Origin of the sequence: Rhodococcoides kroppenstedtii, assembly GCF_900111805.1 — a bacterium.
GTDB lineage: Bacteria > Actinomycetota > Actinomycetes > Mycobacteriales > Mycobacteriaceae > Rhodococcoides > Rhodococcoides kroppenstedtii.
This window is the reverse complement of record NZ_FOJN01000006.1, coordinates 1-115,343: the sequence shown is the minus strand read 5'-3', so window position 1 is coordinate 115,343 and position 115,343 is coordinate 1. Positions and strand designations below refer to the sequence as shown.

At 69.7% G+C, this 115,343-nt stretch carries 100 protein-coding genes, 3 tRNA genes and 4 pseudogenes (1 of these 107 running past the window's edge); 51 read left to right on the top strand and 56 right to left on the bottom strand.

Annotated elements, in window-relative coordinates:
* Together BMZ18_RS09080 and BMZ18_RS09075 are read right to left on the bottom strand one after the other, a co-directional pair.
* A protein-coding gene (locus BMZ18_RS09080) for a hypothetical protein (RefSeq protein ID WP_068364932.1) crosses the window boundary here: on the bottom strand, nt 1-324 show its 5' portion. Its footprint begins 126 nt before the window's first position; 324 of the gene's 450 nt are visible here — the first part of the coding sequence; it begins with the start codon at nt 322-324; its stop codon lies beyond the left edge, outside the window.
* 53 nt (nt 325-377) lie between these two features.
* Nucleotides 378-1,271 (bottom strand): glucose 1-dehydrogenase, encoded by an 894-nt coding sequence (locus tag BMZ18_RS09075; protein WP_068104444.1) that lies wholly within the window; start codon nt 1,269-1,271, stop codon nt 378-380.
* A gap of 152 nt (nt 1,272-1,423) precedes the next feature.
* On the opposite strand from BMZ18_RS09075, the gene BMZ18_RS09070 reads away from it, so the two are divergent.
* Both BMZ18_RS09070 and gad read left to right on the top strand, forming a co-directional pair.
* Nucleotides 1,424-2,047, top strand: coding sequence for a UdgX family uracil-DNA binding protein (locus tag BMZ18_RS09070; RefSeq protein WP_068364929.1), 624 nt, complete (start codon nt 1,424-1,426; stop codon nt 2,045-2,047).
* Between the two features lie 37 nt (nt 2,048-2,084).
* Nucleotides 2,085-3,345: pseudogene (gene gad / locus BMZ18_RS09065) on the top strand (glutamate decarboxylase).
* Between the two features lie 44 nt (nt 3,346-3,389).
* Here the strand turns inward: gad and BMZ18_RS09060 are convergent.
* The gene (locus BMZ18_RS09060; RefSeq protein WP_068364926.1) at nt 3,390-3,995 is read right to left on the bottom strand and encodes a YqgE/AlgH family protein; all 606 of its coding nucleotides are present in this window, start codon (nt 3,993-3,995) and stop codon (nt 3,390-3,392) included.
* Between the two features lie 53 nt (nt 3,996-4,048).
* Here BMZ18_RS09060 and BMZ18_RS09055 point away from each other — a divergent pair, with 53 nt between their 5' ends.
* Nucleotides 4,049-5,443 (top strand): MFS transporter, encoded by a 1,395-nt coding sequence (locus BMZ18_RS09055; RefSeq protein WP_074922107.1) that lies wholly within the window; start codon nt 4,049-4,051, stop codon nt 5,441-5,443.
* Here BMZ18_RS09055 and BMZ18_RS09050 read toward each other — a convergent pair.
* Entirely contained in the window at nt 5,340-6,806 is a 1,467-nt protein-coding gene (locus BMZ18_RS09050) for a CCA tRNA nucleotidyltransferase (protein WP_068364920.1), read from the bottom strand. The genes BMZ18_RS09055 and BMZ18_RS09050 overlap by 104 nt on opposite strands.
* Nucleotides 6,807-6,893: 87 nt before the next feature.
* Between BMZ18_RS09050 and BMZ18_RS09045 the strand changes: the two genes are divergently transcribed.
* The 8 genes and pseudogenes from BMZ18_RS09045 (at nt 6,894) to BMZ18_RS09010 (ending at nt 17,989) form a co-directional block, all read left to right on the top strand.
* Nucleotides 6,894-7,484 (top strand): NUDIX hydrolase, encoded by a 591-nt coding sequence (locus tag BMZ18_RS09045; RefSeq protein WP_068364916.1) that lies wholly within the window; start codon nt 6,894-6,896, stop codon nt 7,482-7,484.
* Nucleotides 7,481-9,865 (top strand): DUF6049 family protein, encoded by a 2,385-nt coding sequence (locus BMZ18_RS09040; protein ID WP_068364912.1) that lies wholly within the window; start codon nt 7,481-7,483, stop codon nt 9,863-9,865. The genes BMZ18_RS09045 and BMZ18_RS09040 overlap by 4 nt, the downstream gene beginning before the upstream one ends.
* Nucleotides 9,866-9,872: 7 nt before the next feature.
* Nucleotides 9,873-13,640 carry a murein biosynthesis integral membrane protein MurJ gene (locus tag BMZ18_RS09035; RefSeq protein WP_068364909.1) on the top strand — a complete coding sequence of 1,256 codons (3,768 nt, stop codon included), beginning with the start codon at nt 9,873-9,875 and terminating at the stop codon, nt 13,638-13,640.
* 81 nt (nt 13,641-13,721) lie between these two features.
* A pseudogene (gene sigM, locus BMZ18_RS09030) lies at nt 13,722-14,285 on the top strand (RNA polymerase sigma factor SigM); the annotation flags it as partial.
* A gap of 125 nt (nt 14,286-14,410) precedes the next feature.
* Nucleotides 14,411-15,085 (top strand): RsmA family anti-sigma factor, encoded by a 675-nt coding sequence (locus BMZ18_RS09025; RefSeq protein ID WP_068364903.1) that lies wholly within the window; start codon nt 14,411-14,413, stop codon nt 15,083-15,085.
* Nucleotides 15,086-15,193: 108 nt separating this feature from the next.
* Nucleotides 15,194-16,198, top strand: a complete 1,005-nt coding sequence (trxB, locus tag BMZ18_RS09020; protein ID WP_074922105.1) for a thioredoxin-disulfide reductase — start codon at nt 15,194-15,196, stop codon at nt 16,196-16,198.
* A gap of 44 nt (nt 16,199-16,242) precedes the next feature.
* The gene (gene trxA, locus BMZ18_RS09015; RefSeq protein WP_068365496.1) at nt 16,243-16,575 is read left to right on the top strand and encodes a thioredoxin; all 333 of its coding nucleotides are present in this window, start codon (nt 16,243-16,245) and stop codon (nt 16,573-16,575) included.
* A 223-nt stretch (nt 16,576-16,798) separates the two neighbouring features.
* The gene (locus tag BMZ18_RS09010) at nt 16,799-17,989 is read left to right on the top strand and encodes an N-acetylmuramoyl-L-alanine amidase (protein WP_068365476.1); all 1,191 of its coding nucleotides are present in this window, start codon (nt 16,799-16,801) and stop codon (nt 17,987-17,989) included.
* 7 nt (nt 17,990-17,996) lie between these two features.
* Here the strand turns inward: BMZ18_RS09010 and BMZ18_RS09005 are convergent, their stop codons facing one another.
* The 9 genes and pseudogenes from BMZ18_RS09005 to rpmH form a co-directional block, all read right to left on the bottom strand.
* Nucleotides 17,997-18,713 (bottom strand): hypothetical protein, encoded by a 717-nt coding sequence (locus BMZ18_RS09005; protein WP_068365477.1) that lies wholly within the window; start codon nt 18,711-18,713, stop codon nt 17,997-17,999.
* A 211-nt stretch (nt 18,714-18,924) separates the two neighbouring features.
* On the bottom strand, nt 18,925-19,920 hold the full coding sequence (locus BMZ18_RS09000; protein ID WP_068365478.1) for a ParB/RepB/Spo0J family partition protein: 996 nt from the start codon (nt 19,918-19,920) through the stop codon (nt 18,925-18,927).
* Nucleotides 19,917-20,927 (bottom strand): ParA family protein, encoded by a 1,011-nt coding sequence (locus tag BMZ18_RS08995; RefSeq protein WP_068365479.1) that lies wholly within the window; start codon nt 20,925-20,927, stop codon nt 19,917-19,919. Before BMZ18_RS08995 ends, BMZ18_RS09000 begins: the two co-directional genes overlap by 4 nt.
* 52 nt (nt 20,928-20,979) lie before the next feature.
* Entirely contained in the window at nt 20,980-21,681 is a 702-nt protein-coding gene (rsmG, locus tag BMZ18_RS08990; protein ID WP_068365480.1) for a 16S rRNA (guanine(527)-N(7))-methyltransferase RsmG, read from the bottom strand.
* Between the two features lie 197 nt (nt 21,682-21,878).
* Nucleotides 21,879-22,454 carry a Jag family protein gene (locus tag BMZ18_RS08985; protein WP_068104414.1) on the bottom strand — a complete coding sequence of 192 codons (576 nt, stop codon included), beginning with the start codon at nt 22,452-22,454 and terminating at the stop codon, nt 21,879-21,881.
* 70 nt (nt 22,455-22,524) lie between these two features.
* Nucleotides 22,525-23,610 (bottom strand): membrane protein insertase YidC, encoded by a 1,086-nt coding sequence (gene yidC / locus BMZ18_RS08980; protein WP_068365481.1) that lies wholly within the window; start codon nt 23,608-23,610, stop codon nt 22,525-22,527.
* A gap of 4 nt (nt 23,611-23,614) precedes the next feature.
* Nucleotides 23,615-23,980, bottom strand: coding sequence for a membrane protein insertion efficiency factor YidD (gene yidD, locus BMZ18_RS08975; RefSeq protein ID WP_082895172.1), 366 nt, complete (start codon nt 23,978-23,980; stop codon nt 23,615-23,617).
* Between the two features lie 146 nt (nt 23,981-24,126).
* Nucleotides 24,127-24,477, bottom strand: a pseudogene (gene rnpA, locus BMZ18_RS08970) (ribonuclease P protein component); the annotation flags it as partial.
* 53 nt (nt 24,478-24,530) lie between these two features.
* The gene (rpmH, locus tag BMZ18_RS08965) at nt 24,531-24,674 is read right to left on the bottom strand and encodes a 50S ribosomal protein L34 (RefSeq protein ID WP_068104411.1); all 144 of its coding nucleotides are present in this window, start codon (nt 24,672-24,674) and stop codon (nt 24,531-24,533) included.
* Between the two features lie 657 nt (nt 24,675-25,331).
* Between rpmH and dnaA the strand changes: the two genes are divergently transcribed.
* The 14 genes and pseudogenes from dnaA (at nt 25,332) to BMZ18_RS08895 (ending at nt 42,547) form a co-directional block, all read left to right on the top strand.
* Nucleotides 25,332-26,870 (top strand): chromosomal replication initiator protein DnaA, encoded by a 1,539-nt coding sequence (gene dnaA, locus BMZ18_RS08960; protein ID WP_068106656.1) that lies wholly within the window; start codon nt 25,332-25,334, stop codon nt 26,868-26,870.
* Between the two features lie 538 nt (nt 26,871-27,408).
* On the top strand, nt 27,409-28,593 hold the full coding sequence (dnaN, locus tag BMZ18_RS08955) for a DNA polymerase III subunit beta (RefSeq protein ID WP_068104409.1): 1,185 nt from the start codon (nt 27,409-27,411) through the stop codon (nt 28,591-28,593).
* A 67-nt stretch (nt 28,594-28,660) separates the two neighbouring features.
* Nucleotides 28,661-29,569, top strand: a pseudogene (gnd, locus tag BMZ18_RS08950) (phosphogluconate dehydrogenase (NAD(+)-dependent, decarboxylating)); the annotation flags it as partial.
* Nucleotides 29,570-30,895 (top strand): DNA replication/repair protein RecF, encoded by a 1,326-nt coding sequence (gene recF, locus BMZ18_RS08945; protein ID WP_068365484.1) that lies wholly within the window; start codon nt 29,570-29,572, stop codon nt 30,893-30,895.
* A complete protein-coding gene (locus tag BMZ18_RS08940) occupies nt 30,892-31,422 on the top strand; it encodes a DUF721 family protein (protein ID WP_068365485.1) in 531 nt (176 codons plus the stop codon). Before recF ends, BMZ18_RS08940 begins: the two co-directional genes overlap by 4 nt.
* A gap of 234 nt (nt 31,423-31,656) precedes the next feature.
* Entirely contained in the window at nt 31,657-32,529 is an 873-nt protein-coding gene (locus tag BMZ18_RS08935) for a metal-dependent hydrolase (protein ID WP_068104403.1), read from the top strand.
* Nucleotides 32,526-33,653, top strand: coding sequence for a PDR/VanB family oxidoreductase (locus tag BMZ18_RS08930; RefSeq protein WP_244516470.1), 1,128 nt, complete (start codon nt 32,526-32,528; stop codon nt 33,651-33,653). Before BMZ18_RS08935 ends, BMZ18_RS08930 begins: the two co-directional genes overlap by 4 nt.
* Before the next feature lie 294 nt (nt 33,654-33,947).
* Nucleotides 33,948-35,987: a DNA topoisomerase (ATP-hydrolyzing) subunit B gene (gene gyrB, locus BMZ18_RS08925; RefSeq protein WP_068365486.1), complete on the top strand. Its 2,040-nt coding sequence runs from the start codon at nt 33,948-33,950 to the stop codon at nt 35,985-35,987.
* An 84-nt stretch (nt 35,988-36,071) separates the two neighbouring features.
* The gene (gyrA, locus tag BMZ18_RS08920) at nt 36,072-38,594 is read left to right on the top strand and encodes a DNA gyrase subunit A (RefSeq protein ID WP_068365487.1); all 2,523 of its coding nucleotides are present in this window, start codon (nt 36,072-36,074) and stop codon (nt 38,592-38,594) included.
* Nucleotides 38,595-38,598: 4 nt separating this feature from the next.
* The gene (locus BMZ18_RS08915) at nt 38,599-39,588 is read left to right on the top strand and encodes a DUF3566 domain-containing protein (RefSeq protein ID WP_074922102.1); all 990 of its coding nucleotides are present in this window, start codon (nt 38,599-38,601) and stop codon (nt 39,586-39,588) included.
* Between the two features lie 106 nt (nt 39,589-39,694).
* Nucleotides 39,695-39,768 (top strand) — tRNA-Ile (locus BMZ18_RS08910).
* Nucleotides 39,769-39,891: 123 nt separating this feature from the next.
* Nucleotides 39,892-39,964: transfer RNA gene (locus BMZ18_RS08905), tRNA-Ala, on the top strand.
* A 125-nt stretch (nt 39,965-40,089) separates the two neighbouring features.
* The gene (locus BMZ18_RS08900) at nt 40,090-41,100 is read left to right on the top strand and encodes a GGDEF domain-containing protein (RefSeq protein ID WP_068365488.1); all 1,011 of its coding nucleotides are present in this window, start codon (nt 40,090-40,092) and stop codon (nt 41,098-41,100) included.
* A 130-nt stretch (nt 41,101-41,230) separates the two neighbouring features.
* A complete protein-coding gene (locus BMZ18_RS08895; RefSeq protein WP_074922101.1) occupies nt 41,231-42,547 on the top strand; it encodes an alpha/beta hydrolase in 1,317 nt (438 codons plus the stop codon).
* 28 nt (nt 42,548-42,575) lie between these two features.
* Here BMZ18_RS08895 and BMZ18_RS08890 read toward each other — a convergent pair whose 3' ends face one another.
* The gene (locus BMZ18_RS08890) at nt 42,576-42,956 is read right to left on the bottom strand and encodes a hypothetical protein (RefSeq protein ID WP_068365490.1); all 381 of its coding nucleotides are present in this window, start codon (nt 42,954-42,956) and stop codon (nt 42,576-42,578) included.
* A 33-nt stretch (nt 42,957-42,989) separates the two neighbouring features.
* Between BMZ18_RS08890 and BMZ18_RS08885 the strand changes: the two genes are divergently transcribed.
* The gene (locus tag BMZ18_RS08885) at nt 42,990-43,526 is read left to right on the top strand and encodes a peptidylprolyl isomerase (RefSeq protein ID WP_139203894.1); all 537 of its coding nucleotides are present in this window, start codon (nt 42,990-42,992) and stop codon (nt 43,524-43,526) included.
* Nucleotides 43,526-44,407 (top strand): rhomboid family intramembrane serine protease, encoded by an 882-nt coding sequence (locus BMZ18_RS08880; protein ID WP_068365491.1) that lies wholly within the window; start codon nt 43,526-43,528, stop codon nt 44,405-44,407. Before BMZ18_RS08885 ends, BMZ18_RS08880 begins: the two co-directional genes overlap by 1 nt.
* A 22-nt stretch (nt 44,408-44,429) precedes the next feature.
* Here BMZ18_RS08880 and BMZ18_RS08875 read toward each other — a convergent pair whose 3' ends face one another.
* Nucleotides 44,430-44,891 carry a PH domain-containing protein gene (locus tag BMZ18_RS08875; RefSeq protein WP_244516469.1) on the bottom strand — a complete coding sequence of 154 codons (462 nt, stop codon included), beginning with the start codon at nt 44,889-44,891 and terminating at the stop codon, nt 44,430-44,432.
* Between the two features lie 69 nt (nt 44,892-44,960).
* Nucleotides 44,961-45,224, bottom strand: a complete 264-nt coding sequence (crgA, locus tag BMZ18_RS08870; RefSeq protein ID WP_068104391.1) for a cell division protein CrgA — start codon at nt 45,222-45,224, stop codon at nt 44,961-44,963.
* Between the two features lie 189 nt (nt 45,225-45,413).
* Between crgA and BMZ18_RS08865 the strand changes: the two genes are divergently transcribed.
* Genes BMZ18_RS08865 through BMZ18_RS08850 form a run of 4 tightly spaced genes read left to right on the top strand, consistent with a single transcriptional unit; the run spans nt 45,414 to nt 46,935 of the window.
* The gene (locus tag BMZ18_RS08865; RefSeq protein WP_068365492.1) at nt 45,414-45,893 is read left to right on the top strand and encodes a DUF2975 domain-containing protein; all 480 of its coding nucleotides are present in this window, start codon (nt 45,414-45,416) and stop codon (nt 45,891-45,893) included.
* The gene (locus BMZ18_RS08860) at nt 45,893-46,102 is read left to right on the top strand and encodes a helix-turn-helix domain-containing protein (RefSeq protein ID WP_068104387.1); all 210 of its coding nucleotides are present in this window, start codon (nt 45,893-45,895) and stop codon (nt 46,100-46,102) included. The genes BMZ18_RS08865 and BMZ18_RS08860 overlap by 1 nt, the downstream gene beginning before the upstream one ends.
* A complete protein-coding gene (locus tag BMZ18_RS08855; RefSeq protein WP_211267507.1) occupies nt 46,099-46,293 on the top strand; it encodes a hypothetical protein in 195 nt (64 codons plus the stop codon). Before BMZ18_RS08860 ends, BMZ18_RS08855 begins: the two co-directional genes overlap by 4 nt.
* A gap of 9 nt (nt 46,294-46,302) precedes the next feature.
* Entirely contained in the window at nt 46,303-46,935 is a 633-nt protein-coding gene (locus BMZ18_RS08850; protein ID WP_068365493.1) for an aminodeoxychorismate/anthranilate synthase component II, read from the top strand.
* Between the two features lie 9 nt (nt 46,936-46,944).
* On the opposite strand, the gene pknB is transcribed toward BMZ18_RS08850, so the two are convergent.
* The 7 genes from pknB to BMZ18_RS08815 all read right to left on the bottom strand — a co-directional run bounded on the left by pknB (nt 46,945) and on the right by BMZ18_RS08815 (nt 57,057).
* Complete coding sequence (gene pknB / locus BMZ18_RS08845; protein ID WP_068365494.1) at nt 46,945-48,864, bottom strand: Stk1 family PASTA domain-containing Ser/Thr kinase; 1,920 nt, start codon at nt 48,862-48,864, stop codon at nt 46,945-46,947.
* Nucleotides 48,861-50,261 carry a protein kinase domain-containing protein gene (locus BMZ18_RS08840; RefSeq protein WP_139203893.1) on the bottom strand — a complete coding sequence of 467 codons (1,401 nt, stop codon included), beginning with the start codon at nt 50,259-50,261 and terminating at the stop codon, nt 48,861-48,863. Before BMZ18_RS08840 ends, pknB begins: the two co-directional genes overlap by 4 nt.
* Nucleotides 50,262-50,269: 8 nt before the next feature.
* A complete protein-coding gene (locus tag BMZ18_RS08835) occupies nt 50,270-51,754 on the bottom strand; it encodes a peptidoglycan D,D-transpeptidase FtsI family protein (RefSeq protein ID WP_068104379.1) in 1,485 nt (494 codons plus the stop codon).
* Entirely contained in the window at nt 51,751-53,208 is a 1,458-nt protein-coding gene (locus BMZ18_RS08830) for an FtsW/RodA/SpoVE family cell cycle protein (protein WP_068365495.1), read from the bottom strand. The genes BMZ18_RS08835 and BMZ18_RS08830 overlap by 4 nt, the downstream gene beginning before the upstream one ends.
* Nucleotides 53,205-54,782: a PP2C family protein-serine/threonine phosphatase gene (locus BMZ18_RS08825; RefSeq protein ID WP_074922099.1), complete on the bottom strand. Its 1,578-nt coding sequence runs from the start codon at nt 54,780-54,782 to the stop codon at nt 53,205-53,207. Before BMZ18_RS08825 ends, BMZ18_RS08830 begins: the two co-directional genes overlap by 4 nt.
* A complete protein-coding gene (locus BMZ18_RS08820) occupies nt 54,779-55,240 on the bottom strand; it encodes an FHA domain-containing protein FhaB/FipA (protein ID WP_068106642.1) in 462 nt (153 codons plus the stop codon). Before BMZ18_RS08820 ends, BMZ18_RS08825 begins: the two co-directional genes overlap by 4 nt.
* Nucleotides 55,241-55,434: 194 nt before the next feature.
* Nucleotides 55,435-57,057 (bottom strand): FhaA domain-containing protein, encoded by a 1,623-nt coding sequence (locus tag BMZ18_RS08815; protein WP_068361351.1) that lies wholly within the window; start codon nt 57,055-57,057, stop codon nt 55,435-55,437.
* Between the two features lie 230 nt (nt 57,058-57,287).
* Between BMZ18_RS08815 and BMZ18_RS08810 the strand changes: the two genes are divergently transcribed.
* From BMZ18_RS08810 to BMZ18_RS08800, 3 genes are all read left to right on the top strand, one after another.
* A tRNA-Leu gene (locus BMZ18_RS08810) sits at nt 57,288-57,373 on the top strand.
* 630 nt (nt 57,374-58,003) lie between these two features.
* Nucleotides 58,004-62,605: a glutamate synthase large subunit gene (gltB, locus tag BMZ18_RS08805; RefSeq protein WP_068361348.1), complete on the top strand. Its 4,602-nt coding sequence runs from the start codon at nt 58,004-58,006 to the stop codon at nt 62,603-62,605.
* Nucleotides 62,598-64,064, top strand: a complete 1,467-nt coding sequence (locus tag BMZ18_RS08800) for a glutamate synthase subunit beta (RefSeq protein ID WP_068104372.1) — start codon at nt 62,598-62,600, stop codon at nt 64,062-64,064. The genes gltB and BMZ18_RS08800 overlap by 8 nt, the downstream gene beginning before the upstream one ends.
* A gap of 149 nt (nt 64,065-64,213) precedes the next feature.
* Here BMZ18_RS08800 and BMZ18_RS08795 read toward each other — a convergent pair whose 3' ends face one another.
* Nucleotides 64,214-65,746, bottom strand: coding sequence for an MFS transporter (locus BMZ18_RS08795; RefSeq protein ID WP_068361345.1), 1,533 nt, complete (start codon nt 65,744-65,746; stop codon nt 64,214-64,216).
* A 109-nt stretch (nt 65,747-65,855) separates the two neighbouring features.
* On the opposite strand from BMZ18_RS08795, the gene BMZ18_RS08790 reads away from it, so the two are divergent.
* The gene (locus BMZ18_RS08790; protein WP_074922097.1) at nt 65,856-66,728 is read left to right on the top strand and encodes an NAD(P)-dependent oxidoreductase; all 873 of its coding nucleotides are present in this window, start codon (nt 65,856-65,858) and stop codon (nt 66,726-66,728) included.
* 35 nt (nt 66,729-66,763) lie between these two features.
* On the opposite strand, the gene BMZ18_RS08785 is transcribed toward BMZ18_RS08790, so the two are convergent.
* The 4 genes from BMZ18_RS08785 to BMZ18_RS08770 all read right to left on the bottom strand — a co-directional run bounded on the left by BMZ18_RS08785 (nt 66,764) and on the right by BMZ18_RS08770 (nt 70,292).
* Entirely contained in the window at nt 66,764-68,338 is a 1,575-nt protein-coding gene (locus BMZ18_RS08785) for a hypothetical protein (RefSeq protein ID WP_074922096.1), read from the bottom strand.
* A gap of 94 nt (nt 68,339-68,432) precedes the next feature.
* Nucleotides 68,433-69,053, bottom strand: coding sequence for a histidine phosphatase family protein (locus tag BMZ18_RS08780; protein ID WP_068364059.1), 621 nt, complete (start codon nt 69,051-69,053; stop codon nt 68,433-68,435).
* On the bottom strand, nt 69,038-69,463 hold the full coding sequence (locus BMZ18_RS08775; protein ID WP_342028289.1) for a hypothetical protein: 426 nt from the start codon (nt 69,461-69,463) through the stop codon (nt 69,038-69,040). The genes BMZ18_RS08780 and BMZ18_RS08775 overlap by 16 nt, the downstream gene beginning before the upstream one ends.
* 25 nt (nt 69,464-69,488) lie before the next feature.
* Entirely contained in the window at nt 69,489-70,292 is an 804-nt protein-coding gene (locus tag BMZ18_RS08770) for a transglutaminase-like domain-containing protein (RefSeq protein WP_244516468.1), read from the bottom strand.
* 149 nt (nt 70,293-70,441) lie between these two features.
* Between BMZ18_RS08770 and BMZ18_RS08765 the strand changes: the two genes are divergently transcribed.
* The gene (locus tag BMZ18_RS08765) at nt 70,442-71,638 is read left to right on the top strand and encodes a cytochrome P450 (protein WP_068364065.1); all 1,197 of its coding nucleotides are present in this window, start codon (nt 70,442-70,444) and stop codon (nt 71,636-71,638) included.
* Entirely contained in the window at nt 71,635-72,783 is a 1,149-nt protein-coding gene (locus BMZ18_RS08760) for an NAD(P)/FAD-dependent oxidoreductase (protein ID WP_244516467.1), read from the top strand. The genes BMZ18_RS08765 and BMZ18_RS08760 overlap by 4 nt, the downstream gene beginning before the upstream one ends.
* A 73-nt stretch (nt 72,784-72,856) precedes the next feature.
* Here the strand turns inward: BMZ18_RS08760 and BMZ18_RS20160 are convergent, their stop codons facing one another.
* The 7 genes from BMZ18_RS20160 to BMZ18_RS08730 form a co-directional block, all read right to left on the bottom strand.
* The gene (locus BMZ18_RS20160; RefSeq protein WP_280141957.1) at nt 72,857-72,988 is read right to left on the bottom strand and encodes a hypothetical protein; all 132 of its coding nucleotides are present in this window, start codon (nt 72,986-72,988) and stop codon (nt 72,857-72,859) included.
* Complete coding sequence (locus BMZ18_RS08755) at nt 72,985-74,658, bottom strand: FAD-dependent monooxygenase (protein WP_068364067.1); 1,674 nt, start codon at nt 74,656-74,658, stop codon at nt 72,985-72,987. The genes BMZ18_RS20160 and BMZ18_RS08755 overlap by 4 nt, the downstream gene beginning before the upstream one ends.
* Before the next feature lie 220 nt (nt 74,659-74,878).
* Nucleotides 74,879-75,604 carry a YoaK family protein gene (locus tag BMZ18_RS08750; protein ID WP_068104353.1) on the bottom strand — a complete coding sequence of 242 codons (726 nt, stop codon included), beginning with the start codon at nt 75,602-75,604 and terminating at the stop codon, nt 74,879-74,881.
* Nucleotides 75,605-75,846: 242 nt separating this feature from the next.
* Nucleotides 75,847-76,698, bottom strand: coding sequence for an alpha/beta fold hydrolase (locus BMZ18_RS08745; RefSeq protein WP_244516466.1), 852 nt, complete (start codon nt 76,696-76,698; stop codon nt 75,847-75,849).
* A gap of 44 nt (nt 76,699-76,742) precedes the next feature.
* The gene (gene lysX, locus BMZ18_RS08740) at nt 76,743-80,165 is read right to left on the bottom strand and encodes a bifunctional lysylphosphatidylglycerol synthetase/lysine--tRNA ligase LysX (RefSeq protein ID WP_082895081.1); all 3,423 of its coding nucleotides are present in this window, start codon (nt 80,163-80,165) and stop codon (nt 76,743-76,745) included.
* Nucleotides 80,166-80,220: 55 nt separating this feature from the next.
* Nucleotides 80,221-80,502: a hypothetical protein gene (locus tag BMZ18_RS08735; RefSeq protein ID WP_068364074.1), complete on the bottom strand. Its 282-nt coding sequence runs from the start codon at nt 80,500-80,502 to the stop codon at nt 80,221-80,223.
* A gap of 23 nt (nt 80,503-80,525) precedes the next feature.
* Nucleotides 80,526-81,800 carry a GGDEF domain-containing protein gene (locus tag BMZ18_RS08730; RefSeq protein WP_169817731.1) on the bottom strand — a complete coding sequence of 425 codons (1,275 nt, stop codon included), beginning with the start codon at nt 81,798-81,800 and terminating at the stop codon, nt 80,526-80,528.
* A 458-nt stretch (nt 81,801-82,258) separates the two neighbouring features.
* Here BMZ18_RS08730 and BMZ18_RS08725 point away from each other — a divergent pair, with 458 nt between their 5' ends.
* Nucleotides 82,259-83,296, top strand: coding sequence for an NAD(P)H-dependent flavin oxidoreductase (locus tag BMZ18_RS08725; RefSeq protein ID WP_068364076.1), 1,038 nt, complete (start codon nt 82,259-82,261; stop codon nt 83,294-83,296).
* 29 nt (nt 83,297-83,325) lie between these two features.
* Here the strand turns inward: BMZ18_RS08725 and BMZ18_RS08720 are convergent, their stop codons facing one another.
* From BMZ18_RS08720 to lat, 7 genes are all read right to left on the bottom strand, one after another.
* Complete coding sequence (locus BMZ18_RS08720) at nt 83,326-84,117, bottom strand: alpha/beta fold hydrolase (RefSeq protein ID WP_068364078.1); 792 nt, start codon at nt 84,115-84,117, stop codon at nt 83,326-83,328.
* A 61-nt stretch (nt 84,118-84,178) separates the two neighbouring features.
* Nucleotides 84,179-84,367: a biotin synthase auxiliary protein BsaP gene (gene bsaP, locus BMZ18_RS20045; protein WP_074922094.1), complete on the bottom strand. Its 189-nt coding sequence runs from the start codon at nt 84,365-84,367 to the stop codon at nt 84,179-84,181.
* Nucleotides 84,354-85,346, bottom strand: a complete 993-nt coding sequence (bioB, locus tag BMZ18_RS08710; RefSeq protein WP_068104341.1) for a biotin synthase BioB — start codon at nt 85,344-85,346, stop codon at nt 84,354-84,356. The genes bsaP and bioB overlap by 14 nt, the downstream gene beginning before the upstream one ends.
* Complete coding sequence (bioD, locus tag BMZ18_RS19345; RefSeq protein ID WP_244516465.1) at nt 85,343-86,047, bottom strand: dethiobiotin synthase; 705 nt, start codon at nt 86,045-86,047, stop codon at nt 85,343-85,345. Before bioD ends, bioB begins: the two co-directional genes overlap by 4 nt.
* 11 nt (nt 86,048-86,058) lie before the next feature.
* On the bottom strand, nt 86,059-87,207 hold the full coding sequence (locus BMZ18_RS08700; protein ID WP_068364082.1) for an 8-amino-7-oxononanoate synthase: 1,149 nt from the start codon (nt 87,205-87,207) through the stop codon (nt 86,059-86,061).
* Between the two features lie 51 nt (nt 87,208-87,258).
* The gene (locus BMZ18_RS08695) at nt 87,259-88,599 is read right to left on the bottom strand and encodes an adenosylmethionine--8-amino-7-oxononanoate transaminase (protein WP_068364138.1); all 1,341 of its coding nucleotides are present in this window, start codon (nt 88,597-88,599) and stop codon (nt 87,259-87,261) included.
* 38 nt (nt 88,600-88,637) lie between these two features.
* Nucleotides 88,638-89,978, bottom strand: coding sequence for an L-lysine 6-transaminase (lat, locus tag BMZ18_RS08690; RefSeq protein WP_068364085.1), 1,341 nt, complete (start codon nt 89,976-89,978; stop codon nt 88,638-88,640).
* Nucleotides 89,979-90,063: 85 nt separating this feature from the next.
* Here lat and amaB point away from each other — a divergent pair, with 85 nt between their 5' ends.
* Both amaB and BMZ18_RS08680 read left to right on the top strand, forming a co-directional pair.
* On the top strand, nt 90,064-91,644 hold the full coding sequence (gene amaB / locus BMZ18_RS08685) for an L-piperidine-6-carboxylate dehydrogenase (protein ID WP_068364087.1): 1,581 nt from the start codon (nt 90,064-90,066) through the stop codon (nt 91,642-91,644).
* Entirely contained in the window at nt 91,641-91,853 is a 213-nt protein-coding gene (locus BMZ18_RS08680) for an RNA-binding S4 domain-containing protein (RefSeq protein WP_068104331.1), read from the top strand. Before amaB ends, BMZ18_RS08680 begins: the two co-directional genes overlap by 4 nt.
* Before the next feature lie 18 nt (nt 91,854-91,871).
* Here the strand turns inward: BMZ18_RS08680 and rraA are convergent, their stop codons facing one another.
* A complete protein-coding gene (rraA, locus tag BMZ18_RS08675; RefSeq protein ID WP_068364089.1) occupies nt 91,872-92,366 on the bottom strand; it encodes a ribonuclease E activity regulator RraA in 495 nt (164 codons plus the stop codon).
* Between the two features lie 152 nt (nt 92,367-92,518).
* Between rraA and BMZ18_RS08670 the strand changes: the two genes are divergently transcribed.
* A complete protein-coding gene (locus BMZ18_RS08670; protein ID WP_068104326.1) occupies nt 92,519-92,743 on the top strand; it encodes a DUF6480 family protein in 225 nt (74 codons plus the stop codon).
* Between the two features lie 88 nt (nt 92,744-92,831).
* Here the strand turns inward: BMZ18_RS08670 and BMZ18_RS08665 are convergent, their stop codons facing one another.
* On the bottom strand, nt 92,832-93,617 hold the full coding sequence (locus BMZ18_RS08665) for a MerR family transcriptional regulator (RefSeq protein WP_371828494.1): 786 nt from the start codon (nt 93,615-93,617) through the stop codon (nt 92,832-92,834).
* Nucleotides 93,618-93,779: 162 nt separating this feature from the next.
* On the opposite strand from BMZ18_RS08665, the gene BMZ18_RS08660 reads away from it, so the two are divergent.
* The 3 genes from BMZ18_RS08660 to BMZ18_RS08650 all read left to right on the top strand — a co-directional run bounded on the left by BMZ18_RS08660 (nt 93,780) and on the right by BMZ18_RS08650 (nt 97,901).
* A complete protein-coding gene (locus BMZ18_RS08660; RefSeq protein WP_068364092.1) occupies nt 93,780-95,330 on the top strand; it encodes a succinic semialdehyde dehydrogenase in 1,551 nt (516 codons plus the stop codon).
* Between the two features lie 145 nt (nt 95,331-95,475).
* Nucleotides 95,476-96,876, top strand: coding sequence for a hemolysin family protein (locus tag BMZ18_RS08655; protein WP_068364094.1), 1,401 nt, complete (start codon nt 95,476-95,478; stop codon nt 96,874-96,876).
* A complete protein-coding gene (locus BMZ18_RS08650) occupies nt 96,873-97,901 on the top strand; it encodes a hemolysin family protein (RefSeq protein ID WP_170851475.1) in 1,029 nt (342 codons plus the stop codon). The genes BMZ18_RS08655 and BMZ18_RS08650 overlap by 4 nt, the downstream gene beginning before the upstream one ends.
* A gap of 26 nt (nt 97,902-97,927) precedes the next feature.
* On the opposite strand, the gene BMZ18_RS08645 is transcribed toward BMZ18_RS08650, so the two are convergent.
* The 5 genes from BMZ18_RS08645 to BMZ18_RS08625 are packed head-to-tail and all read right to left on the bottom strand — an operon-like array spanning nt 97,928 to nt 101,267.
* Entirely contained in the window at nt 97,928-98,881 is a 954-nt protein-coding gene (locus BMZ18_RS08645) for a CopD family protein (protein WP_068364097.1), read from the bottom strand.
* Between the two features lie 7 nt (nt 98,882-98,888).
* The gene (locus tag BMZ18_RS08640) at nt 98,889-99,338 is read right to left on the bottom strand and encodes a copper resistance CopC family protein (protein WP_068106625.1); all 450 of its coding nucleotides are present in this window, start codon (nt 99,336-99,338) and stop codon (nt 98,889-98,891) included.
* Between the two features lie 50 nt (nt 99,339-99,388).
* Nucleotides 99,389-100,069, bottom strand: coding sequence for a YcnI family copper-binding membrane protein (locus BMZ18_RS08635; RefSeq protein ID WP_068364100.1), 681 nt, complete (start codon nt 100,067-100,069; stop codon nt 99,389-99,391).
* A 42-nt stretch (nt 100,070-100,111) separates the two neighbouring features.
* Nucleotides 100,112-100,609, bottom strand: a complete 498-nt coding sequence (locus BMZ18_RS08630; RefSeq protein ID WP_068364102.1) for a hypothetical protein — start codon at nt 100,607-100,609, stop codon at nt 100,112-100,114.
* A 7-nt stretch (nt 100,610-100,616) separates the two neighbouring features.
* Entirely contained in the window at nt 100,617-101,267 is a 651-nt protein-coding gene (locus BMZ18_RS08625; protein WP_068364106.1) for a DUF6474 family protein, read from the bottom strand.
* 142 nt (nt 101,268-101,409) lie between these two features.
* Between BMZ18_RS08625 and BMZ18_RS08620 the strand changes: the two genes are divergently transcribed.
* Nucleotides 101,410-103,014 (top strand): TM0106 family RecB-like putative nuclease, encoded by a 1,605-nt coding sequence (locus tag BMZ18_RS08620; protein ID WP_068364108.1) that lies wholly within the window; start codon nt 101,410-101,412, stop codon nt 103,012-103,014.
* Between the two features lie 132 nt (nt 103,015-103,146).
* Here BMZ18_RS08620 and BMZ18_RS08615 read toward each other — a convergent pair whose 3' ends face one another.
* The gene (locus BMZ18_RS08615; protein WP_068104310.1) at nt 103,147-103,914 is read right to left on the bottom strand and encodes an SDR family NAD(P)-dependent oxidoreductase; all 768 of its coding nucleotides are present in this window, start codon (nt 103,912-103,914) and stop codon (nt 103,147-103,149) included.
* 87 nt (nt 103,915-104,001) lie between these two features.
* On the opposite strand from BMZ18_RS08615, the gene BMZ18_RS08610 reads away from it, so the two are divergent.
* Nucleotides 104,002-104,481, top strand: coding sequence for a nucleoside deaminase (locus BMZ18_RS08610; protein ID WP_068364111.1), 480 nt, complete (start codon nt 104,002-104,004; stop codon nt 104,479-104,481).
* Nucleotides 104,482-104,529: 48 nt separating this feature from the next.
* Here the strand turns inward: BMZ18_RS08610 and BMZ18_RS08605 are convergent, their stop codons facing one another.
* The 4 genes from BMZ18_RS08605 to BMZ18_RS08590 form a co-directional block, all read right to left on the bottom strand.
* Nucleotides 104,530-105,231, bottom strand: coding sequence for a TMEM165/GDT1 family protein (locus tag BMZ18_RS08605; protein WP_068364114.1), 702 nt, complete (start codon nt 105,229-105,231; stop codon nt 104,530-104,532).
* Between the two features lie 309 nt (nt 105,232-105,540).
* Nucleotides 105,541-106,716 carry an acyl-CoA dehydrogenase family protein gene (locus BMZ18_RS08600; protein WP_068364117.1) on the bottom strand — a complete coding sequence of 392 codons (1,176 nt, stop codon included), beginning with the start codon at nt 106,714-106,716 and terminating at the stop codon, nt 105,541-105,543.
* Between the two features lie 58 nt (nt 106,717-106,774).
* On the bottom strand, nt 106,775-107,305 hold the full coding sequence (locus BMZ18_RS08595; protein ID WP_068106619.1) for a peptidase: 531 nt from the start codon (nt 107,303-107,305) through the stop codon (nt 106,775-106,777).
* A 162-nt stretch (nt 107,306-107,467) separates the two neighbouring features.
* Entirely contained in the window at nt 107,468-108,091 is a 624-nt protein-coding gene (locus BMZ18_RS08590; protein WP_068106616.1) for a superoxide dismutase, read from the bottom strand.
* A gap of 283 nt (nt 108,092-108,374) precedes the next feature.
* On the opposite strand from BMZ18_RS08590, the gene BMZ18_RS08585 reads away from it, so the two are divergent.
* The gene (locus BMZ18_RS08585; protein ID WP_068364143.1) at nt 108,375-109,469 is read left to right on the top strand and encodes an acyltransferase family protein; all 1,095 of its coding nucleotides are present in this window, start codon (nt 108,375-108,377) and stop codon (nt 109,467-109,469) included.
* On the opposite strand, the gene BMZ18_RS08580 is transcribed toward BMZ18_RS08585, so the two are convergent.
* The gene (locus BMZ18_RS08580) at nt 109,450-110,376 is read right to left on the bottom strand and encodes an LLM class F420-dependent oxidoreductase (protein ID WP_068364120.1); all 927 of its coding nucleotides are present in this window, start codon (nt 110,374-110,376) and stop codon (nt 109,450-109,452) included. The genes BMZ18_RS08585 and BMZ18_RS08580 overlap by 20 nt on opposite strands.
* Before the next feature lie 372 nt (nt 110,377-110,748).
* Between BMZ18_RS08580 and BMZ18_RS19890 the strand changes: the two genes are divergently transcribed.
* Nucleotides 110,749-110,895 (top strand): hypothetical protein, encoded by a 147-nt coding sequence (locus tag BMZ18_RS19890; RefSeq protein WP_211267492.1) that lies wholly within the window; start codon nt 110,749-110,751, stop codon nt 110,893-110,895.
* Nucleotides 110,885-111,919, top strand: coding sequence for an ATP/GTP-binding protein (locus BMZ18_RS08575; protein WP_211267493.1), 1,035 nt, complete (start codon nt 110,885-110,887; stop codon nt 111,917-111,919). Before BMZ18_RS19890 ends, BMZ18_RS08575 begins: the two co-directional genes overlap by 11 nt.
* Before the next feature lie 103 nt (nt 111,920-112,022).
* Here the strand turns inward: BMZ18_RS08575 and BMZ18_RS08565 are convergent, their stop codons facing one another.
* Nucleotides 112,023-113,558, bottom strand: coding sequence for a type I restriction enzyme subunit R domain-containing protein (locus BMZ18_RS08565; protein WP_342028286.1), 1,536 nt, complete (start codon nt 113,556-113,558; stop codon nt 112,023-112,025).
* Nucleotides 113,559-113,586: 28 nt separating this feature from the next.
* On the opposite strand from BMZ18_RS08565, the gene BMZ18_RS08560 reads away from it, so the two are divergent.
* Both BMZ18_RS08560 and BMZ18_RS08555 read left to right on the top strand, forming a co-directional pair.
* On the top strand, nt 113,587-113,820 hold the full coding sequence (locus BMZ18_RS08560) for a hypothetical protein (RefSeq protein WP_068364127.1): 234 nt from the start codon (nt 113,587-113,589) through the stop codon (nt 113,818-113,820).
* Between the two features lie 528 nt (nt 113,821-114,348).
* On the top strand, nt 114,349-115,343 hold a 995-nt coding region (locus tag BMZ18_RS08555), incomplete at its 3' end, for an ApeA N-terminal domain 1-containing protein (RefSeq protein WP_139203892.1).

Below are 115,343 nucleotides of genomic sequence, written 5' to 3'. Positions count from 1 at the left end.
CGCTGTGCCCGACCGCCCCTCGACCCGCTCGCGCACCCCGTCCCAGGTGGGGACGCCGTCCGCGGTCCAGGTCGATCCTTCCACCGCGCCCGGCGCGGCGAGGCCCGGTTCGGTGACGCCCACTCCGACCGGCGGGCCCACCGGATCGTCGACGATCTCCGCGTCGACGGTGACCCCGGGTTCCGGCTCCGCGAGCAGAGACGACGCCGCCTCCCGCACCGCGGCCAGCGCGGGGCGAGAGGCGGTCAGCGCCACCACCGTCTCGAGCACCTCACGGTCGGAGGGCGTGGAGTCGGTCGGGTCGAGGGTGGCGTCGTCGGTCATGGCATCGAGGGTAGGCGTGAAGAGTCGCGGCGTCGGCCCGCCGACGCCCGATGTCACGGCGTCGGCATACCGCCGTTGACGTTGAGGGTGTCACCGGTGACGTAGCTCGACTCGGCGGACGAAAGGTAGACGTACGCCGCGGCCAGCTCGGCCGGCTGACCCGCGCGGCCCAGCGGCGTCTCCTGTCCGAACTCCGGCAACGCCGAGGTCGGCTGTCCGCCCGACGCCTGCAACGGAGTCCAGAACGGCCCCGGCGCAACGACGTTCACGCGAATGCCGCGGGGCGCGAGCTGCTGGGCGAGCGCCTTGCTCATGGTGTTGATGGCCATCTTGGTGGTCGCGTAGTCCACGAGTCCCGGCGACGGCGTGTAGGCCTGGATCGAGCTGGTGGTGACGATGGTCGATCCGGCCGGCATGTGCGGCACGGCCTCCTGGACGATCCAGAACAACGAGTAGACGTTGGTCTTGAACGTGGCGTCGAACTGCTCCGGAGTGAGGTCCTCGAGCTTCTCGACATACTGCTGCTTGCCCGCGACGGCGACCAGCAGGTCGATGCCACCGAAGGCGTCGACGGTGGTGCGGACGAGGCCGCGGGTGGCCTGCTCGTCGGTAAGGTCGGCGGGGGCGAGGACGGCGGTCCGGCCTGCCTCGCGGACCAGGTCGGCGACCTCCTGTGCGTCCTGCTCCTCGGACGGGAGGTAATTGAGGACGACGTCGGCGCCTTCACGGGCGACGGCGATGGCGACGGCACGCCCGATGCCGGAATCGGCACCGGTGATCAACGCCTTGCGGCCGGTCAGCCGGCCGGTGCCGCGGTAGGACCGTTCGCCGTGATCGGCACGGGGCTCGAGATCGGCGGCGAGGCCGGGCGGGTCCTGATGCTGCTCCGGGAACCCCTCCTGCCGGTACTGCGTCACGGGGTCGGTGAAGGTGTACTGATCGGTCACGGCGATGCTCCAACCGGGGGGTGGTGGGCGGAATCGGAACGGAGGCGACGGGTGGTTTCCATCGGGTCGTTGCTGCCGCATGCCCGGCCGGTCCCGGTGGCAAACGCCGCCCTCGGGGTGTGGCGATCGGCACTCCGGGTACTCGCCGAACCATGGCGAAGTTCCCCGGCGCGGCCACGTTCGTGCCCGACACCCTCGATCTGGCCGATCTCGCGATGTCGGCGCGGGAGTGCCGGGGGTGCGATCTGTGGGAGCCGGCCGAGCACGTGGTGTTCGGCGCGGGTTCGGCAGGCGCGCGCATGATGCTCGTCGGCGAACAGCCCGGTGACCAGGAGGACCGGCGGGCCGCACCTTTCGTCGGACCCGCCGGCATCCTGCTGAATCGCGCTCTGGCGCAGGCGGACATCGACCGGGAGGTCACCTACGTGACCAATGCGGTGAAGCACTTCAAGTTCACGCGGGGGTCGGGCCCGCGGCGCATTCACCAGAAGCCGCTGCGCTCGGAGGTCACGGCGTGCCACCCGTGGTTGCAGGCGGAGCTGCGCGCCGTCGACCCCGAGGTGGTGGTCCTGCTGGGTGCCACGGCGGCACAGGCCCTGATGGGCCCGTCGTTCCGGATCGGGGCGAGCCGCGGTGAGATCCTGGCGCTCGGGGACGCGAAAGCCGTGGCCACCGTGCATCCGTCGGCCGTCCTGCGGACCGACGACGCCGAGCGCGACGCGGCGTTCGACGGCTTGGTCGCCGACCTTCGCGTGGCGGCCGGCCTCCTGACGTGACCCACGCGCCGTCCCGATTCGCAGTAGCGTGGCGAGGGTGACGGACACGCACCCCGACGGAACCATCGCGCCTGCGTACACGGGCCGCCTGGCGAACGATCCCGTTCCGGCCCTTCGGCTCCCCACCGATCGCACCGATCCCGACGCGGTCTACCGCTTCGTGCACGACGAGTTGATGCTCGACGGCAGTTCGCGGCTGAACCTGGCGACGTTCGTCACCACGTACATGGAACCGCAGGCCGAGAAGCTCATGGCCGAGACGTTCGACAAGAACATGATCGACAAGGACGAGTACCCGGCGACGGCCGCGATCGAGCAGCGCTGCGTCAACATGGTGGCCGATCTGTGGAACGCGCCGAACCTCGACGCGACCGATCCGTCGAGCGCGACCGGGGTGTCCACGATCGGATCGTCCGAGGCCGTGATGCTCGCCGGGCTGGCGCTGAAGTGGCAGTGGCGCGCTCGGCGCCAGGACGCCGGAGACGACGCGACCCGACCGAACCTGGTGCTGGGCACCAACGTTCAGGTGGTCTGGGAGAAGTTCTGCCGGTACTTCGACGTGGAGCCGAAGTACCTCGACATGGAACCGGGCCGGTACGTCATCACCCCCGACCAGGTCCGAAAGGCCGTGGACGAAAACACCATCGGCGTCGTCGCCATCCTCGGCACCACCTTCACCGGTGAGCTCGAGGCGGTCAGGGAGATCACGGAGGCGCTCGACGACGTGGCCGCGGCGGGCGGTCCGGACGTACCCGTGCACGTCGACGCCGCCAGCGGCGGATTCGTCGTCCCGTTCCTCGACCCCGATCTGCTGTGGGACTTCCGGTTGCCGCGGGTCAAGTCGATCAACGCCAGCGGCCACAAGTACGGATTGACCTATCCCGGACTGGGTTTCGTGGTCTGGCGCGAATCGCAGGACCTCCCCGACGACCTGGTGTTCCACGTGAACTACCTCGGTGGGGACATGCCGACCTTCACCCTGAACTTCTCGCGTCCCGGCAACCAGGTGGTGGGTCAGTACTTCAACTTCCTCCGCCTCGGACGCCGTCGCCTTCGCCCTGCGCGGCGACCCGGGCTTCACGGTGTTCGACATCTCCCACGAGCTGCGGGCGCGCGGCTGGCAGGTCCCGGCCTACACGATGCCCGCTCGCGCGGAGGATGTCTCGGTGCTGAGAATCGTGGTGCGCGAGGGCTTCTCGGCGGATCTGGCCCGACAACTGTGCGACGCGATCGACGAGGTGGTGACATCTCTGCGGGGCCGCGACGGTCACTCGCACGCCCGCGCGTTCGCCCACTGACCGGCGTGGGGGCCGGCGCTCGAGGCGGTGTCGAGGCCGGTGAGTCAGTTCGTGGACGTGTCCAGGGGGTGCGTGGCCAGCATGGCGAGCGGCATCGGCTGCCGACGCAGCACCCGCGCCCACAGGTCGACCCGACCGGACCCGACGACGTCCGTCGGCAACGCGGAGACGACCATCCAGTCGTCCCGCTCGAGTTCGCCCTCGAGTTGGCCGAGCGTCCACCCCGAGTAACCCGCGAAGATGCGCATGCCGTCGATCGACGACGCGATGACGGACGGGTCCGAATCCAGGTCCACCATCACCACCCGACCGTCGACACGACGCAACCCCGGCACGTTCTCCGTGGAGACCCCGGGACGCAGGGTCGCCAGACACAGTGCGGAATCGCGCTTCACCGGCCCACCGACGTGCAGGGCCTTCGGCGCGCTGGTCAGCGGTGCCCACTGCGGGAGGACGTCGTGCACCGCCGTGTCGCTCGGACGGTTCAGGACCACGCCGAGACTGCCGGCGTCGTTGTGTTCGATCACGTACACGACCGTGCGTCGGAACGTCGGTTCGACCAGTTCCGTGGACGAGATCAGCAAGCTTCCGGGCCGCACGGCGTGGTCGGGCGTCGCCGTCCGGTCCTCCGGGTCCTCTGCGTGTGCCACCGTCTCATCATGGCACCGGTGATCGCCCCGCGCCGCGAGACCGGGCAGGGCGAATGAGCGCGATCGCGGCCACCGTGCGAGCGGTCGTGCGCGACCCCGACGCACGCCGCCTCGCGCTCGTCCGACTGGCGACGCAGTTCGGTGACGGCATGGTGCAGGCGGCGCTGGGCGGAGTCGTGCTCTTCGACCCCGCGCGGGCCGCCGACCCCCTCACGATCGCCGCCGGATTCGCCGTCCTGTTGCTGCCGTACTCGCTGGTGGGGCCCGTCGCCGGCGTCGCGTTGGACCGTCTCGACCGCCGCGCCGTGCTGATCGGGGCCGGACTGGCCAAGACTGCGCTGATCGTGCTGGCGACGGTGTTGTTACTGGTGGACGCGTCGACCACGGCCGTCCTGGTGACCGCCCTCGTGCTCGTCGGGATCAGCCGCTTCGTCCTCGCGGGGATGTCCGCCGCGCTGCCGCGAGTGGTGGCGACGGACGCGCTGGTTCCGACGAACTCCGCGCTGGTCACCCTGGGCGCGGTGACCGCTGCCGCCGGGGCCGCCGTCGCCACCACGGTCCTCGCCCTCGCCGGTCCGACGGGCGTTCCGGCCGCCGTCGCGACCGCCGTGTCCGCGCTCGGTGCTGTCGTCGCCGCCCTGCTCGCCCGGCGGTTCCCGGCCGGTCGTCTCGGTCCGGCCGGGAACCGCACCGCCGAGCGCGGCGACGCCGGGGGCATCGTCGGCGTCGGACGCGGCGTCGCGACGGGTCTGCGCACCGTCGCCGTGACGCCGACCGTGCGTTCGGCGCTGCTCGGTGTCGGCGCGCACCGCGTCGTCTTCGGGATCGACACCGTCGTGACGATCCTGGTCCTGCGCGACGCGACGACCACCGAGCGCGCGACCGTGCTGCCGGTGGGCATCGCGGGATTCGGCCTGGCCGTCACCGCGACCGCGGCGGGCTTGTTCGTCGCCGCCCTCACCACTCCGATCCTGCGCCCCCGCCTGGGCGCCCGCCGGCTGACGGCCTCGGCGTTGATCCTTGCCGCCGTCGTGCAGGGAACCCTGGTGATCACGCTGGAGCCCGACCTGCTCGTCGTCGGCGCCTTCGTCCTCGGCGTGGCCGGCCAGACCGTCAAGCTCAGCGCCGACGCGGCCCTGCAGACCGACGTCGACGATCGCCGCCGAGGCCGCGTGTTCGCCCTGCAGGACACCGTGTTCAACGCCGCGTTCGTCGCGGCGGTGGCCGCCGTGGCCGTCGCGTTCGGCCCGGTGAGTACCGCGTCCGGCGCCGTGGCGCTCGTCGCCGTGGGAGTCGGCGCGGCGCTCTACCTCGTCGCCGCCGTGATCGTCGCGAGCTCGCCCGTCACTCGGCCTGCTCCGCCGATCGACGAGAGTTCCACCACGCCACCAATTCTCGCTCCGCCTCGTCGCGGTCCAGCGGACCCCGATCCAGACGGAGCTCCTTGAGGAACCGCCAGGCCCGGCCCACCTCGGGACCCGCCGGGATGTCGAGCAGCTCCATGATCGCGTTGCCGTCGAGGTCCGGACGCACCCGCGCCAGGTCCTCCTGCGCGGCCAGGCGGTCGATGCGCGCCTCGAGGTCGTCGTAGGTCGCCTGCAGGGCCGCCGCGCGACGCTTGTTGCGCGTCGTGCAGTCCGCCCGCACCAACTTGTGCAGGCGGGGGAGCAGATCACCGGCGTCGGTCACGTAGCGCCGCACCGCCGAATCCGTCCACTGACCCTTGCCGTACCCGTGGAAGCGCAGATGCAGGAAGACCAGCTGGGCGATGTCGTCCGTCGCCTTCTTCGGGTACTTCAGTGCACGCAACCGACGGCGCGCCATCTTGGCGCCCACCACCTCGTGGTGGTGGAAACTGACCCCGCCGCCCGGCTCGTTGCGCTTGGTGTCCGGCTTGCCGATGTCGTGCAGCAACGCCGCCCACCGCAGGATCGGATCGGGGTCGCCCTCCTCGAGGTCGATCGCCTGCTGCAGCACCGTCAGCGAGTGCCAGTACACGTCCTTGTGCTGGTGGTGCTCGTCGATCTCGAGCTTCATCGCCGGCACCTCGGGGATGATGCGCTGCGCGATTCCCGTGTCGCACAACGCTTCCACCCCGTCGACGGCGTGCTCGCCGAGGATCAGCTTGTCCAGTTCCGCGGTGATGCGCTCGACGGTGATCCGATCGATCTGCTCGGCCATCTCGCGCACCGCCGTCCGCACCCGCGGCATCAGGGTGAAGCCCAGCTGGGACACGAAGCGCGCCGCCCGCAGCATCCGCAGCGGATCGTCGGCGAACGAGACCTCGGGCTCGGTGGGCGTGTCCAACACCCCCTCGAGCAGTGCGTCGAACCCGCCCAGCGGATCGACCAGGTCGCCCGGCCCGTCGCCGTCGACCCGTACGGCCATCGCGTTCACCGTGAAGTCGCGCCGCACCAGATCCTCGGCGAGGGTCGACCCGTACCGCACCACCGGATTGCGCGAGACGCGGTCGTACGCGTCGCTGCGGAACGTCGTGATCTCGATCTGCCGCCCGTTCCGCACCGCGCTCACGGTGCCGAACTCGATGCCGGTGTCCCACTGATGGTCCGCCCACCCCGCCAGGAGAGCCTGCGTGTGCTCCGGCAGGGCGTTGGTGGTGAAGTCCAGATCCGTGTTCAGCCGACCGAGCAGCGCGTCGCGCACACTCCCGCCGACGAGGAACAACTCGTACCCGGCCGTCGCGAACAGCGCGCCCAACGGACGCAGAATGTCGTCGTGCGCCCGAAGCGCCACGGCACCCGACGCCAGCAGACGCGCACGCCTCTCGGGATCCGGAACGGTAGTGGACACGTCGCAACACCCTACCGACGTCCCCCCACCGCCCGACCGGGGCGACGAACACGGGAGACACGCCGATCGGCAACTAGTATCGATCGGGTGTCCGGTCCCGAACGAGCCAAGCGAACCCGTCGCGGTGTGCGACGGCGTGGGCGCGGCGACGCGACCGGACGGACCGCCGATCGGCCCGCCCTGCGCACCGTGCACGAGACGTCGGCCGGCGGGCTCGTGGTCGACGGTCTCGGCGGGCCGCGCGACCGACTCTGCGCTGCGCTGATCGGCCGCACCGATCGGCGTGGACGCCTCCTGTGGTCCCTGCCGAAGGGCCACATCGAACGTGGTGAGACTCCCGAGCAGACCGCCGAACGCGAGGTCGCCGAGGAGACCGGAATCAACGGCACCGTGCTCGCCCCGCTCGGCAGCATCGACTACTGGTTCGTCACCGAGGGACGACGCGTGCACAAGACCGTGCACCACTACCTCCTGCGCTTCACCGGAGGCCAACTGTCGGACGAGGACGTCGAGGTCACCGAGGTCGCCTGGGTCCCGCTCGCCGAACTGCACACGCGGCTCGCGTACGCCGACGAGCGCAAACTCGCCGAGCGCGCCGGCGACATGATCGATCGGATGGCCGCCGACCCCGCCGGCTTCACCCCCCCGGCCGACGGTCGCGGCATCGCCGAAGCATGAGGCCCGCCGCCACCCGCCTTCTCGCCCTGCTCCTGGCCCTCGTCGCCACGGTGGCCGCGGTCGGCCTCACCGTCGCGGTGGGCCCCGCCGCCGCGCAACCGACCACGCCCCCCGACACCTCCGTCGACAGCACGTTCCTCCGTATCTCCGTCGACGAGGTCACCCCCACCACGGTCACCACCACCTCGCCGCCCGAGGTCACCGTCCGCGGCACCGTCACCAACGTCGGCGACCGGCCCGTCTCCGACATCGGCGTCCGCCTGCAACGCGCCCCGGCCGTGCGGACCGACGCGGGCCTGCGATCGGCGCTCGCCGACGACCAGGACGTCTTCGACACCGTCGGGAACTTCGACGAACTCGCCGACGGTGAACCCCTGGCGCAGGGGCAGGACCTGCCGTTCGCGCTGTCGCTTCCGCTCCGCGCGGCCGACGGCACCCTCTCGCTCGGCATCGACCGCCCCGGCATCTATCCGATGCTGGTCAACGTCAACGGCACCCCCGACTACGGCCAGCAGGCCCGGCTCGACGACGCCACGTTCCTGCTGCCCGTCGCCGGCCTCCCGCGCGACACCACGGTGCCCGACCTCGCGGCACCGACGGGCGTTCCGCTGCCCCCCGACACCGGACGCCCCGTCGCCGCGACCGTCCTGTGGCCCCTCGCCGACCGGCCCCGACTCGCGGCCGGACTGCCCGGCACCGTCGACGAGAAGGTGCGCCTGATCGACGACGACTTGGCGACGTCTCTCGACACCGGCGGACGACTCGACGGCCTGCTCACCGCGCTCGAGTTCGCGATCCAACCCTCGGTCGACCCCGACGGCGCCCTCGCCGCGTCCACGTGCGTCGCCGTCGACCCCGACCTGCTGGTGACCGTCGCGGCGATGACCCGCGGCTACCTCGTCGTCGACGCCGCCGACCCGACGGGACCGGCCCGCGACGGGACGGGCACCGATGCCGCCGTCGCCTGGCTCGACCGTCTCCGCGCGCTGGTCGCGGATCGGTGCGTCGTCGCCGTGCCGTTCGCGCAGGCCGACCTCTCGGCCGTCGCCGCGACGGGGGACGCCGCCCTGGCACAGGCCGCCGTCGCGTCCCCGCCGGACGTCGTCGACTCTCTGCTCGGGGTCTCGTCGCGGCGCGACGTCGTGTGGCCCGCCGCCGGGACCGTCGACACCGCCGCGGCCGACATGGTCGCCGCGACCCCCGCGTCGGCGCCCGGAGCCACCGACTCCGGACGGTCGTTGCTGCTCGCGCGGTCCGCCGTCGACGTCGTGGACGCCGGCACCTCGCCGGACACCGTGCTGCTCGCCGGCACCGCCGCGTCCGACCGGGCCGTGCTGTTCGGCGACGAGGTGAGCAGCGCCCTCGCCGGCGTCGGCGCCGACCCCGTGACCCCCGCGTTCACCCCCGACGCCCAGCGCATCGATCTGACGGCGGACTCCCGCACGGCGCGACTCCAGGACGCGCTGGGTGCGCTGCAGTACGAGGCACTGCTCCCCTCCGGTGCGCCCGGCACGACGCCGCGGCTCGACCGGGGGCCGCGCTCGCTGGTGGTCGTGCCGCCACAGACGTGGACTCCGGACCGGGAGGAGGCCTCGGCCGTTCTCGGCACGGTGGCCGGACTGCTGCGCAGCGGCCTCGCGACCCCCCGGCCACTGGCGGATCTGCTGGGGGTGACCCCACCCGCCGAGCCCGCGACGCTGGTGTCGCCGTCGGACGAATCGCCGGAACAGAGACTCGTCGTCACCGCCCGTGAGCAGGGCGGACGTATCACCGCGCTGCAGTCTGCGCTCGTGCAGGACCCCCGCTCGTCGCTCACCCCGGCCCTGTTCGCCGCGCCCCTGCGGGAGGATCTGCTGCGCGCTCTCGGTACGGCCGGTCGCGGCGGCACCGACCCGGCCGCCGTCGAGGACGCCGCCCGAGTGCGCGCCGATGCCGTCGTCGCGGGCATCGACCGCGCCTACGGGGCGGTGACGATCCTCGCCCCCGGCGGCGTCTTCACCCTCGCGTCGGAGGCCAGCCCGCTGCTGCTGGTCGCGCGGAACGACCTCCCCATCGGCATCGCGGTGAACCTGACGGTCGACGCCCCGCAGGCCATGGAGGTCGAGGACATCGGCCCGCAGCAGTTGCCGCCCCGCGGCAGCCGGTCGTTGCAGGTGCCGGCGCGGGTCAGCGATTCGCGCAAGATGGTCGTCGAGTTCTCGCTCAGCACGAGCGACGGAGTCGAGCTGGGGCAACCGGCCGAGGTGACCGTTCGGTCCAATGCGTACGGTCGTGCCTTGGCTCTGATCACAGTCGGAGCCGGGATACTGCTGGTGCTGCTGGTGGGCCGGCGCCTGTGGCACCGGTTCCGCGGGCAACCCGACCCCGCCGACGAACAGTGAGGACGCGATGAGCGGGTCCACGTCCGCCGAGACGAGCGCCGCAGACCAGGGCGCCGCGGACACGCGTGCCGTGGAGAGGGGCGGCGGCTCCCGGCTGCTGTCCGCGACCGGCGCGATCGCGTTCGCGACGCTCTGCAGCCGGATCACCGGCTTCGTCAAACAGCTGCTCCTGGTGACCGTCCTCGGCGTCACCGTGGCGAGCTCGTACACCGTCGCCAGCCTGATCCCCAACATGATCGCCGAGTTGGTGCTGGGCGCGGTGCTGACCGCGATCGTGGTGCCGGTCCTCGTCCGCGCGGAGTCCGAGGACGCGGATGGGGGACGCGCGTTCGTCCGTCGGCTGTTCACAGCGGCGCTGACCATGCTGGTGTTCGCCGCGATTCTGGCCACGGCCGCCGCGCCGTTGCTCACGCGCTACGTCTTTCTCTCGGACGACGGCCAGGTGAACACGGCCCTCACCACCGCCCTGCTGTTCCTCCTGCTGCCCGCCATCCTGTTCTACGGGCTGTCGGCGCTGTTCACGGCCATCCTCAACACCCGGCAGAACTTCAAGCCCGGGGCGTGGGCGCCGGTGCTCAACAACCTCGTGGTCCTCGCCGTCCTGGTCGTGTATCTGCTGATGCCGGGGGAGATCTCGCTCGACCCGGTGCGGATCAGCGACCCCAAACTGCTCGTCCTCGGGTTCGGTATCACCCTGGGCGTCGTGGTGCAGGCGACCAGCTTGATCCCGGCTCTGCGCCGCAACCGGATCGATCTCCGCCCGCTGTGGGGTCTGGACGATCGGCTGCGGCGCTTCGGCGGCATGGCGGTCGCGATCGTGCTCTACGTGGTGATCAGCCAGATCGGCATGGTCGTCGCCACCCGCATCTCCTCGCACGTCGACCCCGCTGGGCCCGTCATCTACAACCAGGCCTGGATCCTCCTGCAGCTGCCCTACGGCGTCCTCGGCGTCACCGTGCTCACCGCGATCATGCCGCGCCTGAGCCGCAACGCCGCCGCTCGCGACGTCCCCGCCGTCGTCGACGATCTGTCCGTCGCCACCCGCCTGACCATGCTCGCCCTGGTGCCGGTCATCGGCTTCCTCACCGTCGCCGGACCGCAGGTCGGCGAGGCGCTGTACGGCTACGGCAACTTCGGCAGCGCCGACGCCGCCCGACTCGGCGAGGCGGTGAGCTGGTCCGCCTTCACCCTCGTGCCCTACTCCCTGGTGCTCATCCATCTCCGGGTGTTCTACGCGCGCGAGCAGGCGTGGACCCCGACGTGGATCGTCCTCGGCATCACCGCCGTCAAGGTGGGCCTCTCCGCCTTGGCGCCGCTCGTCGCGTCGTCGGACCGATCCGTGGTCCTGCTCCTCGGTGCGGCCAACGGCCTCGGGTATCTGACGGGCGCGATCATCGGCTGGATGCTCCTGCGCCGCACCCTCGGCGACCTGCGTCTCGACGGCGTCCGGCGCACCGTCGTCGTCACCGTGCTCGCCACCGCCGTCGGCATGCTCGCCGTGGTGCTGGCCGACACCCTCCTCGGCCTCGACCGCCTCACCGGACCGGCCGCGTTGCTCCGCGTGCTCTTCGACGGCGCCGTCATGCTGCTGGTCACCGGTCTGTGTCTCGTGCGGGCACGGATCCCCGAGATCGACGCCGTGATCGTCGCCGTGCGACGCCGCCTCGGTCGCGCAGCACCGGCGCCCCCGGCGGATGCGCAGATGTTCGCCGAGACCGAGCTCATCCCTGCGATCGGCAGCCCCGACCTCCCGCCGGTCGGTCGACCGACCGGCGGGTTCGGTCCGGCGCCCCGGGGCGGACCGCTCCCGTACCCTGTGGGGCGTGAGGCCCCCGGGACGGCCGGTGACCGACGTTCGGTCCGACGGGTCCAGAACGTGCCCCCGGACGAATCCCTCACCACGATTCTCCCGGTGGTCCCCACCGGTTCCACCAGACGTGACGAAGGAGTGTCCGTGACCGACGACGAGGCGACCCGCGGTCAGGCGACCCGGGACGACGGCCCCGCCCGGCCCGACAGCGGCGTGAAGACCGACCGCACGGACGACGCCCCGACCACCGTCGATGCCCCATCCCCGGCGCCGGCCGACGACGACGCCACCACCGACGCGGGTACGGCCGTGACCGACGGCGACGTGTCCCGGCGGGCCGACGCAGCCGAGACGACCGAGGAGGCCCCGCTCGATCCGGCCACGACGGGCGTCCCCGGAGCCGGATCCCCGCCGCTCCCGCCCGCCGTACCTCCGGCCGACGCGCCGCGAGCCCCGCTGCGCGGACCCAAGCTGGTGCCGGGTGCGTCGGTGGCGGGCGGTCGCTACCGTCTGCTCGCGCCCCACGGCGGCGCCCGCGGTCTGAAGTTCTGGCAGGCCCACGACGTCAAACTCGACCGCGAGGTGGCACTCACCTTCGTCGACTCCGAGCAACGCGCCGACGGCGGTGCGGACGACACCCGCGGCGACGGCCCACAGGCCGTCCTCTCCCGCACTCTGCGACTCGGCCGGATCTCCTCGCCGGGTCTCGCCCGCGTGCTCGACGTGGTGCGTGGCAGCTCCGGCGGCATCGTCGTCGCCGAGTGGACCCGGGGACGATCGCTGCGCGAGATGGCCGACACCACGCCGTCGCCGCTCGGCGCGGCCAACGCCATCAAATCCCTCGCCGCGGCCGCCGAGCAGGCCCACCGCAGCGGCGGTGCCCTGTCCATCGACCATCCCGACCGAGTGCGGATCAGCGTCAAGGGCGACGCGGTGCTGGCGTTCCCGGCGACGTTCGCCGACGCCGATCCCAGCTCCGACGTCCGCGGCCTGGGTGCCATGCTGTACGCGCTGGTGACCGCCCGATGGCCGCTCGGCGATCCGCGCGAGACCGGATCGGTCGGCGGCATGGCGTTGGCCGACCGCACCGCGGCAGGGGCGCCGGTCGACCCGCGCGAGATCCGCTCCGACATTCCGTTCGAGGTGTCCGCCGTCGCCGTGCGTGCCCTCGAGCAGAACAGCGGCATCCGTACGGCCGCCACGGTGCAGCACATCCTGGGCCAGGCGGCCGTCGTCAACGAGAAGACGGACTACATCCCGGCCCTGCGCCTGGGCCAGCGGCCGCCGGGTGCGACGGGCCACGCCCTCGCCGATCCCGACGAGTCGGACCCGAAGTCCAACCGGACCTTGATCGTGCTGGCCGGGCTCGGTGCACTCACGGTCCTGGTCCTCGGGCTCGTGGGCTGGTGGCTGGCGAACCTCCTCGCCGGCGGTGGGACGGACGAGCCGCTGACCGAGCAGAACTTCGGCCTGACCACCTCCGCGGTCGCGCCCGAGGATCCGGCCGCCCCGGCGGCGCCCGCGGCGCCCACCCCGGTGGCCATTTCCTCGGTGGAGGTGTTCTCCCCGCAGGGCACCGCGGACAGTCCCGCGACCGTCGACAACGTGCTCGACAACGATCCGGCGACCGTCTGGCAGACGGACTCGTACTTCAACCCCTTCCCGTCGCTCAAGAGCGGTGTCGGCATCCTGGCCACGCTCGACGGCGACGTGACCCCCGGCTCGGTGTCGATCGACTCGCCCTCGCCGGGCACGGTCGTGGAGATTCGGAGTGCGTCGTCGGCCTCACCGACGCTGGACGAGACCCAGGTGATCGGGCAGGCCACGCTGGGCAACGGCCGGACCGACATCGCCGTCACGCCGGACGGGCCCACGGAGTACCTGCTCGTGTGGATCACGGACCTCAGCACGCAGGGTGGCCGCAACCAGAGCTCCATCGCCGACATCACCGTCACCGCGGGCTGACCGGTCGGCGCCGCGTCGTGCGCGGTCACAAGCATGTCGTCGTACCGCCAGGACGGTTCGGTTCTCGGCTAGTCTCCGCGCGTGCGACTCATGGGGGGAGTCGCCGGGGGTGACGCCACGGACGGCGAGCTGCTGGCGGCGCATATCGCGGGGGACAGAACGGCGTTCGCCGTCCTGGTTCGTCGTCATCAGGATCATCTGTGGCTGACGGCGCGGCGGGCGAGCTACTCCGCCGAGGACGCCGCCGACGCTCTGCAGGACGCTTTGCTCAGCGCCCATCGGACCGCCCACTCGTTCCGGGCCGACGCCGCCGTCCGTAGCTGGCTGCATCGCATCGTGGTCAATGCCTGCCTCGATCGCATCCGGCGCAATCGGGTCCGACCCACCGTTCCGCTGGACGACGACGTGCGCGAACCGCGGGATCCGTCCGACCATTACGCCGATCTGGACCTGAGCATGGTGGTCGAGCGAGCCCTCTTCACCCTCCCACCCGACCAGCGAGCCGCGATCGTCGCCGTCGACATGGAGGGCTATTCCGTCGCCGATGCCGCCGCCGCGCTGGGGGTGCCGCCGGGGACGATCAAGAGCCGCTGCGCCCGCGGGCGCCAGAAGCTCGCCGAGGTGCTCCGCACGGTGCGGACGGACGACGGGACGGGCCAGGATCCGCGCGCCACGGCTGTCTCGGATGTCGGGACTTTCTCCCCCGCACGTCGCGGGTCGACTCGTCCGTCGGCGGGAACCGAACCCGGCGGTGGTGCGTCCAAGAGGGCATGACCAGTGACGGCGAGCGGCCCGGTGAGCCGACGGGGCGGTCCGCACCCGGGCGTGACGAGCTCGCCGATCTCCATGCCGGCGCCCTGTCCGACGCCGAGGCCGCGCACCTGCGCCCGCGCCTCCTGGCCTCGCGGGAGAGCAGGGAATACGTGCAGAGCTTGGACGAGGTGCAACGCCTCCTGCGCGAGCGCGGTACCGATCTCGGCGCCGCTGAACCGATACCGGCCACTGTCGAGGCGCGCCTCCACGCGGCTCTCGCCGCAGCGCCCCCGACCGGCGTCGCGCGTCGCCACGCGATCGGTGCCGCCGCGGCCGCCGTGGCCCTCGTGATCGGCGTCGGTGCCCTGCTCACGTGGTGGCCACGATCCGGCCCCGCGCCGACGACGGTAGCCGCGCCCGATTCCGTCACCCGCGCCGACGTGGCAACGCTGATCGGTCGGCGTGACGACGGGCCGCTCGCCGACCCGTCGGCCCTCGCGGCGTGTCTCGCCGCCAACGAGGTCGCCGCCGACACCCGGGTTCTGGGGTCCGGCCCGATCTCGCTCGACGGACGGGACGCGACGCTGTTGGTGCTACCGGGCGGGGCTCCGGGTGCGCTGGTCGCGCTCGCCGTCGGACCCCGCTGCGGACCCGGATTCCCCGACACCGTCGCGCGGGCCGACATCGGCTGACCGGGGAACAATCACCGCTGACCTAGTGTTGAGGCGATTACGGGCGGTACACCGCGTGTTCTGCCGACCGCGTCCTCGTACGCGACACTCTCACCACGGAAGGCGAAGATGACGACCCCGAACGCCCACGACTCGGACATCCACGACCTGATCATCGTCGGGTCCGGCCCGGCCGGCTACACCGCGGCGGTCTACGCGGCCCGAGCGGAGCTGAAGCCGCTGGTGTTCGAGGGCACCCAGTTCGGTGGCGCTCTCATGACCACCACCGAGGTGGAGAACTTCCCCGGCTTCCGCGACGGCATCATGGGCCCGGACCTCATGGAGCAGATGCGTGAGCAGGCTCAGCGCTTCGGAGCCGACATCCGGACCGAGGACGTCGAGGCCCTCGACCTGACCGGCGACGTCAAGACCGTCACCGTCGACGGCACGGTGTACTCCGCTCGCGCGGTCATCCTCGCGATGGGTGCCGCCGCCCGCTACCTCGGCGTTCCCGGTGAGCAGGAACTGCTCGGCCGCGGTGTGTCCGCGTGCGCCACCTGCGACGGCTTCTTCTTCCGCGATCAGGACATCGCCGTTATCGGCGGCGGCGACTCCGCGATGGAGGAGGCGACGTTCCTCACGCGGTTCGCGCGCTCGGTCACCATCGTGCACCGCCGCGAGGAGTTCCGCGCCTCCCGCATCATGCTCGAGCGGGCCAAGAGCAACGAGAAGATCTCCTTCGTTACCAACGCCGAGGTGCTCGAGATGCAGGGCGACACCGGCATCACCGGGCTGAAGATCAAGGACACCGTCACCGGCGAGGAGCGCGTGCTCGACGTGACCGGGATCTTCGTCGCCATCGGCCACGACCCCCGTTCCGAGCTCGTCCGCGGACAGGTCGACCTCGACGACGACGGCTACGTGCGGGTTCAGGCCCCCACCACAGCCACGTCGATCGACGGCGTCTTCGCTGCGGGTGACCTGGTGGACCACGTCTACCAGCAGGCGATCACCGCCGCCGGGACCGGCTGCTCGGCGTCCATCGACGCCGAGCGGTGGCTCGCCGAGCAGGGCGAGATCACCGAGAACACGGTCGAGAACGCCGACCGTGACGTCGACACCGTGAGCGTCTAGTCCTACCCCTGCCCCCACACCCCGACCCCTCGATGGAGAAGCACATGTCCGACACCAACACCGTCACCATCAGCGACGACACCTTCGGCTCCGAGGTCCTGCAGAGCGAGAAGCCCGTGCTCGTGGACTTCTGGGCCACCTGGTGCGGCCCGTGCAAGATGGTCGCCCCGGTCCTCGACGAGATCGCCGGTGAGCACGGTGACAAGCTGACCGTCGCCAAACTGGACATCGACGCCAACCCGAAGGCCGCGCGGGACTTCAAGGTCATGTCGATCCCGACCATGATCCTGTTCAAGGGCGGTGAGCCCGTGAAGACCATCGTCGGTGCCAAGGGCAAGGCCGCGCTCCTGCGCGACCTCGAGGACATCCTGTCCTGACTGCTCGTTCTGCTTCGTCGACGACGCCCGGTGTGCGCGACACGCCGGGCGTCGTGCCCTAGGTGCAGCCGACGATTGTCGGACGCGCATCATCGTCTGAGACAATCGGACGGTTGCACACGACGGACGGTGTCCGCGTCCGGTGGACACCGGAGAGAGTGCAGAGTCCGGTTCACACCGGAGGTGTGAGAGTCCGGTGGACACGAGGAAAGGGCCGAACAGCATGAAACCACTCCGTCACGGCGATCATGGCCCGGCCGTCGCGGAGATCAGGGACATTCTGAGCACCCTCGGTTTCCTGGCTCCCGTCGACGCGGCACATGCGCAGGCCGGCGCGGCGTGGACCGAACCCGACGTCACCTTCGACGTGCGGCTGGACGAGGCCGTGCGGGCGTTCCAGCAGCAGCGCGGCCTGCTGGTGACCGGTGAGGTGGACACCGCCACCTACCGCTCCATCAAGGAAGCGTCCTTTCGGCTCGGCGCGCGCACGCTGATCTACCAGCTCGCCGCACCGCTCTACGGCGACGACGTCGCCACCCTGCAGCGCCGCCTGCAGGACCTCGGCTTCTACGACGGCCGTGTCGACGGGTACTTCGGCGCGCAGACCCACGAGAGCCTGTCGTCGTTCCAGGAAGAGATCGGGCTGTCGGCCGACGGCATCTGCGGGCCGGCCACCTTGCGGGCGCTGGAACTGCTGGGTCCGCGCGTCACGGGCGGCTCACCGCACGCCATCTCCGAGGAGGAGTTGGTCCGCAGTTCCGGACCTCAGCTCACGGGCAAGCGCATCGTCATCGATCCGGGCCTGGGCGGTGAGAACACCGGCGCCGTGGTCACCACTGCGGAGGGAACGAACACCGAGGAGGCCATCCTCTGGGATCTGGCCGGTCGGCTCGAGGGCCGAATGGCCGCCACCGGGATGGAGACCTACCTCTCCCGGCCGCGGGGCACGGATCCGAGCATCGCGCAGCGCGCCGAGACGGCCAACTCCATCGGCGCGGATCTCATGATCTCGCTGCGCTGCAGCACTCACTCCAGCCCCGTGGCGGAGGGCGTCGCGAGCTTCCACTTCGGCAACTCCCACGGCTCGGCCTCGCTCATCGGTCAGGTTCTCACCGGGTACATCCAGCGTGAGATCGTGGCGCGAACCTCGTTGCAGGACTGCCGTTCTCACGGACGCACATGGGACCTGCTGCGCTTGACCAACATGCCGACGGTGCAACTGGACCTCGGTTATCTCACCAACGACCACGACGTGGCGGTGCTCACCGATCCACGCCAGCGCGACATTCTCGCCGAAGCGATTCTGGTGGCGGTGAAGCGGCTCTACCTACTCGGTCAGGACGATCAGCCGACCGGCACGTTCACGTTCGCAGAACTGCTGGCCTACGAGTTGGCCGCGGCCGAGCGCGCCTGAGCGGCGGTCACCGCACGCCGACGGCCACGCGGGCGTCCTGCTCCACCACCGTGATGGCCGCGGCCTCGAGCAGGCGGTCGAGCGCTGCTTCGACGTCTTCCTTCCACCCGTGGTCCCGGTCGAGCTCGAGCCGGAGCCGGGGGTAGCGGTGGTGCGGAGCGATCACCTCGAACCCGTACTTCTCGAGGTAGGCCGCGTCGGTCATGCACGTTGCCGGACAACACGGCGTGACGGACCGGCCGTCGGGTGATGCGACCGCGTCGTCGTCGGTACGCCGCAGCCCGAAGGACTCGAGCGCGCGAACACCGCGGTTGATCAGATCGCGGACCACGGCACCGAGCAACGCCTCCCGCACATCGTCGGCGTGGCCGGCGTCGTCGATCGGCGGGGTGGAGAGGGACGTCAGGAGCACGGCGTCCGGACTGACCGGTGCGGTGGGGAAGTGGGTGACCCGAGGGACCGAGTCCGGCGGCGCGTAGAGCGCACACCCGAGCGCATCCGACGACGCCGGGACCGCCGAGTCGGTGCCGCCGGTGGCCACCTGTCCGCACGGTCCCCACTGCAGCATCAGCATGGACAACCATGCTTCCTTCTCGAACTCTGGATCGAGCGAGTCGACCGACACGTCGGCCGTCGGATCCATCGTCCAGAAGGCGCACCGCCGATCGTGCGCCGGAAGCGCACCGAACCCGCCGAGCGTGAGTGTGGAAACGACGATGGACACGCGTGGACTCACCCTCCGTACCCCGACGCGCGGAGCCGACGGGCTCCGCACCGATGTGACGCACTTCAGAATAGGCGATGGTGCCCATTGTCCCGTGCACGGGCGACGGATCATCCGATCCCGTTGTGGGACAACGGCTTACATGCCACACAGCCACGTATCGTCACAGTGACGATTCGACCCGGTGTCTCGGCACCAAGGATTGTCGCGATCAGGACGACTTCTGACGCTCCATCATCTCCACGATGCGCTCGAGGTCGTCCACCGAGCCGAACTCGACCACGATCTTGCCCTTGCGTTTGCCCAGACTCACCGTCACACGGGTGTCGAAAGAATTGGACAGCCGCTCGGCCACGTCCTGCAGCCCCGGCATCTGGATCGGCTTGCGGCGCGGCGCCGGTGCCGGCCCGGCCGGACCCTCTCGATTGGCCAGCGTCACGGCTTCCTCGGTGGCCCGAACGGACAGCCCCTCCGCAACGATGCGTGCAGCCAGTTCCTCCTGCGCCTCGGCACCGGCCTCGAGGGACAGCAGGGCACGCGCGTGTCCGGCGGACAGAACGCCCGCCGCGACGCGCCGCTGCACGGCGATGGGGAGTCGCAACAGACGGATCATGTTGGTGATCACCGGACGCGAGCGGCCCAATCGAGCCGCCAACTGATCATGAGTCACGTCGAACTCCTCGAGCAGCTGCTGATAAGCGGCGGCCTCTTCGAGGGGGTTCAACTGCACCCGATGAATGTTCTCGAGCAGTGCGTCTCGCAACAGCGTGTCGTCGGCGGTGTCGCGGACGATGGCCGGAATCGCGGTGAGTCCGGCCTCCTGGCTGGCGCGCCACCGGCGTTCACCCATGACCAGCTGGAACCGTCCGCTGCCGATGTCGCGCACCACGATCGGCTGCATCAACCCGAACTCACGGATCGAGTGCACCAGCTCGTCCAGAGCCTCCTGCTCGAAGACGGTGCGCGGCTGCTTGGGGTTCGGCTCGATCGCGCTCGGCGGGATCTCACGGTAGGTGGCGCCGGCGGGAGCGAGATCCTCCTCGGCGATCACGACCGGGGGAGTGGGGGTCTGGGCCGACGCTGCCGTCGGATCGCCCCCGATGACGACGTCCGCGGCCGCCGTGCCCAGCCCGGAACCCTGACCCGGCCCGGTGGGAATCAGCGCCGCGAGACCTCGGCCCAAGCCGCCCTTGCGCGTCTGGCTCATGCCTCACCCTTCCGACCGTCGTTCGCCGCGGCGCGTGCCGCCATCTCACGTCCCGCATCCAGATACGACATCGCTCCCCGTGAACCCGGGTCGTAGTCCAGCACGGTCATCCCGTACCCCGGTGCCTCCGACACCTTCACACTGCGGGGAATCACGGACTTCAGAACGGCACTGCCGAAATGCCCGCGAACCTCGTCGGCCACTTGATCGGCGAGCTTGGTCCGGCCGTCGTACATCGTGAGAATGACGGTGGAGACGTGCAGCGCCGGGTTCAGGTGGGCCTGAACCAGCTCGATGTTGCGCAGCAGCTGCCCCACGCCCTCGAGCGCGTAGTACTCGCACTGGATGGGGATCAGTACCTCCGAGGCCGCCACCATCGCGTTGACGGTGAGCAATCCGAGCGACGGCGGACAGTCGATGAGGACGAAGTCGATACCGAGACCGTCGAGTGCGCTGTCGGCGAGGGCAGTCTTGAGACGGCCTTCCCGCGCGACCATCGACACGAGCTCGATCTCGGCACCTGCCAGATCGATCGTCGCGGGGATACACATGAGACGTGGGTTCTTGGGGTTGCGCTGGATGGCCTCCGTGGCCGTGATCTCACCGAGCAACAGCTCGTAACTCGACGGCGTGCCCGAGGTGTGGTCAGCACCCAGCGCCGTGGACGCGTTGCCCTGCGGGTCCAGATCGACGACCAACACCGACAAACCTTGAAGGGCCAAGGCGGCAGCGAGGTTGACCGCGGTCGTGGTCTTACCGACGCCGCCCTTCTGATTGGCGATCGTGAGAACGCGGCGGCGGGCCGGCTTCGGCAGAGATGCACCACCCGGATGCAAGACCTCGCTGGCGCGCTGAGCGGCGGCGCCGATGGGAGTGTCGTCGGTGGTCATCGGCGAGTAGCCGTACGGATCGCCGGCACCCTCGCTACCGCGGGTCCCCGCCGACGTTTCACGTGAAACGGTACGAGGTGTTTCACGTGAAACGTGGTTGGTCGACTCACCCGACATGCAGGCTCCTTCATAGCTTTGGTGACTGCGGGCGGACAAACCGCATGCGCCGTCAGTTCCCGGCGGACCGCCGTGCGGGGCGATGGCTACGATGCGCGCGCTCCGCACGCACCACGATAGTGGGTGTCTGCACGACTCCCTGACCGCAGACCACAACCTCCGGGTTGACAGCCCCCAGTCGGGTCAGTGCAGTCCGATCGCGATCGATCTCGTCCTGCGCTGTGCTCCCCTTGAGTGCCACCATCACACCGCCCTCGTGGACGAGGGGAAGTGACCATCGGGCCAGCTTCTCCAGCGGCGCGACGGCACGGGAGGTCACGACGTCGGCGCCGCCGGCCTCCTTCACCACCCCGGGTTGCTCGGCGCGACCCCGTACGACCGTGGCAGTCAGACCGAGCGCGTCGACGATCTCCGCGAGGTACACGGACCGTCGCAGGAGAGGCTCGACGAGGAACACCGTGAGGTCCGGCCGTGCGATGGCGAGGGGAATACCGGGGAGACCGGCCCCACTGCCGACGTCGACCACCGACGCACCGTCCGGTACGAGCTCACCCACCACCGCACAATTCAGCAAGTGTCGCTCCCACAAGCGCGGTACCTCGCGAGGACCGATGAGTCCCCGCTCGACACCGTCGGTACCGAGCGAGGTCCAGTACTGGCGCGCGAGGTCCGCACGATCGCCGAACACGCGCTCGATGGCATCGTGCACCCACTCCGCGTTTTCGTCCGTGCTGTCGTGTTCCACGTGAAACATCCTCTCGCGTCGTCTCGGGGCGCGTGAAATCACACTCGTGTCATTCACCGTCACGTCGCGCCAAGGCGCACCGTCGCACTGTAATGGCAGGGCACGACATGTCCGAACCGAGACCGTCCGTGAACGACGAACGGGGTGCGACCTCGGTCGCACCCCGTCCTCGAAGCTCCGGGATCTCGTCCGATCCCGCGTCGTCGTCACTCCTTGACGACGACCACCCGCCGCTGCGGCTCGGCGCCCTCGCTCTCGCTGGTGACCCCGGAGACGGCTGCCACGGCGTCGTGCACGATCTTGCGCTCGAACGGCGTCATCGGATCGAGCGCCTCACGGCCCCCGTCGCGAGCGACTCGCTGCGCCGCCGCGGTCCCCAGCTCGGTGAGTTCCTGCCGACGCGCCGCGCGCCAGCCCGCGATGTCCAACATCAGCTTGCTGCGCTCGCCCGTGCTCTGCTGCACGGCCAACCGGGTCAGCTCCTGGAGGGCATCGAGCACCTCGCCCTTGCGGCCGACGAGCTTGGTGAGATCCTTCCCCCCGTCGATGGAGACCACGGCGCGATCGCCCTCGACGTCCAGATCGATGTCACCGTCGAAATCGAGCACATCGAGCAACTGCTCGAGGTAATCGCCGGCGATCTCGCCTTCCTCGACCAGGTAGTCCTCGCCGTCGTCGGTGTCGGAGTCGGCGACCACCGAGGGGTCGGTGGTCTGGTCGGTGGTCGGCTCGGCCGGGTCGGTCCGTGCATCGGTGGTCACAGTGGCAGCTTCCGTTCGCATCGTCGATCGGTGCGCAGACCGATCGGGCTGGGTGGTTCCGAGTGGTGTGGGGGAGAGCCGATCAGCGCGGTCACCGACGTCGCTGATTCTTCGGCCGCACCTTCCCCGGCGGGGTCTTCTTCTTCTTCGGTGTGGTCGCGCCGCCGTTACCGGACGAGGAAGACGACGAGGTGGACGCTGCCGTCGAGTCATTGTCCGACGAGGCCGCCGGGCGGACCGGCTTGGCACCGGGCGCAGGCTTCTTCTTCGTGAGCTCGGGGCGCGCACCGGGCTTCGGCGCGTTCTCGTTCCGTCGCTCCAGGGCAGCCTCCTTGGCGGCCGCCTCTTCCTTGTCGATCCGGCCGAAGACCAAATGCTGCTGCCCGTAGGTCCACACGTTGTTGCTGACCCAGTAGAGCAGGATCGCGACGGGCAGGAACGGACCACCGACGAGCACACCCAACGGGAACACGTACAGGGCGAGCTTGTTCATGATCGCGGCCTGCGGGTTCGCGGCCGCGGCCTCGGACTGCCGCGCCACCGACGCCCGCGAGTTCAGGTGCGTGGCGACGGACGCGATGATCATGAGGGGAACCGACACCGCGACGATCGGCCAGACCGACGGGATGCCGCCGAACGGTTCGAACGCGATCAGCACGGAGTCGGGCGAGGTGATCGCCGCAGAGATCGGCGCACCGAACAGACGGGCCGACAGGAACGACTGCACGTCGTCGACGCTGAAGAAGTAGTTCGGAGTGTTGGCGTTGACCTCGGGGCTCAGACCCAGCTGTCCGAGACCGGTGCCGGTGCGGTTGAAGGACCGCAGCACGTGGAAGAGGCCGATGAACACCGGCGCCTGCGCCAGCACGGGGAGGCAGCCCATGATCGGGTTGAAGCCGTGCTCCTTCTGCAGCTTCTGCATCTCGAGCGCGAGCTTCTGCCGGTCCTTGCCGTACTTCTTCTGGAGCGCCTTGATCTGCGGCTGCAGCTCCTGCATCTGGCGGGTCGTCCGCACCTGCTTCACGAACGGCTTGTACAGCAGCAGTCGCAGGGTGAACACGAGGAACACCACCGACAGGGCCCAGGCGAAACCGGAGTCCGCGCCGAGGACGGCACCGAACACCTTGTGCCAGACCCAGAGGATTCCGGATACCGGGTAATAGATGAAGTCGAGCACGACTCTAGGTACTCCTTATGTTCGTTCCATCCACGTGCGGATGATCGGGACCGGACTCGTCGTCGCGCCGCTCGGCTGCCGGCGCGGCACTCCGGCGCCGCCGTTCCGGCACCGGGTCCCACCCACCAGGGTGCCAGGGCGCGCACTTGAGCAGTCGGACGATGCCGAGCACCGTACCGACCACCAGCCCGCGCGTGCGCAGCGCCTCCACGGCGTACTCGCTGCAGGTCGGTGTGAATCGGCAGGTCGGCAGGCGCAGAGGCGAAACGTACGTGCGATAGAGCTCGATCATCGCGATCGCGGCACGGGCGGGGAACGACACCACGGCCCGGAGACGGTGCGACGACGGCGCCGCGGACGGCGGTGTCACCGGTCGGACGGCCCGCGGCCGGACGTCGGCGCAGCGGGCGACTCGTCGAACGCACTCGGCGCAGCGGGCGACTCGTCGAACGCACTCGGCACAGCGGGCGACTCGTCGAACGCACTCGGCACGGCGGGCGACTCGTCGAACGCGCCGAGTCGTCGCAACGCGGACCGCAGCTGGCGATGGAGGTCGGACGACGACGCGGTCGCGGATCCGACCAACGCGCGCACCACGACGTCGATGTTCGGATCGAGGTCCGCGACCATCGAGGCGCAGACATGACGAAGCCGGCGAGCGACTCGATGTCGAGTCACCGCCGGCCCCACTGCTTTGCTGACGACCAATCCCACTCGCGCGACGCGCGGGCCTCCCGGGTCCCGCCGGACGTCGGAACGACGGGTGGCCACGTGCACGACCACGTCGCGCCGTCCTACCCGCCGACCGCCGCGCGTCGTCGCCCGGAAGTCGGCCGAACGATGCAGGCGGTGCTGCTCAGGTAACACCCGAGCCTCCGATCACCGCGCCAGAAGGATGCCTGTGCGTCGCCGAGGCGAGATCAGGCCGTGAGGGACGCGCGGCCCTTGGCGCGCCGAGCGGACACGATCGCGCGGCCGGCCCGAGTGCGCATACGCAGACGGAAGCCGTGCACGCGTGCCCGACGACGGTTGTTCGGCTGGAACGTCCGCTTGCCCTTGGCCACGGTGAAACTCCTCGATACGTCGACGCCCGCACCGGGACGTCGATGGTGTGCTGATGGTCGCGAGTTCGGTGAACTCGAGTTCGGGTGGCCACCCGCGCGGCCGCCGTCGCGGATTCGCATACCGCACATGTGCGCAGCAGGTGACCGTTCGAGGGTACTGACGCCGGGGAATCGGGTCAAACCGCCGGTCGACCACGGCGCATCGGACGGGCGCGAACCCCGAATCGGACGCACGAAGCCCCGCGGATCGAACCGGTCGGCCCGTTCGTCTTGTTGGGCCCCGTCCGGGGTGCTAATTTCTCCCCCGGGAGGGGGCCGATTCGCCCCCGGCAGGGGAGAACCATCACCCGCAGCCCGGGACCGGTCACCGCGCCGGGGCCGAGATCCGCGCCGAGCGCGAGGTCTCGACGATACCCGGTGTCAGCGGTATCGCTGCTGGTCGGGGCCCTGGCGACGGGTGTCGGGCCGACCCCCGGCGGGACGACTGCACACGCCGCCGACGGCGACGGGGCTACACCCGTGTCGTTCGTCCACAGCTGTGGATAATTATGTGGAAACACTGGTCGGGTGGCATATTCGCGGGTGTCGACGCCGGCTCGAACGGAGCTCGTGTCACTTCGGCCGCGGATGATCCACGGCCCGACCGGGAGGGACATCGTGCAGGACGATCCGGACGTGTTGGCCGGAGTGTGGCCCGATGTCGTGGCCGAACTCACCGACGGCTCGGACCTGTCCGCCGCACTCTCCCGAGCGCAGAAGGCCTGGCTGGCGCTGGTGCGCCCCATCACCCTCACGCAGGGATTCGCTCTGCTCTCGGTGCCGTCCCCGCTGGCTCAGGAAGCCGTCGAGCGTGGCCTGCGCGAGCCGATCCTCACGGCCCTCGGCCGGCATCTGGCCGTCCCCGTCGAGGGGCTCGGCGTCCGGCTCGCCCCGCCCTCCGACGACGAGGAGGACGACGAGCCCGACCACAAGTACGAGCCCGCCCCGTCCGGACCGGTGTACCGCCGCCGGTTCTCCGGCGACTCGGCCTCCGGCTCCCCCTCGGACACCGAGGGCGGTGACCTGGAGGAAGTCGACGACGACCGGGACGCCGTCGCCGCCGTCCAGAACTCGTGGCCGACGTCCTACACCGCCCCGCCGCGGACCAGCACGACCGCGTCGAGCGGGACGAGCCTCAACTCGAAGTACACGTTCGACACCTTCGTCATCGGGGCGTCCAACCGGTTCGCGCACGCCGCCGCCGTCGCCATCGCCGAAGCCCCCGCTCGGGCGTACAACCCGCTGTTCGTGTGGGGTTCGTCGGGACTGGGCAAGACTCACCTGCTCCACGCCGCCGGCCACTACGCGCAGCGTCTGTTCCCCGGGATGCGCGTGAAGTACGTGTCCACGGAGGAGTTCACCAACGACTTCATCAACAGCCTCCGCGACGACCGCAAGGTGGCGTTCAAGCGGCGGTACCGCGAGACAGACGTGCTGCTGGTCGACGACATCCAGTTCATCGAGGGCAAGGAAGGCATCCAGGAGGAGTTCTTCCACACCTTCAACACGCTGCACAACGCCAACAAGCAGATCGTCGTGTCGTCCGACCGACCGCCGAAGCAGCTGGCCACCCTCGAGGAACGGCTGCGGACCCGCTTCGAGTGGGGTCTGATCACCGACGTCCAGCCCCCCGAGCTCGAGACCCGCATCGCGATCCTGAGCAAGAAGGCGCAGATGGACCGGCTCGACGTGCCGCACGACGTACTCGAACTGATCGCCAGCCGCATCGAGCGCAACATCCGCGAGCTCGAGGGCGCACTGATCCGGGTGACGGCCTTCGCCTCCCTGAACGGTCACACCCTCGACACCAAGCTCGCCGAGGTTGTCCTGCACGACCTCATCCCGGATGCCCCGGGCGTCGAGATCAACGCCGCGACCATCATGGCGGTGACCGCGGAGTACTTCGACACCACCATCGAGGAGCTGTGCGGGCCCGGCAAGGCGCGCGCGATCGCCCAGGCCCGGCAGATAGCGATGTACCTGTGCCGTGAGCTCACCGACCTCTCCCTGCCCAAGATCGGCCAGACCTTCGGTCGCGACCACACCACGGTGATGTACGCCGACAAGAAGATCCGCAAGGAGATGACCGAGCGCCATCGGACCTACAACCAGGTCCAGGAACTCACCGCGCGCATCAAGCAACGCTCCACTCGGTGACCCCGAACGCCCTCCGGCCCCCGATCTCCGCCGTGCGGATCGATCGGGGGCCGTCGTCTTTCCCTCGACTCGACGTCGATACACACCTGTGGACAACTGTGTGAATAACGTGGATTCCCCGGGGATGAAACGTGGAGTTCTCCCGAGGGTCACCGACCGTCCACACCCCGCCCGCCGGGGTCCCGATTCCACTCCCGGGTCGCTCCTCGAGCCGCCACGCCGTGTCACCAGCACCGGACACCGTCGGTCCACAGCTTCCACAGGACCTATGACTGTTGCTTGTAGTTCTTTCCAAGAACCCTTCTTTCAAAAGAGCGTGGGGACAGATCGATGCACACCCCCCGACACGCGTCGGGATTCGGACGCGTCCGACCGAGGCCCGACTTTCCAGCGAGCCGTCGAGCGCATAGCGTGTGCTGTGCCCACCGCCCCTTCAGCGGTGCCGTACCGACCCACCCGACCTCGCTCGGTCCGTCGCCACTTCCGCAGCGGCCGCCGAGCGACGACACCCGCGACGACCGAGAGGATCACCCGAGCGATGGAGCTGGGCACCGTGAAGTTTCGAGTCGCTCGAGACGATTTCTCCGATTCCGTCGCGTGGGTGGCTCGCTCGCTTCCGTCTCGCCCGGCCGTCCCCGTGCTCGGTGGCGTGCTCCTGGCCGTCGACGATTCCGGTCTGACCGTCTCCGGCTTCGACTACGAGGTGTCCGCCCAGGTCCGCGTCCCGGTCGAGGTGGCCGGCAGCGGTCAGGTGCTGGTGTCGGGCAAGTTGCTCGCCGACATCACCCGCTCGCTGCCCGCGAAGCCCGTCGACGTCACGGTCGACGGCACGAAGGTGCTCATCACCTGCGGTAGCGCGAAGTTCTCGCTTCCGACGATGCCTGTCGAGGACTACCCGTCCCTGCCGGAGCTGCCGTCGCAGACCGGCACGCTGCCCGTCGAAGTCTTCGCCGAAGCCATTTCCCAGGTCGCGGTAGCCGCCGGCAAGGACGACACCCTGCCGATGCTGACCGGTATCCGGATGGAGATCGACGGCGACGCCGTGGTGCTCGCCGCGACCGATCGTTTCCGCCTCGCCGTCCGCGAACTCGAGTGGAGTCCGGCTGCCGCGGGCACCACGGCAGCCGTGCTGATTCCGGCGAAGACGCTGTCCGATTCCGCGAAAAGCATCGGTACGGGCGGGGATTCGGCCGTCCAGCTCGCACTCGGATCGGCATCGCACGTCGGAAACGACGGCCTGCTCGGCATCGTGGGGGACGGTCGACGCACCACGACGCGACTGCTCGACGCCGAGTTCCCGAAGTTCCGCCAGTTGCTGCCCGCCGAGCACACCGCCGTGGCCACGGTGCCGATCGCTCCGCTGCTCGACGCCATCAAGCGTGTCGCGTTGCTTGCCGAGCGCGGTGCGCAGGTCCGACTCGAGTTCGCGTCCGACACCGTCACGCTGTCCGCCGGCGGGGACGACGCCGGTCGCGCCGAGGAGTCCATCGAAGCCCACTTCCAGGGCGAGCCGCTCACCATCGCGTTCAACCCCGGCTACCTGATCGACGGTCTCACGTCGTTGCACTCGGAGCGGGTGTCGTTCGGCTTCACCACCCCCAGCCGTCCCGCCGTGCTCCGTCCGGCCGGCGAGGAGGAACTCACGGCCGACGAGAGCGGAACGTTCGCGGCGCCGCGCAGCGAGTACACGTATCTGCTGATGCCCGTGCGTCTTCCGGGCTGACGCGAGCCACCACGGATTCGAACGCCACGCCGTCGACGGCGACGCGGGACCACCTGAAAGGACACCACGGATGAAGATCGGTCTGATCGGACTCGGCAAGATGGGGTTCAACATGCGTGAGCGGCTGCGCCGCCACGACATCGAGGTCGTCGGGTACGACCCCCGGCCCGAGGTGACGGACGTGGCGTCCCTCGCCGCGCTCGCCGAGGCCCTGCCCGCGCCGCGCATCGTGTGGGTCATGGTGCCGTCCGGACCGGTCACGCGCGACACCGTCTCCGAGCTCGCCGGTGTGCTGGCCGAGGGCGACCTGGTGATCGACGGCGGCAATTCCCGCTTCACCGACGACGCTGTGCACGCGGACCTGTTGGCGGAGAAGGGAATCGGCTACCTCGACGCGGGTGTGTCCGGCGGCGTGTGGGGCCTGGACAACGGCTACGGCCTCATGGTCGGCGGTGCGGCCGCCGACGTCGACCGCGCGATGCCGATCTTCGACGCTCTCCGTCCGGAGGGCGAGCGGGCGGACGGGTTCGTCCACGCCGGTCCGGTCGGGGCCGGCCACTACGCCAAGATGGTGCACAACGGCATCGAGTACGGCCTGATGCACGCCTACGCCGAGGGTTACGAGCTGCTCGCGGCCGAGGACCTCATCGAGGACGTCACGGGTGTGGTGCGGGCGTGGACCAAGGGCACCGTGGTGCGCTCCTGGCTGCTCGATCTCCTCGTGAAGGCACTCCAGGAAGACCCCGCGTTCTCCGAGATCTCCGGGTACACACAGGATTCCGGTGAGGGTCGCTGGACCGTCGAGGAAGCCATCCGCCACTCGGTTCCGGCTCCGGTGATCTCCGCGGCGCTCTTCGCGCGATTCGCATCGCGGCAACAGGATTCGCCGGCCATGAAGGCCGTGTCCGCCCTGCGGAACCAGTTCGGTGGCCACGCGGTGCAGCGCCCTCCGAACACCGAGACCACCGGTGCGTAGGTGTTCGTCCGTTCCGCCACGCTCGTCGATTTCCGTTCCTGGGAACGGCTTTCGCTGGATCTGACGCCGGGAGCGACCGTCCTGGTCGGTCCGAACGGTCACGGCAAGACCAATGTTCTCGAGGCCCTCGGGTACGTCGCGACGTTGTCGTCGCACCGCGTGGCCACGGACGCGCCGTTGGTGCGAACCGGAGCGGACCGCGCCCTGGTGCGGGCGACCGTCGTCAATCACGGTCGCGAGCTCACGGTCGATCTCGACATCGCGGGTGGGCGTGCCAACCGGGCACGGTTGGGCACCACGCCGGTGCGGCGTCCACGGGAGATCCTCGGTGTGCTCAACACGGTGCTGTTCGCCCCCGAGGATCTGGCCATGGTGCGCGGCGAACCGACCGAACGACGCCGGTTCCTCGACGAGCTGATCGTCGCGCGGTCGCCTCGAATGGCCGCTGTGCGAGCGGATTACGAGAAAGTGCTGCGGCAGCGGTCCGCACTGCTGAAGACCGGCGGTCACACCCTGCGACGCGGCGCGGCTTCCGAGGACGGGGCGTCGGCCATGGCAACCCTCGAGGTGTGGGACAGCCGTCTCGCGGCGTTCGGTGCCGAGATCGTGCTGCACCGACTGCGGGCCGCCCGGGACGTGGGACCCCATGTCTCGCAGTCGTATCGCGACATCGCACCCGCGTCACGGCCGGCGTACGTGGCCTACCGCTCGTCCCTCGCCGAGTCCGCGCCGCCGGAGATGTTCGACCTGGCTCGGCCCGAGGCACCCGACGACGGCGAGGTGCTCGAAGCAGCCTTCCTGCAGCAACTCTCGGTGGTTCGGGCCCGAGAGATCGAGCGCGGGACCACCCTCGTGGGGCCGCATCGTGACGACCTGGATCTGATGCTCGGTACGGATCCGGCGAAGGGATTCGCCAGTCACGGTGAATCGTGGTCCTTCGCTCTCGCCCTACGGCTCGGGGCATTCGGGTTGCTGCGCGGCGAGGGAAGCGATCCGGTGCTGCTGCTGGACGACGTGTTCGCCGAGCTGGACCGAGCCCGTCGGACGGCCCTCGCCCGGGTGGCCGCGACGGCCGAGCAGGTCCTGGTGACCGCGGCGGTGGGTGAAGACGTCCCGGCCGAACTCGACGCCGTCCGCATCGACGTCCGCGCGCACGAGGTGATCGGTCCGGACGGAGTTCCGAGTCGGGCGTCGGTGGCGACCCGGCACGGTGCGGGGGACGCTGTCGGTGCGGAGGGCGCTGTCGCGTCGGAGCGCGCCGGCGGCTCCGCTGATCCTGTCGGTGAGCGGGTGCAGACTCGGACCGAGACGGAGGAGGACCGATGAGCGAGACACCGTCGGATCCGCCGGCACCGCGCGGGTCGGACATCGCGCGGCAGGCCCTCGAGGCCGCGCGGGCCGCCGCCAAGGCCAACGGCAAGGCCGTGGGTCACGGCCGGGCGTCGGTGGTGCGTCGTCCTCGGCGGACGCGCACCTGGTCGTCGGCCCGCCCGGACGATCGTGATCCCCAGGCGCTGGGTGCGCTCGCCGCGTCGCTCGCCAAGTCGCGCGGGTGGTCGGCGAAGGTGGACGAGGGCACGGTGCTCGGGCGGTGGGAGTCGGTGGTCGGATCCGACATCGCCGCGCACGCGCAGCCGACCACGCTGCGGGACGGGGTCCTGGCCGTCACGGCCGAGTCGACGGCGTGGGCGACGCAGTTGAGGCTGATGCAGTCGCAGATTCTCGGACGGATCGCCGCTGCCGTCGGGCACGGCGTGGTCACGAGCCTGCGGATCACCGGTCCTGCCGCCCCGAGCTGGCGAAAGGGCGAGCGGCACGTGTCGGGACGCGGGCCTCGAGACACCTACGGCTGATCGGTCGGGGGGTACGGATCAACGGGTGTCCGATCGGACACAACACGCGGCGGTGAAGTCGCTGACGATGCTCAACAGTTGTTGATCACCACCGAGTGCGGTCGTACGGTCGGGTGCAGCGGCGGGAACGGACACGCGGTCGTCGACGCGGCCCCCGTACCGATCCGACCGGTGGTCTCGGGCCGAATAACCGCATGACCCTCGACTACCGTTCACCAGGGCAGAGGAGGAACAATGACATCGGTGACCGATGATCCGGGGCCAGTGACGTTGACAGCGCGCGACGTGGAGTTCCGCTGGGACGACATGCGCATGCACTACATGGACGACAACGTCGTCTCCACGCACCTCATGAACGTGATGCACCTGTTCCTGCCGGAAGGCGAGGAATGGTTCGTGCGGGTGTTCACCGAGGCGTTGCCGATGATCCACGACGAGAAGCTCCGGCAGGACGTCATCGGATTCATCGGCCAGGAGGCGATGCACGCCCAGGCCCACACCGGTATCCACGACTGGCTGCGCAGCAACGGCCTGGATCCGACTCCGTACGTGCAGCACATGGAGTACCTGTTCCGGGTGGCTCTGGACAAACGTCCCACCGACACCAAGAACAGCCTGGTGGAGCGACTGTCGCTGATCGCGGCGATCGAGCATCTGACGTCGTTCCTCGGACACTGGGTGCTCACCGAGCCGGCCCTCGACAAGGCCGACATCGATCCGATGATGCTCGACCTCGTCCGGTGGCACGGGGCCGAGGAGGTCGAGCACCGGTCCGTGGCGTTCGACGTCCTGCAGTACTTCGACACCCGTCGGTGGCGCCGCGTCCGCACCTACATCATGGTGACGCCGTCGATCATCTCGATGTGGGGCCGCGGCCTGAAGTTCATGATGGAGAACGATCCGACGCTGCCGCCGTCGCAGCGCAAGGCGCGGCTCCGGGACGTCTACCGCGTCATGTCGTCGGGTCTGTTCCCCAATTTCAAGGACATCGGACGGGCGTCGCTGCGCTACTTCGCGAAGGACTTCCACCCCTCGCAGGAAAGTTCCACCGCACTGGCCGTCAACTATCTCGCGACGTCGCCCGCGGCGCGGGCCGCGGAACGGTGACGGGCCGCCGCCGCAAGGCAGCCCGAGTTCTCGAGACGGTGCGGGGCTACCGCGCCTCCCGCACCATTCCGAAGGACCTGTTCGGCGGCGACGACCAGGACGAGGCGCTCGCGCAGATCACCGACGGACTCGACAAGGTGTTCGCGATGCTCGACCTGTCGGAGTACCGCGGCGTCGCCGCGCCCCCCGTGGCGCGTCGGCTCGACATGGCGTTGGCCGCCCGGCGGACGGTCTGCGTCGACGAGAACGTCGTCGAGTTCACCTTTCGCCGCGTGGACGGCGAGGACGTTCCCGCGTGGCATCCGGGATGCCACGTCGACGTCGAACTCCCGTCCGGGCGACGACGTCAGTACTCGCTGTGCGGTGACCCGCTCGAGTCGGATGCCTACACGGTGGCGGTGCGGCTGATCCCGGACGGCGGCGGCGGTTCGCGGGAGATGCACGATCTCGAGGTCGGCGATCGCATCGTGATCACCGGTCCGCGCAACGCTTTTCCGTTCGTCGCTGCGGGGTCGGCCCTGTTCGTCGCGGGCGGCATCGGCATCACGGCGATCCTCCCGATGGTGCGGCGTGCCCGCGCGGTGGGCATGGACTGGCACCTCGTCCACACCGGTCGGTCCCGGCAGGCGACGCCGTACCTCGACGAGATCTCCACCTGGGAGCCGGAGCGTGTGACGGTCCGCAGCGACGACGTCGACGGTCTGCCGACGGCGGCCGATCTGTTGCGCCACGCACCCGACGGTGGGTCGGTCTACACGTGCGGTCCGCCCGCGATGATGGATCTGGTGCGGCAGGGCATTTCCGAGACCGGTGCGACCCGGCTGCATCTCGAGCGGTTCTCACCGCCGCCCGTGGTGGCGGGCGAGCCGTTCCGGATCACTCTCGCGCGGTCCGAGGAGACCGTCGACGTGCCGGCCGACCGCACGGCGCTCGACGTCCTGCGCGAGCAGCGGCCGGGCATTCCGTACTCGTGCCGCCAGGGATTCTGCGGGACGTGCCGGGTCCGTGTTCTCGAGGGAACGCCGGAGCACCGGGACCGGCGGCTCTCTCCGGCCGAGCGCGAGGATCACATACTGATCTGCGTCTCGCGCGCCGAGGGTGACTCGCTGGTCCTCGATCTCTGACCGCCGGGCGGCGCGTCGACCGTCACGCGTGCGCCCGGACACGGGACGCAGCCCCACGGACCCACGATCCGACCCGCGGAAGGCCGCGAAAGTCCGTCTCTGTGGCACTGAGGCCGCGTTTCGCGCGACAAGGTGCGCTCCTCGGGTGCTGTTACCGGTAGGATGGACCGGTACAGACCACCGAGCGCGGCCCCGTCGTGGCGCCGCGCGCATTCGGTCGAGGTCCTCTGCCGCCGCCACCGAGTCCCGGTGCGCGCGGGGGAGCGGACGAGGCGAGAAGGAGAACAGCTGACCGTGGCTGACCGGAATTCGGGGAAGAGCGACAAACCCGGCGACAAGTCCAAGGAATACGACGCATCGTCGATCACCGTCCTCGAGGGGCTCGAGGCGGTGCGCAAGCGCCCCGGCATGTACATCGGATCCACCGGTGAGCGCGGCTTGCACCATCTCATCTGGGAGGTCGTCGACAACTCCGTCGACGAGGCGATGGCCGGGTACGCCACCACCGTCGAGGTCACCCTGCTCGCCGACGGCGGCGTCCGGGTGGTCGACGACGGCCGCGGTATCCCCACCGGCATGCACGCGTCGGGAATGCCCACCATCGAGGTGGTCATGACCCAGCTGCACGCCGGCGGCAAGTTCGACTCCGATTCCTACGCGGTGTCCGGCGGCCTGCACGGCGTCGGCATCTCCGTGGTGAACGCCCTGTCCACGACGCTGCTGGCCGAGGTCGACAACGCCGGTCACCACTGGACGCAGACCTACGACCGGTCCGTCCCCGGGCCGCTGAAGAAGGGCGAGCCGACCGACCGCACGGGTACGTCGATCTCCTTCTGGCCGGACCCCGACATCTTCGAGACCACGGTCTTCAAGTTCGAGACGGTGGCGCGCCGCCTGCAGGAGATGGCCTTCCTGAACAAGGGACTGACCATCGTTCTCACCGACGAGCGGGCGTCCGACGCCGAGCGCATTGCCGACGAGACCGCCGACAGCGAACTCGCCGAGGCGCCGAAGCCGGAGGGCGACAGCGAGTCGCGGATCAAGACGAAGACCTATCACTACCCCGGTGGTCTCGAGGACTACGTCCGGTACATCAACAAGTCCAAGACGGCGCAGCACCCGTCGGTGATCGGTTTCGGGGCCAAGGGCACGGGCCACGAGCTCGAGATCGCCATGCAGTGGAACCAGACCTACACCGAGTCGGTCCACACCTTCGCGAACACCATCAACACCCACGAGGGCGGCACCCACGAGGAGGGCTTCCGCACCGCACTGACGACGGTGGTGAAGAAGTACGCGAAGGAGAAGAAGCTCGTCAAGGAGAAGGACGGCGAGCTCAGCGGTGACGACATCCGTGAGGGTCTGGCCGCGATCATCTCCGTGAAGGTCGGCGAGCCGCAGTTCGAGGGTCAGACCAAGACCAAGCTCGGCAACACCGAGGTGAAGTCCTTCGTGCAGAAGGCATCCGGTGAGCACCTGACGCACTGGTTCGAGGCGAACCCCGCCGAGGCGAAGCTGATCGTGAGCAAGGCCGTCGCTTCCATGCAGGCCCGCACCGCAGCGCGGCGCGCACGAGATCTGGTGCGGCGCAAGAGCGCCACCGACATCGGTGGACTGCCCGGCAAGCTGGCCGACTGCCGGTCCAACGATCCGAGCAAGTGCGAGATCTACATCGTGGAGGGCGATTCCGCCGGCGGCTCCGCCAAGTCGGGCCGCGACTCGATGTACCAGGCGATCCTCCCGCTGCGCGGCAAGATCATCAACGTGGAGAAGGCGCGCATCGACCGCGTGCTGAAGAACACCGAGGTCCAGTCGATCATCACGGCGTTCGGCACGGGCATTCACGACGAGTTCGACATCGCCAAGCTTCGGTACCACAAGATCGTGCTCATGGCCGACGCCGACGTGGACGGCCAGCACATCTCGACGCTGCTGCTCACCCTGCTGTTCCGGTTCATGCGCCCGCTCGTCGAGCACGGCTACGTCTATCTCGCGATGCCGCCGCTGTACAAGCTGAAGTGGCAGCGCGGCGCCGACCCGGAGTTCGCGTACTCCGACCGCGAGCGCGATGGTCTGCTCGAGGCCGGCCTCGCCGCGGGCAAGAAGATCAACAAGGACGACGGCATCCAGCGCTACAAGGGTCTCGGCGAGATGAACGCCAAGGAGCTGTGGGAGACCACGATGGATCCGAGCGTGCGCGTGCTGCGGCAGGTCACCCTCGACGACGCCGCTGCCGCCGACGAATTGTTCTCCATCCTGATGGGTGAGGACGTCGAGGCTCGTCGCAGTTTCATCACCCGTAATGCCAAGGACGTTCGTTTCCTCGACGTGTAGCGACCCTCCGCGCCCGCGCGCGGTGACCGTCCTCCGGGGTGGTCGGCCGACGCGTGGGATGCGGTCTCGCGCAAGGAGATCAGCATGACCGACACCACCCTCCCGCCGACCGGTGGGGACGGCCCCACCTCGGATCGCATCGAACCTGTCGACATCCAGCAGGAGATGCAGAACAGTTACATCGACTACGCGATGAGCGTGATCGTCGGGCGCGCGCTGCCCGAGGTGCGCGACGGCCTCAAGCCCGTGCACCGTCGCGTGCTCTACGCGATGTTCGACAACGGCTACCGCCCGGACCGCGGTTACGTGAAATCCGCACGGCCCGTGGCGGAAACGATGGGCAACTACCACCCACACGGTGACAGCTCGATCTACGACACGTTGGTGCGCATGGCGCAGCCGTGGTCGATGCGCTACCCGCTGGTCGACGGTCAGGGCAACTTCGGATCGCGCGGCAACGACGGCCCGGCGGCCATGCGCTACACCGAATGTCGCCTCACGCCGCTCGCGATGCAGATGCTGGCCGACATCGAAGAGGAGACCGTCGACTTCGTCGCCAACTACGACGGTCGCACGCTCGAGCCGACGGTCCTGCCCAGCCGCTTCCCCAACCTGCTCGCCAACGGCAGCGGCGGTATCGCTGTCGGCATGGCGACCAACGTTCCGCCGCACAACCTTCGGGAACTCGCCGAGGGTGTCTACTGGACGCTGGACAACTACGACGCCCCCGAGGACGTGGCCCTCGAGGCCATGATCGAGCGCATCAAGGGGCCCGACTTCCCCACGCACGGGCTGATCGTCGGATCGCAGGGCATCGAGGACGCGTACCGCACCGGCCGCGGGTCGATCCGCATGCGCGGCGTGGTCGACATCGAGGAAGGCGAGCGCGGCGGGACGCAGATCGTCATCACCGAGCTGCCCTACCAGGTCAACCCCGACAACATGATCGCCTCGATCGCCGAGCAGTTGAAAGACGGTCGTATCGCCGGCATCTCGGACATCGAGGACCAGTCTTCGGACCGTGTCGGCATGCGCATCGTCATCAAGCTGCGCCGCGACGCGGTGGCGAAGGTGGTGCTGAACAACCTCTACAAGCACAGCCAGCTGCAGACGAGTTTCGGCGCCAACATGCTCTCGATCGTCGACGGCGTGCCGCGCACGCTGCGCATCGATCAGATGATCCGGCTGTACGTCAGCCATCAGTTGGACGTCGTCGTCCGGCGTACGCGGTACCGGTTGCGCAAGGCCGAGGAACGCGCCCACATCCTGCGCGGACTGGTCAAGGCGCTCGACGCACTCGACGAGGTCATCGCCCTCATCCGTCGGTCCGCCGACGCCGACGTCGCGCGCCAGGGCCTGATGGACCTGCTCGACGTGGACCAGATCCAGGCCGACGCCATCCTGGCGATGCAGCTGCGCCGGTTGGCGGCCCTCGAACGTCAGAAGATCATCGACGACCTCGCCGCCATCGAGCTCGAGATCGCCGACCTGAAGGACATCCTCGAGCGGCCGGAGCGTCAGCGCGAGATCGTCCGCAGCGAGCTCGCGGAGATCGTCGAGAAGCACGGTGACGATCGACGCACCCGCATCATCGCCAGCGACGGCGACGTGAGCGACGAGGACCTCATCGCGCGGGAGAACGTCGTCGTCACCATCACCGAGACCGGCTACGCCAAGCGCACGCGCACCGACCTGTACCGCTCGCAGAAGCGCGGCGGCAAGGGTGTGCAGGGCGCCGGCCTCAAGCAGGACGACATCGTGAGCAAGTTCTTCGTGTGCTCGACGCACGACTGGATCCTGTTCTTCACCACGAAGGGCCGCGTCTACCGGGCGAAGGCGTACGAACTGCCCGAGGCCAACCGCACGGCACGCGGTCAGCACGTCGCCAACCTGCTCGCGTTCCAGCCCGACGAGCGCATCGCGCAGATCATCCAGATCAAGACGTACGACGACGCTCCGTACCTCGTGCTCGCCACCAAGGCCGGCCTGGTGAAGAAGTCCAAGCTGTCGGACTTCGACTCCAACCGGTCCGGCGGCATCGTCGCCGTCAACCTGCGGGGTGACGACGAGCTGGTGGGTGCGGTGCTGTGCAGCGCCGACGACGATCTGCTGCTCGTGTCCGCGCAGGGCCAGTCCATCCGGTTCTCCGCCACGGACGAGGTCCTGCGACCGATGGGTCGCGCCACGTCGGGCGTCCAGGGCATGCGGTTCAACGGCGAGGACCGGTTGCTCTCGGTGAACGTCGTGAAGGAGGGCACCTACCTGCTGGTCGCGACCTCCGGCGGCTACGCCAAGCGCACCGCCATGGAGGACTACCCGCCGCAGGGCCGCGGCGGCAAGGGCGTGCTGACCATCCAGTTCGACCCGCGCCGTGGCACGCTGGTGGGAGCGCTCATCGTGAACGACGACGACGAGCTCTACGCCATCACCTCGAGCGGCGGTGTCATCCGCACCGCGGCGAAGCAGGTTCGACGGGCCGGGCGCCAGACCAAGGGCGTGCGTCTGATGAACCTCGGGGACGGCGACACCTTGTTGGCCATCGCACGCAACGCGGACGAGCCGGAGGATCTCCCCACGGGAGACACCGACGGATCGAAGGAGTCGTAGAACCGTGACCAGTCCCGACACGCCCGACACCGGCCGTTCCCCGCGGACCGACGCCGCGCCGACCGGTTCCGACGCTCCGCGTCCGCCGGGAACCGAGCGGTCCGACTCGACGTCGGCTCGTCCGTCCGCACCGCAGGGATCCGGTCCGCAGGGACCACAGGGACCGCAGCAATCGGCCCAGCCGGGCACCTCGCCGCAGCGTTCCCGGCCGCAGGGACCGAACCAGCCGGGCCCCCAGCAGTCGGGTCCGCAGCAGTCGGGTCCGCAGCAGTCGAGTCCGCAGCAGCGACCCCCGCAGCAGGCACCGCAACGGCGGCCGCAGACGAACCTGTCGCAGCATCCGGGCACGGGCCGTCCTGCGTCGGCCGGGTCGACGCCGACCGGTCCCCGTCCGCCGGCCACCGGAGACCGTGGACCGGCGGGTACACCGGCCGGTGGTCCGGGCCAGCAGGCTCGGCCCGACCGCGCCGCGGCGGCCGGCAAGGCCGCGGTCATCGACGGGCCGACGCGCAACATCGAGCGCAAGGATTTGCCGACGGACATGCCGGACCTGTCCACCGTGCGGCATCCCGCGCCCGAGCCGGCCCGAACCGAGCGGACCGCTCCGGTGGCCACTCCGCGTCCTGCCGCACCCGGGGAACCGCTCCGCGCTACCGTGCAAGTACGCAAGCTCGACCCCTGGTCGATGCTGAAGCTGTCCCTGGTGATCTCGGTGTCGCTCTTCTTCGTGTGGATGGTGGCCGTCGGCCTGCTCTACCTGGTGCTGGACGGCATGGGTGTGTGGGATCGACTGAACAACGCGTTCTCCGACATCGTGGCGTCGTCCGGGGACGCCGGGCTGGTGTCGGCCGGTCAGATCTTCGGTTACGCGGCGGTGATCGGGCTGATCAACGTGGTGCTCTTCACCGCGTTGACCACCATCGGATCCTTCGTCTACAACCTGTCCTCCGATCTGGTCGGCGGACTGGAAGTGACTCTGGCAGACCGGGATTGACCGATCGCGCGGTCGGGGCCGGGAAGCGTTTTGGTCCTGGCCGCGCGGTGCGGTAATCTCGTGCCTCGGTTCGGAAAGCGCAGCAGCGTGTGCCGAGCCGACGTGCGGGCCTATAGCTCAGGCGGTTAGAGCGCTTCCCTGATAAGGAAGAGGTCGGAGGTTCAAGTCCTCCTAGGCCCACGAACGAGTGTGGAGGTCACCGATGAAGTTCGCCCTCGCACTCGTGGTGGTCGCCGCGGCGGCCGCGGTCCGCGCCATCGTGCGCGAGAGTCGCGTCTGGCACTCGCTGCCGGACACCGAGACGGGGCCTTAGCTCAGTTGGTAGAGCGCTGCCTTTGCAAGGCAGATGTCAGGAGTTCGAATCTCCTAGGCTCCACTTCTTTCGTCTTCCCCGGAACGCCGCGCCGTCGGTCGTTCGCCCGGGATCTCACGGTCGGTTACCGACTATTCACCATGTGCGCGGTGTGACGTGATCACCCGCCGTCCCCGATACTGGCTCACGTGAACACAGCGCGACGCCTCGAAGCGTCCACCGCCCTGGTGGCGTATCTCGGTCTGACGTCGATTCTCTTCGTGGCGGGGGCCGTGGCCTTCTCCGGCACCACGTCCGGCACGGTCGTCATGATCGTCGTCGGTGTCGCGCAGTCCGTGGCCGCGGCCCTCGTCCACTTCGGCCCGCACCCCACTCCCACCCGCACCCTGGGAATCGCCACGGGAGTCGCGGTGGGAGGCCTGTGGGCGGTGTTTCTGACGTCCGACGGCGCGGTCGCCTACCTGCTCCTGACCCAGGCGGCCATGCTCCTCGCGATGCAACTGACCGGGTACTGGAGCGAGCGCGGCGGCTGGGTGTGGGTGGTCGTACTCCTTGCCGGATGCGTCGTCGCCGCCGCGTTGTCCCCGTCCACCATGCCCGCCGTCGCGTACCTGCTGACCGCGCTGGGCATCGTCGCCGCGGCGGAATTCTTCGGCAATCACAGTCGGCGGATGCGACATTCCGCGAACCGGGATCCCCTCACGGGCCTGCTCAACCGGCAGGGTCTCGAGGCGCGCGTGGAGAAGTTGTTGCCGACGTACGCCGCGCGGGGTCTGCCCGTCAGCATGGCCGTGCTGGATCTGGACAACTTCAAGACCGTCAACGACCGGTACGGACACATCGCCGGGGACGTCCTGCTCGAGCGCGTCGCCGCGTCGTGGCGTGCGCGGTTGCGCAAAGGCGACGTGCTGGGACGACTCGGCGGGGACGAGTTCGTGTTGTTCATGCCCGGTACCACCGAGCACGACGCCGCCGCGCTCCTCGACGAACTGCGCCTCGCCCATTCCGCGGAGTGGAGCGTCGGCCTGGTCTGCATGCCGACGGTGCGGCGCTGGTCGGAGATCTACCGCGCCGCCGACGCCGAGCTGTACCGCGCCAAGCGAGCGCGGGGGGCGGATCGGACGGACCGTCCCGTGCCGCGGGCCGTCGTCGAGGACGCCGGCGCTCCCCTCGACGTGACTCGCCGGCCTCTTTCCTGACCTGACGGCGTCGGGATTCCGCCTGCCCGGGGACAACCGCGCGCCCCGGGGATGAACCGCTCGCGTCGTCGGCGCTGTGCTGTCCACTGGACGTACGGGGGTCGTCGAGACGGTGAGGTGGGGCGGATTCGTGTGGCAGGCACAGGACATGTGGCGGCGGGGGCGGGCACTCATGGTGGCGGCGGTGGGCCTCGAGACCGTGCGCGATCGCGTGGCGACGACGACGCGCGTGGCCGGGTGGTCCGGAGCGGCCGCGACGGCCGCGGCCGCCGAGTCGACGACGCTGGTCGCCGGCTTCGAGGAGGTGGTGTCGTCGTTGCGCCGCGTCGAAGCCGTCGTGACCGACGCGGGTGACGAGCGGGCGTCGCTCGATCGGTGGGGCCCACCGGACGCGGACGTGCTCGCCGAACTGGATGCGCGCGTCGCCGGGGCGCTGCGGCAGACGGTGGTCGACCCCGGCGGCTCGCCTCGGGCCGAGCGGCCGGACGACGGCGTCGCGGTCGATGCCGCCGACGTGCTCGATGCGGTCCTGAGGGCCAGGTTGGCCGCCGACCGGGACTCGCTCCGGGAGGTCGAGCGGGATCTCGCCGCCGAGGTCGACCGGTCCTTCCTCGGCGGGGTCTTCACCGACGCCGACGCAGGGTTGGCCGAGACCCGTGATCGGCTGGCCGCTCTCGAGGCCACGCTCGCAGTGCTGGCACTGCCCGGGCGTCGACTCGTGCACTACGAGCAGGGGCCGCACCGCACCACGGTCGCCGTCGCGGTGGGCGCGGTCGGGTCGGCCGGTCGCGTCGCCGTGTTCGTCCCGGGTGCCGGGACCACGGTGGGCGGAGATCTGGCCGAGCGCGACGCGGAGACCGCGAGAATCGTGGCCGACGCCGGGCGCCGCGCCGACTCCGCGATCGCCGGCATCACGTGGCTGGGGTACGAGGCGCCGGCATGGAACGCCGAACTCGTCGATCCTGCCCGCTCGGTGGCCGGCCTCGGGCCGGCGCGTGCCGGTGCCGCCGCACTGGCGGATGCTCTGCGGGCATTGGACCTGCCGCGGCACGATGTCGACGACGGTCCCCGTGTGTCGATCGTCGCGCACTCGTACGGAACGGTCCTGGCGGCGGAGGCCCTCCGGGACGGCGGTTCGGCGGACGCGGTGGTGCTCATGGGGTCGCCGGGGTGGAACGACCCGCCGCCCGACGCTCCCGCGCCGTACGTGCTGGAAGTGGCGACCGACCCGGTGGCCGATCTGGGCCGATTCGGCACCGATCCGAGCGAACTTCCCACCGCGACCGTCCTGGCGACCGACGGAGCCGTCGGGCACGGCGCATATCTCGACGAGGGCAGTGTGTCCGCGTCCAACGTCGCGGCCGTCGTGGCAGGAACGGAGGTGGTGCGGGGGTCGCGCTCGACCGACGTCGCCGACGTACTCCGCTTCCTGCTGAGGCTGTGGTGAGCGACGACGCCCGTCGTGGACCCGGGTACTACGGCTGCGGCGTCGGGCGCGACCCGTTCACGGGCGTGTCCAGACGCGGCGGCTCGGCTGCCGGAGGCGGCAGTTCCGTGCGCCGCGATCGAGCGGCGGCCACCGCGCCCGCTGCCGCGGCGGCAGCCAGTCCGAGCAGACCCCACCGGACCACGCGGGACCGACCCGACCGGCGCTTCCGGGCGGGCCGCGGTGCGCGGACCGGCGCCGACGCGGCACTCTCGTCGCGTGCCCGAGCGCGGCGCGCTCGCAGAACCTGCACACCCTTGCGGGTCACCACGAATCCCGTGGCCGCCGGGCCCTTCGCCAGGGTGGTCGCCGTCTCGCGGGCGAGGCCGAGGGCCTTCTTCGCGGTCGCACGATCCGGTGCTGTCGTCATGCCTTCACCTTCGCACATCGGACGCCTGGCACGATGGACGACGTGACTTCACCTCTTCAGACCCAGACAGCGACGCTGCACACCAACCGCGGCGACATCCAGATCGCGCTCTTCGGCAACCACGCGCCGAAGACCGTCGAGAACTTCGTCGGGCTCGCGCAGGGCACCAAGGAGTACACCACCAAGAACGCCGCCGGCACGTCGGAGGGCCCGTTCTACGACGGCGCGATCTTCCACCGCGTCATCGCCGGATTCATGCTGCAGGGTGGCGACCCCACCGGTACCGGCACCGGCGGTCCCGGCTACAAGTTCGCTGACGAGTTCCACCCGGAACTGTCCTTCGACCGCCCGTACCTCTTGGCGATGGCGAACGCCGGCCCCGGCACCAACGGATCGCAGTTCTTCATCACCGTCGGACCGACCCCGCACCTGAACCGTCGCCACTCCATCTTCGGCGAGGTCGTCGATCCGGCGTCGCAGAAGGTCGTCGACGAGATCGCCGTGACGCCCACGGGCCGCGGTGACCGTCCGGTCGACGACGTCGTCATCGAGCGCGTCACCATCTCCTGATGACCACACCTGGCTGGGGCGGCGCTCCGATGCCGCCCCAGCCGGGCTGCGTCCGTCATCCGAACGTTCCCACCGGGCTGTCCTGTACCCGTTGCGGGCGTCCCGCGTGTCCGCAGTGTCTGCGCGCCGCCTCGGTGGGTCAGCATTGCGTCGACTGCGTCGCCGCCGCGGAGGCCTCGGTCCCGCGGGCCCGCACGATGGCCGGCGGCACACTGCGCACCGGCGTCGCGACGCCCGTCGTGACCTACGTGGTGATGGCGATCAACGTCGTCGTCTACGCCCTGACCGCCGCGCAGGCGGGCGGCGTCGGGAATCAGGCGAGTTCGTTGTTCCGGTCGTTCGCGCTGGTGCCGATCCTGGTCGCCGACGGCGACTACGCGCGCGTCGTCGGCAGCGGTTTCCTGCACTCGGGCATCGTGCACCTCGCCGTGAACATGTTCGCGCTGTACATCATCGGCCGCGATTGCGAGGCCGTGCTCGGCCGCGCCCGCTACCTCGCGGTGTACGGAGTCTCCCTGCTCGGCGGCGCCGCGGCCGTGATGTGGCTGGCGTCGCCCGTCTCGGCCACGGTCGGAGCTTCCGGGGCTGTGTTCGGACTGTTGGGCGCCCAGGCCGTGATCCTCGTGCGGCTGCGTCGGAGTCCGACGCCCGTGCTCGCCATCATCGGGCTCAACGTCGTGCTGTCCGTCGCGATCCCCGGCATCTCGTTGTGGGGACACCTGGGCGGTCTCGCCGCGGGAGCGGCCGCCACCGCGGCCGTGCTGTTCCTGCGCGGCGGCGACCCTGCGCGGACGCGGTCGCTCGGATGGATCGGAGTGGGCGCAGTAGGCCTTCTGGCCGTCCTCGCAATCGTCGTGCGCGCGGGCGTGCTGCTCGGCTGAGCCCACGGCGTTCTTCGCCGCGTCAGCGGTAGGAGAAGCCCTCGGGAACCCACCCGGCGTCGTCGAGTTCGTCGAACACCGTCCGCGGATCCGTGCCCAGATCCCAGCGGCCGAGGATGACCAGCCGTTCCGAGGCGTCGGGTTCGCGGAGGTCCATCTCGATCATCGGCACCCGCCGCCCCAGACGCGGGTACGGCACCAGTCGAATGGTGTCGACATCGCCGCGGCGGTAGGTGCGGACACCGCGCAGACCCTTGACGTGCAAGGCGTCGTCCGTGAGCGAGAGCTGGGGGCGACGGCGCAGCCCGACGCCGGCCAGTCCCAGCGCGCAGAGCGCAGCAAGTCCGATCAACACCTGCCCCGGGGTGTCACCCGTGGTCATCATGGCTGCGACCAGCAGCGCCAGCCCGCCGAGCGCCAGAACGACGATCAGGGCCGGTGGCGTTCCCCACGCGCGAACCGGGCCCGGGGACAATTCATCCACAGGAGTTATCCACACTGTTGATGAACAACATCGATGTCATTCGCGCGCGCACGACGTCGTTACCGCCGGTCACCGCCACTTCATCGTCATGACGAGACCGATGATCCAGAAGCCGAAACCGATGAGCAGGTTCCAGGCCCCGAGGTCCGCCATCCATCCGATGCTGTCCTGGGCGAGGTAGTACACGATGAGATACACCAAACCGAGCAGCATGAAACCGAACATCACCGACAGGTAGAGAGTGCTCGACGGCGCGGCCTTGACCTTGACGGGCGTGCGGTTGGTCGGATCGAGCGTGTAATCGGTCTTCTTGCGGACCTTCGACTTCGGCATCGGACTTCCTCTGCTCTCGGTGGGGGGCTTTCGGCGGGCTCTGGTGGGGAGGGCTCCGGTGGGGAGGACTCTCGGTGGCTCTCACCTCGCAGATCACTCTATCGCCGTGTGGTCTCGCCCTCGGGTGTCGCGCACAGGAGCCGCCGTCGATCGATTGACAATCGATAATTGAGCGTCGATAGTCGATACATGTCCATCGAACATCGAGTGGTGCCGCTGCTGCGTCTCGTTCTCGTCGTCCTGTTCGCCGTGCTGGTGTTCCTGCAGGTCTTCTCCCTCCCCGGACAGTTCGCGCACCTCGCCGAGGAGTCACCGGCGGACGCCGGCCTGCGCTGGCCGCTCACGGCCGTGTCGATCTACTGGGTGCTCTGCATCCAGGTCGTGGTGATCGCCACCTGGAAGTTGCTCACGCAGGTGCAGCGGAACACGATCTTCACGACGTCGTCGCGGCGGTGGGTGAACGCCATCCTCGGCGCCATCGTCGCCGCCTGGGCGGTCCTGGTGGTCGTGTTCCTGGCGGTGGGATTCACCGCGACCGATCCGGGACTGCCGCTGCTGCTCTTCCTGCTGGTCGTGGTCGTCGCGGTCGCCGCTCTCCTCATGGTGGTCATGCGGGCGCTGCTGCGGCAGGCCACCGATCTGCGGTCCGATCTGGACACGGTGATCTGATGCCCATCGTGGTGCGGCTCGACGTGGAACTGGCCCGTCGCAAGATCGGTGTCGGAGAGTTCGCCGAGCAGGTCGGCCTCACGCCCGCCAACCTGGCCGTGCTCAAGAACGGGCGGGCACGGGCGATCCGGTTCAGCACCCTCGAGGCGATCTGCCGGGTGTTGGAGTGTCAACCGGGCGATCTGCTCGAGTGGGTGGAGGAGGAATGACGGTGCGGTGGGTGGACGCCGTCGTCATCGTCATCGCCGTGGCGGTCGGCGTCGCGGCCGTGATCGCCGGCGGAGCCGACGACTCACCCGGCCTGCAGGGGCTCGGACTGATCGTCGTGATCGGGTCGGTCGCCCTGGCGGTGCGTCGCGCCCGACGACGCCGACACGGCGGGCACCGACCTCGCGATTAGGCTGGTCGTATGCGCATCCTCGTGGTCGACAACTACGACAGCTTCGTGTTCAACCTGGTCCAGTACCTGGGTCAGCTCGGCACGCGCCCGACCGTGCTGCGCAACGACGATCCCGAACTTCTCGACGTGGACGCCGCGGTCGCGCGGGCCGACGGCGTTCTGCTCAGCCCCGGGCCGGGAACGCCCGATCGGGCCGGCGTCACGATGGACATGGTCCAGGCGTGCGCCCGAACCGCGACGCCGGTGCTCGGGGTGTGCCTCGGCCACCAGGCGATCGGAGCCTCGTTCGGCGGAGTCGTCGAGCGCGCACCCGAGTTGCTGCACGGGAAGACCAGCCGGGTCCACCACACGGGTCTCGGCGTGTTGGCAGGCTTGCCGGACCCGTTCACCGCCACCCGCTACCACTCGCTGACGGTGCGTCCGGACACGATCCCGGACGAGCTCGAGGTCACCGGAACCACGGAGACCGGCATCGTCATGGCCATGCGGCACCGCGAACTGCCCGTCCACGGTGTGCAGTTCCATCCGGAGTCGGTCATGACCGAGGGCGGCCACCGCATGCTGGCCAACTGGCTCGCCGTGTGCGGCGAGGGCCCGTCCGACACGCTGGTCGACACCCTCGAGGGGGCCGCCCGGATCTGAGGCCGTACCTCAGATGCCGAACCGACCGATCGACACCCCGATCCGCGCGGTCTTCCCCAGCGGCTGACCCTCCGGAACCGCCTGCTGCTGAATGCGATTGACCTGACCGGTGTCGAGGGTCGGCACGTCCACCTGGTCGAGGTCGGACACCGTGCCCTGCCACCCGGCGGCACGCAGGGTGTCGACGGCTTGCACCGGTGTCTGCCCGGTGATGTCCGGAACCGTGAACTGGCTCCCATTGGACACCGACACCGAGACCGTGTCGCCTTCGCTCGCCGTACCGCCACCGGCCGGCGAGGTAGAGACCACCTCACCGGCGGGGCGGGCCGAGTCGACGCTGCGGCGATCCACGACGAAGCCCGCGCCGGCGAGGTTCGGCTGCGCCACCTCGATGTTCTGACCGACCACGTCGGGCACCCGAATCTGCCGCGGGCCGGACCCCAGCGTGATGCGCACGGCCGACCCCTGCACCATCGTCGACCCGCGGGCGGGCTCCTGGGAGACCACCTTGTCGATCTGGTCGCGCGACGACGCCGCCCGCCCGACGTCGGGATCGAGCGTCAGGCCCGCCTGATCGAGAGCTGCGGCCGCGGCGTCGCTGGTCAGCCCGGTCAGCGAGGGAACCTGGATCTGCTCGGGGCCGGTCGAGAGCTCGAGGACGAGAGTGCTGTTCTCGTCGACGGTGGTGCCGGAGACCGGCCGGGTCCCGATGACGGCGCCCTCGGGCACCGTCGGATCGGTGCGCTGCTGCACGTCCACGCGGAAGCCCGCGTTCTCCAGTGTGGTGCGCGCGTCGTCCGGGGAGAGGGCCGAGACGTCCGGGACGGTCACCGAGCGGGGATCGGCGCCGGGGCCGAGGTTCCACAGGAACAACCCGACGATGCCGACGACGACGATGGCGGCCACCGCGGCGAGCACGACCTTGACGCGGCTACCCCGCCCGTCGTCGGGCTCCGGCTCGGCGTGGCGACCCGTCGCGCGGGGCGGCGGTGCGTCGGTCGGCCCGCGGTCCGGCGCGCGCCCGGTGTCCGAGCCGCCGAAGATAGTGGTGCGATCCTCGTCGCTCATGACGACCGGAGCGCTGGGGCGCTGCCCGCCGAGCACGCGGATCAGGTCCGACCGCATGTCCGCCGCACTCTGGTAGCGGTTGGCCGGGTTCTTGCTCATCGCCTTGAGGATGATCGAGTCGAGTGCCCCCGGAACCTCCGTGTTCACCGACGACGGCAGGCGCGGGTCCTCGCGCACGTGCTGGTACGCCACGGCGACCGGGGAATCACCGGTGAACGGCGGCTCGCCGGTGAGGATCTCGAAGAGCACGCAGCCGAGGGAGTACACGTCGGATCGGGCGTCCACCTGTTCACCGCGCGCCTGCTCGGGCGAGAGGTACTGCGCCGTGCCGATCACGGCGGCGGTCTGCGTCATGGGGCTCGAGCTGTCGGCGATGGCCCGGGCGATGCCGAAGTCCATCACCTTCACGGCACCGGCGCGGTTGATCATGACGTTCGCCGGTTTGACGTCCCGGTGCACGATGCCGTTGCGGTGGCTGAAGTCGAGCGCCGCACAGACGTCGGCGATGACTTCCATCGCGCGCTTGGGCGCCATGGGTCCCTCGGATCGGACGATGTCCCGCAGGGTCTCGCCGTCGACGTACTCCATGACGATGTAGGGCAGCGGGCCCGTCTCGGTCTCGGCCTCGCCCGTGTCGTACACCGCGACGATGGCGGGATGGTTCAGCGCGGCCGCGTTCTGCGCCTCGCGCCGGAACCGCAGGTAGAACGTGGGGTCACGCGCGAGATCCTGACGCAACACCTTGATGGCGACATCGCGGTCCAGGCGTCCGTCCCGGGCGAGATGCACTTCGGACATGCCGCCGAAGCCGAGGATCTCGCCCAGGTCGTACCTGGCGGACAGCTTGCGAGGGGTCGTCACCGTCCCCCTCCCGGTCCGTTGCCGTTCCCGTTCCCGTTCCCGTTGCCGTTGCCGTTCCCGCCGCCGTTGCCGATGCCGCCGAGTCCGGGGATGTCGAACAGTCCGCCCGGGGTGGTCGTGGTGGTGGTCGTGGTGGGCTCGGTGGTCGTCGGCTCCGTGGTGGTGGGCTCGGTGGTCGTCGTCGTGGTCGTCGTGGTGGTGGTGGTCGTGGTCGTCGGCCGAGTCGTGGTGGTGGTCGGCTCGGTCGTCGTCGGTGCCACCGTGGTGGTCGACGTGGTCAGCGGGACGGTGGGTCCGCCGCCGCTCTCGGAGAACACGAACAAGCCGAACGCGACGATGGCCGCGAGAAGCAGGAGTCCGGCTGCCGCCCAGGCCAGCGCCTTCTGGCCGGGCGACATGCCGCCACGATCGGGCTCCGGGTCACGCGGAGCCGCGGCCCCGTACCGACCGGCCGCGGTGCTCATCATCCGGGTGCTGCTCGGACCGCCCGCGGCGACCGGCGGCACCACGCGGGTGGTTCCGGTGGCGGACCGGGGCGTGCCCGGCGCCGGGGGGCGACGACCGGCCCGCACCGCGGCGACCGCGTCGGCGAACTCGCCGCCGTTCGCGTACCGCGCCGCCGGGTCCTTGGTCATGGTGATCTCGACCAGCTCGCGCACCTGCGGAGGCAGGTCCGCCGGCAACGGCGGGACGGCGTCGCGGACGTGTTTCATGGCCACCGTGAGTGCGCCGTCCCCGACGAAGGGACGGTGACCCGAGACCGCCTCGTATCCCACGACACCCAGGCTGTAGACGTCGGACGCCGAGGTGGCGTCCTGACCCAACGCCTGCTCGGGCGCGATGTACTGCGCGGTCCCCATCACCATGCCGGTGCGTGTGACCGGGGAGGCGTCGACCGCCTTCGCGATGCCGAAGTCGGTGATCTTCACCGTGCCGTCGGGCGTGATCATGATGTTGCCCGGCTTGACGTCGCGGTGCACGATGCCCGCTCGGTGGGCCGCCTGCAGGGCGCGACCCGTCTGTTCGAGCATGTCCAGGGCGTGCACCAGCGGCAGCCGCCCCATGCGTCCGAGCACCGCGTTCAACGGCTCACCGATCACGAGTTCCATGACCAGGTACGCCAGCGACTGACCGCTCGGGTCGCGCACCTCGCCGTAGTCGAAGATGTTGGCGATGCCGGGGTGATTGAGCAGCGCGGTCGTGCGTGCCTCAATGCGGAACCGCTCCACGAACTCCGGATCGTCGGAGAACTCGGGCTTGAGAATCTTCACCGCGACCCGGCGATCGAGACGGTTGTCCGTCGCCTCCCACACCTGGCCCATACCGCCGGTGGCGATGAGTCGGATCAGCCGGTAGCGGTCCGCCACGAGGGCACCGTTGTTCAGTCCACCGTTCATCCCGTGGCTCACCTCCCCTGCAATCCGGCGCCGAGTACGGCCCGCGCCACCGGAGCCGCGACCGACCCGCCGGTGGCCGCGAGGGCGCGGTCCCCGCCGTCCTCGACGATGACGGCGATCGCGATCTTCGGATCCTCCGCGGGTGCGAACGCGATGTACCAGGCGTGCGGCGGGGTGTTGCGCGGGTCGCTGCCGTGCTCGGCGGTGCCCGTCTTCGACGCGATCTGCACCCCGGGGATCCGGCCCTCGGAACCGGAGTTGTTCTCCGCTCCGATCATCAGGTCGGTGAGGGTGCCGGCGACCTCCGGTGAGACGGCCTGGCCCAGCGACGTCGGTTCGGTGGTGTCGAGCGTGGACAGATCGGGTGCCTGGAGCTGCGCGACGAGATGTGGGGCCATGCGCACACCACGATTCGCGATGGTCGCGGCGATCTCGGCGTTCTGCAGCGGCGTGAGGGCGACGTCCCGCTGGCCGATGCTCGACTGCCCGAGCGCGGCGTCGTCGGGAATGTCCCCGACGGTGCTGGGCGCGACCGGCAGGGGCACGGACTGGCTCTCGCCCACGCCGAACGCCGCCGCGGTGTCGGACACGGCGCCCGCACCGGCGTCGATGCCGAGCTCGACGAAGGCGGTGTTGCACGACCGCGCGAAAGCCTCGCGCAGAGACGCGGTGGCGCCGCCGCCGCAGGTCGCTCCGTTGTAGTTCTCGAGCGTCGTCGAGGTACCGGGCAGCGTGATGTCCGGTGCCGCCGTCAGCTGCGTGTCGGGGGACGCGCCGTCCGCGAGGGCGGCCGCGGTGACGACCACCTTGAACGTCGAGCCCGGCGGGTAGGTCTGCGAGATCGCCCGGTTCACCAGGGGGTTGGTGGGGTCCTGGCTGAGCCGTTCCCAGGCTGCGGCCGTCTGTTCACCGTCGTGCGACGCCAGTTCGTTGGGGTCGTAACTCGGCGTCGAGACCATCGTGAGGATCTTGCCCGTGGACGGCTCGATGGCCACCACGGATCCGGTGTAGCCCTTGCTGGTCAGCTGGTCGTAGGCGACCTGCTGCATCACGGGGTCGATGGTGGTGACCACGTTGCCACCGCGGGGGTCGCGGCCGGCCAGCAGGTCGAAGAACCGTTTGCCGAACAGCCGGTTGTCCGACCCGTTGAGGATGGGGTCCTCCGCCCGCTCGAGCCCCGTGCTCGAGTAGAGCATCGAGTAGAAGCCGGTGACCGGCGCGTTGGCCAGTGCGCTCGACGGCGCTGCGGGGTTGGACGGGTAGGTCCGCAGGTACTTGTACCGATCGTCCGTCGCGACGGACGCGGCCAGGACCTGGCCGCCGCTCGAGATCTGTCCGCGTTGACGGGCGTACTCGTCCAACAGAACACGCGAGTTCCGCGGATCGGTCCGGAGATCGTCGGCCTTGATCACCTGGACGTAGGTGGCGTTGGCGAGCAGCACGACGACCATGGCCATGATGCCGATCGCGACGCGGCGCAGGGGTGTGTTCACGGGCGCTTCACCACCTGGGTGGGTGCGTCACCGATCTGCGGGCCGGCCGGTCCGCGCTTCTGCGGAACGACGGGCGCGCGGGCAGCGTCGGAGATCTTGATCAGCAGGGCCACGAGAACGTAGTTGGCGAGCAGGGACGAGCCTCCGTAGGACATGAAGGGGGTGGTGAGACCGGTCAGCGGGATCAGCTTGGTCACCCCGCCCACCACGACGAACAGCTGCACGGCGATGATGACGGACAGTCCGGCCGCGAGCAGCTTGCCGAAGCTGTCGCGCACGGCCAGGGCGGTGCGGACGCCGCGCAGGACGAACAACAGGTACAGCATGAGCACGGCGGCGAGCCCGATCAGGCCCAGCTCCTCGCCGACGGTGGCGATGATGAAGTCGGTGTTGGCGAACGGCACCTGCGACGGGCGACCGCTGCCGAGACCGGTGCCGCCCATGCCCCCGGTGGCGAGACCGAACAGCGACTGCGAGATCTGGTACCCGGTGTCGTTGTAGTCCGCGAACGGGTCGAGCCAGGTGTCCGTACGGATCTTCACGTGCCCGAAGGTGTTGTAGGCGAGCACGAATCCTGCCAGCAGCAGCGTCAACCCCACGACGATCCACCCGACGCGCTCGGTGGCGATGTAGATCATCACCAGCACCGTCGAGTAGATGAGCAACGACGTGCCGAGGTCCTTCTGGAACACGAGGACCCCGATGGAGACGATCCAGGCGACCACGATCGGACCGAGATCGCGCGCTCGGGGCAGATCCATGCCCAACACGTGCTTGCCGGCGGTCGTGAAGAGCTCACGTTTGGCCACCAGGACGGAGGCGAAGAAGATCAACAGCGCGATCTTGGCGAACTCACCGGGCTGAATGCTGAAGCCGGGCAGCCGGATCCAGATCTTGGACCCGTTGACCTCCGAGAGAGAAGCCGGCAGGACGGCGGGCAGCGCCAGGAAGAGCAGGCCGCCGAGGCCGAGGGTGTAGCCGTAGCGCGCGAGGGTGCGGTAGTCGCGGACGAGGACCAGCACCGCGACGAAGCACGCGATACCGAGGGCCGTCCACAGGACCTGCTGGTTCGCGTCCGGTGACGGCGCATCCGTGCCGAGGTACCGCGCGGATTCCTCCGCGGCGAGGTCGAGTCGGTGGATGAGCACCAGGCCGAGACCGTTGAGCAGCGCCACGATGGGCAACAGCAGCGGATCGGCATGGGTGGCGAACCGACGCACCGCGGCGTGGGCGACGACGAACATCGCGAGGTACGCCAGACCGTACTTCGCCAGGTCCCAGGTCACGGCCTGCTCTTGGCTGGCCTCGACCAGCACGAAGGACAGCGTGGTGATCAACGTCGCCGCCGCGAGGAGTGCGGCCTCGACACCACGCCGCGTGGACTGCGGCGGTGCCGGCGCGAATCCACCGGGAGGGCTGGGGAAGGACGGCGAGGACTGCGAGGGTGCCGTCATCGAGTGCCCACCCGGCACGTCTGGCCCACCACGGGGGTGGGGGTCGGCGTGGGCGTGACCGTCTCCGTGGGCGGTGCGCTCTCCGTGGGCGGGGCCGCCGGGTCACCCGGGGCCGGCGCCGGAACGTCGGTCGTGGTGGGGGTAGGGACGGGGGAGGTCGTGGGCGATTCCTCGCACACCGGCAGCAGGTCCGTCGACACCAGGCGGGTGACCTGGGAACGCGCGTCCTCCAGCGTGCCGGACGGCAGTCCGGACCGCACCTGCTCGCGGGCCGACGGCTGCAGATCGTCCACACCGAGGATGCGGCAGTCGCCCGCATCGGACGGCGACCGAAGTTCGACGGTCGCCGGCTCCGGCTCGGGTTCCGGCGTGGGTGTGGGCGTGGGTTCGCCGGTCGGTGCCGGTTCCGTGGGGGCGGCGGCACCGGGCACCGGAGCGGCCGTCGTCGTCGGGGCCGTCGTGGTGGTGGCCGAGGACGACGATTCGGTGGGCGACTCGCGCACGCAGCCGACCAGGTCCACGGTCTGGAGCGAGTACCCCAGCACGGAACCGGGCACGCCGCGCATGACTGCGACCCGTCCGTCGTCCGTCCCGACGTAGTAATTGCGTTGCAGCAGTGACCAGCCCACGATGGCGCCGGCGGCGAGCAGTGCCACCAGCGCGACCGATGTCAGGATCCACCGGAGCTTGTGCGACTTCTTCTCCGGTTCCGGCGGCGGGGCCGGCGCGACCCGCTTCGGCGTCGATCGCGGGGGGCGCATGGCCGCTGCGCGACCGGCGGCGGTGTTGGGCGGCGGCGCGTCCTCGTCGTCGTCCATCGACGCCGCGCCGGCGAGAATCGGGTGCGACTGGCCGTAGTCGAGGTCGATGACGTCGGCGACGACGACAGTGACGTTGTCCGGCCCGCCACTGCGCAGCGCGAGCTCGATCAGCCGGTCGGCGCACACGTCGTTCTCGCCCTCGCGCAGGGTGTCCGCGATGGTCTTGCTGCTCACCACGTCGGACAGACCGTCCGAGCACAGGAGGTAGCGGTCGCCCGCGCGAGCCTCACGGACGGTCAGCGTGGGCTCGATCTCGTTACCGGTCAACGCCCGCATGATGAGCGAGCGCTGCGGGTGCGAGTGGGCCTGCTCGGCGGTGATGCGACCCTCGTCGACGAGCGACTGGACGAAGGTGTCGTCCCGAGTGATCTGGGTCAGCTCGTCGTCCCGCAACAGGTACGCCCGCGAGTCGCCGATGTGGACCAGACCGATCTTGCGTCCGCCGAACAGGATCGCGGTCAGGGTGGTGCCCATCCCGTCGAGTTCGGGGTCCTCCTCGACCTGCTCGGCAATGGTGGCGTTGCCCTCGCGAGTCGCTCGCTCGAGCTTGCCCAGCAGATCGTCGCCGGGCTCGTCGTCGTCGAGATGCGCCAGCGCGGCGATCATCAGCTGCGAGGCGACCTCGCCCGCGGCGTGGCCGCCCATGCCGTCGGCCAGGGCCAGCAGGCGCGCGCCGGCGTACACCGAGTCCTCGTTGTTGGACCGTACGAGGCCCCGGTCGCTGCGTGCGGCGTAGCGGAGAACGAGGGTCACGGGCGCAACTCGATCACGGTCTTGCCCACGCGGACGGGCGTTCCCAGCGGTACCCGCACGGCCGTCGTCACCTTCACGCGGTCCAGGTACGTGCCGTTGGTCGATCCGAGATCCTCGACGTACCAGTCGCTCCCGCGCGGCGACAGACGGGCGTGGCGCGTGGACGCGTAGTCGTCCGTCAGGACCAGCGTGGAATCGTCCGCCCGCCCCATGAGCACCGGCTGCGTGCCGAGGGTGATGCGGGTACCGGCGAGCGAGCCCTGAGTGACCACCAGGTACTTGGCCACCTTCTGCTTACGGCCCGGCAGGGAGACCGGTGTCTTCCGCGACCGGGGGGGAACGCGGAGTCCGGACGCGGCGTAGATGTCCGAGCGCAGGGTGCGCAGGACTGCCCAGACGAACAGCCACAGCACCACCAGGAAACCCGCACGCGTGAGTTGCAGAACGAGTCCTTGCACAGCGATCACCTCCTCGTTCCACCGGTAGGTCGGCCGACGGTGTGCCGTCGGCGCGGGCGACGTCGACGGCAATGCGCCGACACGGACGTTCCGGCGCACGCGTCACGTGTGCCATCTCGCAGCATCATAGGGGCAGGGGGTGACAGCGAGGTCACACGCGCACCGCGACGCGGTGGCGTTCCCCGTGCACCGGATCAGACGATGCGCACCAGGATCTCGGAGTGACCGGCCCGCACGACGTCGCCGTCCGCGAGCTGCCAGTCCTGCACCGGCGAACCGTTGACGGTGGTGCCGTTGGTGGAACCGAGATCGGACAACGTCGCCACGCGACCGTCCCAGCGCACCTCGAAGTGGCGACGCGACACCCCGGTGTCGGGCAGGCGGAAGTGGGCGTCCTGACCGCGGCCGACGATGTTGGCCCCGTCGCGCAACTGGAACTGCCGGCCGCTGCCGTCCTCGAGCGACAGGGTCGCCGTAGCGGTCCCGGCGGGGGCGTCGTGCAGGTCGGGAGCCCGGTATCCCTGCGTCGACGGACCCTCGTCCGCGGCGGGTGCGTCGTAGGCGGCGCCGTACGCACGCTGGTCTTGCCCCGGCCGGTCGTACGCCTGCCGGTCCCAGTCGCGGTCGTCGGTGTCGGGCCGGCCGTAGCCCGGGCCGTAACCCTGCCGGTCGTAGTCGGGCCGGCCGTGGTCCTGCCCGTAACCCTGCCGGCCGTACCCCTGCTGTCCGTAGTCGGGCCGGCCGTAGTCCTGCCCGTAGCCCTGCTGTCCGTAGTCCTGTCCGTAGTCCTGCCGGTAGCCCTGCTGGCCGTAACCCTGCTGGCCGTAACCCTGCTGGCCGTAACCCTGATCGGGCCGGCCGTACGGGCGAGGATCGGGACCCGGACGACCGTAGCCGCCCTGCTCGTAGCCGCCCTGCTCGTAGCCGCGCTGGTCGTAGCCACCGTGCTCGTAGCCGCGCTGGTCGTAGCCACCGTGCTCGTAGCCGCGCTGGTCGTAGCCGCCCTGCTCGTGACCGCGTGGCGGCGGGTATCCGCCCTGCTCGTACCCGCCCGGCCGGTAACCGCGCGGATCCCGCTCGTAGCCGCCCTGGTCGTAGGCACCCTGTTCGTGACCGCCGCGATCGCCGCGTTCCGGACCCGGTGCGCCGTGTGGAGGCTGAACGCCACCGCGGGGACGCGCATCCGCCGCGGGCCGACCGGGGTAGCCGGCCGGCGGGCGAACGCGGTTCTCCGACTCCACGCCCGACGCGGTCTCGCCCGGGTAGGCGCTGCCGTTGCGTGGGCCGTGGGTGACGGATCCGGCCTCGCGGTCGGGCTCGTCGCCCTCGGTGCGATTCCCGGGATTCTGAGTCATGGAGACGGCTCCTGATGTCGACGGGGTGGGGCGGTGGGGTCGGTCTCGAGTCTGACGTGCGTCGGCGGCGGGGCCGTGGTCGGTCCCCGCATCCGGGTTCACGCGGCCGGCGGTGCGGAACTGGCCGGTGTGGAGAATCGGTGCGGCCTCGAAATGCACGGCGACGGTGCCGTACGTCTGCCACCCCTGCTCGGTGATGTAGTCCTGCAGGTGCCGGGAGAAGGCGCGCGTGGTCAGATCCTGATCGGACGCGAGGCGATCGTGATCGGCCGGGCTGATGGTGATGACGAAGTCGTTGGGTGCGAGCACGTGACCACCGTCGAGGGTGCGCACACCGCTCAGGGCCTCCTGCCGCAGCGCTGCCTCGACCTCCGCCGGCACCACGCCGCCGCCGAACACGCGCGCGAAGGCGTCGCCGACGGCGCTCTGCAGCTTCCGCTCGAACCGCTGAACCACTCCCACGTCACCCTCCCTCGATCGTGCTCGGGCCGATTGCTTCTCGGTCACGGCTGTGCTTCGGACACGGCTGCGTGTCCCGGCGGTCCGGGACAGCACATTCATGCTATACGCCGGAATCCGTCGGTCGACCCGGCCGCGACCCCGAGAAACGGGCGAACGGTCCGGTCGGACCGCCGCGGCTCCCGGCGATTTCGGCCCGCGACGACGGCCGTGCTACCGTTCTCGGGTCGCTCGGGCGAGTGGCGGAATGGCAGACGCGCTGGCTTCAGGTGCCAGTGTCCTTCGGGACGTGGGGGTTCAAGTCCCCCTTCGCCCACCACGCTGGCCGTAGCTGATTCTCATCGCTGCGGCCAGCAGTCGTTTCCGGGTGTATCCGGCGGTCCCGTTCTCGGTTGCTCTCGTTCGCTCTGCGTTGTGGCGCTCTTCTCTCTGTTGCGCTGCGTGTCGTCCCGGTATCGTCGGTGTTGCGTGACCGTGTCCGCATTCGCCCGATTCCCGGGCCGTGCAGACCGGGTCGGCCACCCGGACCGCCCACGTCGGCGGGTGGACCGAATGGTCACGACGCCGTGCAACGACGCCCGGCGGCCCACGTACCGTCGTAGCTTTCGACGTCGTCGCAGGTGAGGGCCGTGAAGGTAACCCTTGTTTGTGAATTCGTCGGGGTGCTGACCTATCGTTTTCCTCGCGGGGTGGACCCACAAGCACTCCCCCCTGCCCGGAAACACCCGGCCGAGCGTTCGGCGCGCTGCTCGAGCACCATCATCGAGCGGGGCGTTCGCGCCGGCCGACAGCCCGATCCGAGTGTGTGTTCAACGGCGAACCCGCTCTCGAACCGCCCCGCGGCGGCTCCCGATCGCCTCGTGCGCTCCCTCTCGTCTCGACGAGCGTGCCGGAGGAGTCCAGGACGACGACGCGGATTCTGGCTCGACTCGCAGTGAGGCAAGACACCATGCAGATTCCCGGTCACCGGTACCCAGCAGCACAGGGCCTCTACGACCCCGCCCACGAACACGACTCCTGTGGCGTCGCGTTCGTCGTCGACATGTACGGCCGTCGCAGCCGCGACATCGTCGACAAGGCGATCACCGCACTGGTCAATCTCGAACACCGCGGCGCGGCCGGCGCCGAGCCCAACACCGGTGACGGCGCCGGCATCCTGATCCAGGTGCCCGACGCGTTCTACCGCGCCGTCGTGGACTTCGAGCTGCCCGCCGAGGGTGCCTACGCCACCGGTATCGCCTTCCTCCCGCAGGCGCGCGCCGCGGTGCAGGAGGCGGTCGAGGGCGTCGAGCGCATCGTCGTCGAGGAGGGCCTCGAGGTCCTGGGGTGGCGCACGCTCGAGACCGACGACACGTCGCTCGGCGCGCTGGCCCGCGACGCGATGCCGACGTTCCGGCAGATCTTCGTCGCCGCACCGGATCGGTCGCTCACCGGGCTCGACCTCGAGCGCCGGGCATTCGTCGCCCGCAAGCGCGTCGAGCACGAGCTCGGGACCGAGGGCCCGGGCAAGGACGGTCCCGGCCGCGAGACGGTCTACTTCCCGTCGCTGTCCCCGTCGACGATCGTCTACAAGGGCATGCTGACGACGCCGCAGCTCAAGGGTTTCTACCTCGACCTGCAGGACGAGCGCGTCGAGAGCGCCCTGGGTCTGGTGCACTCCCGCTTCTCCACCAACACGTTCCCCTCGTGGCCGCTCGCGCACCCGTTCCGTCGTGTCGCGCACAACGGTGAGATCAACACCGTCACCGGCAACGAGAACTGGATGCGCGCGCGGGAGGCGCTGATCGACTCGGACGCCTTCGGCGGCCGGGAGAAGCTCGACGCGATCTTCCCCGTGTGCACGCGCGGCGCCTCCGACACCGCGCGGTTCGACGAGGTGCTCGAGTTCCTGCACCTGGGTGGCCGCAGCCTGCCGCACGCGGTGCTCATGATGATCCCGGAGGCCTGGGAGCATCACGAGACCATGGACCCCGCCCGTCGGGCGTTCTACCAGTTCCACTCGACGCTGATGGAGCCGTGGGACGGCCCCGCATCGGTGTGCTTCACCGACGGCACCGTCATCGGCGCCGTGCTCGACCGCAACGGCCTGCGTCCCTCGCGACTGTGGGTCACCGACGACGGCCTGGTCGTCATGGCGTCCGAGGTCGGCGTGCTCGACATCGAGCCGTCGCGCATCGTGAAGAAGGTCCGTCTGCAGCCCGGCCGCATGTTCCTCGTGGACACCGCGCAGGGCCGCATCGTCAGCGACGACGAGATCAAGGACGAACTCGCGGCGGAACACCCGTACCAGGAGTGGCTGGACCAGGGGCTGCTCACGGTCGACGAGCTGCCCGAGCGGCCGCACGTGCACATGTCGCACGATCGCGTGCTCATCCGTCAGCAGATCTTCGGCTACACCACCGAGGAGCTGAACGTTCTCCTCGCTCCCATGGCGAAGACGGGTGCCGAGGCCATCGGTTCGATGGGCACCGACACGCCCGTCGCGGTGCTCTCGGCTCGCCCCCGCATGCTCTTCGACTACTTTTCGCAGCTCTTCGCGCAGGTGACCAACCCGCCGCTGGATGCCATCCGCGAGGAAGTGGTGACCAGCCTCGGTGGCACCATCGGTCCGGAACGGGATCTGTTGCAGCCCACCGCCGAGGCATGCCGCCAGATCGTGCTCAACTCGCCGATCCTGCACAACGACGAGCTGGCCAAGCTCGTCCACATCAACGACGACGGCAACCTCGACGAGCTGCGCTCGGTCGTCGTCCGCGGCCTCTATCCGGTCGCGGAAGGCGGTGAGGGACTGCGTCGTTCGCTCGAGATCATCCGTGCGCAGGTGTCCGCGGCCATCGCCGGGGGCGCCCGCATCGTGATCCTCTCGGACCGCGAGTCCAACGAGAAGCTGGCGCCGATCCCGTCGCTGCTGCTCACCTCGGCGGTCCACCATCACCTGGTGCGCGAGAAGACGCGCACCAAGGTCGGTCTGATCGTCGAGGCCGGTGACGCCCGCGAGGTGCACCACATGGCCACGCTCGTCGGATTCGGTGCGGCCGCGGTCAATCCGTACATGGCGTTCGAGTCCATCGAGGACATGATCGAGCGCGGCAACCTGCAGGGCGTCGAGTACGACGCCGCCGTGCGCAACTACATCAAGGCCGCCGGCAAGGGTGTGCTCAAGGTGATGTCGAAGATGGGCATCTCCACGCTCGCGTCGTACACCGGTGCGCAGCTCTTCCAGGTCATCGGTCTGTCGCAGGACCTGGTCGACGAGTACTTCCACGGTGTCACCTCGCCGCTCGGCGGCATCGACCTCGACCAGATCGCCGCCGACGTGGCGGCACGCCACGGTATTGCTTACCTGGACAACAAGTTCGAGCGCGCCCATCGCGAGCTCGAGACGGGTGGCGAATACCAGTGGCGTCGCGAGGGCGAGTACCACCTGTTCAACCCGGACACCGTGTTCAAGCTCCAGCACGCGACGCGCACCGGTCAGTACCGCGTGTTCAAGGAATACACGCAGATGGTGGACGACCAGTCGGAGCGACTGGCGTCGCTGCGCGGGTTGTTCCGCTTCCGTACCGAGGGTCGGACCCCGATTCCCCTCGAGGAAGTCGAGTCGGCGCGCGAGATCGTCAAGCGCTTCTCCACCGGTGCGATGAGCTACGGATCGATCTCCGCCGAGGCTCACGAGACGCTCGCCATCGCGATGAACCGCCTCGGCGGTCGGTCGAACTCCGGCGAGGGCGGCGAGGACGTCGCGCGTTTCACGCCGGACGAGAACGGCGACTCGCGGCGGTCGGCGATCAAGCAGGTCGCGTCGGGCCGTTTCGGCGTCACCTCGAACTACCTGACCAACTGCACCGACATCCAGATCAAGATGGCGCAGGGAGCCAAGCCCGGTGAGGGCGGCCAGCTTCCGGCGCACAAGGTGTACCCGTGGGTGGCCGAGGTCAGGCACTCCACGCCGGGCGTGGGTCTGATCTCGCCGCCCCCGCACCACGACATCTACTCGATCGAGGATCTCGCGCAGCTGATCCACGACCTGAAGAACGCGAACCCGTCGGCACGCATCCACGTCAAGCTCGTCTCCGAGATCGGCGTGGGCACGGTCGCCGCCGGCGTGTCGAAGGCTCACGCGGACGTCGTCCTCATCTCGGGCCACGACGGCGGTACGGGCGCGACGCCGCTCACCTCCGTCAAGCATGCGGGTGCGCCGTGGGAGCTCGGCCTGGCCGAGACCCAGCAGACGTTGCTGCTCAACGGACTTCGCGATCGCATCGTGGTGCAGGTGGACGGCCAGCTCAAGACCGGCCGCGACGTCATGGTTGCCGCCCTGCTCGGCGGCGAGGAGTTCGGTTTCGCCACCGCCCCGCTGGTGGTCTCGGGCTGCATCATGATGCGCGTCTGCCACCTCGACACCTGCCCGGTGGGCGTCGCCACGCAGAACCCGGTGCTGCGCAAGCGGTTCGCGGGCCAGCCGGAGTTCGTCGAGAACTTCTTCCTCTACATCGCCGAGGAGGTCCGGGAGTACCTGGCGGAGTTCGGCTTCCGCACGCTGGACGAGGCCGTCGGTCAGGTCGGCCTGCTCGACACCACCGCGGCCAAGGAGCACTGGAAGGCGTCGAAGCTCGACCTGTCGCCGATCCTGGACCAGCCCGAGTCGGCGTTCATGAACCAGGACCTGTACTGCACGGGCACCCAGGATCATTCGCTGGACAAGGCGCTGGACCAGCAGCTCATCACCCAGAGCCGGGAGGCCCTGGACTCGGGCGAGAAGGTGCAGTTCACCACGCGGATCACCAACGTCAACCGCACGGTGGGCACGATGCTCGGCCACGAGCTGACCAAGAAGTACGGTGCCGACGGCCTGCCCGACGACACCATCGACATCACCTTCACCGGGTCCGCCGGCAACAGCTTCGGTGCGTTCGTGCCGAAGGGCATGACGCTGCGCCTCGAGGGTGACGCCAACGACTTCGTCGGCAAGGGTCTGTCGGGCGGACGGATCGTCGTGCGCCCGTCGCGCGACGCCAACCCGGACTTCGTCGCGGAGAACAACATCATCGCCGGCAACGTCATTCTCTTCGGGGCCACCGAGGGCGAGGCGCTGATTCGCGGTGTCGTCGGCGAGCGGTTCGCGGTGCGCAACTCCGGCGCCACCGCCGTCGTCGAGGGTGTGGGTGACCACGGCTGCGAGTACATGACCGGTGGCAAGGTGGTCATTCTCGGCGAGACCGGCCGCAACTTCGGTGCCGGCATGTCCGGCGGCGTGGCGTTCGTGTTCGATCCGAACTCGACCTTCGAGGCCAACTTGAACACCGAGCTGGTGGACATCGAAGCCCTCGAAGGCGACGAGTTCGCGTGGCTCAAGGACGCGGTCACCCGCCACCGCGACCAGACCGGATCCGAGGTCGCGGAGCGCATCCTCGCCGATTGGTCGCAGCAGGTGAATCACTTCGTGAAGGTGATGCCGCGGGATTACAAGAAGGTACTGCTCGCCATTTCGGAAGCCGAGAAGAACGGCGCCGACGTGGACGAGGCGATCATGGAGGCAGCTCGTGGGTGACCCGCAGGGATTTCTGAAGAACACGTCCAGGGAACTGCCGAAGCGCCGTCCCGTCGACCTGCGACTCATGGACTGGAAAGAGGTCTACGAGGACTTCTCGACGGACACGCTGCGGACGCAGGCCAGCCGCTGCATGGACTGCGGTATCCCGTTCTGCCACAACGGGTGTCCGCTGGGGAACCTCATTCCCGAGTGGAACGACCTGGTGTACAAGGACCGGTGGCGCGAGTCCATCGACCGCCTGCACGCCACGAACAACTTCCCGGAGTTCACCGGACGGTTGTGCCCGGCGCCGTGCGAGGCGTCGTGCGTCCTGGGCATCAACCAGGATCCGGTGACCATCAAGCAGGTCGAGGTCGAGATCATCGACCGCGCCTTCGACGAGGGTTGGGTCCAGCCCGTCTACCCGACGTACCTCACCGGCAAGACGGTGGCTGTGGTCGGCTCGGGTCCGGCGGGACTCGCTGCGGCGCAGCAGCTCACGCGGGCCGGTCACACGGTCACGGTCTTCGAGCGCGCCGACCGCATCGGCGGTCTGCTCCGCTACGGCATCCCCGAGTTCAAGATGGAGAAGCGGCACATCGATCGCCGCATCGCGCAGATGGAGGCCGAGGGCACCATCTTCCGCACCGGCGTGAACGTCGGTGTCGATATCACGGCCGCGGACCTGCGGGCGCAGTTCGACGCCGTCGTCCTCTCCGGCGGTGCCACCAAGGCCCGTGATCTGGAGGTGCCCGGCCGCGAGTACGGCGGCATCCACCAGGCCATGGAGTTCCTGCCGTGGGCCAACCGGGTGCAGCTCGGCGATGCCGTCACCGACGCCAACGGCCAGCCGCCGATCACCGCGCGGGGCAAGAAGGTCGTCATCATCGGCGGCGGCGACACCGGCGCGGACTGCCTGGGCACGTCGCACCGTCAGGGTGCGGCCAGCGTCCACCAGTTCGAGATCATGCCGCGCCCGCCCGAGGAGCGTGCCGACTCCACGCCGTGGCCGACGTACCCGTTGGTGTACCGCGTGTCCTCGGCTCACGAGGAGGGTGGCGAGCGGGTGTTCTCGGTCAACACCGAGAAGTTCACCGGCGAGAACGGCATCGTCACCGGGCTCGACGCGCACGAGGTCGAGTTCAAGGACGGTCGCTTCCACAAGGTGGAGGGGTCCGACTTCCACCTCGAGGCCGACCTGGTGTTGCTCGCGATGGGCTTCACCGGTCCGGAGAAGCCCGGTCTGCTCACCGACCTCGGTGTGAACCTCAACGAGCGCGGCAACGTCGCCCGCACGGACAAGTGGAACACCAACGTCGAGGGCGTGTTCGTGGCCGGTGACATGGGCCGCGGCCAGTCCTTGATCGTGTGGGCCATTGCCGAGGGCCGTTCCGCCGCCTCCGCGGTGGACAGCTTCCTCATGGGCAAGACCGCCCTGCCGGCGCCGATCACGCCGACGCAGATGGCGCAGCGCTAGCGAGAACCACCGTCAGCACCCCCTCCCGTCGTCATGGGAGGGGGTGCTGACGTGTGTCCGGGTGTTCGGTGCGAGTTCTCCCACACGATCGCGCCGGGGACCGCGAATCCGCGGAACGGGCGCCGATCGTGTGGGGAAACTCGCGGGGGTCAGGCTGCGGGCAGGCGCTCGGGTTCGGCCGCGGCGGTCCGAGCCGCTCGGCGGAACAGGTAGGCCGACGCCAGACCCGCGACCACCAGCATCCCGACGGTCGCCCCGGCCGCGGCGACCATGCCGTCCACGTACGCCTCACGGGCGCGGTCGGCCACGGTGGGGCCGGTGGTCGGGTCCGACAGCACACCGGCGAGCGTGCTGTCCGGCGGTACGTCGCCGCCGAGGGCCAGGCGGTAGGTGGCGAGGTTGATCGATCCGAGTACGGCGATACCCAGGGCGCCGCCGAGTTCGGCGCCGGTCTCGGAGACGGCGCCCGCAGCCCCGGCCTTCTCCGGTGCAGCGGTGGCCAGCACGCGGTCCGAGCCGAGCGTGGTGCCCGTTCCGACGCCGAGCGAGGCGATCACCATGCCGCACAACAGCACGGCCAGAGCGGCCCCGGTGGTCACCGACCCCGGCAGCCCGACGAGGCCGACCACGGCCGCGCCCACGGCCGCGACACAGATGGACCCGAGCAGGATCACCGACGGGTGCCGCCGCTTCATGACGAACGGCGCCGTGAGGGAGGCGACCGCGGTCGCGACGGCCGGGATCAACGACCACAGTCCGGCCTCGAGGGTGCTGAAGCCCATGACGAGCTGCAGGAACTGCGAGAGCAGCAGGTTGAACCCGGCGATGACGAAGACGGACACCAGGATCACGATGACGGCGACGGAGAACGCGGGATTGCGGAAGAGCGGGAAGTCGATGATCGGGTGGGTGCTCGCCCGCTGACGACGGACGAACCACGTGCCGACGGCGGCGGCGACCATCAGGGCGGCACCGGCCTGCCAGTCGACGCCGTCCTGTGCGGTGTGCTTGAGAGCGAAGACGAGGGCCAGCATGGTCACGATCGATCCCGCGACGGCGAGCAGGTCGAAGCGGCCGGGGTCGGGGTTCTTCGCCTCGGGCAGGATCAGCGGCGCCGCGACGAGCAGCAGGGCCATGATCGGCAGGTTGATCAGGAACACCGACCCCCACCAGAAGTGCTCGAGCAGAAATCCGGCGACCACGGGCCCGAAGGATCCGCCGCCGGCGAACCCGGCCGTCCACACGCCGACGGCCATGCCGCGCTGCACCGGGTCGACGAACAGCTTGCGCAGCAGGGACAGCGTCGACGGCGCGAGGGTGGCGCCGCCGATACCCAGCGACACGCGGGAGGCGATGAGCGATTCGGGGTTCTGCGAGAACGCGGCCAGCACGGAGGCGACGCCGAAGACGACCGATCCGATCATGAGCAGGCGCCGGGTGCCGATGCGGTCGCCGAGCGAGCCCATGGTCACCAGGAGGCCGGCCAGCATGAAGCTGTAGATGTCGAGGATCCACAGCTGTTCGGCGCTGCTCGGCTGGAGGTCGACGGTGAGCGACGGCAGGGCGAGATAGAGGACCGACATGTCCATCGACACCACCAGGATGGGCATGACCAGAACGGCCAGCCCCACCCACTCCCGAAGCCCGGCTCGGGGTGATGCAGCGGCGTGTGGGCTGGTCATGCGCGGTCCTTACCGTTAGTCACGATTGATCTCGACCCTCGATGGGAACACACCGGCACGGGCGGGACGAAATGCGTCGTCGTCATGGTGAGGGAGGTCGCACGTGCGAGTGGCAGTGATCGGAACCGGCACCATGGGCGCGGGCATGGCCGCGTCGATCCTGCGGGCGGGCCACGACGTGTCCGTCTGGAACCGTACCGCGGAGCGCACGACGGATCTCGTGAATTCCGGGGCGCGGGGGTCCACCGACCCGGCGGACTGCGTGCGCGACGCCGACGTGGTCGTCACGATGCTGTACGACGAGGCGGCCACCGCCGACGCCGCGGACGCCTTCCTCCCCGCGGTGCGCGACGGCGCGGTGTGGATGCAGAGCGCCACCGTCGGGCCGGCGGGAGCCGTGCGGTTGGCCGACCTGGCCGCCCGGCATGGCGTCGCGACGCTGGACGCGCCCGTTCTGGGCACCAAGGCCCCGGCCGAGCAGGGCGAGCTCACCGCGCTGATCTCCGGCCCCGACTCGCTCCTCCAGACCGTGCGGCCCGTCGTGGAGGCCATCGCCGTGAAGACGGTGTCGGCGGGGACCGAGCCCGGTGCGGCCAGCGCCCTCAAACTCGCGTGCAATGCGATGGTCGCGACGCTGACGGCCGCCACCGCGCAGTCCGTGGCGATCGCGCGGCACCTCGGCGTGGACCCGGCGCTGTTCCTCGAAGCACTCGACGGCGGTCCGATCGGCGCGCCCTACACCCAGCTCAAGGGCACCGCGATGATCGACCGCGAGTTCGCCCCGTCGTTCGGCGTGGACGGCGTGGTCAAGGATCTCGACCTCATGATCGACGCCACCGACGCGACGGACGCCGACGGCAGGAACACCGGCGCGGGACGTCTCCTCGGCGCGGTGCGATCGGCGTTCGCCGACGCGAGCGAGCGAGGCCATGGATCGGACGACATGGCGTCGGTGATCGACGCGTTCGCCCCGCCCGCCTGACCCCCCACCGTCCAGGGTCGGCCCGATCGGGACGCTCAGGCTCCCGCGTACGCCCGGTCGTCGACGGTTCCGCCCGGGTGCGACCGGGCCACGACGGACCAGACGATGCCGGCGACTCCGAGCAGCGCCACCGTGACGACGACGGCGAGCCAGCCGGTGGCGTCCATCGCGTCGGCTCCGATGCGGTCGAGGCCGGTGGCGAGCCATCCGACGGGCGTGAACGAGGCGAGGCGGCCGAAGACCGGGCTGTCGGGGGCGGCGACGAGTGCCGCGCCGGCCACCGCGAGCTGGACCAGCAGCGCCACGAGGTTCACCGACTGCCCCACGACGCGGCCGAACGCCATCTGCACCGCTCCGGCGGCCGCGACGAAGGCCGCCGAGGCCAGCAGCAGGAAGGCGACGCCGCCGACGAGGGTCCCGACGGACCGGCCGTCGCCGACCACCCAGTAGACGAGCGAGGCGGCCGCGGCGATGGCGACGACGGCCACCACCGGAACCACGCGGGCGCCCGGTCGGAGACGGCGCAGCAGGCTCACCGCGGCGACGGCGGCCACCGCGACGAGTGCCGCGATGACGTAGTACGTGGTGGTGTCCCGGCTCGAGGCGACGACGGTGGTGGAGACGGTGCCGTCGTCGGACGTCGTGGTGGTCGCGGTGACGTTGGTGGCGCCGGGCAGCGACGTCGTGGCGTTGCGCACGCCGTTCTGCAGGCTGGTCACCACGCCCTCGATGGGTTCGATGCCGGAGGACAGCTGGTCGGTGCCCGCACGGAGCTGGCGGCCGCCGTCGTCGAGCTGGACGAGACCGTCACGCAGCTGCGCCGAGCCGGTGGCCAGCTGGTTCGAGCCGTCGACCGCCGTGGCGACGCCGGTGACGAACTCGCTGGACGGGTCGCTCAACTGGTAGGCGAGCAGTTCGGCACCGTCGCGCAGCTGGTTGATCTGCGAGACCGTGTCGGGGCCGAGGCCCTGGGCGTTCAGGGTGTCGATCAGCTCCCGCAGCTGGCGCGCGGCGTCGGTGGTGATCGGGTTGTTCAGCGTTTCGATGCGGTTCGCGACGTCGGCGATGGCCGCCGTGGCGGACGCCTGCTTCTCGCCGAGGGCGAGCAGGGGCGTCGTCAGTTGGTTCACTCCGCCGCTGATCTGCGTGGCCCCGTCGCCGAGTTGGACGACGCCGCCCTGGAGCTGACCGAGACCACCGGCGAGCTGGCCGTTGCCGTCGGCGAGCTGCTGCGCACCGTCGCGGGCCTGCCCCAGCCCGTCGGAGAGCTGGTTCACCCCGCCCGACAGCAGCGGCGCACCGTCGGTGAGCTGGGTCAGTCCGCCCGAGAGGAGGCTGAGCGGGAGCTGGGTCTGGGTCAGCGCCGAGCGCGTCTTCGCGAGCGGGTCCGCTCCGGGCTGCGCGGCGGCATCGTCGCCGCCCTCGCCGCCCGCCGCATCGGTGGTGGACGTGCTCGAGGACGCGACGGGATCGACGTCGTGCCCGCTGGCCACGGCGTATCCGCCGGCGATCAGCAGCGGGAGGACGATCGCGAGGAGCGCCACGAGAGGCCGGGACAGGACGGCGAGCGGGCCGGACCGCGGCGCGCCGTGCGCGGAGGGAGCAGACATAGTAGGGCTCAGGCTAACGGGCGCCGCGGACACCCTCGGACACACGCGGACGCGCGGAGGGCTGCGCAACGCCGAAAACAGCCCTCGAGCAGGCTCATTGAGAAGTCGATGAGGATCGCATCCGGTACCGGGGAAGCAGGTCCAGCACGTGCTGGGTCTCGTTGACCGACGCGACGGTGCGGTGACCGCTCCGTGAGACGAGCACGCGGGTGATCGAGCAGTAGTCGATCGGGAACGTCAGGGGCGTGGCGGTGCCGAGGAGGCGATGCAGCACGGCGTTGACGACGCCGCCGTGCGCGACGACGGCGACGGACGCGTCGGGGTCGGTCTCGCCGATCACCCGGGCGAGCGCGTCCTCGACGCGGCCGGCGAACGCGTCCGCGTCCACACCGTCGGGCAGATACCCGGCCTTGATGCGTGCGTACTGCTCGGGGAACCGCTCGCGGGCCTGCTCGATGGGCAGGTAACCGGCGTGGTCGCGGTCGTACTCGGCCAGACCGTCCCGGACGTCGACGTCCAGTCCGCGCGCGGCCGCGAGCGGCGCGGCGGTATCGAGAGCGCGGCGCTGGGGGCTCGACACGATGCGGACGATGCCGTGCGGCGCGAGGGCGTCGGGGAGGCGGGCGGCCTGGTCCCGGCCGAGATCGGACAGATCCGGGTCGGCTCCGTCGGTGGACGAGAGCGGAAGCGCGTGACGGATCAGGAGCAGCTGCACGGGGTCGATGCTGTCACGAGCGGGCGTCGAGCTCGGCGACCAGCCGCCTCGTGGCCGTGCGTCGGTACGACATGTCGATCAGTTCGCGGACCTCGTCCCAGTCGGGCTCGTCGACGGTGAGGTCTAGGCCGAGCCATCCGGCCGGCCCAGTACGCGGGAACGAAGAACCGGGTGTCGCCCACCAGGGCGTCGTGTTCGTCGGGGTCGGGGAGGAACTGGAGGGAGCGTGACCACCGCGTCGAGTGGTGGTCGCCTTTCACCGTCGCCCCGTACACGGCGAACGTCTTCGTGGTGAAGAACTGCGGCCGCCCGTGGCTCACCTTCTCCGCGGCCCCCGGGAACCCCAGCGCCAGCTCCCGCACACGTCGCAGCAACGCGTCGTCGTCGTCGAACCGCACGGGGTGGGCCATGCCAGCAGAAGGTAGCCCTGCCGGGTCAGGAAATCGAGACCTCGCGGGTGACGTCGTCGACGGGGAGGTCGCCGTCCACGACGGCGAGGACGTCCAACCGGTCGAGGGTGAGATAGCCGTCATGGTTGTCCAGGAAGGCGGTGTCCGCGGCGTCGCGGCCCGTGGCGATACGGACCAGCGACTGCCGGGGGGCGAGGCGGGTCGCGTCGACGACGCGCCACACCCCGTCGACGCAGGCCTCGGCGACGGCGTGGAAGTCCATGGGGTCGCACCCCGGCGCGTACACGGCGACGAGGCGGGCGGGGATCTGCCGCGCCCGGAGCAGAGCCACGACGAGGTGGGTGTAGTCGCGACAGACGCCGGCCCCGGCGAGGAGCGTGTCCGACGCGCCGTCGATCGGGTCGCTGCTGCCGGGCACGTACCGCAGCCGCCGAGCGACCCAGGTCGTCACGGCGGCGAGGACCTCGCCGTCGGACCGCAGGTGGCCGAATTCCCGTGCGGCGAAACCGGTCAGCGTGTCCGACTCGGCGTAGCGCGACGGGCGCAGGTACACCGACAGGTCCCGATCGACGACGTCCGGCGGCTCGGCGTGACCGTCGACCGTCGCGCGGTAGCGGACGCTGAGGTGGCCGCGATCGCAGTCGAAGCCGTGGATGCGGCTGCCGTGCTCCGCGGTGATCTCCACCGGTGCGAGGGCGCGGCCGTCGAGTTCGAACGTCAACTGCTCGTCGATGACCAGGCCGGGGACGCGGGCGGCGGCGATCTGGAACTCGAGACTCGTCGGATCGGTGACGGTGACCTCGAGGGCGGCCGAGACGGTGCGCTTCACCGACGCCATGGTGCCAGGGCGCGTCACGGGGGCGACCGAGTCCGTGCGGTCTTTGTGCTCGGGAGATCGACCGACCCTTGACTGTCGAAGTTGTCATAGGTGACGATATCGTCAGAAAACGTCACGGGCCCCAGGAGAGCAGCGCCGAGATGAGCATCACCGTTCCCCGCTACGGGGCCGACATCTATTCCACCGCAGCGATTCTCGACCCCTATCCGCATTACGCGGAGCTGCGGGAGCTCGGTCCGGTGGTGTGGCTCACGAAACAGAAGGTGTACGCCGTCGCCCGGTACGCCGAGTGCAAGCAGGTGCTGCTCGACGACGAGACGTTCGTCTCGGGCGACGGTGTCGCGCTGAACCCGCTGGCGAACCGCCTGGGCCGAGGAACGACGTTGAACAGCGACGGCGACGAGCACGCCCTCAAGCGCTCGGTTCTGGCGCATCGCCTGACCCCGAAAGCCCTGCGGACGATGGGGCGGGCCGTGCAGGACGAGGCCGAACGGATCGTCGACGCCGCGATCGCGAAACAGTGGGTCGACGGCGTGGAGGATCTCGCCACCGCGCTCCCGACGTCGATCGTGCCCGATCTGGTGGGGTGGCCGAAGGACGGGCGCGAGAATCTGCTGCGGTGGGCGGGCGCGACGTTCGACGCACTCGGCCCGTTCAATCGGCACGCCCTCGGGTCGGCGAAGGCCTCCGCCGAGATGATGGCCTTCTCGCGCCGCGTCGTTCGTGAGCGGTCGGTGCTGCCCGGCAGCATGGGTGCCGACGTCCTCGCCGCCGCGGACGAGAACAGGATCGAGCGCTCGCAGTGCCCCGCCCTGATGATCGACTACCTCGCGCCGTCGCTGGACACGACCATCGGCGCCATTTCCGGTGCGCTGCATCTCTTCTCCCGCCATCCCGACCAGTGGCAGGCGGTGCGGCAGGATCCCGGCCTGCTCCCGAACGCCGTCAACGAGGTCGTGCGATACACCTCCCCGCTGCGCGCGTTCTCCCGCCGCGCCGCGAGGGACGTCGAGGTCGGCGGGGTCACCGTTCCCCGGAACGCGCGCGTGCTGGTGCTCTACGCCTCCGCGAACCGCGATCGTCGGCAGTGGCAGGACCCCGACGAGTTCGACATCACCCGGGATGCCTCGGCCCAACTCGGATTCGGATCCGGAGTTCACGGCTGCGCCGGCCAAGGGCTCGCGCGACTGGAGACCCGGACGATCCTCGAGGTTCTCGCGACGCGGGTCGAGCGCATCGAGCCGGCCGGACCCGCGTCCTACGCCGTCAACAACGTGATCCATCGATTCGACCGGCTCCCCCTGAGACTGGTCGCCGCAGAGGGGACCGCATCGTGACGATCGACGCTGCCGCGACGAACCGGCACATCGTGATCGTCGGCGACTCGATCGCCGGTTGCACCGCCGTGCGCGAACTGCGGGCGCTCGGTCACGACGGGCGCATCACGATGATCGCCGGCGACCCGGACGGTGCCTACGCACGACCTCCGCTGTCGAAACGTGTTCTCGCGGAGGGGGTCGAGTCGTCGGACCGGTGGGATCTGTCCGACCTGTCGGTGACGACGATCGCCGCCCGCGCGGTCGGTCTCGACCCCGACGCTCGCGTGGTCACGATCGACCGTAATGAGTCCGTGTCCTTCGACGTTCTGATCGTGGCGACCGGTGCGGACGCTCGCCGGCTCGCGGCCCCTGGGCAGAGCGGCGAGAACGTGGTCCGCACCCTCGCCGACGCCGCCTCGGTGCGGGAACGTATCGCCGCCGCGCAATCCGCGATCGTCGTGGGAGGAGGCTTCCTCGGAATGGAGGTGGCCAGTGCCTGCGTGGCGCACGGGGTGCCGACCACGGTGGTCGACGTCGACCCGCCGTTGCAGCGCCTGCTCGGGCCGTTCCTGTCCGAGGCGATCCTCGCGCGGGCGACGGAGCGCTCGGTGGTGTTCCGGCGGGCCGGCTCTCCGGTGGAGCTCGTCGGCGATCCGGTGGAGGGGGTCCGGATCGACGGCGACGTGCTGACGGCCGATCTGGTGGTCACGTGCGCCGGCGAGGTGCCCGGCACGGACTGGCTGGCCGGCACCGGACTCGCCGACCGGTCCGGCATCCGCATCGACACACGGTGTGCCACCTCGCTGCCCGGCATCTACGCCGCCGGGGACGTCACCTGCTTCCGTGAGGAGGACGGCGCGCCGGGCCGAAGTCCGTTCTGGTCCAACGCGATCGCGCAGGGCAAGGTCGCGGCGGCGTCGGCTCTGGGAGTTGCGCCGCGGTGCGAACCGACGGACGACTACTTCTGGACGGAGGTGGCCGGTCTGGCGATCAAGGTGGTCGGACCCCTGCCTCTCGCCGGCGCGCCCACGGTGCTCGAAGGATCGGTCGAGGACGGGTCCGCACTCCTCGAATGGCGCCATGACGACGGACGAAAGACCGTCGTGGCCTATGGGATCAGGAAAGCGGTCGGCCTCCTGCGGCGCATGGCCACGTCGATCTGACCTCGTTCACTCGACGTCGACGTCGTGGCCTCGCAGTGCGGGCGCCCCGACGAGTGGCCGACCTCTCGCAGACCTATTCCACCGCAGCACCGGACCTCGTGGACGCTTGCGCGATCCCGATGGCGGCGCGGCCGTAACCGACCAGTGCCGTCACGCGGTCACCCCACTGCGCCGCGTCGGAGTCGGATGAGAGAAGAAGCGTCATGATGCGGCGGTCCCGTCGGTTGCAAGCAGTGTCGGTGCCTGGTGGGTGGAATCTCCCGCGGTCGCGGCGACAACTACGCGCGCGACGCGGTCGTGATCGGACGCTGTGAGCTCACGGTCGCTGCCGAAGACGAACCCGTCCGGGCGCACGAGCACGCCCGCCGCGCCGGCGCGGCGGAACTGCCGCTCGAGGATGCCTTCGCCGTCGACCACGTGACCGGTCGGCACGCGATGCGTCGCCAGAGCGGACGCGGGTTCCAGCACGATCTCCGCGACGCCGGCGCGAGCCAGGGCAGGGGGTATCGGCGCGTCCGGGAAGCCGATCCAGGTCCAGCGGCCGCCCGTCAGGGTGTCCAGGCGAACCGGTGTCGAGCCCGACACCACCACCCACGGCTGCTTGACGAAGGCTCCGGCCAGGCTTCCGCGGCCGGGGTTTTCGGTGAAGAACCCGCGACGGGTGCCGAGTGCGTACATCGGTTTGATGCCCATCCGCGACAGCCAGGACCGCAAGCCCGGGGTCCTCGACGCCGCGAGGAACATCGCGTCCCGCACCCGAGCCGCAGTGGGGTTCCGCAGCATCACGATGCGGCCGATACGCAGGGAGAATCTGGTCAGGGCGACGACGTTCGGACGCCGCTCGGGCTCGTAGGTTTCCAGCAGCGCCGGGTCGGCGTCCCCGGTGATGACGGCGTCGAGCTTCCAGCACAGGTTGGCGACGTCGCGGACTCCCGACGACACGCCTTGGCCGGCGAACGGGGGCATGATGTGGGCGGCGTCGCCCGCGAGGAACACGCGGCCTCGACTCCAGTGCTCGGCTTGGCGGATGTGGAAGGTGTACGCCCAGCTGCGGTGGATCTCGACCCGGTCGTAATCGATTCCGCGCTCGGCCAACAGGGCCCGGAGACCCGCCTCGGACTGCAAGTAGTCGATCGTCTCACCCTCGTTGACGCGGAACTCGATGCGGTGGTAGCCCATCGGACACGGGCAGTCGACACCCGGTCGATAGGGGTCGGACAAGAAGGTGAAGTCCAGTGGCGCCTCGGTGGGCAGGTCGTACCAGGCGCGCAGTTGGATGTCGAACCACTGCTCCTGAATGTGCCTGCCGGGCAGTGCGATACCGAGCATCTTGCGCACCGGGCTCGATCCGCCGTCCGCATCGATCACGTACCGGGCGCGCACGGTCCGCTCGCCGCCCCCGTCCACCGGTCGCAACGTGACCTCGACGCCCTCGGCGTCCTGGGTGATCCCCACCGCGTCCAGGCCCGCGGCCACGGTGACACAGGGAAAGCGGGAGATGCCCTCGCGAAGAATGCGTTCCAGCTCCGGCTGGTGATAGAACGCCATGCCCGGGACGCCCTGATCGTAGCTCTTCGCGGAGTAGGTGGTCAGGAAGGTGCGGTCGCGGTGCCGCAGATGCACGCGAACGTCGGTGGACATGGTCTCGAGCATCCGATCGAAGAGGCCGAGTCCCTGCCAGATCCGGTGGGCATCCTCGTCGGAGGCGATCGCTCGCTGGCGGGGATAGATGTCGATGTCGCGCTCCACGACCATCGTGCGAATTCCCGCTCGTCCCAATAGATTCGCTGCCGTCGCACCGGTGGGTCCGAGTCCGACGATCAAGACGTCCACATCGTCCGTGGTCGAGGACCGGGTGTTGTCGCCGTCGCTCATGAACCTCTCCGAAGAGCCGGTGGGTGGTCGGGGCGGTGCCCGACACCCTTCACATCGAAGGTGGTCACGCAGCGGGCCCCCTGTTGTCGACGGAATCGTCGGTTTGGGGGTGCGGCGCTGTCAATCGCGTTCGGAATCGACGAATCGTCAGTACTGCAACGGATTCGATCCTGCGACCACATCGGCCCTGCTGTGAGACCGGTCCTGCTGTGAGACCGGATCAGCCGAACACCGTGCGCCGTTCGGTGTGGGTGAAGGTGAAGATCGTGGCCCCGAAGCTGAGCAGGGCGGCGAGCAGGAGCACCTGCGGACCGGTGATGAGCACGCCCACGGCCGCGCCCACCGCGCCGCCGAGGGAGAAGGACCCGAGCAGCAGCAGATAGCAGAGCCAGTCGTACTTGGTCCCGCCGCCGGTCAGGTGCCGTTCGATTCCCTGGCCGAGCTTCACGACGGTGCCGGTAACGTAACTCAGCGGGATGTACGTCTCTTCTTTCTTGGTGAATGCCGTGTTCAGAGCGCCGAGTGCGAATGCGACCAGAAGAATCGGGTAGAAATTGACGTCCGCCGACGACCATCCGGACACGGCGATGTCGATGATCCCGGCTAGGGCCAACGCGATCGTGGTGACCACGGTGGCACCGTGCGGGTGATTGTCCCAGTAGCGACGACGGCAGAACGAGGCGAGGACGACGCCGGCCACGAATGCGATGATGAGCGTCAGGGCCACGAAAGGTGTTGCGCCAGGCGCGACTTCCTTGCCCTGGGGGTGACCGAACCAGCCGACCACGGCGCGTTCGGTGTTGCCCGTCATGAAGGTGACGAAGTACCCCGCGGAATGCAGGAAGGCCACCGCGCCGAGCATCCCGGCGACCCCGGCGAGGATCCAGGACAGCCGCGCTTCGGCGCCGACGGCGGTTTCTCGGTCGATCGAGTACGGGGACGTCATGTATTCGATCTTCCGGACAATTCCCGACCCCGCAATTTTTCGAGTCGTCGATCACAAACGTACGGTTCGGTCGGAACGAAAACAATGCACGAAATGCCGTCGTGTTCACATGGAGTTCGCGTGATGTTCGTGTTCGAGCGAGTTTTCTACCGCGTTCTCACGGGATCTCCGTCGTCGGTCCCAACCGGAGCGCTCTCTGTGTGGACGTGGCACAGAAATGTCCGCTTTTTCCGGTTTCCGGACTATGCCCGGCCGGAAGCGTCCCGCAGCACCGCGTCGACGGTTCGGGCCACCACCGCCGGCTGGTCGATCATCACGTGATGGTGCGAGGGCGAGACGACGACGAACCGTCCCCCGAGATACGACGCGAGCCGCCGCTGCTTCCTGATCCATCGCGCGCCCCAAGGGGTCCGGTGGGAGGTGTGGGCGGCGGCGACCACGACGGGCACGTCCGGCCGGGGAGTGGCTCGCCGCAGTCGGTTCAGTTCGACGGCGAGATCGGCGTAGGCGAAGTACTCGACCGTCGCGGCTTCGAGGTAGGCGGGTTCGCGGTAGAGGCGGCGAAGCTCGTCGATGCGTTCGGGCGGGTAGCCGTCCGGTGGGACCGCCCGGACCACCAGGTGGCGCACGGCGTCGGCGCCCAGCGCTTGCAGCCCCACCGCCGAGGACGTGCGGGCGAGGGCGCGCGCCGCGGGCATGCGCAGGCGGCGGGGTATCAGGGCGCCCGGAGACTTCTCGACGCTCGAGTCGAGCAGGACGAGGCCGCCGACGCGGTCCGGCTCGAGGCGCGCGGCGCCCTCGACGTAGAACCCGGCCATGGAGTGACCGACCAGCACGGCCGGCCGCGTCAGTCCCAGCGCATCGAGCACCGCGACGATGCGGCGGGCCTCGCCGGCGACGGTGGGGACGTCTCCCGGTCGTGGCTCGCTGTCCCCGAAGCCGGGGCGATCGAGAGCGAACGCGCTGCACCCGGCGTCGCCGAGGAGGGTGAGCACGTCCACCCAGTCGTGCCAGGAACTGCCGAGCCCGCCGCAGAGCACCACCGGCGCGGAGTCGCCGTGCACCCGCGCCACGTGGACCGCGCTCCCGAGCACGGTGACGGTTTCATGTGAAACAGTGACCGACGCTCCGCCCGTCGTCATTCTCCGCGCGGCTTCGCCAGCGGGAAGGCCAGTGTTTCGCGGATGCTGCCACCGGTGATGAGCATGACCACGCGGTCGACACCCATGCCCAGGCCGCCCGTCGGCGGCATACCGTGCTCGAGAGCCTGGAGGAAGTCCTCGTCGAGTTCCATGGCCTCGGGGTCGCCGCCCGCCGCCAGCATGGACTGCTCGGTGAGCCGTCGTCGCTGGTCGACGGGGTCGGTCAGCTCGCTGTACGCGGTGCCGAGTTCCACGCCCCACGCCACCAGGTCCCACTTCTCGGCGACGCCCGGGATCGACCGGTGCGGCCTCGTCAGCGGCGACATCGACGTCGGGAAGTCGGTGTAGAACGTCGGGAACTCGGTGAAGTCCTCCACCAGGTGCTCGTACATCTCCTGCGCGACCGCGCCGGCGTCCCACGTGGACTGGTACGGCACACCGTGCAGGTCGCAGAGCCGCTGCAGCTCGGCGAGCGGGGTCGCGGGGGAGACGTCCGCCCCGATCTTCTCGGCGACGGCGCCGTGCATGGTCTTGACCGGCCACTCACCCGAGATGTCGATCTCGACGAGCGTGCCGTTCTCGTCCGGTCGGTGGATGACCTCGCGGCCGTGCGCGGCCACCGCGGCTTTCTGGATGAGTTCGCGGCACAGCACCATGCAGCGCTCGTAGTCACTGTGTGCCTCGTAGGCCTCGAGGATCGTGAACTCCGGGTTGTGCTTGAAGTCCGCGCCCTCGTTGCGGAACACCCGGCCGATTTCGAAGACCTTCTCCATGCCGCCGACACAGAGGCGCTTGAGGTAGAGCTCCGGCGCGATGCGCAGGTACAGATCGAGGTTGTACGCGTTGATGTGGGTGAGGAACGGCGCCGCGTTGGCGCCGCCGTGCACCTGCTGGAGGATCGGGGTCTCCACCTCGAGGAAGCCGCGGCCGCCCAGGGTGTCGCGCAGCGACGTCACGATCGCGCTGCGCGCCCGCATCAGCTCCCGCGCCTGCGGGTTGATCGCCATGTCGACGTAGCGCTGCCGCACCCGCGCCTCGGGGTCCGTCAGGCCGCGGTACTTGTCCGGCAACGGGTGCAGTGACTTGCCGTTCATCCGCCAGTCGGACACCAGCAGCGCCTGAGCTCCGGCACGCGATCGGCCGAGGGTGCCACTGCACGAGACGAGGTCGCCGAGATCGACGTCGGTGGCGAAGCGTGACAACAGCTCCGTCCCGACGCGGTCGCGCTCGAGGAGGAGCTGCAGGTCCCCGCTCCAGTCGCGCAACAGGCAGAACACCACACCGCCGTAGTCGCGGATGCGCAGGATGCGGCCGGACACGCGGACCGTCGTGCCGTCGGGGGACGCCGTCGCCTCCGCGACGGTGTGCGTCGGCGGGTACGCGACGGGGTACGGATCGACGCCCTCGGCTTCCAGCCGATCGAACTTGGCCAGGCGGACGCGGACCTGTTCGGGTCGGCGGCGCTCGGGGCCCGTCGCGGTCACCAGTCCGTCCGGCTCGCTGCCGTCGGCGTGCAGCAGCCCGTGCGCGGCGACCGCAGCCGGCACCGCGGTGTGGGTGCCGGTGTGGTCGACGACGCCGCGGCCACCGGGATCGGTGATGCCGCGTCGGCCCGGCAGGCTGAGGAAGCCCTCCGCGATCGCGGACGCGGTGCCCACCTTCGGCAGGTCGCGTCCGTCCCCGAAGCAGAGGTACCTCGGCACCCATTCCGGCTGGTACTTGAGGTTCGACCGGTACAGCGCCTCGAGCTGCCACCACCGGGAGAAAAACACCAGCACGGCTCGCCACAGGCGCAGCACCGGTCCGGCGCCGAGTCGATCGCCTTCCTCGAAGACGGATCGGAACACCGCGAAGTTCAACGAGATCTTGGTGATGCCCACCGTGTCGGAGCGCGTGGCGAGCTCCGCGACCATCAACTCCACGGTGCCGTTCGGCGCGGTCCGTGCGCGACGCATCAGATCCAGCGACGCGGCCGCCGGCCCCCACGGCACGAGCGAGAGCATGCCGACGACGGTTCCCCCCACCCCGCCGCCGCCCACATTGCCGGTCTCGTCGTGGATCGCCTCCACCAGCAGGCAGTCGCCGTCCAGCGGATCACCGAGTCGGCCGAGGGCCATCGAGAACCCGCGTTCGGTCTCGGTGTCCCGCCAGTCGTCGGCACGTTTCTCGATGGCGGGCCACTCGTCGGCACCGATGTCCCGGTGCCGTCGGATCCGGACGGACACGCCCTTCGCCTTCGCGCGGGTGACCGCCTGCCGAACGGGACGCATGTCGGGGCCGCCGAGCCCGAAGGAGCGGGTCTGCAGCACGGCCTCGTCGCCCAGCTCGAGGACGCCGAGCCCCGCCGCTCGGTAGGCCGCGGCGCCGGCCTCGCTCGCCCCCATCACCGCCGGCGACCAGCCGTACCGCGACGCCAGGTCGAGCCAGGCCTCGATGGCCTGCGGCCACGCCGAGCGGACGCCGACGGGATCACCGCTGGCCAGGCACACCCCGATCTCCACTCGGTAAGTCACCGCCGCTCGTCCCGACGGCGCGAAGACGACGGCCTTGTCCCGGCGGGTGGCGAAGTACGCCAGGGAGTCGTCGGGGGAGGCGGCCACGAGACCGCGGAGGGCGGACTCGTCGGTGCCGGTGAGCGCGTTGACCGCTCGCTGCGACCGGAACAACGTCAGCACCGCCGCGGCGAGAGCCAGGAACGCGAACAGGCCGAGCAGGAAGTTCACGAAGCCGTGGGGACGTCCGTCGAACTGCTCGTTGTCGATCACCGCGAGCCCGGCGACGCGGTTGAGCGACCAGAAGATCGTCTCGCTGCGATCGAGGGACCCGGGGAACGCCTCGAGAAGTCCCCAGCCCGCGATCACGCCGACGGTGAGGCCGAGGAGCAGCACGCCGAGGGCCTTCCACACCGCGCCCGGCCGCACCCGGGTGTCGAACTCGCGGCGGGACCACAGGAGCAGCGCCAGCGCGGCGAGCTGCAGCGCACCGCCGATCCAGGCCCCCGGGGTGCCAGGATCGTCGACGAGGATCAGCGCGTTGACCACGATCGACGCCGCCACGTACACCGTCGCGATCCACCACGCGACCCGCTTGCGAGTCGACAGCGCCGCCGCCAGCAGGGCGACGACGAGGGCGAAGGAGAGGCTGGTGTCCGGCGCGTCGAGGACGTAGTCGTCGAGCCACTCGCGGGGGTGGTGCGTGAGCGCGCGCAGGGCGGGCGAGAGCGACCACAGGAAGACCACCGCCGAGTAGATCCCGACCGCCAGGCCGAGATAGTGCGGGACCTCGTGGCGGAATTCCGTCGAGGTACCGGACCGACGTGCGGGTCGGCCCGCGGCTCGACCACTCTGCGACGGCGTGTCGGACGGCACCTCTCGCGTCGCCGACGGCGCCGTCGGGCGCGGATGTTCCTGGATCGACATGGGAACACTATGCGCCGTCCACGCAGTTCGCGCGCGGATTGTGCGTGCGCCCTGGTCAGCGGGAGGAGGACGCGCGGTCCCTCGCGCGTCTCCACCGCCACCACCCGGTCGCCGCGATCGCGACGCCGACCACCGACAGCAGGTCGGACTCGGTGATGCCGTGCTGGGGGGAGAACACGACCAGGACGCGTCCTTCGATCGGACCGTTGAAGAACAGCCACCCCACGGACGCGACGGCGGTCGCGGCCGCGGACAGGCGCGTGGGGCGAGCGAGGCACCACGCCGACGCCGCGAAGAGCGAATTCATCGCGACGAGGCCATGGAACACGGAAGTCATGGGAATCGAGTCTGCCCGGTCCGTCAGACCCGCGTCGTGAGCACACGGTCGCCGCCGGCGGCCTTCGCCCGATACATCATGGAGTCCGCCGCGCGGGTCGCGCGGGTGATCGCGGCCGGTCCGACCTGCCACGACGGTGAATCGGGCGTCATGACGGCGACGCCGACACTGGCCGTCACGGGAACGTCGTCGGTGGGCTCGTGGACCGTCGCGGTGACGCGATTCACGAGGTCGGGGAGGTCGCCGTCCGTGTCGACGACGACGCCGACGAACTCCTCGCCTCCGGTGCGGGCCAGGATGCCGCGAGAACCGAGCAGCGCGTGGAGCCGGGAGGCGACGGTCTTGATGACGGCATCACCGTGGTCGTGGCCGTAGCGGTCGTTCACGGCCTTGAACCGGTCGATGTCGACGAGCAGGACCGCGACGGACACCCCGCGCGAGCGAGCGACGTCCCACAACTCGTCGACCGCGTTCTGCAGGCCCCGACGGTTGGCGACGCCGGTGAGTTCGTCGAACTCCGACGCGCGGGCATCCGCCGACACCAGCGACCAGGCGATGTGGGCGAACACGGGAACGCCGCTGACGGAGCCGCTCGCGACCAGCACGGCCGCCACCGCGTCGTTGACGCCCCAGAGTCCCTGCAGATACGCCTGCAGCCCGATCCAGGCGATGACGACGTTCACGAAAGCGAGGTGCGCGAGCAGGATGCGCGCGCTGAGGAAGAACGTGCAGAGGGCACCGTTGAGGGCGAAGAGGAACGTGCCGATCAGGGCGCTGGTCGGTGTGTCCAGGAGGATCACCGAGGTGATGCCCAGATCTCCGAACAGCAGCAGTCCCAGGAACTGCGCCTTCTTGGTCGGGGTGGGCGCGAAGATCACCCACGCGATCACCGAGATCTGCGCAGCGAACACGATCATCACCCAGGTGACCTCGGCGGTTCCCGACGGTCCGTAGGGCGAGCCGAGCATGAGCATCGACACGAGCGCGTTGAGTCCGACCCCGAACACCACGACGCCCTTGATCAGACCGTGCAGTGGCCGGGTCGAGCGGTGGACGAAGATCCAGTCGAAGTCGTGTGGGGTGGTCAACCAGCGACGGAAGACGGCGACCGGTCCCGTCGCGATGCGGCCGCCGAAGGCAGCGGCGCGACGACCCCGTCGGGCGTCGGCCGCGCGCTGCTCCGGCGAGGAGTGGCGTCCCGGGCCCTGCCAGGGATGCGGCTCACCGCGCCGACCCCGACGACCGCGGAGGTCCTGCGGGGGCGTGGCGGAACGCTGCCGATGGTCGGACGGGCTCACGTGGGGGACGATCGCCGCGGCGTGGAACAGGGGTCGACGTGCATGGGTGTACTCCCGGATTCGGTACGGCCCCGACGCCGTCATTCTCACTGCGACGACGATGATAACCGGCATCGGTGGTGCTTCGTCCCGAGAAAGCCGACTTGTCGTCGGTTCCCGTCCCAGTGGGCGGGGTCGGTGTCGGCTGCGGCCGGTGATCTACGCAGGTCGGGGTGTAACCCGGGTTGCTGTGAACCTGCTTCGGGGTCCGGCAGGTTGTGGGGGCCGGGGCACCGCCCGGCTGCGCAGCGCACCGCGATCTGCGCAGCGTTCCGCCACCCGCGCGGGTTCTCGTTGGGTGCACGGGTTCCCGCCACCTGCACGGGCTGCAACCGGTGAGGGTGACCGGAACCTGCGCAACTGCGAACGTGCTCCTGTGACACCTGACCCACCCGCTTCACGTCGATACCCTTGGTCCCATGGCCGTCTATCCCGCGTCCCTACCCGTCGTCTGCGCCCCGATGGCGGGCGGACCCTCCACTCCCGCGCTCGCCGCGGCGGTCAGCTCGGCCGGCGGCCTCGGCATGCTCGCGGGCGCGATCTCCACCCCGGACGCGCTCGAGGCGAACCTGACCGAGCTGGAACGTTCGACCGACGGGCCCTGGGGTGTCAACCTCTTCCTGCCGTCCGCGCGCATCGCGTCCGAGGCCGCGCTCGCCGACTACCGCCGCGGTCTGGAACCGCTCGCGGCCGAACTCGGCGTGACCCCGGGCGAGGCCGTCCACGGCGACGACGCGATCGAGGAGAAGATCGAGATCGTCCTTCGTCACCGTCCCGCCGCGGTATCGGTGACGTTCGGGCGTCCCGGTCGCGAGTTGACCCGCCGGGTGCACGACATCGGTGCGCTGATGATCGGCACCGTCACGTCGGTCGCCGAAGCCGAGATGGCGGCCGAGGACGGCGCGGACCTGCTGGTGGTGCAGGGCAGCGAGGCGGGCGGTCATCGCGGCGTGTTCGCCGACGATCCGACGTCGCCCCGCGGCGGCGAGGCCATGTCCCTGCCGTCGTTGCTCGTGGCCGTCGGGTTGTCCGTCGATGTCCCGCTCATCGCCGCGGGCGGCATCATGGACGGCTCCGGTGTGGTAGCAGCGCTGGGTCTCGGCGCGGTCGCCGCGCAGATGGGAACCGCGTTCCTCTGCGCCGACGAGGCCGGCACGTCCGCCGTGCACCGCCGCGCGCTGCTCGACCGGACCTACTCGCGGACAGTCGTCACGCGGTCCTTCTCCGGCCGCCCCGCCCGCGGACTCGAGAACGAGTTCGCAGCGTCGCACACGGCGTCGGCACCCGCGGGCTATCCGGAGGTCAACGCGCTGACGGGGCCGCTACGGACCGCCGCCACCAAGGCCGGCCGCGCCGACGTCCCCAACCTGTGGGCCGGGACCGGCTGGCGGGCCGTCACCGCGGCACCCGCCGCGGACATCGTGCGCCGCGTGGTGGCGGAGATGGAGACGGCCTGAGCCCCGGGTACGTCGACCCGGTAGCGCGCTCAGGCCGGTAGTTCGCTGCCCGCCAACAGAATCGACGCGATCAGCGCGGGGTTGTCCGTCATCGGAACGTGGCCCACGCCGGGCACGGGGATCACCGTGGCGTTCGGGAACACCGACCGCACGCGTCGTGACTGGTAGTACGGAAGGATCAGGTCTCGCGTGCCCCACGCGACGGTGACCGGGACGAGCGGTTCCGTCGCCTGCGGGAACGCGAAGTCGGCCTCGATGCCCGCGTCGATCATGGGATTCGTCGTGAGGGAGTGCACGTCGTGTACCGCCGCCTCGTACGCCACGCGCGACGGGTGGGCGAAGAACGGCAGCAGCGACGGGTAGCGCACGGCGCGGTACCGCATGGCGGCCGGGGCACGATCGCCGAAGGCGCGGGCGACCTGCCGGATCGCCTTGAAGGTGTTGATGGTGCGCGCCTGATCGGCGTGACCCAGGAAGAACCCGGCGGGGGACAGCGCCGTCGCGGACGCCACCTCGCCGTGGGCGGCGAGGACGAGCGAGAGGTAGCCACCCAGGGAATTGCCCGCGATGTGCACCTGCTGACCGGGCTCCTCCACCTCGCGCACGAAGGCGATGAGTTCCGACACCATGTACTCGATCGCGTCCTCCCCGTCCTCGGGCAGGGGGTCCGACTCTCCGTGGCCGGGCAGATCGACGGTGATGACGCGCCGGTGCGGAGTGAGCCGGTCCAGTACGGCGTCCCACGCCTGGCGACGATGGACCACACCGTGGACCAGGACGAGGGTGGGGCCGCGACCGGCCACGTCGTACTTCAGCGTCATGGCTGGTGATCGTAGACGGGCCCGAACGATTCCTGTGACGGGTGGTCACAGGATGTCGGGGTCAACCCCGGAGCAGCGGGTGTCGCGAGCACGCCGCCGTCCACCCCGTCGGGAAGACCTGCACCACCATGCGCCGACCGCACAGCGCGCAGAACCGCGGTGGCTCGTACCCGAGCGGCGCCCTCACCGTCTCTGCACCGACGGATGCGCCGGTCCGGTGATCGAAGCGAGCGGTCTCAGATCGCGGCATCGAGCGCCTTCACCGGCATCGACAGGTCCTTCAGCATGTCGAGGTCCGACGCGACCGGTCGACCCAGCGTGGTCAGGTAGTTGCCGACGATGATCGCGTTGATTCCACCCAGAATGCCTTGTCGTGCACCGAGATCGCCCAGGGTGATCTCCCGACCGCCGGCGTAGCGGAGGACCGTGCGCGGCAGGGCGAAGCGGAAGGCGGCGATCGCGCGCAGGGCGTCCACCGCGGGCAGGACGTCGAGATGGGCGAACGGGGTGCCCGGACGGGGGTCGAAGAAGTTCAGCGGCACCTCGTGCGGCGCCACGGCGGCCAGTTCCACTGCGAATTCCGCTCGCTGGCGCAGACTTTCGCCCATCCCCAGAATGCCGCCGCAGCACACCTGCATGCCGAACTCGGAGACCAGCCGCAGGGTCTGCACCCGCTCCTCCCAGGTGTGCGTGGTCACCACCTGCGGAAAGTAGGACCGCGCCGTCTCGAGATTGTGGTTGTAGCGGTGCACGCCCCAGCCCGCCAACGTCGCCGCCTGGTCGCGAGTGAGCATGCCGAGGGAACAGGCGATGTCGATGTCGACCTCGGCGCGGATCGCGTCGATGCCGAGTCGGATCTGGTCCATCAGGCGCGCGTCGGGTCCGCGGACCGCGGCGACGATGCAGAACTCGCTCGCGCCGGAGCGGGCGGTGTCCTTGGCCGCTGCCACGAGCTGGGGAATGTCGAGGCGCGCCGCGCGTACCGGGGAGGCGAACAACCCGGACTGCGAGCAGAAGTGACAGTCCTCCGGGCACCCACCGGTCTTGACGCTGATGATGCTCTCGACCTCGACTTCCTCGCCACACCAGCGCAATCGGACGCGATGCGCGAGGTCGAGCGCGTCGGCCACGGCCTCGTCGGGGAGTTCGAGCACGGCCAGAACCTGCTCAGCGGTGAGTGGGTCACCGTTCTGCAGCACGATGCGGTCGACGTCGTCGAGGATGGTCACGGGGCACTCCTGAGGTCGGGGGTGGGATCGAGGGGCAGGAACGAGCGGTCGATCCAGTCGGGCGCACGGTCGACGAACATCGCGGCGTCGAGGGTGCCGGCGCCGCACGGCACCGCGCCGATGATCGGCACGCCCGTGACCGCCGGTAGCTCCGTTCGATTGGTGGCGGCCGCGAGATCCGGCGCGTCGGGCCACGATCCGAGGACGAGACCGAGGAGGCACGAATCCCGTTGTCGCACAGCACCGACGGTGAGTGCGGCGTGGTTCAGCGCGCCCAGGCCGGGGTGGGTGACGACGACGACCGACGCCGTCAGCGCGGTCACGACGTCCAGCAGGGTGGTGCCGACGTCGTCGAACGGGACCGCCACTCCGCCCGCGCCTTCCACCAGCACGACGTCGGAGCGCGACCGGAGATCGTCGACCGCGTCCACGATCTCCGCGACAGTGACGAATGCAAGTCCGGAGCGACGGGCGGCGACCGAGGGTGCCAGGGGGTCGGGGTAGCGGGCGCATTCTCGATACTCTCTGCGGCGCTGCGGGTCCGACAGTCGGGCGACGACGGCGAGATCGCCGTCCTCGTCGGCGGCCACCCCCGTCTGGGCCGGCTTGCACACCGCGACGCTCGCGCCCGCTCGCTCGTATCCGACGGCGACGGCGGCGGTCACCACGGTCTTCCCCACGTCGGTCGAGGTGCCGGTCACCACGATGACGGTCATACGGCCGCGATCGCCGACGTGACGACGTCCCCCACCGTGGCGATGTCGTCGTCCGTGAGGTCGGCGCGTGCGGTCAGGCGCAATCGCGACTCACCCCGCGGAACGGACGGCGGGCGAAAGCAGCCGACCAGCACTCCGTTCGCCCGGCAGCGCTCGGCCGCGCGCACGGCGGCATCGGGATCACCGAGCACGACGGGAACGACGGCGGACTCGGGCACCTCGCTCCGACCGAGGGCGCGGGCCAGACGGTCGGCGTGGCGCAGCACGGCGTGCGCCCGGTCGGGTTCCGCACGCAGGACGCGGAGGGCGGCGCGCGCGGCGCCGACGGCGGCGGGTGCCAGTGCGGTGTCGAAGACGAAAGTCCGCGCGGCGTGCAGAAGGTGCTCGCGCACAGCAGGTTCGGCGAGGACCACGCCGCCCTGGGAGCCCAGGGCCTTCGAGAGCGTCGCGGTCACCACCAGGTCGGGAGCGCCGGCCAGGCCGCATTCCTCGACGAGGCCGCGGCCGCCTCGGCCGCGAACCCCGAGGCCGTGCGCCTCGTCGACGAGGAGGACGGCGCCGAACCGTCGAGCGGCGGCGTACAACTCCCGCAGGGGGGCGAGGTCGCCGTCGGCGCTGAACACCGAATCGACGACCACGAGTGCCCTGGCTTCGCTCCTGCTCGCGAGCGCGTCGACCACCGCGGCGACGTCCCGGTGCGGAGCCACGCTGACCCGCGCGCGGGACAGCCGGGCGGCGTCGACGATCGAGGCGTGGACGAGGGCGTCCGAGACGATCAGCGACCCGGCGCCGGCCAGTGCGGTCACCGCGCCGAGATTGGCCGTGTAACCGCTGGAGAACACCAACCCGGACCGGGCGCCGACGAACTCGGCGAGCTCGTCCTCGAGGGCCTCGTGATCGGTGGTCGTTCCCGTCACCAACCGTGAGCCCGTGCTTCCGCACCCCCACCCGTCGATCGCGGCATGGGCGCCGGCGCGCACCGCCGGGTGGTGGGCAAGCCCCAGATAGTCGTTCGACGCGACGTCGAGGAGCGCCGTGGTGTCCGTCCGCGGCCGGATCACGCGTTGCAGACCGGCATCGCGTCGGCGCTGCGCGTCGCCGTCCAACCACGACAGCGCCGTGGAGGTGTGTACGGAAGCGGTCACGTCGACGCAGCTTACGCACCGACTTGAACACTGTTCAAGTGCCTGTCCGGGTCAGCTCTCCGCAGCCTCCGATTCCACCGCCGCTGCCCGCACCATCGCGTCGGCGATCGCCCGGACCTCGGCGCGCGTGCAGACGTACGCCGGCATCGCGTACACCAGGTTGCGGAACGGCCGCAGCCACACCCCGTCCGCGGCAGCGGCCGCGGCAGCCCGCCCGACGTCGACGGCCGTCTCCATCTCGACGACCGCGATGGCACCCTGTACCCGGACGTCGCGCACCCCGGCGAGGGCGAGCGCGGGTTCGAGCCCGGTCCGCAGCTCCGATTCCACGAGCGCCACCTCCGACCGCCAGTCACGGCTCAGCAGCAGCTCGGTGGATGCGACCGCCACCGCGCACGCGAGCGGGTTGGCCATGAACGTCGGCCCGTGCATCAGGCCGCCGGCCGGGCCCGCGCTGATCGTCGTCGCCACCTCGGCGGTGCACAGCGTCGCGGCCAGGGACAGGTACCCGCCGGTGAGAGCCTTGCCGACGCACAGGACGTCGGGAGTCACGCCGGCCGCGTCGGCCGCGAACAGTGTCCCCGTCCGGCCGAATCCGGTGGCGATCTCGTCGAAGATCAGCAGGACGCCGGCGTCGTCGCAGGCCCGTCGGAGCGTGGCGAGGTACGACGGGTCGTGGAACCTCATGCTGCCCGCGCCCTGCACCACGGGTTCGACGATCACCGCGGCGATCTCGTCACGGCGGTCGTGGACGGCGCGAGTGAGAAGGTCGGCGTAGGTGTCGTCGCGGTGGGGTGGTGGAGCGTTGACGAAGATCTGTTCGGTCAGCACGCCCGACCACGCCGCGTGCATCCCACCCTCGGGATCGCACACGCTCATCGGGGTGAACGTGTCGCCGTGGTACCCACCCCGCCACGTCAGCAGCCGCCGTTTCTCCGGCCGACCGCGGGCACGCCAGTACTGCAGGCACATCTTGACGGCCACCTCGACGGAGACGGAACCGGAGTCGCAGAAGAACACGCGGTCCAGGCCGTCGGGGGTGACGGTCACGAGGAGCTCGGCCAACCGTGCTGCGGGCTCGTGTGTCAGACCGCCGAACATCACGTGGCTCATGCGGCCGAGCTGGTCCGTGACCGCCGCATCCAGCACCGGGTGGCGGTAGCCGTGCACCGCCGCCCACCAGGAACTCATGCCGTCGATAAGGGAGCGGCCGTCGGCGAGATGGAGGCGGACGCCGGACGCTTCCCGCACGACCCACGGACGGGCGACGGGGCGGCCGGGCACGTCGAACCCGCTGTACGGGTGCCAGACGTGCCGGGCGTCGATGTCGGAGACGTGGTCGTCGGCGAGGGTGGGCGGCGTCGTCGTGGTGGGAGGCGCAGTGGGCGTCACCGGACCCACGGTCACACACCGATGCGCGTCCCGCACGGTCAGGGGTGCCGGGTGTGCTGCTCCGAGAGAACGCGGTCCAGGGCGTCGACGGCGCCGCGGAGCTCGCCCTCGGTGACGGTGAGGGCCGGGCGGAATCGAATGCTCCGCGAGCCGCAGCCGAGCATGAGGACGTGTTCGCGCTCGCGCAGGTCGGTGACGACGGCGTCCCTGGTCTCGGTGTCGGGCAACGAGATCGCCCTCATGAGGCCGCGACCGCGCACCTCGGACACCACGGGATGACGCACGGCCAGCGTCGAGAGCTCATCGCCCAGGACCTCGCCCAGCTGCGCGGCACACTCGACGAGGCCGTCCCGCTCGATCACCTCGAGGATGCGCCGCGCGCGCACCATGTCGGCCAACCCGCCGCCCCACGTCGAGTTGATGCGGGATCCGACACGAAAGACGTTGTCGCGCACCAGGTCGACTCGGCGGCCCGCCATGATGCCGCAGACCTGGGTCTTCTTGCCGAACGCCACGACGTCGGGCTCGAGGCCGAGTTGCGTGTGCGCCCAGGCGGTTCCGGTGATGCCGACGCCTGTCTGGACCTCGTCGACGACGACCAGGGCGTCGTACTCGTGACAGAGATCCTGCAGGGCGCGGAGGTACGCCGGCCGGAAGTGGTGATCGCCGCCCTCGCCCTGGATCGGCTCGAGGACGAGGGCGGCGATGTCGTGGGGGTGACGGTCGAAGTGCTCGCGCGCGGCCGCGAGGGACCGGCCCTCGAGCGCGTCCATGTCCGCGCCGTCTCGGACGTAGGCGGAGGGAATGCGCGGCCAGTCGAACGCGGGGAAGCGCGCCACCTTGATCGGATCGGTGTTGGTGAGCGACAGTGTGTACCCCGACCTGCCGTGGAAGGCGTGCTCCAGGTGCAGGATTCGGGTGCCGAGCCGGGGATCGCGCCCCGCCTCCTCGTTCCGCCGACTCTTCCAGTCGAAGGCGACCTTGAGTGCGTTCTCCACGGCGAGCGCGCCGCCCTCCACGAAGAACAGGTGCGGCAGTTCCGGGATGCCGAGGACGCGGGCGAAGGTGTCGACGAAACGCGCCATCGGTTCGGTGTAGACGTCGGAATTGCTCGGCTTGTGCAACGCGGCGGCGAGGAGGTCGTCGCGGAACTGCTCGTCCTCGGTCAGCGCCGGGTGGTTCATGCCCAGGGCGTTCGAGGCGAAGAACGTGAACATGTCGAGGTACGTCGCCCCGTCGCGTTCGTCGACGAGCGTGGCGCCGCGTGATCGCTGCAGATCGAGCACCAGATCGAAGCCGTCGACGAGCAGGTGACGGGCCAGGCTGTCGTGGACGGACAGCGCACTCTGAGGGGCCGGAGGCGGCAGTACCCGGGTCATGAAGGTCAGTCTATGCGATAAAATCCTGTCAAGACGGTACTAAAACGGAAAATATCCTGACATGGCCATGAGGGAGACTCGACATATGACCGCCACGACCACCGCCGGCCTGGCCGACCGCACCTCCGAGCTTCTACGCTCTCTCGGCGCCGAGCCGCTTCTGCCGTCTGCGCCGAACTCCGGCGAGGCCCGGGCCGCGCGCAGCCCCGTGACGGGGGAGACGCTGGGACTCGTGCCTGTCACCGTGACCGCCGAGGAGGCCGTCACGGCCGCGGCGTCGGCGTTCGCCGAGTGGTCGACGGTTCCCGCCCCGGTGCGCGGAGCGGTGGTGCGCGAACTCGGAGAATTGTTGCGCGAGCACAAGTCCGCGCTGGGCGAGCTCGTCAGCATCGAGGCCGGCAAGATCGTCAGCGAAGGCCTCGGCGAGGTCCAGGAGATGATCGACATCTGCGATTTCGGGGTGGGCCTGTCCCGCCAACTGCACGGGTCGACCATCGCGACGGAGCGACCCGGCCACCGCATGATGGAACAGTGGCACCCGCTGGGCGTGGTCGCCGTGATCACGGCCTTCAACTTCCCGGTGGCGGTGTGGTCGTGGAACACCGTGCTCGCCCTGGTCGCCGGGGACACCGTGGTGTGGAAGCCGTCCGAGAAGACGCCCGTCACCGCGATCGCGGTGCAGGCCCTCGCCGACGAGGCTGCCCGACGTGCCGGCGTCGACCTCCCCGTCACCCAGCTCGTCCTCGGTGAGCGGGACGCCGGGGAGGCGCTGGTCGACGATCTGCGCGTCGCGCTCGTCTCGGCCACCGGCTCCACCCGCATGGGCCGCGAGGTCGCGCCCCGCGTCGCCGCGCGCTTCGGCCGGGTTCTCCTCGAACTCGGCGGCAACAATGCCGCGATCGTCTGTCCCAGTGCGGATCTCGACCTCACGGTCCGCGGAATCGTGTTCTCCGCGGTCGGTACGGCGGGCCAACGCTGCACGTCGCTGCGCCGGGCGATCGTGCACGAATCGGTGGCCGACGACCTCGTGGATCGCCTCGCAGCCGCGTACGCGACGCTGCCCATCGGCTCCCCGCTCGACCCGGACACCCTCGTCGGACCCCTGATCGACGAGGACGCGTACACGGCGTTCGCCGCCGCCCTCGACGAGGCCCGTGCGGACGGCGGAATCGTCGTGACGGGAGGCGAGCGCGTCGACGGCCCCGGCGTCGGCAGCGCCGATGGCGCCGCCGGCGGCGTCTATGTGCGCCCGGCCGTCGTCCGCATGCCGGCGCAGACCGCGGTGATGCGGCGGGAAACCTTCGGGCCCATCCTGTACGTCGTGACCTACACCGACCTCGGCGACGCCATCGCCGTCCACAACGACGTCCCGCAGGGCCTGTCGTCGTCGATCTTCACCACCGACCTGCGCGAGGCGGAACGCTTCCTGTCGCCGTCCGGATCGGACTGTGGCATCGCGAACGTCAACATCGGGCCGTCCGGCGCCGAGATCGGTGGGGCCTTCGGCGGCGAGAAGGAGACCGGTGGCGGGCGCGAGTCCGGCTCCGACGCCTGGAAGGCCTACATGCGCCGCACCACCAACACCGTCAACTACAGCTCGGAGCTTCCTCTCGCCCAGGGGGTGACCTTCGAGTCCCCCGCTCGCTCCGCAGGCTCCGCTCGATGATGGACATCCCGATTCGCGACGAGGTCATCCGCCTCGGACAGTTCCTCAAACTCGCGAACCTCATCGACTCCGGGTCGGAGGCCAAGGCGGTGATCGCCGACGGGTCGGTCCAGGTCAACGGCGAGGTGGAGACGCGGCGCGGACGCCAACTGCGCGTCGACGACGTCGTGACCGTCGGCGGGCAGTCCGCGCGCGTCATCGCCGAGTGACCGTCACCGCCCCGACCGTCAGTCCTGTGCCGGCAGCGGTTCCGCGGTGACGACCACACCGTCGTCGTCGCTGTAGACGAACTCGCCGGGCGTGAACGTGACCCCGCCGATCTCGACGGGCACGTTCTTCTCGCCCGATCCCGTCTGCGTGCTCTTGCGGGGGTTGGTGCCGAGGGCCTTCACCCCGATGGACAGCGTGCGCAGGATGGCGGAGTCGCGGACCGCGCCGTGGACGATCACGCCCGCCCACCCGTTCTCGACGCCGCGGCCGGCGATGATGTCGCCCACCAGGGCCGTGTGGATCGACGCGTCACCGTCGACCACGAGGACGCCCCCGTGACCCGGCTCCGACAGGGTCTGCTTCACCAGCAGGTTGTCCTGGAAGCACCGGATCGTGGTGATCGGACCGCAGAACTCCGTGACGGCGCCGAGCTGGCGGAACTGGGTGTCGCAGCTGCGGATGTCCGGACCGATGGCGTCGGCCAGATCGGCCGTGGCGATGAAGGTGCTCATGGCTGCACAGGATAGGGCGGCCGGGTGTGGGCTCGGGTGTGAGACGTGTCGCTCGGTTGGACCTGCCGCAGCGGGGGAATACGTGACCGATGACAACGAGTCAGGAAAGCAGCGGCGACGGAACGCGCCGACAGCCCGGAGGAGAATCACCGATGTCCGGCCAGAACCCCGAGCCCACCGAAGTCGCAGGACTGGAGAAGGGCGGGGGAGTCGCCCCCGGCGACACCCCACCCGTTTCCACGTCCGCGGGCGGACCCAATCACGAACCGCCGCAACGCACCCGAACCCCGGCCGTCATCTTTCTGGCCGTCGTCGGCATCATCGTCGTGCTCGTGGCCCTCGGCCTGATCGGGCGCATCGCCGGATTCTTCGGGTAGCGCGGCGCAGGATTCCTGCTCTCCTCGCGCCGTCGAGGAGCAGGATCCCGCCTACCGAGGACGCACCGGGAGCAGCAATCCCGCGCGCTTACCCGCCGTGCTCGGCCGCGTTCGCGGCGATCACGTCCACCAACCACTGCGCCAGACCCTCGGCCCGCTCGTCGTAGTGCGCGCGGAACCGCTCGTCGGTGACGTACATGGCCGATACGCACACCTGCATCGCGTGGTCGCAGTCGTAGAACCGGTCGATGGACAGCCGGTGGCGTTCGGCCAGGGCGTTCGCGGCGGGGTCGCCCGGCCGGACCCCCGCGGCCATCGCCGCCGCGAGGTCCGCCTCCAGCGTCTCGGACTCGACCTTCACGGCCGTCCAGTCCTCGGCGGTGAACCGCGCGGTGCGCTCGCGGCTCTGCGCCCACGCGTCCGTGTCCCCCCACCGCTCGCGGGCCTCGTCCTCGTACTTTTCACCCGTCCAGTCGTCGCCCCAGATCTCGCGCAACTGCTCGGGTGTGACCTCGTTTCCCATGGTTCTCTCCTCGATCAGTGTGTCGACGGCGGTCGCCATCGCGTGCAGGTGATCGATGCGCTCGGCAAGCAGGTCCCGTTGACGCCGCAGATGCGTGAGGGCATCCGCGTCCGGATCGTCGAGAATCGTCCTGATCTCGTCCAGCGGAAACCCGAGCTCGCGGTAGGCGAGCACGGCGAAGAGCCGCTCGACGTCGTCGTCCGAATAGGTGCGGTAGCCCGCGCCCGTCCGGCCCGACGGCACCACCAACCCCACCGCGTCGTAATGGTGGAGCGTGCGGACACTGACATCGGCGAGTCGGGCGACCGCGCCGACGGTGCGGTGTCCGTGTGCATCGTTCACGCTGCTCACTGTGATTCCTCCCGTCGCGTGAGGGTCAAGGCCGTATCGTCCGCGGCACCCGGTTCGGGGCTGTGACGTGACGCACTGGTGGAGTACCGTGGTCCGGTACTTGTCAACGCCCGTCACACACAGCTCGACGTGAGCCGTGAACCGAGTCTCCCGGGGAGAACGATGCCTGCGCCGACCGCCGCCACCTTCGACCGCCTGGTCGCCCTTGCTTCCGTCGACGTCGCCGCAGGTCGCGAGACCCGGCCGGTCGTCGAGGTCTTCACCGGACGCGAGATGGCGACCGTTCCGGTGGGCACTCGGGACGACGTCCTGGCCGCCGTCGAGACCGTGCGCGCCGCCCAGAAGGCGTGGGCCGCCACGCCGGTCTCGGAACGGGCCAAGGTCTTCCACAAGTACCGGGACCTGGTGCTGAAGCATCGCGCGTCGCTCATCGACATGGCACAGGCGGAGACGGGCAAGTCGCGGTCCGCGGCCCAGGAGGAAGTGCTCGACATCGCGATGACGTCGCGGCACTACGCGCGCACCGCAGCCGACCTGCTGAAGAGCAAGCGGGTGCCCGGCATGCTCCCGGTGCTGACCAAGACGCGCATCAACTATCAGCCCAAGGGCGTCATCGGCATCATCTCGCCGTGGAACTACCCCATGACGCTCGCGGTGTCCGACGCCATCCCCGCGCTGCTCGCCGGCAACGGCGTGGTGCTCAAGCCCGACAGCCAGACGCCGTACTGCGCCCTGGCCTGCGTGGAGCTGCTGTATCAGGCCGGTCTGCCGCGGGACCTGTTCGCCGTCGTGCCCGGACCGGGCTCGGTGGTCGGCACCGCGATCGTCGACACCACCGACTACCTCATGTTCACGGGATCGACCGCGACGGGCCAGCTGCTCGCCGAGCAGACCGGCCGCCGGCTCATCGGCTTCTCCGCGGAGCTGGGCGGCAAGAACGCGATGGTCGTCACCAAGGGTGTCAAGATCCCCGAGGTGGTCGACGCCGCCGTGCGCGCCTGCTTCTCCAACTCCGGCCAGCTGTGCATCTCGATCGAGCGCGTCTACGTCGAGAAGGCCATCGCGGACAAGTTCACGGCCGCGTTCGCCGAGCGTGTGAAGAGGATGACGCTGGCCGCGACGTACGAGTTCGGCGTCGAGATGGGCAGCCTCATCTCCGAGGACCAGGTCAAGGCCATCTCGAACCACGTCGACGACGCCAAGGTCAAGGGCGCGACGGTGCTCGCGGGCGGCCGCGCGCGGCCGGACATCGGACCGATGTTCTACGAGCCGACCGTGCTGACCGACGTCACCGACGACATGGAGTGCGCCGCCACCGAGACGTTCGGCCCGCTGGTCTCGATCTATCCCGTCGACAGTGTCGACGAGGCCGTCGAGCGCGCCAACGCCACCGAGTACGGCCTCAACGCCAGCGTGTGGGCACGGACCAAGGCCGAGGGCGAGGCCATCGCCGCGCGCCTGCGTGCCGGCACGGTCAACGTCGACGAGGGCTACGCGCCGACCTGGGGCAGCACGGGCGCCCCGATGGGCGGCATGGGCGTCTCCGGTGTGGGCCGCCGCCACGGTGTCGACGGCATCCTCAAGTTCACCGAGTCGCAGACGGTTTCGACCACGCGTCTGATCAACCTCGGTGGTCGGCGTCTCCCGCCGAAGCTGTGGGCGAAGGCGCTGCCGGTGTTCATCCGAGCCATGAAGTACTACCCCGGACGCTGACGTTCCGCGCTGTGCCTGCGGCGCGGGCATCCGGTAGATTCGGGCGAAACACCCGAACCGACAGAGGACGAATGGACAGCGACAGACCCGGGCCGGTCACGGCTCCCCGCGTATCGACGGATACGACCAGGGAGGTGACCGGCACATGATCGAAGCTTTCCTGACCCTGCTGCTGGGCATCGTCGTGGTCGTCGGCATCACTGTCGCCACGGGCTACTTCGTGGCGCAGGAATTCTCGTACATGACCGTGGACCGGTCCCGGCTCGAGGCCCGCGCCAAGGCCGGTGACGCCACGGCCGCCCGCACGCTGGGTGTGACCCGGCGGACGTCGTTCATGCTCTCGGGCGCCCAACTCGGCATCACCGTCACGGCCCTGCTGGTCGGCAACTTCGCCGAGCCCCTGATCGGACAGTCGCTGGGCACGCTGCTCGGCGGCGTCGGGGTGCCGGCCGGAATCGGCATCGCCGTCGGCGCGGTCACGGCCCTGGTGGTCTCGACGTTCGTCCAGATGCTCTTCGGCGAGCTGTTCCCGAAGAACTACTCGATCGCCCGTCCGGAACCGGTCGCCCGCTGGCTCTCGCTGTCGACGACGATCTACCTCAAGCTCTTCGGGTGGCTCATCCGCATCTTCGACGCGTCGTCGAACGCTCTGTTGCGCGCGCTGAAGATCGAGCCGGTGCACGACGTGGAGCACTCCGCGACGGCCCGCGACCTCGAGCACATCGTGGCCGAGAGCCGCGACACCGGCGATCTCCCGGAGGAGCTCTCCACGCTGCTGGACCGGATCCTCGATTTCCCGACGCGCACTGCGGGCCACGCGATGATCCCGCGGTCCCGCGTCGCCACCGTGCGGGACGACGCGACGATCGCCGAGGTCCGGGCGCTGATGAGTGTCGAGCACTCGCGGTACCCGGTGATGGCTGCGGACGACTCCATCCTCGGCGTCGTACACCTGCGTGACGTGATGCAGACCGACCTGCCGGCACACACGCCGGTGACCGAGCTGGTCAGGCCCGCGCTGGTGCTGCCGGAATCGCAGCTGCTGCCCGATGCGATGGGTGAGCTGCGGACGTCGAAGAACCAGATGGCGTGCGTGGTGGACGAATACGGTTCCTTCACCGGCGTCGTCACCATCGAGGATCTGGCCGAGGAACTGGTCGGCGAGATCACCGACGAGCACGACGACGAGCTGTCCGTCGACCCCGTTCAGGACGCCGACGGCGTGTGGACCGTGGCCGGCGACGTCCACCTCGACGAGGTGGAGCGGTCACTGGGCCGCGATCTGCCGTCCGGCGACTACGAGACGGTCGCCGGTCTGGTGATCGCCGAGTACGGGTCCTTGCCGGAGGTGGGCGACACCGTCGAGATCGACCTGCCCATGGATCACGGTGAGCTGGCCGGTGACGACGAGCCGGTGAGCCGGTACCTCGTGGCCACGGTGCGCGACATCGACAACCACGTGCCGTCGCAGGTGACGCTCGAGCTCGGGGAGCGCGACGCCGACGAGGTCGCGGCCCCGGCGGCCGGAACGGAGCACAACCGATGAGCAATCCCTTGGTATTCCTCGTGGTCACCACGGCGCTCGTCGCGCTCAGCGCGTTCTTCGTGGCCGTCGAGTTCGCGCTGCTGGCGGCCAAGCGTCACCGGCTCGAGGACGCGGCCGCCACCAGCCGCTCGGCCCGCGCCGCGCTGCGCAGCTCGGCGGAACTGACGGTGCTGCTGGCCGGTTCGCAGCTCGGCATCACGCTGTGCGCGTTGGCTCTCGGTGCGTTCTCCAAGCCGACGGTGCACTACTGGCTGCGGCCGCTGTTCACCTCGACCGGCCTGCCCTACTGGGCGGCGGACGTGCTGGGGTTCGTGTTCGCGCTGGTGATCATCACGTTCCTGCACCTGGTGGTGGGTGAGATGGCCCCGAAGTCCTGGGCCATCGCGCACCCCGAGCGCTCGGCCACGCTGTTGGCGGTGCCGATGCGCGTCTTCATGTGGTTCACCCGCCCGATCCTGGTGTCGCTGAACAACATGGCGAACTGGCTGCTGGTCAAGGCGGGCGTGGAGCCGGCCAATCAGGTGGTGTCGGGTCAGAACCCCGACGATCTGGCGCAATTGGTTGCTCACTCCGTGAGCGTGGGGTCGCTGAACCGAGAGTATTCGGACCAGATCACCCGGGCGCTCGAGCTCGAAAGCCTCACGGTCGCGGACCTGCTGCGCGGCGGTGACCCCACCGCGGTGTCCGTCGGTGCCACGGTCGCGGACGTCCGTGCCGCGTCGCTCCGAACGGGTCACCTACGGATCCTGGTGCGCTCGCAGGACGACGTCGTGGGCGTGGTGCACGTGCGAGACACGTTGCAGGCGGAGGACACTCGGCCGATCGAGGAGTTCGTGCGTCCGGCGTTCGAGCTCGCGGCCGACCGCACCGTGTACACGGCGTTGGCCGAGATGCGCTCGACGCGCAACCACCTCGCGGTGGTGCGGGACGGCGGCGGGGCGGTGCTCGGTGTGATCACCCTGTCCGACGTGCTCGTGCGGCTGCTGCCCAGCGCGGAGCCGTCGCCGGAACCCGCGCGCGCCTGACGCGTTCGCGCTCGTCTCGGCCGGGGTCAGCCCGTGGTCGCCAGGGTCGAGGCGACTCCGAAGGCCACGGCCATGAGCGCGCACTCGGCCACCGCGCGGCGCACCGACACCGGGGCCGGCGTTCGGTGATCGCCGATCGTGGCCACCCAGGTGCGACGACGCCACCACCCGCCCGCGACCAGCAGGACCGCCAGTGCGGCCTTGGCCAGGACCAGCCGCCCGTAGCCGTCGGCCACCAACGCGGACACCGAGCCGAGTCGACCGGCGGCGGCGACCACCCCGGTGATCACGACGATGCCCACGCACCATCCGGCGGACCGCGAGTAGAGCGGCAGCATCTCCGCCCATCCGCCCCGACTCTGCAGGGTGAGGGCGAGGGCCAGCAGCACGCCCAGCCAGACGGAGGCGGCCAGCACGTGCAGGGCGATCATCGGTGCCCCGAACGCCTGCTGCCCGAGATGGCCCGTGATGGGGCGCATCACCACGGCGACGCCCACGGGCACCACCACGAGCACCCCCGAAACGTCGGCGCCGGTCCGCACCACCGCGACGGCCCCCGCCGCGAGCAGAGCGGTGATCAGGACGACGGCCGCTCCGAGCCGACCCCCGACGACGCCGCCGAGATAGTCCGCGAATCCGGCCGTCGTGAGGTCCGACGCGACGACGCCCTGCGACCGCGCCGCGCCGAGCAGGAGCAACGCCGCCTCGGTGACGCACCACGTCGCGGCGGTGACCACCACGGCCCGCCATGCACGGGCGTCGTCGACGTGCCGGGAGGTGGCGCCGACGAGCAGCACCACGCCCAGACCGAGGGTGGTCGCGGCGGCGAGATCGGCCACCGCGCGCAGGCCGCTGTCCGGCGGATCGGTCTCCCCTCGCGCGAGGATCACCGCCACCAGAACGCCGAGCGCGGCAGCCGGGACGACGGCGAGAGGCAACCACCGCTCGCGGGCGCCCTCCGTCGTCCCGGCTCCCGTCATGCTCGCGTCACCGACGCGAGCGGAGCGAGAATCCGAGCGCGCCGACGAATACCACGCCCGCCGCGACGAGGAACGGCCACAACGGGATTCCGCCCCCCGACTCGGACGACGCCGACGCGTTCGCGGCGGGACCGGGGGTGCCCGCTCCGGCCGTCGTCAACTCGAACGTGCGCGTGCCGCTTACCGGATGGCCGTCGGCCGAGGTGACGCGGTACGCGATGGTGTACGTCCCGGCCGGGCCGAGCTCGCGCAGGTCGACGGTCACCGTCGGACCCTCGACCCGCGGGTCGCCCTCGGACCACAGATTGCCGTCCGGCCCGACGACGGTGAGGGAGGCGAACTGCTCCTGCACCGCCTCGTTGAACGTCACCGACGCGGTCGCGGGACCGGCGTCGACCGAGCTCTCGTTCTCCGGCGAACTCCCGACCACCACGGAATGCGCAGCCGCCGTGGGCATTCCGACGAACAGCAGCGCGGCGAGGAGAAGCAGCACCGTGCGGATCCGACTCACGAGCGTCGACCCCGCAGCACGCTGCCGAGTCCGAGCGCCGCGCCGAGCGCACCGAGCACCAGGGCGACGCCCGCCACCCACAGCGCGGTGTCGTCGGACGACGACGATTCCGCGGCGGCCGTGGTCGTCGCGGTGTCGGACGCGGCGGCGGAATGCCCACCGTGACCGGCGTGCTCGTCGGCACTCGCGGCGGCGAGTTCCAGTGTGGGCGCCGGGTATTCGGGCTCGGCGCCGTCGGTGGCGGGTTGATCCCACGCGACGACCTGCCCGTCGCTGTAGGTCTGTCGCGCCGGGAAGGACACCGTGTCTTCGTCCGGCAGCGGGCCGGCGGACAGGACGAACTGCTGGAACTGGCCCGGTCCGACGCCGGGGTTGCCGGGGTCGGCCGTCCACGTGACGCCGGTGGCCTTGTCGTCCGCGGAGCGCTCCACGGTGGCGGTCCAGCCCGGCATGGGCTCGGTGCGCGCGGACGTGAGGTTCGGAAGGTCGACCGTCACCGACGTCGTCGACGCGGTGTCGGACTCCGTGGGCACCCGGACGGTGAGGACGGTGTACCCGCCCTGCGCCGCGCCGGGAGCGACGACGGTGACGTGAGCGGAGGCGACGCCCGCGGCGGCGATCATCGCGGCGGCGGACAGGGCACCCGTGCCGAGGGCACGCGTGACAGTGCGATTCATGAGGTTGTCTCTCTGGGTGAGGAAGGGAAAGGACCGGGAGCGTCAGGCGCTCGGCGGTCCGCGCCTCGAGAGAGCGGGCAGCAGGGGTACGGGAACGACGGCGGAGAGGTGGCCGGTGAGCGGCGGGCTCCCGGCCGGGGCCGGAACCAGCGGCACGAAGCGGATGGCCCGCAGCACCGAGCCCGCCACGGCGGCCAGGCGTTCCGCCGACGCGACGAGGACGGCACCGACCACGACCGCCGCCGCGTGCGCCGCCAGCATGGGGGCACCGACCGGGTGAGCGTGCCCCGTGGCCAGCACCAGGACGAGGTGGGCGATCACCTGACCGGCGGAGAGCCAGCCGGCGATGGGGATCCGACCGTCGCGCCGGGTCCCGACGGTCGACGCCGTGAGCCCGAGCCCGACGGACACCAGGGCCACGAGGGTCAGAGACGTGGAGTCGGGCGTCCCGCCGTCGGCGGTGGCGTGGGCGGCGACGGCGAGGGCCCCGGTGAGGGCGCCGACGGCGGCCCCCCGGAACGCGCGTCGTCGCTCGGTCACAGCGGTCCTAGCGGACGCCGAGGCGCGCGAGGATGTCGGCTTCGATGCCGTCGATCTCGTCGGAGATGGCGCCGTGGGCGAGGCTGCGCCGCTTGGGCGGCATCTGCTCGGCCGCGTGCACGGCGGTGGTGAGGTCGGACAGCCGGGCGCGGGACGCCTCGACGAAGCGGCCGGTCTCGGTGTCGCGGTGGGTGGTCTCGAGTTCCTTCAGCGACTTCTCGGCGCCGACGATGCGGGCGCTCAGCTTGGCGCCGTGCCCGGTGTACTGGCCGAGTTCCTTGACGTCGACACCCAGGCGCGCCGCGCGGGACTGATCGAGCTGCGAACGCACGGCCGTCGCCGCGCGGTAGGCGATGGGGACGAGCACGGGCGCGAGCACGCGGCCGATGCCGACCCACTTGCGCACCTTGGCCGGGTTGACCTTGCCCTCGCGGGCGCGCTGTTCGCGAGCGGCGAGGGCCTTGCGGTAGGCCTCGTCGGTCTTCTGCTGGCTCGCGAGCGCCTTGGCGTCGTTCTTGGCCAGCTTCTTCAGATGCTTGCGCTCGTTGCGGGCGGAGTACTTCGCTTCCAGTCCGGCCTTGTGCCGGAGGGCCTTCGCCTCCGCTTTACGGGTGGCCTTCCGAGTGGCGCGTCGTGACTTCTTCGTCAGCAGACCCATGGTCGATCCTGCCCCTTCGTGTCCGACGGCGCGCCGGGCGCCCACCTGCGGCGCCCCGACGGCGCCTCGTGCAGCCCAGCCTATCGGTCCGGACTGCCGTGTCGGCGGGTGGATCTACGCTGCGAGAGTGTCCCCTTCCGCCATGATCGACGCCGCCACGCTGACGCGGTGCCGTCACCGCGTGTACCTCGACACCGCGTACCGGTCCCTGATCGCCGACGTGCCGGAGGACACGGGGGTGCAGATGCGGCGGGAAGCGGCCGCGGTGCACCGGCTGGTGGTCAAGGACGCGCTGATGGCGGCCGATCCCGTGGGCTGGGTGGTCGTCCCGTCGGAGTTGTCGCATGCCGAGCGGGTACGGCGGACCACGCGGGCGCTGGAGGACGGGGCCCGGTACGTCTGGAACGCCACGTTCGCCGACGACGCCGAGGCAGGCCGGCGCGGCCGCTGCGATCTGCTGATCGCGGATCCCGCCGGGGGGTACATCCCGGTGCTGGTGGTCAACCACAAGGTCACCGACCCCGGTTCCGGGGCCATGACCAGCCCGTTCGGTCGGTGGGAGCCCGATGTCGACGTGGCGCGGAAGGTCCGTCCGCAGCTTCGGGACCAGCTCGGCGCGGTCCACGTGCACCGCCTGCTCGCCTCCCTCGGCCAGGACGGGAGGTCCGCCGTCGGCGGTGCGATCGGCTTCGGCGGGGACGTGATCCTGGTGCACGATCTGCTCGCCGTCGGCCCCACGTACGACGCGCGGTTCGCCGACCGTCTCGCGATCGCGCGTGGGGAGGCGGTCACCGCGCCGGTCAAGGTGTCCGAGTGCCGGTCCTGTCCGTGGTGGTCCGAGTGCGGGGAGACGCTGCGCCGGACGCGTGACGTCAGCCTCGTCGCCGCGGGGTCACGAGCGGACGCGTTGTACGCCGCGGGGATTCGCACCATCGACGAGCTCGCCGCGTGGACCTCCGACGCCCCGCCCGAGGAGTGGCCGCACGGGGATTTCGCGGAAGCCGTCGTCGTCGCGCAGGCGTGGTTGGCGCAGGCCCCGTTGGTGCGGCGTACGGAGACCGTCGCGGTGCAGCGCGCCGATGTCGAGGTGGACGTCGACATGGAGAGCTACCAGGAGCACGGCGCGTACATGTGGGGGACGCTGCTCGACCGGCGGGACGGATCCGCCCCGCGGTACCGGGCGTTCACCACGTGGGAGCCGGTGCCGACCATGGACGAGGCCCGCTCGTTCGCCGAGTTCTGGACGTGGCTCATGGGCGTCCGCGCGGAGGCGCACGAGTCGGGCCGGACCTTCGCCGCCTACTGCTACTCCCGCGCCGCGGAGGACAAGTGGCTGATCGGGTCCGCGCGTCGATTCGCCGGGATGGACGGCGTGCCCACCGAGGCGCAGGTGCGGGAGTTCATCGACGGCCCGGAGTGGGTCGACATGTACATCGCGGTGTCTCAGAACTTCGTCTGTCCGGACGGCAAGGGTCTGAAGAAGGTGGCGCCCGTCGCCGGGTTCACCTGGCGCGACGACGAGGCGGGCGGCGAGGCGTCGATGGCCTGGTACCGCGCGGCCGTCGGGTACGACGATGCGCCCGAATCCGACGGCGCCTTGATCACGACGGACCTCTCCCAGCGCGAGCGCCTGCTCGAGTACAACGAGGACGACGTCCGCGCCACCCACGCGCTGCGGGTGTGGATGGCCGGCGAGGACGTGCTCCGGCTCCCGACGGCGGCGGATTTGGCCCGCGCGTACCGCTGAGTGGGACCCCCGAACACGAGAGAGGCGCCCTCTCGCTGCGAGTCGGGGGTCGGCAGCGAGGGGACGCCTCAGGGTGTCTTCGGGCCTACGGCACCCATGGATGGGTGGCGGCGCGAAAACTTTCCGAGAAGATCAGCGCGGGGCCATACGCAGCGCGCCGTCCATGCGGATGGTCTCGCCGTTGAGGTAATCGTGCTCGACGATCATCTGCGCCAGCTGCGCGTATTCGGTCGGCTGGGCCAGGCGCGACGGGAAGGGCACACCGGCCTCGAGGCCGTGGCGGTACTCCTCGGTGACGCCGGCGAGCATCGGGGTGTCCACGATGCCGGGGGCGATGGTGTTGACGCGGATACCGACCTGCGCGAGGTCACGTGCCGCCGGAACGGTCATGCCGTGCACGCCGCCCTTGGACGCGGAGTAGGCGATCTGGCCGATCTGGCCCTCGAACGCCGCGACCGACGCGGTGTTGATGACCACGCCGCGCTGACCGGCGTCGTCGACGGTGGGGAGGGACTGCATGTGCTCGGCGGCCAGACGCATGACGTTGAACGTGCCGAGCAGGTTGATGGTGATGACGGTGCGGAACAGCTCGAGATCGTGCGCACCCTTCTTCGACAGGATGCGGCCCGCCCAGCCCACACCGGCGCAGTTGACGACGATGCGCAGCGGTACTCCGGCCTCGCCGATGGTCTTCAGGGCCGCGCGGACCTCCTCGTCGCTGGTGACGTCCGCGGCGATCAGCGTGACGCCGTCGGGCACGGAGTCGCCGGCCTTGTCGATGGAGGACTGCAGGTCCAGACCGAAGACGGTGACCCCGTTCTCGGCGAAGCGCTTCGCGGTGGCGGCACCCAGTCCCGATGCGCCGCCGGTGACCAGTGCTGCGGATCCTGCCATCTCCATGAGTCGGTCCTCTCGTCGTGCAGCCGCCACCCGAGTTAGTGACGACTTACCGAAATGCACCCTAGTCGGTTGGGGCACACTCGGGTCATGACCCCGACTGCCGACGATCTGGTCCTCCTGCGCCGCTGTGTCGCCCTGGCCCGGGAGGCGCTCGACGCCGGCGACGAGCCGTTCGGCTCCGTCCTGGTCGGTGCCGACGGCACGGTGCTGTTCGAGGACCGGAACCGGGTGAGCGGCGGCAACCGCACCCTGCATCCCGAGTTCACCATCACGCAGTGGGCGACGGACCACCTGACGCCGGCCGAGCGCGCCGCCTCGACCGTCTACACCTCGGGGGAACACTGCGCGATGTGCTCGGCCGCGCACGCCTGGGTGGGGCTGGGGCGCATCGTCTACGCGGTGTCGGGAGCGCAGCTCGGGGCCTGGCAGCGCGAGTGGGGAGTGCCCGCCGCGCCGGTGACGCCGCTGTCGATCCAGCAGGTCGCCCCGGGCCTGGAGGTGGACGGTCCGGCCGACGAGTTGGTCCCCGTGATGCGGGAGCTGCACGGCCAGGGCGCTTCCCGCTGACGGTTCCTACGTCTGCTGACGGTGCACCGTCCGTGAACGCGGGCAGCGTCAGCGGGAACCGGACGGGGCCGACTCCTCCGACTCCACAGCCGCCGGGGCGGGCTTGCGCATCCGCCAGGTGGTGAGCGCGCTGCCCACGGCCAGCACCACCACGGCGCCGACGATGCCGATGGACGACGTCGGGAAGACGCCCTCGAGGATCAGCCAGACACCGAAGACGAAGAACAGGGTGGCGGCGCCGAGCGTGATGAGCCGCTCCGGGAGGCGCTTGCCCAGCGTGGCGCCGACGACGATGGCCAGCGCGTCGGCGGCGACCATGCCGAGGGTCGAGCCGATCCAGACGCCCACCCAGTCGTTGTCGGAGGCGAGCGTGACGGTGGCGAGCATGGTCTTGTCGCCGAGCTCGGCGAGGAAGAACGCGGACGCGACGGCGATGAACGCGGACTTGGTGACGCGGTCGGCCTTGCTCTTCTCCTCCTCGTCGAGGCTGTCCCCGCGCAGGGTCCACAGGCCGAACACGAGGAACGCGACGCCGCCGACGATGCCGATGAGGTGGGTGGGCAGCGCGACGCCGAGGGAGTGACCGACGGCCACGGACACCAGGTGCACGACGGTGGTGGCGAGGGTGATGCCGCCGATGACGACCCACCAGCGGTACTTGAGGGCGAACGTCATCGCCATCAGCTGGGACTTGTCACCGAGCTCGGCGACGAAGATGACGCCGAAACTGAGCAGCAGGGCGGCGAGCACTGATACCTCCGTGGGCAGGCGCGTCGGCCTCCGCGAGGGGAGAGATCGGCCGGCGCTCGGCGCCGGGGTGCGGCGCCGTACGGTCATCGGACCGAAGGTCTCGCCCACCCGCCGGACGGCCGGTTCGCCGAGCCGGGAGCGGCCCGTACGGGCGCCGCGCCAGTATGTCGACTCGACGATTGGGGGCTACTCCCCTTCGCTGCCCACCACGCTAAAGTGCTGGTCAGGAGTGTGCAACTTCCGAAATTGCAGTTCGGCGGGCCGAAGAAAACCGTGTCGGACCCCGCCGCGCGGCGCTCCGGCGGCCCGTCAGCGGAACGCGTTCTCCCCGGTCATCGCCTGTCCCAGGATGAGGGTGTGCATCTCGACGGTGCCCTCGTAGGTGAGCACCGACTCGAGGTTGTTCATGTGGCGGATCACCGGATACTCGAGCGAGATTCCGTTGGCGCCCAGAATCGTGCGGGACGTGCGGCAGATGTCGAGCGCCTCGCGGACGTTGTTGAGCTTGCCCAGGCTGATCTCCTCGGTGCGCAGGGTGCCCGCGTCCTTGCGGCGGCCGAGGTGCAGCGCGAGCAGCAGCCCCTTCGTCAGCTCGAGGTTCATGTCCACGAGCTTCTGCTGGGTCAGCTGGAACCCGGAGAGGGGCCGGCCGAACTGGGTGCGCTCGGAGGCGTAGCTCAGCGCCGCCTGCAGGGACGATCGCGCCGCACCGAGCGAGCCCCAGACGATGCCGTACCGCGCCTCGTTGAGCGCCCCCAGCGGAGCCTTGAGCCCGCGCGCCTCGGGGAGCACCGCCGAGGCCGGCAGCCGCACTCCCTCGAGCACCAGTTCGCTGGTCACCGACGCGCGCAGCGACATCTTGTGCTCGATGCGGGGGGCGGAGAAGCCCGGCGTCGACGTCGGAACGACGAAGCCGTTCACGCCGTCGTCGGTCTTCGCCCACACCACGGCCACGTCGGCGACGCTGCCGTTGGTGATCCACATCTTGCGTCCGTCGATAATCCAGTCGTCGCCGTCCCGACGGGCCCGCGTCAGCATCGACGACGGGTCCGATCCGGCGTCGGGCTCAGTGAGGCCGAAGCAGCCGAGTGCCTCGCCGGCGGCCAGGCGCGGGAGCCACTCGGTCTTCTGCTCCTCGGAGCCGTACTTCCAGATCGAGTACATCGCGAGCGATCCCTGGACCGAGACCAGCGACCGCAGCCCGGAGTCCGTCGCTTCCAGTTCGAGGCAGGCCAGTCCGTACTCCGTCGCGCTCATGCCGGCGCAGCCGTACCCCGTGAGGTGCATGCCGAGCACGCCGAGGGCGCCGAGCTCCTTCGCCAACCCGCGGATGTCGTCGATCTCCCCGCGTTCGAACCAGTCGCCGACGTAGGGCTCCACGCGGCGTTCGCACAGGGACCGCACCGAGTCGCGCACCGCCTTCTCGTCGGCGGAGAGCAGGTCGTCGATCCCGGCGAGATCGAGGGCGGCGCGGGTGTCGATCATCGGAGATCCTTTCGGCGGGAGCGTGTGACCTCGACTGTATCCGCCGGCTCCGACCGGGTCAGGCGGCCAGCAGCATTGCCAGGACGGCGGTGTCGGGATCGCTGCCGGGGTCGAGCCCGACGCGGCTGATGAGCGAGGTCACCGTGCCGTCGGCCTCGGCCTCCACCCAGGCCGCGCGATGGTCGAGCCCGAGGTGCGGCAGGCCGGGCAGCAGCACGCACCCGGAGGCGGCGCCGGCGCATTCGGGCAGCGTGGGCATGGTTTCCGACGGCGGATGCAGCATCATCAGCGCGGCGGGCGAGTGGTGGGCGAAGCGTTCCGGGGTGACCGCGGCGTCGCCGACCACCGGTCCCTCGGCGACGACGAGGCCCACGGTGCCCTCGGCGGGATCGTCGGGCAGTTCCTCGCGAACGCCGAACACGGTCGTGGTGCCGAGCAGGCCGGGTGTCGACGCCACCCGCACGGTGAAGGCGAGCAGTTGCGCCCACTCCTTGGTGGTGTCGGGCCATCGGCCCGAGACCACGAAGCCGCGCAGCGTCCCGCCTGCCTGGAACGGCGCGACGGCGATGGGTCCGCGATGTACGTCCATGACTGCACCTCCGGTCCGGGGAGGGAAGAACACCACGCGCCCCATCTGGCACACAAGAGGGATCGAGTGCCAGGCGCGGGCTGGGCCCTCGCACGCGAGAACGCCGCCCCCGCGCGGGCGAGGACGGCGTTCCGAGTGACCCCTCACGGGGCCGGGGCACGATCAGGGGAAGATCAGGCCCGAGGTCTGCGAGGTGGCGGCGGCGAAGCGCTGCTGGACGTCGGCCCAGTTGACGACGTTCCAGAACGCCTTCACGTAGTCGGCCTTGACGTTCTTGTACTGCAGGTAGAAGGCGTGCTCCCACATGTCGACCTGCAGCAGCGGGATGATGCCGAGCGGCACGTTGGCCTGCTGGTCGTACAGCTGGAACGTGAGCAGCTTCTTGCCGAGAGTGTCCCAACCGAGGACGGCCCAGCCGGATCCCTGCAGGCCGTTGGCGGCCGCGGTGAACTGCGCACGGAACTTGTCGAACGAGCCGAACTGGTCGTCGATCGCCGCGGCGAGCTCGCCCTCGGGCTTGTCGCCACCGTTGGGGGAGAGGTTCTTCCACCAGATGGAGTGGTTCACGTGGCCGCCGAGGTGGAAGGCCAGGTTCTTCTCGAGCAGGAAGATCGAGCCGTGATCCTCCTTGTCGCGGGCGTCGGCCAGCTTCTCGAGGGCGGTGTTCACGCCGGCGACGTAGGTGGCGTGGTGCTTCGAGTGATGCAGCTCGTTGATCTCGCCCGAGATGTGGGGCTCCAGAGCGGCGTAGTCGTAGTCGAGGTCGGGCAATGTGTACTCGGACACGAATGTTCCCTTCTCATGCTGTCCGTCGACTCGCACGTCGGAGCCGACGATGGGGTTTCGGCCCGTCGATCGGACGGACCCGTCGGGGTCTGGCCTACCCTGACCCCGTCATTCGTACACCTCGCACCGGCCCGCGCACCCGACGGCCCGATACCACGTGGCTGCGTCGCACGTCGGCGAATTCGACCCACACATGAACGGAACCTTACGATCGGGTGCTATGTCCCCGGCTCGCGACTCCGACGAGGTGGCCGCCCCCGCGCGCGCCGCCGGTCTGCGGAGCGTGCGGTTCCCCGGCCTGAACGTGCTGCGCGCGGTCGCGGTCCTTGCCGTCGTGTACTCCCACATCTCGTACTACCTGGTCGACGACGTGGGCGGGACCTGGTGGGTCATCGACGCCGTCACCGCGACCCTGATCGACGTCGGCGGGCTCAATCACCACCTCTCGTTCGTCGGGGTGGCGTTCTTCATGATGCTGACCGGCCTGGTGTCGACGGCGTCGGTGGCGCGGAACTCGCCGCGCTCGTTCCTGGTGGGTCGCGCGGCGCGCCTGCTCCCGGTGTTCTGGTTGTCGATCCTCGCGGCCGTCGTGCTGGTTCGACTCGGGGTGAACGGCATGTTCTCCCAGACCGTCGGGATCAGTAACGCCGAAGCCGCGATGAGTTTCGTGCTCGGCGGGTTCTTCCTGCGTCCCGAAGTGGTGGTCCTCGGCGTCACCTGGACGCTGATCGTGCAGTTCGTGTTCTACGGCTACGCGGTCGCGCTGCGTCGTCTTCTCATGACGCGACCGGTTCTGGTGCCGACCCTCGGCGCCGCGCTGTGCTGGCTGGTCCTGCTCTACACGGACCTGGTGCCCTACGACTGGACGATCCCGATGCTCGACAAGGTCGCCGCGACGCTGCCGACGGTCTTCCTCGGTCAGATCGCCTACTTCGCGTTCGTGCGGATCGCGTCGTGGCGCGTTCTGGTCGGCGCGGCACTGGCGCAGTTCGCCGTCATCCAGTTCGCGATGACCGTCGACGCGTTTCACGTCGGCCAACGCGGCCACCTGTGGACGGTGCTGGTCCTCATCGTCGCGGTCGTGCTCGTCGCGCCGACCGACACCGCGTTCGGCCGCAGCCGCGTCGTGCACTGGTTGGCGACGCGCAGCTACACCATCTATCTGGTGCACACGCTGGTGCTCTATCGGATCTACGAGTGGGTGGAGCCGCACCTCGGCGCCACCGCCGCCGTCGCCGTCTTCGCTCTCGTCGTCGGCATCCTGTCCGACGTGGTGTACCGCTACGTCGAAACGCCCGCCTCGGCGTGGATCGCCAAGCGCTTCGCCGGCAGCGGGACGCCCGCCGCGGATCCGAAGGTCACGCCACCTGCGGCATGACCTGCTCGGCCACCAGCGCCAGGTGATCGAGGTCGTGGAGGTCGAGCACCTGCAGGTAGACGCGGGTCGAGCCGAGTTCGGCGAACCGTCCGAGGGTGTCCACCACCTGATCAGGTGATCCGGCCGCACCGTTGCGGAACACCTCGTCGACCTCGCGTCCGATCGCCCCGGCCCGTCGGGCCACCTCGGCATCGGACGACCCGCAGCACAGGACGAGGGCGTTGGAGAAGGTCATCGACGACGGGTCGCGCCCGGCCTCGGCGCAGGCCGCCCGGACGCGGTCGAACTGCGTGGCCGTGGTCTCGGCGTCGGCGAAGGGCAGGTTGAACTCGCTGGCGTAGCGCGCGGCCAACGCCGGCGTCCGCTTCTTCCCGCCGCCGCCGATGACGATCGGCACCGAGTCCTGCGCGGGCTTCGGCAGTCCGGGCGACCCGGTGACCGAGAAGTGGTGTCCCTGGTGGTCGAAGGTCCCGCCCTCCGGCGTGGCCCACATGCCGGTCACGATGGCCAGGGTGTCCTCGAAGCGATCGAAACGCTCGCCGACCGGCGGGAACGGAATCGCGCCCGCCGCGTGCTCCTCGGCGTACCACCCGGCGCCGAGCCCGAGTTCGACGCGGCCACCGCTCATCGCGTCGACCTGCGCGACGGACACCGCGAGGGGGCCCGGGTAGCGGAAGGTCGCCGAGGTGACCAGCGTCCCCAGGCGGATGGTCGACGTCTCGCGGGCCAGCCCGGCCAGGGTGACCCAGGCGTCGGTGGGCCCGGGGCGACCGTCGACGTTCATCGGGAGGTAGTGATCCGACCGGAAGAACGCATCGAATCCGAGGTCTTCCGACGCGCGGGCGACCCGGAGGAGGTCGTCGTAGGTCGCGCCCTGCTGCGGTTCGGTGAAGATGCGGAGGTCCATGCCTCGACTGTAGGAGACGTCGGGTTGGACGGCGCACGAAGCGCCGGGGCGTTCCTCCGTCCGGAATCCAGGACGGAACGGGTTTCAGGTCGGTTTCTGTGGATGCTTCTGTGGACAGTGTGGATAACTCGGCGCCCGCGCCGGTCCTGCGGTCGGCCCGACGACGGACCGTGGCACGGCGCTGCGCGTGAGCGCGCCAACGAAACGAGCGGCGCCCCGACGGGCGGTGCCCCTTCCCGGTGGGCGGCAGGGTCATCTGTCGACGACATCGCACCTGGCCGCGCCGCAGTCGGAGTCAGTGAAGCCGTGGGTGCCGTCCGGAAGGGCGGCCGCCCACTCTCCCTATGAGGTGACGTCCGATAGCGTCTCCGCGTGGCCAAATTCCCGAAAGTCCGAGAGCAGCACATCGCCGTCTTTGGCGAGGCGGGATCGGGCAAGACCGTCCTTGTGTCGTCGTTCTTCGGTCCGACGCAGGAAGGGTCCTACACGAACGACCTGTGGGACCTTCGTGGCCGATGACGCAGGTCAGGCGGGCCGGCTCTACAAGAACTACCTGGGCATGCGCGTCAAAGCGGAGACGCCGCTACCAAACCGATTTCAGGCCATCACCTATTACTTTTCGGTCAAACTAAAAGGCGGCGAGAACGCCGCTGCGAAGAATCGGCCCTTCGACGTCCTCCGACTCGCGTGGCACGACTACCCCGGTGAATGGTTCGGAACCGAACCCAATAGCCCTCTCGAGAGAGATCGGCGCATCGACAACTTCCGTTCGCTGCTTCGGTCCGATGTCGCAATCCTGTTGGTGGATGGACAGAAATTGTTAAACCACCGAGGGGAGGAGCACAAGTACCTCAAGTCGCTGATGTTCGCTTTCCGCCACGGGCTCCTTCAGCTAAAGGACGACCTGCTCGAGGACGGGCCCATCATCGAGTTCCCGCGGATCTGGATTCTGGCGTTGTCGAAAGCCGATCTGTTCCCGGATTGGGACGTCGACACCTTTCGTGATCTGGTCATCCTCAACGCAGCAGAGGACATCGAGCACTTCCGATCGACCGTCGCCGATCTGATCGATACGCCCGAGGCACTGTCGATCGGCGAGGACTTCATGCTGCTGTCGTCCGCCAAGTTCGAACGCAAGCTCGGTGGCGAGCAAACAGTCGGCATCGACTTGACGCATCGCATCGGTCTCGACCTGATTCTGCCTGTGGCATCCATCCTGCCGCTGCAACGCCGAGTGCAGTGGCACCAAAAGTTTGACATCTCCGTCAGGGTCCTGAAGTCACTCGCAGACGGCGCCGAACTGCTGGCTGCCGGCCTCGCGGGCGGCAAGTTCGCGCCGATCGAGAAGTTGCTTGCCCGGATGCCGAAAGTGGACAAGGCACTGCCGATCCTTACGACAGCAGCGCAGTTGGCGGGGCCGAAGCTCAAGGAAATGCACGAGCAGGCTCGCGCACAGAACGACTACCTGCGCGCAACCCTGACGCAGTTCAAAAGCGACCTCGAGCAAGGCGTCGACGACAAAGTAATCAGGAATCCCAAATGACCGCCCGACTGGGAGATCTCGGAAGCATGATGTGGGCCACGCGAGGCCGAAACTGGGGCTACCGGTTCCTCTTCGACGCAGGATTAAGCGATCCGTTGCCGGACTATGAACGCGCTTTCGGCGACCTTCGCGACGAACCGACGGCGTGGCGACGACACGACGGTTGCGTCGCGTTGCGTATTTCGGATCCCCTCGGGCGTCGCGATTCGGCAGGGCGCGTCATTCCCCACGAGTTCGTCTTGTACGGCGACCTCGCCGCGGCGGTCGAGTCCGTCGACGACGGCCTGCGCAAGGTGTGGCCACTGGTGTCCGAGGTGTACGCGAGCGTGTGGGACGCCTCGACCCCACCGGATCTGAGCAACGAAGCGTTCAACGAAGGACACCCACAGTGAAGCAGATCGCCGCTTAGCTCTTGGCCGCCACGACCGACGTTGACGGTGCTGAGAACTGGTCGACTCTGAAATGGCAATGCAACCGGGTACGGCGTCACCGACTCGGTTCGTCGTGTGGGTCGGTTGTTCTCGCGGGGTGTCCGTGCTTCGCCGCCAACGATCAGCAGTTTCAGGTAGATCGCCAGCTTCTCGAGCCATGGGCTCTCGTAGTCGAAGAGCTGCGACAAGAACTCGTACTGACGGACGTAGGTGCCGGCGTCCTTACGGAACATGGTCAGCTCGTCCATCGCGACCTTGTCGGATGCGTCGGCCGCTTCCTGCATCCGCACGGTGTAGCGCTGCGCGGCGGGCGCGATCCACTTTTCGAGGGCGCTGTTGCCCTTCTTCGCCAGGTAGTCGACGACCAGACCGTCGACCTCCGACCCCTCGTAGATGCCGAGGACCGCGAGCTTGCGTTCGGTGTTGTGCACGATGTTCGCATCGGTGAGGTCGGCGAGAGTCGTCACCTCGTAATACGGGGAGAACGACTCGACGACGTCGGACACTTCGTTGGCGAAGTCCAGCACGAACGTCTGATCCTTCAGCGGAGCGAAGGTGCGATTGAGGCGCGAGAGCGTCTGCACCGCTTGGACGCCGCCGAGCTTCTTGTCGACGTACATCGCAACCAGCTTGGGCTGATCGAAACCGGTCTGAAATTTGTTGGCCACCAGCATCACCTGGAACTCGTCCGTCGCGAGCGCATCCCTCAGATCCCGGCCCTTCAGGCCGGGGTTCATCGTGGTCTCGGTGAATGGATCGTTTGTACCCGACTCGGTATCGGTCACCTCGCCGGAGAATGCGACGAGTGCCGCGACGTCGGAGTAGCTGTGCTCGGTGACGTACTTGTCGAAGCCGAGCTTGTAGCGGACGGTCGCCTTGCGTGAGCTGGGACAACTATCGCTTTCGCGTGGCCGTCGAGACGCCACGCGACGTTCTCGCGGAAGTGCTCGACGATGATCGCGACTTTCTGCGCGATGTTGGTGGGGTGCAGCTTGACCCAGTTCATCACCAATTTCACCGCGGCGGATCGGTCCACCAGGTCGGCATCGGTGCCGTCGGTGGTGACAGCGATGGTGTCGTCGCTGGTGTAGCTGATGCCGTTGTGCGCCACGCGGAAAGCCGTCTTGTACGGGGTGTAATTGCTGCCGCACGGACAAGCGTACTGTTCTGCTACCAGACACCGCAGCAGGTGACTGCGCGACAGGCATCGACTTCGAGGGGACAACCTGATTCGTTATGTTTTCCAACCTGCCCAGCGCGTCTCAAATTTTCTACGAACCCGACCTTTACATCGGCAAAAGAGTGACCGTGAGCTGGGACAAGAGCGGAACGCTACTGTCGGTGGAGCAAACCAACCCATACGGACAATCGAAGGTACGTCTGGTTATCAAAGCGGACTATGGCGGCGAGACTTTCGACGTCGAGCTCGACTCCACCATGGCCGTAGAGGTCAGTAATCCGAGTCTGTGAGCGGACGGTTGCGGTCCGCAGTTCCGTCGAACGAACCGTCCTGCGTCAGTTAACTCTCCTGTTCACCCTCAATATCGGTATCGGGCACCGTCACACGCCTGGAAGGAGCCGGGGCCGCGTGATGCGGCCTGCTGCGACTCACCAAGAACCGGCGTGGCGGTGATCCGGCCGGGCCAACGCCAAACCCGCTGTTGCACAACATATTTAAATAGCCGATCATATTTATTATGACATAAACGCTGTTCAAGCTTACGCTACCCAGATTGCAATCGCTAGGGGCGTACTACCTGTCTCCGTTCCGTCGGAGGCAAGAGTGTTCTGTATCGGTTGCAAGGGCCTCACCTCGCGGCCGTCACGGTGCCTAACACGGTTTCGGGCCGCCGGCCCGGTCGACTGAACCGTCACGCGGTCCGTCTCGTCGTCGATCAGCTTCATGGCGCACACACCTCGATGCTCCAGTCGCCCGAACTGCGGACTATTTTGCGATCGTGTCGCGCCGCGGCGGGACTTTTGACCTAACCTCGGCGCATGTCGACGACACAGCAATTGCATGGTCAGTGGTGGGCGGCAGACGCAGCAGACCGCACCGTGTACGGGGTTCTCACGCTCGGCGATGACGCCGAGCCACGGCTTGATCTCGGCGGTGAACTACTGGGCTTCTCGCGCGACTCAGTCACCGTGCATGGCAGTTCGGGCGGTCGAGCCGTCTCGATTTTCGGCGCGTACGTTACAGCTGAGAGCGGCATCGTTCGCAACGGCGAAGATCACCGTCGCCAGACAATCGAGGGTGACGGCGTAGTGATCGGACAGAACCACGTGGCCGATAGGAACGCTCTGGCTTTCGCCGAGGCGGTGATCGAACTGGACTACTTGACGTTCTGGACAGCCGAGTTCGACCCGATGATTTCGCACCCGCCCGGCGGCGGGACTTCCTTCACCGTTCCCGATCCGCTGCCCCGTACTGCGTCCTACGGCGCAGTCCAAGTCACGGTCAGCAGCTATTCCAGCTATTCCGGCCAGAGCAGCTTCACTCGCGACGATATGGCCGTTCCCGGCCGGTTCAAGAACATCATCTTCGTATCAAGCATCGAGCGTCTCTCAGTCGACGACCACCTTGCTATCTCGCGCCGCCTCTCCGACCTCGTCACGATCGCGATGCACCGGCCCACAGGTGTCCGCGCCATCGCGTTTTATGAGACGGCCGGCTCCTCCGGCATTAGTGACCGCTATGAATGGTGGAGCGCGGACGACCTCCCGGAGGAGAACACCGTCCTGGACGAGCGCAGTCGACGTCGAATCAATTTTCGATTGTCCGACGTCGACGATGTCGAGCAGCTGCTCGGTCGGTGGAACGAACTCCATACCGGTGCCTTTTACGGTGTGGCGTCGTTGGTCGCACAGCTACGCGAAACGACCACGTTCTACGAAAGGAGCTTGACCCGGTTCTCCGGACACCTGATCTGTAGCGTTGCTGCTGCAGGAGAGGAGTCCGAGCCATGCCCGCTGCACATCCAGAGGAGTTC

What these genes read in the sequence shown, in the direction of transcription:
- BMZ18_RS09070 (WP_068364929.1), top strand. Translation starts at nt 1,424, where the DNA reads ATGGCGAAGTTCCCCGGCGCGGCCACGTTCGTGCCCGACACCCTCGAT.
- BMZ18_RS09055 (WP_074922107.1), top strand. Translation starts at nt 4,049, where the DNA reads ATGAGCGCGATCGCGGCCACCGTGCGAGCGGTCGTGCGCGACCCCGAC.
- BMZ18_RS09040 (WP_068364912.1), top strand. Translation starts at nt 7,481, where the DNA reads ATGAGGCCCGCCGCCACCCGCCTTCTCGCCCTGCTCCTGGCCCTCGTC.
- BMZ18_RS09035 (WP_068364909.1), top strand. Translation starts at nt 9,873, where the DNA reads ATGAGCGGGTCCACGTCCGCCGAGACGAGCGCCGCAGACCAGGGCGCC.
- BMZ18_RS09025 (WP_068364903.1), top strand. Translation starts at nt 14,411, where the DNA reads ATGACCAGTGACGGCGAGCGGCCCGGTGAGCCGACGGGGCGGTCCGCA.
- trxB (WP_074922105.1), top strand. Translation starts at nt 15,194, where the DNA reads ATGACGACCCCGAACGCCCACGACTCGGACATCCACGACCTGATCATC.
- trxA (WP_068365496.1), top strand. Translation starts at nt 16,243, where the DNA reads ATGTCCGACACCAACACCGTCACCATCAGCGACGACACCTTCGGCTCC.
- BMZ18_RS09010 (WP_068365476.1), top strand. Translation starts at nt 16,799, where the DNA reads ATGAAACCACTCCGTCACGGCGATCATGGCCCGGCCGTCGCGGAGATC.
- BMZ18_RS09000 (WP_068365478.1), bottom strand. Translation starts at nt 19,920, where the DNA reads ATGAGCCAGACGCGCAAGGGCGGCTTGGGCCGAGGTCTCGCGGCGCTG.
- BMZ18_RS08995 (WP_068365479.1), bottom strand. Translation starts at nt 20,927, where the DNA reads ATGTCGGGTGAGTCGACCAACCACGTTTCACGTGAAACACCTCGTACC.
- rsmG (WP_068365480.1), bottom strand. Translation starts at nt 21,681, where the DNA reads ATGTTTCACGTGGAACACGACAGCACGGACGAAAACGCGGAGTGGGTG.
- BMZ18_RS08985 (WP_068104414.1), bottom strand. Translation starts at nt 22,454, where the DNA reads ATGCGAACGGAAGCTGCCACTGTGACCACCGATGCACGGACCGACCCG.
- dnaN (WP_068104409.1), top strand. Translation starts at nt 27,409, where the DNA reads ATGGAGCTGGGCACCGTGAAGTTTCGAGTCGCTCGAGACGATTTCTCC.
- BMZ18_RS08940 (WP_068365485.1), top strand. Translation starts at nt 30,892, where the DNA reads ATGAGCGAGACACCGTCGGATCCGCCGGCACCGCGCGGGTCGGACATC.
- BMZ18_RS08935 (WP_068104403.1), top strand. Translation starts at nt 31,657, where the DNA reads ATGACATCGGTGACCGATGATCCGGGGCCAGTGACGTTGACAGCGCGC.
- gyrA (WP_068365487.1), top strand. Translation starts at nt 36,072, where the DNA reads ATGACCGACACCACCCTCCCGCCGACCGGTGGGGACGGCCCCACCTCG.
- BMZ18_RS08890 (WP_068365490.1), bottom strand. Translation starts at nt 42,956, where the DNA reads ATGACGACAGCACCGGATCGTGCGACCGCGAAGAAGGCCCTCGGCCTC.
- BMZ18_RS08885 (WP_139203894.1), top strand. Translation starts at nt 42,990, where the DNA reads ATGGACGACGTGACTTCACCTCTTCAGACCCAGACAGCGACGCTGCAC.
- BMZ18_RS08880 (WP_068365491.1), top strand. Translation starts at nt 43,526, where the DNA reads ATGACCACACCTGGCTGGGGCGGCGCTCCGATGCCGCCCCAGCCGGGC.
- crgA (WP_068104391.1), bottom strand. Translation starts at nt 45,224, where the DNA reads ATGCCGAAGTCGAAGGTCCGCAAGAAGACCGATTACACGCTCGATCCG.
- BMZ18_RS08865 (WP_068365492.1), top strand. Translation starts at nt 45,414, where the DNA reads ATGTCCATCGAACATCGAGTGGTGCCGCTGCTGCGTCTCGTTCTCGTC.
- BMZ18_RS08860 (WP_068104387.1), top strand. Translation starts at nt 45,893, where the DNA reads ATGCCCATCGTGGTGCGGCTCGACGTGGAACTGGCCCGTCGCAAGATC.
- BMZ18_RS08855 (WP_211267507.1), top strand. Translation starts at nt 46,099, where the DNA reads ATGACGGTGCGGTGGGTGGACGCCGTCGTCATCGTCATCGCCGTGGCG.
- BMZ18_RS08850 (WP_068365493.1), top strand. Translation starts at nt 46,303, where the DNA reads ATGCGCATCCTCGTGGTCGACAACTACGACAGCTTCGTGTTCAACCTG.
- BMZ18_RS08840 (WP_139203893.1), bottom strand. Translation starts at nt 50,261, where the DNA reads ATGAACGGTGGACTGAACAACGGTGCCCTCGTGGCGGACCGCTACCGG.
- BMZ18_RS08830 (WP_068365495.1), bottom strand. Translation starts at nt 53,208, where the DNA reads ATGACGGCACCCTCGCAGTCCTCGCCGTCCTTCCCCAGCCCTCCCGGT.
- gltB (WP_068361348.1), top strand. Translation starts at nt 58,004, where the DNA reads ATGCAGATTCCCGGTCACCGGTACCCAGCAGCACAGGGCCTCTACGAC.
- BMZ18_RS08795 (WP_068361345.1), bottom strand. Translation starts at nt 65,746, where the DNA reads ATGACCAGCCCACACGCCGCTGCATCACCCCGAGCCGGGCTTCGGGAG.
- BMZ18_RS08785 (WP_074922096.1), bottom strand. Translation starts at nt 68,338, where the DNA reads ATGTCTGCTCCCTCCGCGCACGGCGCGCCGCGGTCCGGCCCGCTCGCC.
- BMZ18_RS08775 (WP_342028289.1), bottom strand. Translation starts at nt 69,463, where the DNA reads ATGGCCCACCCCGTGCGGTTCGACGACGACGACGCGTTGCTGCGACGT.
- BMZ18_RS08765 (WP_068364065.1), top strand. Translation starts at nt 70,442, where the DNA reads ATGAGCATCACCGTTCCCCGCTACGGGGCCGACATCTATTCCACCGCA.
- BMZ18_RS20160 (WP_280141957.1), bottom strand. Translation starts at nt 72,988, where the DNA reads ATGACGCTTCTTCTCTCATCCGACTCCGACGCGGCGCAGTGGGGTGAC.
- BMZ18_RS08755 (WP_068364067.1), bottom strand. Translation starts at nt 74,658, where the DNA reads ATGAGCGACGGCGACAACACCCGGTCCTCGACCACGGACGATGTGGAC.
- BMZ18_RS08750 (WP_068104353.1), bottom strand. Translation starts at nt 75,604, where the DNA reads ATGACGTCCCCGTACTCGATCGACCGAGAAACCGCCGTCGGCGCCGAA.
- lysX (WP_082895081.1), bottom strand. Translation starts at nt 80,165, where the DNA reads ATGTCGATCCAGGAACATCCGCGCCCGACGGCGCCGTCGGCGACGCGA.
- BMZ18_RS08735 (WP_068364074.1), bottom strand. Translation starts at nt 80,502, where the DNA reads ATGACTTCCGTGTTCCATGGCCTCGTCGCGATGAATTCGCTCTTCGCG.
- BMZ18_RS08725 (WP_068364076.1), top strand. Translation starts at nt 82,259, where the DNA reads ATGGCCGTCTATCCCGCGTCCCTACCCGTCGTCTGCGCCCCGATGGCG.
- BMZ18_RS08720 (WP_068364078.1), bottom strand. Translation starts at nt 84,117, where the DNA reads ATGACGCTGAAGTACGACGTGGCCGGTCGCGGCCCCACCCTCGTCCTG.
- bsaP (WP_074922094.1), bottom strand. Translation starts at nt 84,367, where the DNA reads ATGCCGCGATCTGAGACCGCTCGCTTCGATCACCGGACCGGCGCATCC.
- lat (WP_068364085.1), bottom strand. Translation starts at nt 89,978, where the DNA reads ATGACCCGGGTACTGCCGCCTCCGGCCCCTCAGAGTGCGCTGTCCGTC.
- amaB (WP_068364087.1), top strand. Translation starts at nt 90,064, where the DNA reads ATGACCGCCACGACCACCGCCGGCCTGGCCGACCGCACCTCCGAGCTT.
- BMZ18_RS08680 (WP_068104331.1), top strand. Translation starts at nt 91,641, where the DNA reads ATGATGGACATCCCGATTCGCGACGAGGTCATCCGCCTCGGACAGTTC.
- rraA (WP_068364089.1), bottom strand. Translation starts at nt 92,366, where the DNA reads ATGAGCACCTTCATCGCCACGGCCGATCTGGCCGACGCCATCGGTCCG.
- BMZ18_RS08670 (WP_068104326.1), top strand. Translation starts at nt 92,519, where the DNA reads ATGTCCGGCCAGAACCCCGAGCCCACCGAAGTCGCAGGACTGGAGAAG.
- BMZ18_RS08660 (WP_068364092.1), top strand. Translation starts at nt 93,780, where the DNA reads ATGCCTGCGCCGACCGCCGCCACCTTCGACCGCCTGGTCGCCCTTGCT.
- BMZ18_RS08655 (WP_068364094.1), top strand. Translation starts at nt 95,476, where the DNA reads ATGATCGAAGCTTTCCTGACCCTGCTGCTGGGCATCGTCGTGGTCGTC.
- BMZ18_RS08650 (WP_170851475.1), top strand. Translation starts at nt 96,873, where the DNA reads ATGAGCAATCCCTTGGTATTCCTCGTGGTCACCACGGCGCTCGTCGCG.
- BMZ18_RS08645 (WP_068364097.1), bottom strand. Translation starts at nt 98,881, where the DNA reads ATGACGGGAGCCGGGACGACGGAGGGCGCCCGCGAGCGGTGGTTGCCT.
- BMZ18_RS08640 (WP_068106625.1), bottom strand. Translation starts at nt 99,338, where the DNA reads ATGCCCACGGCGGCTGCGCATTCCGTGGTGGTCGGGAGTTCGCCGGAG.
- BMZ18_RS08635 (WP_068364100.1), bottom strand. Translation starts at nt 100,069, where the DNA reads ATGAATCGCACTGTCACGCGTGCCCTCGGCACGGGTGCCCTGTCCGCC.
- BMZ18_RS08625 (WP_068364106.1), bottom strand. Translation starts at nt 101,267, where the DNA reads ATGGGTCTGCTGACGAAGAAGTCACGACGCGCCACTCGGAAGGCCACC.
- BMZ18_RS08620 (WP_068364108.1), top strand. Translation starts at nt 101,410, where the DNA reads ATGATCGACGCCGCCACGCTGACGCGGTGCCGTCACCGCGTGTACCTC.
- BMZ18_RS08615 (WP_068104310.1), bottom strand. Translation starts at nt 103,914, where the DNA reads ATGGAGATGGCAGGATCCGCAGCACTGGTCACCGGCGGCGCATCGGGA.
- BMZ18_RS08610 (WP_068364111.1), top strand. Translation starts at nt 104,002, where the DNA reads ATGACCCCGACTGCCGACGATCTGGTCCTCCTGCGCCGCTGTGTCGCC.
- BMZ18_RS08600 (WP_068364117.1), bottom strand. Translation starts at nt 106,716, where the DNA reads ATGATCGACACCCGCGCCGCCCTCGATCTCGCCGGGATCGACGACCTG.
- BMZ18_RS08595 (WP_068106619.1), bottom strand. Translation starts at nt 107,305, where the DNA reads ATGGACGTACATCGCGGACCCATCGCCGTCGCGCCGTTCCAGGCAGGC.
- BMZ18_RS08580 (WP_068364120.1), bottom strand. Translation starts at nt 110,376, where the DNA reads ATGGACCTCCGCATCTTCACCGAACCGCAGCAGGGCGCGACCTACGAC.
- BMZ18_RS08565 (WP_342028286.1), bottom strand. Translation starts at nt 113,558, where the DNA reads ATGCCTGTCGCGCAGTCACCTGCTGCGGTGTCTGGTAGCAGAACAGTA.
- BMZ18_RS08560 (WP_068364127.1), top strand. Translation starts at nt 113,587, where the DNA reads ATGTTTTCCAACCTGCCCAGCGCGTCTCAAATTTTCTACGAACCCGAC.